Origin of the sequence: Cellulosimicrobium sp. AB352 (assembly GCF_049538415.1) — a bacterium.
Classification (GTDB): Bacteria; Actinomycetota; Actinomycetes; order Actinomycetales; family Cellulomonadaceae; genus Cellulosimicrobium; species Cellulosimicrobium funkei.
Genome location: NZ_JBMVFX010000006.1, coordinates 115,344 through 198,280, shown reverse-complemented (window position 1 = coordinate 198,280; position 82,937 = coordinate 115,344). Strand labels below are relative to the sequence as shown.

The 82,937-nt window shown below is 75.5% G+C and carries 80 protein-coding genes and 1 riboswitch (1 of these 81 only partly in view); of the genes, 44 read left to right on the top strand and 36 right to left on the bottom strand.

What is annotated here, in order from left to right; all coding sequences use genetic code 11:
* Positions 1-69: 69 nt before the first annotated feature.
* Positions 70-1,359: an ABC transporter substrate-binding protein gene (locus ACPCUX_RS06625; protein ID WP_043660009.1), complete on the bottom strand. Its 1,290-nt coding sequence runs from the start codon at positions 1,357-1,359 to the stop codon at positions 70-72.
* Positions 1,360-1,550: 191 nt separating this feature from the next.
* On the opposite strand from ACPCUX_RS06625, the gene ACPCUX_RS06620 reads away from it, so the two are divergent.
* The 3 genes from ACPCUX_RS06620 (at position 1,551) to ACPCUX_RS06610 (ending at position 4,890) form a co-directional block, all read left to right on the top strand.
* Entirely contained in the window at positions 1,551-2,552 is a 1,002-nt protein-coding gene (locus ACPCUX_RS06620; protein ID WP_144679847.1) for a LacI family DNA-binding transcriptional regulator, read from the top strand.
* 529 nt (positions 2,553-3,081) lie between these two features.
* Entirely contained in the window at positions 3,082-3,501 is a 420-nt protein-coding gene (locus ACPCUX_RS06615; protein WP_034652356.1) for a hypothetical protein, read from the top strand.
* Positions 3,502-3,606: 105 nt separating this feature from the next.
* Positions 3,607-4,890: a PrsW family intramembrane metalloprotease gene (locus tag ACPCUX_RS06610; RefSeq protein ID WP_228485085.1), complete on the top strand. Its 1,284-nt coding sequence runs from the start codon at positions 3,607-3,609 to the stop codon at positions 4,888-4,890.
* On the opposite strand, the gene ACPCUX_RS06605 is transcribed toward ACPCUX_RS06610, so the two are convergent.
* Complete coding sequence (locus tag ACPCUX_RS06605; RefSeq protein ID WP_423388413.1) at positions 4,850-5,572, bottom strand: helix-turn-helix domain-containing protein; 723 nt, start codon at positions 5,570-5,572, stop codon at positions 4,850-4,852. The genes ACPCUX_RS06610 and ACPCUX_RS06605 overlap by 41 nt on opposite strands.
* Before the next feature lie 83 nt (positions 5,573-5,655).
* Here ACPCUX_RS06605 and ACPCUX_RS06600 point away from each other — a divergent pair, with 83 nt between their 5' ends.
* Positions 5,656-6,873 carry a benzoate/H(+) symporter BenE family transporter gene (locus tag ACPCUX_RS06600; protein WP_423388412.1) on the top strand — a complete coding sequence of 406 codons (1,218 nt, stop codon included), beginning with the start codon at positions 5,656-5,658 and terminating at the stop codon, positions 6,871-6,873.
* Between the two features lie 116 nt (positions 6,874-6,989).
* Here the strand turns inward: ACPCUX_RS06600 and ACPCUX_RS06595 are convergent, their stop codons facing one another.
* Together ACPCUX_RS06595 and ACPCUX_RS06590 are read right to left on the bottom strand one after the other, a co-directional pair.
* On the bottom strand, positions 6,990-9,329 hold the full coding sequence (locus tag ACPCUX_RS06595) for an LLM class flavin-dependent oxidoreductase (RefSeq protein ID WP_423388411.1): 2,340 nt from the start codon (positions 9,327-9,329) through the stop codon (positions 6,990-6,992).
* Positions 9,326-10,273: an LLM class flavin-dependent oxidoreductase gene (locus tag ACPCUX_RS06590; protein ID WP_423388410.1), complete on the bottom strand. Its 948-nt coding sequence runs from the start codon at positions 10,271-10,273 to the stop codon at positions 9,326-9,328. The genes ACPCUX_RS06595 and ACPCUX_RS06590 overlap by 4 nt, the downstream gene beginning before the upstream one ends.
* Before the next feature lie 90 nt (positions 10,274-10,363).
* On the opposite strand from ACPCUX_RS06590, the gene ACPCUX_RS06585 reads away from it, so the two are divergent.
* Complete coding sequence (locus ACPCUX_RS06585) at positions 10,364-10,903, top strand: MarR family winged helix-turn-helix transcriptional regulator (protein WP_423388409.1); 540 nt, start codon at positions 10,364-10,366, stop codon at positions 10,901-10,903.
* Positions 10,904-11,104: 201 nt separating this feature from the next.
* Here the strand turns inward: ACPCUX_RS06585 and ACPCUX_RS06580 are convergent, their stop codons facing one another.
* From ACPCUX_RS06580 to ACPCUX_RS06570, 3 genes are read right to left on the bottom strand one after another with little or no spacing between them, the layout of a single operon-like run.
* A complete protein-coding gene (locus ACPCUX_RS06580; RefSeq protein WP_423388408.1) occupies positions 11,105-12,547 on the bottom strand; it encodes an MFS transporter in 1,443 nt (480 codons plus the stop codon).
* On the bottom strand, positions 12,544-13,482 hold the full coding sequence (locus ACPCUX_RS06575) for a ChbG/HpnK family deacetylase (protein WP_249355929.1): 939 nt from the start codon (positions 13,480-13,482) through the stop codon (positions 12,544-12,546). Before ACPCUX_RS06575 ends, ACPCUX_RS06580 begins: the two co-directional genes overlap by 4 nt.
* Positions 13,479-14,693, bottom strand: coding sequence for an ROK family transcriptional regulator (locus tag ACPCUX_RS06570; protein WP_137280803.1), 1,215 nt, complete (start codon positions 14,691-14,693; stop codon positions 13,479-13,481). Before ACPCUX_RS06570 ends, ACPCUX_RS06575 begins: the two co-directional genes overlap by 4 nt.
* Positions 14,694-14,835: 142 nt before the next feature.
* Here ACPCUX_RS06570 and ACPCUX_RS06565 point away from each other — a divergent pair, with 142 nt between their 5' ends.
* The 3 genes from ACPCUX_RS06565 to ACPCUX_RS06555 all read left to right on the top strand — a co-directional run bounded on the left by ACPCUX_RS06565 (position 14,836) and on the right by ACPCUX_RS06555 (position 17,524).
* Complete coding sequence (locus ACPCUX_RS06565; RefSeq protein WP_423388407.1) at positions 14,836-15,417, top strand: 1-acyl-sn-glycerol-3-phosphate acyltransferase; 582 nt, start codon at positions 14,836-14,838, stop codon at positions 15,415-15,417.
* A 378-nt stretch (positions 15,418-15,795) separates the two neighbouring features.
* Positions 15,796-16,545, top strand: a complete 750-nt coding sequence (locus ACPCUX_RS06560) for a lytic polysaccharide monooxygenase (protein ID WP_043653453.1) — start codon at positions 15,796-15,798, stop codon at positions 16,543-16,545.
* Between the two features lie 241 nt (positions 16,546-16,786).
* Complete coding sequence (locus ACPCUX_RS06555; RefSeq protein WP_021483737.1) at positions 16,787-17,524, top strand: lytic polysaccharide monooxygenase; 738 nt, start codon at positions 16,787-16,789, stop codon at positions 17,522-17,524.
* A 138-nt stretch (positions 17,525-17,662) separates the two neighbouring features.
* On the opposite strand, the gene ACPCUX_RS06550 is transcribed toward ACPCUX_RS06555, so the two are convergent.
* Positions 17,663-18,040, bottom strand: coding sequence for an RNA-binding S4 domain-containing protein (locus ACPCUX_RS06550; RefSeq protein ID WP_034651673.1), 378 nt, complete (start codon positions 18,038-18,040; stop codon positions 17,663-17,665).
* Positions 18,041-18,211: 171 nt separating this feature from the next.
* Here ACPCUX_RS06550 and ACPCUX_RS06545 point away from each other — a divergent pair, with 171 nt between their 5' ends.
* The 3 genes from ACPCUX_RS06545 (at position 18,212) to ACPCUX_RS06535 (ending at position 20,957) form a co-directional block, all read left to right on the top strand.
* Positions 18,212-18,478, top strand: coding sequence for a GlsB/YeaQ/YmgE family stress response membrane protein (locus tag ACPCUX_RS06545; protein ID WP_009865881.1), 267 nt, complete (start codon positions 18,212-18,214; stop codon positions 18,476-18,478).
* Positions 18,479-18,603: 125 nt separating this feature from the next.
* Complete coding sequence (locus ACPCUX_RS06540) at positions 18,604-19,788, top strand: GNAT family N-acetyltransferase (protein ID WP_423388406.1); 1,185 nt, start codon at positions 18,604-18,606, stop codon at positions 19,786-19,788.
* Complete coding sequence (locus ACPCUX_RS06535) at positions 19,785-20,957, top strand: GNAT family N-acetyltransferase (protein WP_423388405.1); 1,173 nt, start codon at positions 19,785-19,787, stop codon at positions 20,955-20,957. Before ACPCUX_RS06540 ends, ACPCUX_RS06535 begins: the two co-directional genes overlap by 4 nt.
* A 27-nt stretch (positions 20,958-20,984) precedes the next feature.
* On the opposite strand, the gene ACPCUX_RS06530 is transcribed toward ACPCUX_RS06535, so the two are convergent.
* The gene (locus tag ACPCUX_RS06530; RefSeq protein WP_021483513.1) at positions 20,985-21,563 is read right to left on the bottom strand and encodes a dienelactone hydrolase family protein; all 579 of its coding nucleotides are present in this window, start codon (positions 21,561-21,563) and stop codon (positions 20,985-20,987) included.
* A 210-nt stretch (positions 21,564-21,773) separates the two neighbouring features.
* Between ACPCUX_RS06530 and pgi the strand changes: the two genes are divergently transcribed.
* From pgi to ACPCUX_RS06495, 7 genes are all read left to right on the top strand, one after another.
* Positions 21,774-23,501, top strand: a complete 1,728-nt coding sequence (pgi, locus tag ACPCUX_RS06525; protein WP_144722060.1) for a glucose-6-phosphate isomerase — start codon at positions 21,774-21,776, stop codon at positions 23,499-23,501.
* A 271-nt stretch (positions 23,502-23,772) separates the two neighbouring features.
* A complete protein-coding gene (locus tag ACPCUX_RS06520) occupies positions 23,773-24,612 on the top strand; it encodes an STAS domain-containing protein (RefSeq protein WP_034651659.1) in 840 nt (279 codons plus the stop codon).
* Complete coding sequence (locus ACPCUX_RS06515; RefSeq protein ID WP_021483159.1) at positions 24,609-25,013, top strand: STAS domain-containing protein; 405 nt, start codon at positions 24,609-24,611, stop codon at positions 25,011-25,013. The genes ACPCUX_RS06520 and ACPCUX_RS06515 overlap by 4 nt, the downstream gene beginning before the upstream one ends.
* The gene (locus ACPCUX_RS06510; RefSeq protein ID WP_076404441.1) at positions 25,010-25,432 is read left to right on the top strand and encodes an anti-sigma regulatory factor; all 423 of its coding nucleotides are present in this window, start codon (positions 25,010-25,012) and stop codon (positions 25,430-25,432) included. The genes ACPCUX_RS06515 and ACPCUX_RS06510 overlap by 4 nt, the downstream gene beginning before the upstream one ends.
* On the top strand, positions 25,429-26,469 hold the full coding sequence (locus tag ACPCUX_RS06505) for an ATP-binding SpoIIE family protein phosphatase (RefSeq protein WP_396050256.1): 1,041 nt from the start codon (positions 25,429-25,431) through the stop codon (positions 26,467-26,469). The genes ACPCUX_RS06510 and ACPCUX_RS06505 overlap by 4 nt, the downstream gene beginning before the upstream one ends.
* On the top strand, positions 26,466-28,202 hold the full coding sequence (locus tag ACPCUX_RS06500) for an ATP-binding protein (protein WP_423388404.1): 1,737 nt from the start codon (positions 26,466-26,468) through the stop codon (positions 28,200-28,202). Before ACPCUX_RS06505 ends, ACPCUX_RS06500 begins: the two co-directional genes overlap by 4 nt.
* The gene (locus ACPCUX_RS06495; protein WP_144722066.1) at positions 28,199-29,809 is read left to right on the top strand and encodes a fused response regulator/phosphatase; all 1,611 of its coding nucleotides are present in this window, start codon (positions 28,199-28,201) and stop codon (positions 29,807-29,809) included. Before ACPCUX_RS06500 ends, ACPCUX_RS06495 begins: the two co-directional genes overlap by 4 nt.
* On the opposite strand, the gene ACPCUX_RS06490 is transcribed toward ACPCUX_RS06495, so the two are convergent.
* Together ACPCUX_RS06490 and ACPCUX_RS06485 are read right to left on the bottom strand one after the other, a co-directional pair.
* Positions 29,767-30,387 carry a dihydrofolate reductase family protein gene (locus ACPCUX_RS06490; RefSeq protein WP_009863654.1) on the bottom strand — a complete coding sequence of 207 codons (621 nt, stop codon included), beginning with the start codon at positions 30,385-30,387 and terminating at the stop codon, positions 29,767-29,769. The two genes, ACPCUX_RS06495 and ACPCUX_RS06490, sit on opposite strands and share 43 nt — an antisense overlap.
* Before the next feature lie 190 nt (positions 30,388-30,577).
* Positions 30,578-31,141, bottom strand: coding sequence for a DUF6069 family protein (locus ACPCUX_RS06485; protein ID WP_186325228.1), 564 nt, complete (start codon positions 31,139-31,141; stop codon positions 30,578-30,580).
* A gap of 225 nt (positions 31,142-31,366) precedes the next feature.
* On the opposite strand from ACPCUX_RS06485, the gene ACPCUX_RS06480 reads away from it, so the two are divergent.
* Together ACPCUX_RS06480 and ACPCUX_RS06475 are read left to right on the top strand one after the other, a co-directional pair.
* Positions 31,367-32,629 (top strand): sensor histidine kinase, encoded by a 1,263-nt coding sequence (locus tag ACPCUX_RS06480; protein WP_423388403.1) that lies wholly within the window; start codon positions 31,367-31,369, stop codon positions 32,627-32,629.
* An 89-nt stretch (positions 32,630-32,718) separates the two neighbouring features.
* The gene (locus tag ACPCUX_RS06475) at positions 32,719-33,351 is read left to right on the top strand and encodes a response regulator (RefSeq protein WP_423388416.1); all 633 of its coding nucleotides are present in this window, start codon (positions 32,719-32,721) and stop codon (positions 33,349-33,351) included.
* A 3-nt stretch (positions 33,352-33,354) separates the two neighbouring features.
* Here the strand turns inward: ACPCUX_RS06475 and ACPCUX_RS06470 are convergent, their stop codons facing one another.
* From ACPCUX_RS06470 to ACPCUX_RS06455, 4 genes are all read right to left on the bottom strand, one after another.
* Entirely contained in the window at positions 33,355-33,675 is a 321-nt protein-coding gene (locus tag ACPCUX_RS06470; protein ID WP_061267789.1) for a DUF4235 domain-containing protein, read from the bottom strand.
* A 64-nt stretch (positions 33,676-33,739) separates the two neighbouring features.
* Complete coding sequence (locus tag ACPCUX_RS06465) at positions 33,740-34,840, bottom strand: ABC transporter ATP-binding protein (RefSeq protein WP_423388402.1); 1,101 nt, start codon at positions 34,838-34,840, stop codon at positions 33,740-33,742.
* Positions 34,840-36,555 (bottom strand): ABC transporter permease, encoded by a 1,716-nt coding sequence (locus tag ACPCUX_RS06460; RefSeq protein WP_228485089.1) that lies wholly within the window; start codon positions 36,553-36,555, stop codon positions 34,840-34,842. Before ACPCUX_RS06460 ends, ACPCUX_RS06465 begins: the two co-directional genes overlap by 1 nt.
* A gap of 103 nt (positions 36,556-36,658) precedes the next feature.
* Positions 36,659-37,750, bottom strand: a complete 1,092-nt coding sequence (locus tag ACPCUX_RS06455; RefSeq protein ID WP_255179722.1) for a thiamine ABC transporter substrate-binding protein — start codon at positions 37,748-37,750, stop codon at positions 36,659-36,661.
* A gap of 82 nt (positions 37,751-37,832) precedes the next feature.
* Positions 37,833-37,937, bottom strand: a riboswitch (TPP riboswitch).
* A gap of 225 nt (positions 37,938-38,162) precedes the next feature.
* Between ACPCUX_RS06455 and ACPCUX_RS06450 the strand changes: the two genes are divergently transcribed.
* The 4 genes from ACPCUX_RS06450 (at position 38,163) to ACPCUX_RS06435 (ending at position 43,426) form a co-directional block, all read left to right on the top strand.
* Complete coding sequence (locus ACPCUX_RS06450) at positions 38,163-39,026, top strand: ABC transporter ATP-binding protein (RefSeq protein WP_423388401.1); 864 nt, start codon at positions 38,163-38,165, stop codon at positions 39,024-39,026.
* On the top strand, positions 39,023-41,560 hold the full coding sequence (locus tag ACPCUX_RS06445; protein ID WP_423388400.1) for an ABC transporter permease: 2,538 nt from the start codon (positions 39,023-39,025) through the stop codon (positions 41,558-41,560). Before ACPCUX_RS06450 ends, ACPCUX_RS06445 begins: the two co-directional genes overlap by 4 nt.
* Before the next feature lie 118 nt (positions 41,561-41,678).
* A complete protein-coding gene (locus ACPCUX_RS06440; RefSeq protein WP_009861813.1) occupies positions 41,679-41,954 on the top strand; it encodes a DUF4235 domain-containing protein in 276 nt (91 codons plus the stop codon).
* A gap of 59 nt (positions 41,955-42,013) precedes the next feature.
* Entirely contained in the window at positions 42,014-43,426 is a 1,413-nt protein-coding gene (locus ACPCUX_RS06435; protein WP_409141868.1) for a hypothetical protein, read from the top strand.
* Here ACPCUX_RS06435 and ACPCUX_RS06430 read toward each other — a convergent pair.
* The 6 genes from ACPCUX_RS06430 to ACPCUX_RS06405 form a co-directional block, all read right to left on the bottom strand.
* Positions 43,415-43,852, bottom strand: a complete 438-nt coding sequence (locus tag ACPCUX_RS06430; protein ID WP_144722084.1) for a GntR family transcriptional regulator — start codon at positions 43,850-43,852, stop codon at positions 43,415-43,417. The two genes, ACPCUX_RS06435 and ACPCUX_RS06430, sit on opposite strands and share 12 nt — an antisense overlap.
* Positions 43,849-44,808: a hypothetical protein gene (locus tag ACPCUX_RS06425; RefSeq protein WP_170963702.1), complete on the bottom strand. Its 960-nt coding sequence runs from the start codon at positions 44,806-44,808 to the stop codon at positions 43,849-43,851. Before ACPCUX_RS06425 ends, ACPCUX_RS06430 begins: the two co-directional genes overlap by 4 nt.
* 84 nt (positions 44,809-44,892) lie before the next feature.
* Positions 44,893-45,450, bottom strand: a complete 558-nt coding sequence (locus ACPCUX_RS06420) for a hypothetical protein (protein WP_170963703.1) — start codon at positions 45,448-45,450, stop codon at positions 44,893-44,895.
* Positions 45,447-46,088, bottom strand: coding sequence for a hypothetical protein (locus ACPCUX_RS06415; protein ID WP_043659136.1), 642 nt, complete (start codon positions 46,086-46,088; stop codon positions 45,447-45,449). The genes ACPCUX_RS06420 and ACPCUX_RS06415 overlap by 4 nt, the downstream gene beginning before the upstream one ends.
* Positions 46,085-46,783: a hypothetical protein gene (locus tag ACPCUX_RS06410; RefSeq protein WP_211932780.1), complete on the bottom strand. Its 699-nt coding sequence runs from the start codon at positions 46,781-46,783 to the stop codon at positions 46,085-46,087. Before ACPCUX_RS06410 ends, ACPCUX_RS06415 begins: the two co-directional genes overlap by 4 nt.
* 52 nt (positions 46,784-46,835) lie before the next feature.
* On the bottom strand, positions 46,836-47,540 hold the full coding sequence (locus tag ACPCUX_RS06405; protein WP_021482839.1) for a DUF1361 domain-containing protein: 705 nt from the start codon (positions 47,538-47,540) through the stop codon (positions 46,836-46,838).
* 119 nt (positions 47,541-47,659) lie between these two features.
* Here ACPCUX_RS06405 and ACPCUX_RS06400 point away from each other — a divergent pair, with 119 nt between their 5' ends.
* Positions 47,660-48,904, top strand: a complete 1,245-nt coding sequence (locus ACPCUX_RS06400) for an MFS transporter (protein WP_423388399.1) — start codon at positions 47,660-47,662, stop codon at positions 48,902-48,904.
* A 641-nt stretch (positions 48,905-49,545) separates the two neighbouring features.
* Here ACPCUX_RS06400 and ACPCUX_RS06395 read toward each other — a convergent pair.
* Entirely contained in the window at positions 49,546-50,031 is a 486-nt protein-coding gene (locus tag ACPCUX_RS06395) for a DUF6328 family protein (RefSeq protein ID WP_085387233.1), read from the bottom strand.
* A 93-nt stretch (positions 50,032-50,124) separates the two neighbouring features.
* Here ACPCUX_RS06395 and ACPCUX_RS06390 point away from each other — a divergent pair, with 93 nt between their 5' ends.
* The gene (locus ACPCUX_RS06390; protein ID WP_137280819.1) at positions 50,125-50,856 is read left to right on the top strand and encodes a PAS and ANTAR domain-containing protein; all 732 of its coding nucleotides are present in this window, start codon (positions 50,125-50,127) and stop codon (positions 50,854-50,856) included.
* Positions 50,857-50,866: 10 nt separating this feature from the next.
* On the opposite strand, the gene ACPCUX_RS06385 is transcribed toward ACPCUX_RS06390, so the two are convergent.
* From ACPCUX_RS06385 to ACPCUX_RS06375, 3 genes are all read right to left on the bottom strand, one after another.
* Positions 50,867-51,658, bottom strand: coding sequence for a GAF and ANTAR domain-containing protein (locus ACPCUX_RS06385; protein WP_228074952.1), 792 nt, complete (start codon positions 51,656-51,658; stop codon positions 50,867-50,869).
* Between the two features lie 265 nt (positions 51,659-51,923).
* Positions 51,924-52,784 (bottom strand): SDR family oxidoreductase, encoded by an 861-nt coding sequence (locus ACPCUX_RS06380; protein WP_034653313.1) that lies wholly within the window; start codon positions 52,782-52,784, stop codon positions 51,924-51,926.
* A gap of 51 nt (positions 52,785-52,835) precedes the next feature.
* Complete coding sequence (locus ACPCUX_RS06375; RefSeq protein WP_061267802.1) at positions 52,836-53,585, bottom strand: PAS and ANTAR domain-containing protein; 750 nt, start codon at positions 53,583-53,585, stop codon at positions 52,836-52,838.
* A 105-nt stretch (positions 53,586-53,690) separates the two neighbouring features.
* Between ACPCUX_RS06375 and glp the strand changes: the two genes are divergently transcribed.
* Positions 53,691-55,019 carry a gephyrin-like molybdotransferase Glp gene (glp, locus tag ACPCUX_RS06370; RefSeq protein WP_061267803.1) on the top strand — a complete coding sequence of 443 codons (1,329 nt, stop codon included), beginning with the start codon at positions 53,691-53,693 and terminating at the stop codon, positions 55,017-55,019.
* 18 nt (positions 55,020-55,037) lie between these two features.
* Here glp and ACPCUX_RS06365 read toward each other — a convergent pair whose 3' ends face one another.
* On the bottom strand, positions 55,038-55,709 hold the full coding sequence (locus tag ACPCUX_RS06365; RefSeq protein ID WP_061267804.1) for an AIM24 family protein: 672 nt from the start codon (positions 55,707-55,709) through the stop codon (positions 55,038-55,040).
* Between the two features lie 97 nt (positions 55,710-55,806).
* On the opposite strand from ACPCUX_RS06365, the gene moaC reads away from it, so the two are divergent.
* From moaC to ACPCUX_RS06345, 4 genes are read left to right on the top strand one after another with little or no spacing between them, the layout of a single operon-like run.
* Complete coding sequence (gene moaC / locus ACPCUX_RS06360) at positions 55,807-56,277, top strand: cyclic pyranopterin monophosphate synthase MoaC (protein WP_114554273.1); 471 nt, start codon at positions 55,807-55,809, stop codon at positions 56,275-56,277.
* Positions 56,274-57,005, top strand: a complete 732-nt coding sequence (gene mobA / locus ACPCUX_RS06355; protein WP_423388398.1) for a molybdenum cofactor guanylyltransferase — start codon at positions 56,274-56,276, stop codon at positions 57,003-57,005. The genes moaC and mobA overlap by 4 nt, the downstream gene beginning before the upstream one ends.
* Positions 57,002-57,295: a DUF6457 domain-containing protein gene (locus ACPCUX_RS06350; protein WP_061267805.1), complete on the top strand. Its 294-nt coding sequence runs from the start codon at positions 57,002-57,004 to the stop codon at positions 57,293-57,295. The genes mobA and ACPCUX_RS06350 overlap by 4 nt, the downstream gene beginning before the upstream one ends.
* A gap of 3 nt (positions 57,296-57,298) precedes the next feature.
* The gene (locus ACPCUX_RS06345; RefSeq protein WP_034655471.1) at positions 57,299-57,535 is read left to right on the top strand and encodes a MoaD/ThiS family protein; all 237 of its coding nucleotides are present in this window, start codon (positions 57,299-57,301) and stop codon (positions 57,533-57,535) included.
* A 104-nt stretch (positions 57,536-57,639) separates the two neighbouring features.
* Here the strand turns inward: ACPCUX_RS06345 and ACPCUX_RS06340 are convergent, their stop codons facing one another.
* Entirely contained in the window at positions 57,640-58,149 is a 510-nt protein-coding gene (locus ACPCUX_RS06340; RefSeq protein ID WP_061267806.1) for a MogA/MoaB family molybdenum cofactor biosynthesis protein, read from the bottom strand.
* 225 nt (positions 58,150-58,374) lie between these two features.
* On the opposite strand from ACPCUX_RS06340, the gene ACPCUX_RS06335 reads away from it, so the two are divergent.
* The 5 genes from ACPCUX_RS06335 (at position 58,375) to ACPCUX_RS06315 (ending at position 66,452) form a co-directional block, all read left to right on the top strand.
* On the top strand, positions 58,375-62,304 hold the full coding sequence (locus ACPCUX_RS06335) for a nitrate reductase subunit alpha (protein ID WP_423388397.1): 3,930 nt from the start codon (positions 58,375-58,377) through the stop codon (positions 62,302-62,304).
* 55 nt (positions 62,305-62,359) lie between these two features.
* Entirely contained in the window at positions 62,360-64,216 is a 1,857-nt protein-coding gene (narH, locus tag ACPCUX_RS06330) for a nitrate reductase subunit beta (RefSeq protein WP_391512836.1), read from the top strand.
* The gene (narJ, locus tag ACPCUX_RS06325) at positions 64,213-64,968 is read left to right on the top strand and encodes a nitrate reductase molybdenum cofactor assembly chaperone (RefSeq protein WP_423388396.1); all 756 of its coding nucleotides are present in this window, start codon (positions 64,213-64,215) and stop codon (positions 64,966-64,968) included. Before narH ends, narJ begins: the two co-directional genes overlap by 4 nt.
* Positions 64,965-65,723: a respiratory nitrate reductase subunit gamma gene (narI, locus tag ACPCUX_RS06320; RefSeq protein ID WP_212715486.1), complete on the top strand. Its 759-nt coding sequence runs from the start codon at positions 64,965-64,967 to the stop codon at positions 65,721-65,723. Before narJ ends, narI begins: the two co-directional genes overlap by 4 nt.
* A gap of 153 nt (positions 65,724-65,876) precedes the next feature.
* Positions 65,877-66,452 (top strand): DoxX family protein, encoded by a 576-nt coding sequence (locus tag ACPCUX_RS06315; protein ID WP_423388395.1) that lies wholly within the window; start codon positions 65,877-65,879, stop codon positions 66,450-66,452.
* A 116-nt stretch (positions 66,453-66,568) separates the two neighbouring features.
* Here ACPCUX_RS06315 and ACPCUX_RS06310 read toward each other — a convergent pair whose 3' ends face one another.
* Positions 66,569-67,057, bottom strand: a complete 489-nt coding sequence (locus tag ACPCUX_RS06310; RefSeq protein WP_423388394.1) for a GNAT family N-acetyltransferase — start codon at positions 67,055-67,057, stop codon at positions 66,569-66,571.
* Positions 67,058-67,125: 68 nt separating this feature from the next.
* Here ACPCUX_RS06310 and ACPCUX_RS06305 point away from each other — a divergent pair, with 68 nt between their 5' ends.
* Genes ACPCUX_RS06305 through ACPCUX_RS06295 form a run of 3 tightly spaced genes read left to right on the top strand, consistent with a single transcriptional unit; the run spans position 67,126 to position 70,575 of the window.
* Positions 67,126-67,530 (top strand): TOBE domain-containing protein, encoded by a 405-nt coding sequence (locus tag ACPCUX_RS06305; RefSeq protein WP_391512840.1) that lies wholly within the window; start codon positions 67,126-67,128, stop codon positions 67,528-67,530.
* Positions 67,527-68,378, top strand: coding sequence for a molybdate ABC transporter substrate-binding protein (gene modA / locus ACPCUX_RS06300; RefSeq protein ID WP_423388393.1), 852 nt, complete (start codon positions 67,527-67,529; stop codon positions 68,376-68,378). The genes ACPCUX_RS06305 and modA overlap by 4 nt, the downstream gene beginning before the upstream one ends.
* A 25-nt stretch (positions 68,379-68,403) precedes the next feature.
* Positions 68,404-70,575, top strand: a complete 2,172-nt coding sequence (locus ACPCUX_RS06295; protein ID WP_423388392.1) for an ABC transporter permease — start codon at positions 68,404-68,406, stop codon at positions 70,573-70,575.
* Positions 70,576-70,623: 48 nt separating this feature from the next.
* On the opposite strand, the gene ACPCUX_RS06290 is transcribed toward ACPCUX_RS06295, so the two are convergent.
* Positions 70,624-71,328 (bottom strand): FadR/GntR family transcriptional regulator, encoded by a 705-nt coding sequence (locus tag ACPCUX_RS06290; RefSeq protein WP_128957716.1) that lies wholly within the window; start codon positions 71,326-71,328, stop codon positions 70,624-70,626.
* Between the two features lie 166 nt (positions 71,329-71,494).
* Here ACPCUX_RS06290 and ACPCUX_RS06285 point away from each other — a divergent pair, with 166 nt between their 5' ends.
* Positions 71,495-72,070, top strand: a complete 576-nt coding sequence (locus tag ACPCUX_RS06285) for a gluconokinase (protein ID WP_423388391.1) — start codon at positions 71,495-71,497, stop codon at positions 72,068-72,070.
* Positions 72,071-72,174: 104 nt separating this feature from the next.
* Positions 72,175-73,557: a GntP family permease gene (locus ACPCUX_RS06280; RefSeq protein ID WP_034655363.1), complete on the top strand. Its 1,383-nt coding sequence runs from the start codon at positions 72,175-72,177 to the stop codon at positions 73,555-73,557.
* A 64-nt stretch (positions 73,558-73,621) separates the two neighbouring features.
* Here ACPCUX_RS06280 and ACPCUX_RS06275 read toward each other — a convergent pair whose 3' ends face one another.
* The 3 genes from ACPCUX_RS06275 to ACPCUX_RS06265 all read right to left on the bottom strand — a co-directional run bounded on the left by ACPCUX_RS06275 (position 73,622) and on the right by ACPCUX_RS06265 (position 77,888).
* A complete protein-coding gene (locus tag ACPCUX_RS06275) occupies positions 73,622-75,361 on the bottom strand; it encodes a hypothetical protein (protein ID WP_423388390.1) in 1,740 nt (579 codons plus the stop codon).
* 87 nt (positions 75,362-75,448) lie between these two features.
* Positions 75,449-76,615: a hypothetical protein gene (locus tag ACPCUX_RS06270; protein ID WP_423388389.1), complete on the bottom strand. Its 1,167-nt coding sequence runs from the start codon at positions 76,613-76,615 to the stop codon at positions 75,449-75,451.
* A gap of 106 nt (positions 76,616-76,721) precedes the next feature.
* Positions 76,722-77,888: a VIT1/CCC1 transporter family protein gene (locus ACPCUX_RS06265; RefSeq protein ID WP_163188763.1), complete on the bottom strand. Its 1,167-nt coding sequence runs from the start codon at positions 77,886-77,888 to the stop codon at positions 76,722-76,724.
* Between the two features lie 167 nt (positions 77,889-78,055).
* Here ACPCUX_RS06265 and ACPCUX_RS06260 point away from each other — a divergent pair, with 167 nt between their 5' ends.
* Positions 78,056-78,436 (top strand): FKBP-type peptidyl-prolyl cis-trans isomerase, encoded by a 381-nt coding sequence (locus ACPCUX_RS06260; protein WP_043659735.1) that lies wholly within the window; start codon positions 78,056-78,058, stop codon positions 78,434-78,436.
* A 92-nt stretch (positions 78,437-78,528) separates the two neighbouring features.
* Here the strand turns inward: ACPCUX_RS06260 and ACPCUX_RS06255 are convergent, their stop codons facing one another.
* A complete protein-coding gene (locus ACPCUX_RS06255; protein ID WP_423388388.1) occupies positions 78,529-79,281 on the bottom strand; it encodes a DedA family protein in 753 nt (250 codons plus the stop codon).
* Between the two features lie 204 nt (positions 79,282-79,485).
* Here ACPCUX_RS06255 and ACPCUX_RS06250 point away from each other — a divergent pair, with 204 nt between their 5' ends.
* Positions 79,486-80,073, top strand: a complete 588-nt coding sequence (locus ACPCUX_RS06250) for a ribonuclease H family protein (protein WP_076404413.1) — start codon at positions 79,486-79,488, stop codon at positions 80,071-80,073.
* 156 nt (positions 80,074-80,229) lie between these two features.
* The gene (locus ACPCUX_RS06245) at positions 80,230-81,312 is read left to right on the top strand and encodes a DNA-3-methyladenine glycosylase family protein (protein ID WP_423388387.1); all 1,083 of its coding nucleotides are present in this window, start codon (positions 80,230-80,232) and stop codon (positions 81,310-81,312) included.
* A gap of 78 nt (positions 81,313-81,390) precedes the next feature.
* Here ACPCUX_RS06245 and ACPCUX_RS06240 read toward each other — a convergent pair whose 3' ends face one another.
* The 3 genes from ACPCUX_RS06240 to ACPCUX_RS06230 form a co-directional block, all read right to left on the bottom strand.
* Positions 81,391-81,570 carry a hypothetical protein gene (locus ACPCUX_RS06240; protein WP_021483013.1) on the bottom strand — a complete coding sequence of 60 codons (180 nt, stop codon included), beginning with the start codon at positions 81,568-81,570 and terminating at the stop codon, positions 81,391-81,393.
* 162 nt (positions 81,571-81,732) lie between these two features.
* Positions 81,733-82,431 carry a DsbA family oxidoreductase gene (locus ACPCUX_RS06235; RefSeq protein ID WP_021483014.1) on the bottom strand — a complete coding sequence of 233 codons (699 nt, stop codon included), beginning with the start codon at positions 82,429-82,431 and terminating at the stop codon, positions 81,733-81,735.
* A 48-nt stretch (positions 82,432-82,479) separates the two neighbouring features.
* Positions 82,480-82,937, bottom strand: the 3' portion of a protein-coding gene (locus tag ACPCUX_RS06230) for a DinB family protein (protein WP_423388386.1). It continues 169 nt past the right edge of the window; the window shows 458 of its 627 coding nt (coding positions 170-627); its start codon lies beyond the right edge, outside the window; the stop codon is at positions 82,480-82,482.

Genomic DNA, 82,937 nt, shown 5'->3' with positions numbered 1-82,937 from the left:
CCCCGGCCCGGTCCTCGGGCGTCGTCGTGCTCGGCGAGGTCTCGCCCTGGGACACGGTCATGGCTCCGGTTACTCCTTGGCCGCTGCGGCGTTCGTCGTGTCGACGATGTCCTGCGGCGTGCCCTTGCCGGCGAGCAGGTTGACCACGGAGGTGTTGAGCGCGTTGCCGACGTTCTGCCCGAACAGCGTGTCCAGCCAGACGGTGACGTACGGCGCCTCGTTGTAGGCCTCGAGGATCGAGACGAGCGCGGGCTCCGTCACGACGCCCTGCGCCTCCTTGCTCGCGGGCAGGGTGTGGAACGCGGTGGCGTACGCCTCCTGCGACTCCTTCGACATGATGAAGTTGAGGAACTCCGCGCACTCGGCGGGAGCCTGGGCCGAGCAGGAGAAGCCGTCGACGCCGCCCATCATGGCGCCGGGCTCGCCGTCGCCGCCCTCGACAGCCGGGAACGGGAACCACTGCAGGTCCGCGAGCGGCTTCTCGTCCGGCGTGAGAGACGCGATGACGCCGGGGTTCCACGCGCCCATGAGCTCCATCGCGGCCTGGTGGTTGGCGATGAGGCCCGCGGACGAGCCCGCGCCCTGCTGCGCGGAGGTCGTGAGGTAGCCCTGGTTGAAGGGCTCCGTCTCGGCGAACGCCTGGAGGTCCTCGCCGGCCTTGAGCCAGCACGGGTCGTCGAAGCTGCGCTCGCTCGCCGCCGTGTTGATGGTGTCCTGCGAGCACTCGCGCAGCGCGAAGAAGTAGTACCAGTGCGCGGCCGGCCACGCGTCCTTCGCGCCGAGCGCGATCGGCGCGACGCCCGCGGTCTTGAGCTGGTCGACGACGCCCTCGAGCTCGCTGATCGTCGTCGGGTTCGCCGTCACGCCGGCCTGCTCGAACAGGTCCTCGCTGTAGTAGACGCCGCCCGGGAGGATCGAGACCGGCATCCCGTAGACCTTGCCGTCGACCGTGAAGGCGCTGAGCGCCGCGTCGCCCACGGCCTCGCGCGTGGTGTCGTCGATCGCGTCGGTGAGGTCCATCGCCTGGCCGGCCTCCACGACGTCGGCCAGCTTGCCGCCGCCGCGCGCCATGAAGATGTCGGGCGCGTCGCCCGAGTTGAGGGCCGTCTGGAGCTTGCCGTCCATGTCCTCGTTCTGGATGGCCTGGATCTCGATCGTGACGCCGGGGTTCGCCTCCTCGAACGCCGCGACCGTCTCCTCCCAGTAGGCCTTGCCCTCACCGGTCGTGGAGTTGTGCCAGAAGGTCATCGAGACCGAGCCGTCGTCCGAGCCGGAGTCGCCTCCGCCTCCGCAGGCCGTGAGCACGAGCGTGCCCGCCAGGGCGACGGCGGTCGCCGTCAGGAGCTTCCGAGACTTCATCGTTCCGTCCTCTTCGTCGAGTCGCACCGGGGCGCACGCTGCCTCGAGCGCGCCGGGCCGCCACCGCTGTGGGGCCGCCGGTAGCGACTCTGGCAGGCGCGACCGGGTCGTGTCAATCGATATCGATAACGTTTTACACACGACGTGGCGCGGGCCTCCGGACGCCCTCGCCAGGGGCTACTGTCATCCCCATGCGCTCCACGGGAAGAGTCACGATCGGCGACGTCGCGCGCACCGCCGGCGTCTCCGTCGCGACCGTCTCCAAGGTGATCAACGGTCGCTATGGCGTCGCGCCCGAGACCTCCCGCCACGTCCAGCAGGTCATCGACGACCTCGGGTACGAGTCGTCGATCGTCGCGAGGAGCCTGCGGAGCAGCAAGACCAACGTCATCGGGATCCTCGTCGCCGAGTTCGAGCCGTTCTCGACCGAGCTGCTCAAGGGCATCTCCGAGGCCGTCGACGGGACCGGGTACGAGCTCCTCGCCTACTCCGGCGGCCTGCGCCGCGACGACCGCGTCGGCTGGGAGCAGCGCTCCCTGTCCCGCCTCGGCGGCACCCTCATCGACGGCGCCATCCTCGTCACGCCCACCGTCGTCGCGCGCGGCAGCTCGATCCCCGTCGTCGCCGTCGACCCGCACCGCGGCCCGTCCGACCCCCCGACCGTCGACTCCGACAACCTCGCCGGCGGCCGCACCGCGACGCAGCACCTCCTCGACCTCGGCCACCGCCGCATCGGCTTCCTCGCCGGCCGCCCCGACCTCGAGTCCGCGCGCCTGCGCGAGCAGGGGTACCGCGAAGCGCTCGCCGACGCGGGCATCGCCTTCGACCCCGACCTCGTGCGCGTCGGCGGCTACCGCCCCGACCTCGCGGACTCCCCCGCGCACGAGCTCCTCTCGCTCCCCGAGCGCCCCACCGCGATCTTCGCCGCCAACGACCTCTCCGCGATCCGCACCATGGAGGTCGCCGCCGAGCTCGGCCTCCGCGTGCCCGACGACGTCTCCGTCATCGGCTTCGACAACGTGCCCGAGTCCGCGCTCACCACCCCGCCCCTGACGACCGTCGACCAGCCCATCCACCGCATGGGCACCGAGGCCCTGCGCCTCATCGTCGACCTCGTCGAGGGCCGGACGCGCGACCCCCACGTCCGCCTCCCCACGACCCTCGTCGTCCGCGGCACCACCCGCGCCGTCTGACCCATCGGCCCGCAGGACGGCGCCGCCGTCGCGAGGTAGAGCCGAGGTCACGCCGAGGTAGAGCCGAGGTCCCGCGAGGTAGAGCCGAGGTCACACCCGACGCCGCGGCCTCGCCGCGGCGTCCAGGCTGACCGTGCCCGACGTCGGCCAGGCACCCGGGGCGGCCAGGTCGCCCGTCGGGACCGGGGGCGGGCCGACCAGGCCATCCGGGCAGCGCGAGCAGGCGATTCCGGCGCGTCCGTCGGCCCGGACGTGCCGGAACCACCTGCTCGACACGACGGCGGTCGGTCCGCGCCCGGCGACCGTGGCGCCGCCGCGGGAGGTCGCCCGGGCGGTTCTCGCCTGCGGGGCACGAAAGGCGGGGCGACCTCCGCCGTCGGCCCGGCGACCAGGGTTCTACCTCGCGGGACCGCGGCTCTACCCCGCGGGACCAGGGCTCTACCTCGGAGGGGTGACGGCGTCGGAATCCTGGGCGCCTCGTCGTCGTTATGTCACCAGTACCACTGTCGACAGACCTTGAGGAGGTCAGGTGGCCCGCCTCGCACGCCGCGTCCAGGTCGAGAACGACTTCGGCGAGATCATGCACTACGACCGTCACACCGGCGGCGGCTTCGTGTCGCCCCACGCCCGCGTCCCCGAGTCCGTGCCCGTCGGGTGGGGCACCTACGTCGAGAAGGGCGCCGTGGTGGGCCACGGCTGCCGGCTCGGCGACGGCACCTGGATCGACCGGGACGTCGTCCTCGGCCGCGACGTCCGCGTCGGCGACAACGTCCGCATCGCCCCCGAGGCGCGCGTCGGCGACCGTGCCCGGGTGGGCAGCGGCGCGCGCGTCGGGCGCCGGGTGCTCGTGGAGGCCGGCGCCGTCGTCCCGCCGGACGAGATCGTGCCCGACGACGCGACCGTCCGCCGCCGGGGCGGCCTGCGCTCCGGGTACGACGTCGCGGCGTAGCCCCACCCCCCGGCCACCGCGTGGCGCGACCTCCCCCGGTTGCCGCGCGGCGCGCCGGGCGGGCGCCTTCCCGCGTCGGCCGCCGGGTGCGTAGCCTTACCGCCCGTGACCTTCCCGCCGCACGGCCCGGCCGTCCCCCCGCCCCAGCAGCCTCCGCACCCGCTGGGCCCGGCGGGTGCCGCCGTCCCGCTCGACCCGCGCGCCGTGCTCGAGGGCCGGCCGCCGGGCCGCGCGCGCGTCGGCGTCATCGTGACGATCGCCGTCGCGAGCCTGTGCCTGCTCGTGGGCCTCGTGCTCGCGGCGCTGTCCGGGGTGGGCACGTTCACGGTCGGGCTGCTGCTCGCGCTCGTGCCGCTGGGCATCTGGGTGCCCGTCGTGCTCGCGCTCGACCGCCTCGAGCCCGAGCCGCCGAGCGCGCTCGTCGTCGCGTTCCTGTGGGGCGCGGGGATCGCGACGCTCGTCGCGGGGATCCTCAACACGCTCGGCCTGGAGCTGCTCACCGCGCCGCTGTTCGGCGAGGAGGTTGGCTGGTACGTCGTCGCGTCGTTCGGGGCGCCGTTCGTGGAGGAGATCCTCAAGGGCGCGGTGCTGTTCGGGATGCTCTGGTTCCGGCGCCACGAGATCGACGGCTGGACCGACGGCGTGATCTACGCCGCGATGGTCGCGCTCGGCTTCGCGGCGGTCGAGAACGTCACGTACTTCATCATGGCCGCGCAGGACGGCACGCTCGGCCCGACGTTCGTGCTGCGAGCCATCGTCACCCCCCTGCTGCACCCGCTGTGCACGGCGCTCACGGGCCTCGGGGTCGCGAGCGCGGCCACGAGCCCGCCCGGGCCGCGCCGCGTGCTCGCGCCGCTCGGCGGTCTCGCCGCGGCCATCGCCCTGCACATGCTGTGGAACGCCTCGACCGGCTTCGGCCCGCTCGCGCTCGGGGTCGCGTACCTCGCCGGGCTCGGGGTGCTGGTCACGCTGGTCGTCCTGCTCGTCCGGGACCGACGCCGCACGGTCGCGACGATCCAGCGCCAGCTCGTGCCGTACGTCCCGACGGGCCTCGTCACGCCCGCCGACCTCGCGATGCTGTCGACGCTCGCCGCGCGCCGCCAGGCGCGCGACTGGGCCCGCCGCACCGGCGGCGCGGGGGCCGCGCACGCGATGCGCGACTACCAGCAGGCCGCGACCGAGCTCGCGCTGCTCCACGACAGGGTCGAGCGCGGCGCCGTCGAGGCGTGGCGCGTCGAGGGGCAGCGGCGCGCGCTGCTGCAGCTCATGCTCACAGCACGCCAGGCGTTCCTCGTCCGGGCCCCGCAGCCGCCGCCGGCCCCCTGGTCGCCGGGAGCGCCGTCGGGGTTCACGTCCGGCGCGTGGGCACCGGGACCGGGCCTGCGGTAGCGGGCCGCTCGCCGCGCCGCGGGGGCGTGCGGATGACGAGCACCGCGTCGACGGGTGCCCCGTCGAGCGCCCGGTAGGAGTGCTCGGCGTCCGACACCCAGCGCAGCTCGTCGCCCACGGTCACCACGGCCTCCGCGCCACGACGCCCCGCGCGCACGCGGCCGGACGTCACGAGCAGGTGCTCGACGACGCCCGGCCCGTGCGGCGGCGACGTGCGGTCCGCGGAGGGCTCGAGGTGCAGGTGGTAGACCTCGACGGCGGTGCCGTCGGGCAGGTGGTGGGCGTCGAGGAGGCGGGCCCGGACGCCCTCCGACGACACCTCCGACCCCGGCCGCTCGGCGAGGAGCGTCGCGAGCGGGACGCCGAGCGCCCCGGCGAGCGCGTAGAGCGTCGCGAGCGTGGGGTTGCGCGCGCCGTGCTCGATCTCGGAGAGCGAGCCCTTCCCGACGCCCGCCGCCGCCGCGAGCGCCGACAGCGACAGCCCGCGCTCGGCCCGCAGCGCCCGGATCTGGGCGGCGACCGCGGCGAGCGTCTCGTCCCCGCGGCGGTCCGACGGCGCGGGGGCACCACCACCCGGGGCGTCGTCCGGCCCGGCGCTCGCCCCCGCGCTCGCCCCTGTGCCCGCTCCTGTGCCCGCTCCTGTGCCCGCTCCTGCGCTCGCCTGCGCTCCCCCGTCGCTCACGCGCGGCAGCCTACCGGCCGTGACCCAGGCCACTCTGGTAGCGTTCCGCAAACAGAACGGCTCGGCACGTCCGCTGGAGCAGCATGGAACCCGACCCGGAGCGCCTGCGCCCCGTCCTCGCCGGGCTCGTCACGGCCCTCGTCGGCTTCACGAGCTCGTTCGCCGTCGTGCTCGCCGGCCTGCGCGCCGTCGGCGCCACGCCCGACCAGGCCGCGTCCGGGCTCCTCGCCCTGTGCGTGACGCAGGCCGTCGGCATCCTCTGGCTGACGACGCGCCACCGCACCCCGCTCACGCTCGCCTGGTCCACGCCCGGGGCCGCGCTGCTCGTCAGCACGGGCGCGGTCGCGGGCGGCTGGCGCGCCGCGGTCGGCGCGTTCTGCGTCGTCGGCGGGCTCGTGCTGCTCACCGCGCTCTGGCCGCGCCTCGGCGACCTCGTCGCCGCGATCCCCACCCCGATCGCCCAGGCGATGCTCGCGGGCGTGCTGCTCACGCTGTGCCTCGCGCCCGTCCGGGCGTTCGTCACGACGCCGCTGCTCGTCGCGCCCGTCGTGCTCACGTGGCTCGTGCTGCTGCGGCTCGGGCCGCGCTGGGCCGCGCCGGCGGCGCTCGCGGTCACGCTCGCGATCGTCGGGTACGAGGCCGTGGGGAGCGGCACCCTCGCCTGGGCCGACGCCGTCCCCCGCCTCGACCTCACCGTCCCGACGCTGTCGTGGCAGGCGGTCGTCGGGCTCGCCGTGCCGCTCTACGTCGTGACGATGGCGTCGCAAAACGTCCCGGGCGTCGCGGTGATGGCCTCGTTCGGCTACCGCGTGCCGTGGCGCGAGACCATGACCGTCACCGGCCTCGCGACGCTCGCGGGCGCCACCGCGGGCGGGCACGCGATCAACCTCGCGGCGATCTCCGCCGCGCTCGCCGCGGGACCCGAGGCGCACCCCGACCCCCGACGGCGCTGGGTCGCCGCCCACACCGCGGGCTGGGCGTACCTCGTGCTCGCGGTCGGCTCGGCCGGCCTCGCCGCGCTGGTGGCGGCCGCGCCGGCCGGGCTCGTCGAGGCGGCCGCCGGGCTCGCGCTCGTCGGGACGCTCGGGGCCGCCGTCGCGGGGGCGGTCGCCGAGCCGCGGGGCCGCGAGGCGGCCGTCGTGACGTTCCTCGTCGCCGCGAGCGGGACGGTCGTCGCGGGCATCGGCGCCGCGTTCTGGGCCGTGCTCGCGGGCCTCGCCGTCCACGCGGTGCTCACGCTGCGCCGTCGGGCACCCACCCCGGGGCAGAGCCCCGGTAGCCCCCAGGTAGAGCCCCGGTAGCGCGAGGTAGAGCCCTGGTAGCGCGAGGTAGAGGCGTGGTCGTGACCACGCCTCTACCTCGGCGGACCGGAGCTCTACCTCGGCGGACCGGGGCTCTACGCCGGCGGACCGGGGCTCTACCTCGGCGGGACGACGGCGGGCGCGGGCTCGTCCGTCGGGTGCGGCCCGAGGACGGGCAGGTTGTCGCGGAAGACGTTCGTCGGGTCCACGCGGCGCTTGACCTCGCGCAGCCGCTCCAGGGTCGCGGGCGGGAAGGCGTCCGTCACGCGCTCGGTGCGCAGGTCGGTGTCGAAGCTGAGGTACATCCCGTCGAACACGTCGGCGAGCGCGTCCCACCGCGCGTCGAGACGGGACCGGCTCGCCCCCATCGCGACGACCGAGAAGTTCGCGGACCGGTGCGCGTACGCGGTCGCGTCGGCGGGGACGTCCGACGCCGCACCGCCCGTCGAGCGGATCTGGAAGAAGTACGTGTCCCCGCTCGCGACGAGGCCCGCGAGACGCGCCGACGCCTCCGGCGTGAGGTGCTCCAGCAGCCCGGACCGCGACACCGGCTCGCCCTGCCCCCCGTGCGGGCCGGGCGGGGGCGCCGAGACGACGGCGTCGTACGGCACGATCTGCGCCGTCGCCCGGGCGAGCAGCGGGGAGATCGCCGCGAACGGCTGGAGCCGCGCGAGGACGGTGTCCGGGTCGTCGGAGTCGACCATCGTCATGGACTGCGCGACGAGGGGCTGCCCGGGTCGCGGCCGCCCCACGATGAGGAAGCTCGTCGTGTCCCGCGGCGAGGCCTCCACCGTGGCGCCCCAGCGCTCGAGGAACCCGGCGAGGTCCGACGCGTCGTGCACCATCTGCGCGAACCCCACCGCGGACACTTCGTCCGCGACGAGCTCGAACGACGTGACGATCCCGACCTGCGCCCCGGCGCCGCGCACGGCCCAGAACAGGTCGGTGTTCTCGTCGTCGCTCGCGCGCACGACCGAGACGTCCGCGAGGACGACCTCGACCGCGCGCACGTGGTCGATCGTCAGGCCGTGCGCCCGGCCGAGGAAGCCGATGCCGCCCGCGGTCGCGAGACCGCCCACCCCGACGCCGCCGGAGTCGCCCGACGTGATCGCCCAGCCGCGCGGCGCGAGCGCCGCCGCGACGCCGCCCCACCGCGCGCCGGGGCCGACGCGCACGAGGCGCGCGGCGTCGTCGAGCACCTCCACCTGGTCGAGCGCGGCGAGGTCGAGGACGATGCCGCCGTCGTTCGTCGAGCGCCCGCTGATCCCGTGCCCGCCAGAGCGGACGGACAGCGGCACCCGGCGCGTCACCGGCTGGGCGCGCGCGAAGGCGAGCGCCTCGACGACCTCCGCGGTGTCGCGCGGGCGCAGCACGAGGCCCGGCGAGCCGCCGCGCAGGTAGTTCGAGCGCACGCCCGCGTACGCGGCGTCGCCCGGCTCGACGGCGCGCTCCGCGAGCGAGGCGGGGACGTCGTCGTAGGCGATGCCGTCGCGACGCGCGGCCCGCACGGCGAGCGGCACGACGCGCGACGTGTCCGTGCCCCGCTCCGCGCGCGCGGCGTCGACGGCGTCGCGCAGGGCGGGCGCGACCTCGTCCGCGAACCGGCGGGTGGTGCGCTCGTCGTCGGTCGCGAGGACCAGCGTGGAGACGCCCTCGTCGAGGACGAGCGGCAGGAGCCGCTCGACCCAGGCCTCGGGCGGCCCGGAGAGGTCGGGGGCGCCCCCGAGGCCGGACGCTCCCGGGTCCGCCTCGAACGTGCCCGACACGTTGAGCAGCCGCGTCACCTCGCGCGGGTCGCGCCCGACGGCGGCCGCCGCCTCGTCGATGCGCGCGTTGCCCGCGCGCAGCCCGTCCAGGCCGACACGGCCCAGCGACGGGAGCCAGCCGTCGGCCTTCTCCCCCACCAGGCGCAGCATCCGCGGGCCGAGCGCGCCCAGCCACAGCGGGATGCGGCGCGTGGTGCCCGGGCCGGGCGTCGCGCCGTCGAGCCGGTGGTGCCGGCCGGGGACGAACAGCTCACCGTCGCCGTCCTCGCCCCAGATCGCCCGGATGACCTCGATCGCCTCGGCGAGCGCGTCCACGGACTCCCCCGGCGTGAGCCGGTGCGTGCCCATCGCCTCCATCGCGTCCCAGAAGGCCCCCGCCCCGAGGGCGAGCTCGACGCGCCCGTCGGAGAGCAGGTCGAGGCTCGCCGCCGCGCGCGCCAGGACGGCGGGCGGCCGCATCGGGACGTTGACGACGTCGGGCGCGACGTGGATGCGCTCCGTCGCGGACGCGACGTACGACAGCAGCGTCCACGTGTCGAGGAAGCGCGGCTGGTACGGGTGGTCCTGGAACGTCACGAGGTCATAGCCGGCGTCCTCCGCGACGCGCGCGAGCCCGACCGTCGCCTCCGGGTCCTGCGCCGACGGCGTGACGAACGTGCCGAACCGGAGCGGGTGGCCGTAGTCGGTCATGCGCGGGCCCCGCCGTCGGTCGGTGCGACCGGTGCCGGGCCGTCGGCCGCGCCGCGCGCCGCCGCGACGAGCTCGCGCGCGGCAGGCGCGACCTCCTGGCCCACGACGGCGAGCGTCGTCGGGTCGTCGCCGCCGACGATCCACGTGGACACGCCGTGCTCGAGCGTCACCTCGGCGACCTGCTCGGCCCACTGCCGGGGCGACCCCTGGAGGAACCCGGCACCGCCGTCGGCGGTGAACCGGCCGCCGACGTTGAGCAGACGGCGCACCGCGCGCGGGTCGCGGCCCGCCTCCTGGGCGGCGGCGTCGATCGTCGCGTTGCCCTGCGCGAGCGCCTCGAAGCTCTGCAGGTACGCGAGCGACGGGAGCCAGCCGTCGGCCTGCGCGCCGACGAGGCGCAGCATGCGGGGCTTGAGCGCCCCGACCCAGATCTCGACGTCGTGCGCGGGGGCGGGGCCCCGCTTGGCGCCGTCGACGTGGTGGTACGTGCCGCCCACCTCCAGGCGCTCGCGCGTCGTCGTGTCCCACAGCCCGCGGATGACGTCGATGCCCTCGGAGAGCGCGTCGACGGACTGCCCCGGCGTGAGGCGCTCGCCGCCCATCGCGACGATCGGGTCCCAGAACCCGCCCGCGCCGAGGCCGAGCTCGACGCGCCCGCCCGAGAGCCGGTCGAGGCTCGCGACGGCGCGCGCCAGCACGGCCGGCGGGCGCAGCGGCAGGTTGAGCACGTTGCCCGCGAGGCGGATGCGCTCGGTGCGCGCCGCGACCCACGACAGCAGGGTCCAGGTGTCGAGGAACGCCGCCTGGTACGGGTGGTCCTGGAAGGTCACGAGGTCCAGGCCGACCTCCTCGGACAGCCGCGCGAGCGCGACCGCCTGCTGGGGCGCCGCGGCGGTGGGCGTGACGAAGGACCCGAAGCGCAGGTCGTGGCCGTAGTCGGGCATGGCTCCTCGCGATCTCAAGATACGTTGTTGTACAGAACATATCGAGAACAGATAGGTGGTGCAACCGCATTCCCGCGGTACCCTGAGCGGATGAGCACGAGCGCGACGACCGCCGCACCCACCGGCCCGGCCGAGCTCCCCGGCCGCCTCGAGGACCTCGGCTGGCACCTCGGCGTCCTGCTGCGCGCCTACCGCGCGACCGTCGAGCAGGCGCTCGACGACGTCCCGCACGGCACGCGCGGCTACCAGGTCCTCGTGACCGTGGCGCAGGGCGACCACCCCACGCAGCTCGCGCTCGCCGAGCACCACGGCATCGACCGCACCGTCATGACGTACCTCGTCGACGACCTCGTCGCGTCCGGCCTCGTCGAGCGGCAGCAGAACCCCGCCGACCGGCGCGCGCGCCGCGTCGTCGCGACGCCCGAGGGCCGTCGTCGTCTCGCCGGGTGGGCCGCCGCGGTGCACGACGCCGAGGAGGACCTCCTCGACATGCTCTCCCCCGACGAGCGCGGCACCTTCCGGACCCTCATGCGCCGCGTCGCGTGCGACCTCCGCGACATCGACGCCGGCACCGACCCGTGCGCCGTCGCCGAGCACACCCTCCGCGGCACCACCACCCCGCCCAGGTAGAGGCAGGGTCCGCCGAGGTAGAGGCAGGGCCCGCCGAGGTAGAGCCAGGGTCAGCCGAGGTAGAGCCAGGGTCCGCCGAGGTAGAGCCGTGGTGCGCCTCGCGCGCGACCACGGCTCTACCTCGCGCGACCGGGGCTCTACCTCGCGCGCAACCACGGCTCTACCTCGCGCGACCGGGGCTCTACCTCGCGGGGGCGGGGGCTACCGCGGGAGGGGGTCCGCGGCGGTCGGTGACGCGTCGGCGTCGGCGAGGGCGGCGTCGGTGCCCTCGGGGTCCCGACCGCGCAGCGGGTAGAGCCAGAAGCACACGAAGGCCAGGGCGGCGATGAGGACGGGGACGCCGCCGAGCAGGAGGCGCACGCCCGTCGCGACGCTCTCCGGCTGCACGACGTCGCCCGTTCCCTCGACGTACCCGCTCGCGGAGAGCACGGCCGCGACGAGGACGGCCTGCACGATCACGGACCCGCGCACGACGAACCCGTTCGCCCCGAAGTACATGCCCTCGCGGCGCAGGCCGGTGCGGCGCTCGTCGTCGTCGATGACCTGCGCGAGCGCGACCTCGAGCACCTGCATGAGCCCGGCCACGCCGACGCCGACGGCGAGGCCCGCGAGCGCGGCGCCGAGCACGGTGGTCGGCACGAGGTAGAGGCACGTCGCGAGCCCGTACACGGCGACGACCCACAGCATCGTGGAGCGCGGGCCGATGCGGCGCACGACCCACGACCACCCGACGATCGCCGGGATGGCCGCGACGAAGATCGGCGCGAGGAGGAACGTCGCGTCGGCCTCCGCCCCGCCGAGCACGTAGCGCACGTAGAACGGCACGGCGGCGAGCACGATCGCGGTGGTGCTCTGCAGCAGCAGCGAGCCGAGCACGTAGGTGACGAACGCCCGGTTCGCGAACGTGTAGCGCAGCTGGGCGCCGAGCCCGACGGCGGCCTCGCGCTCGCGCACCGCCGCGACGTCGACGGGGCGCTCGACCATGCCGGCGAGGGACCACGCGAAGAACCCGAGGCTCACGACGGCGAGGAGCAGCGCCATCCACGTCCACCCGAGCGTCCCGTACAACAGCGGGGCGCCGGCGGTGCCGAGGATCATGCCGACGAGGCCGAACATCTGGCGCGGCGCGTTCCCGCGGGCGCGCTCCGCCGTCGTGCGGAAGATCTCGGGGAACAGCGCCGAGACGTTGAGCACGACGACGACGTACGCGACGTCGTACACGGCGACGACGACGAGGAACCACACCACGAGCCCGGTGGGGCTCAGCGCGGGCGGCATCCACACGAGCGCGAACGCGACGACGAGCGGCACGACGCCGAGCCCGATCCACGGCACGCGACGGCCCCAGCGGGTGCGCCGCCGGTCGGAGGCCGCGCCGACGAGCGGGTTGAGCACCGCGTTGAGGACGCCGTGCGCGACCATGGCGCCCGCGACCCAGCCGGCGGGCACGCCGAGGTGGTCGACGTAGAAGTAGACGACGAACGCGGAGAACGTCTGGAGCAGCAGGTTCGCGGGGAACGCAGACGCGCCGTAGGCGACGGTCTGCGCGCGCGTGGCCGCGCCGACGAGGCGGCGGTCGCGCACGCGGGCGAGCAGCCCCCCGCTCGGCACCGTGCCCGACGGCGTCCCGGACGGCGCGCTCATCGCTCGCCCCGCTGGACAGCGCGCAGGTCGCGCCAGCCGACGCGGACGAGGCCCTCCTCGGCGACCACGGCCGCGACGGCCGGGTCGGCGAGGAGGCGGTGCTCGAACCCGCGCTTCGGCGCGGCGTAGTCGGCGACGTCGCCGAGCTCGTCGTCGTCGAGCATGGGGTGCAGGTAGATCTCGGTGACGCCGGCCGGCACGCGGCGCAGCAGGTCGAGGAAGCCGTCGCGGACGTCCTCGTAGGCCTCTGCGTCGTCCGTGCCCTCGCCCGCGAGCTCGAACGGGTGCGTCCACAGGCGGTCGACGAGCACGACGCCGAGCGCGTCGGCCGCCGCGGTCGCCTCGTCGAGGAGCGGCTGGAAGTCGCCGGGCGGCAGGAGCATCCCGTCGGTCGTGCGCGGCAGGCGGAACGGCAGCCCGTGCCGGGCCGCGAGCTCGAACACCTGCGGCAGGAACGAGCGTCCCGTCTCGAGCCCGTAGACCGAGCCCATGTGGTTGTCCAGGTGCGAGACGTCGACCCCGGCGGCGAGCGCGGCGTCGAGCTGCGCCGCGAGCTCGGCCGCGACGTCCTCGGCACGTGCTTTCTGCTCGACGGCGCGGACGTCGCGCGGGAAGTACCCCGCGGCGTCGACGAGCGACGTCCCCGTCCCCGTGAGAGGCCGCCACCGGTAGCGCGTCCACTCGCTCGTGAGCACGAGGTGGACGCCGACGTCGACGGGGTGGGCCGCGGCGAACGCGAGCGCGTCCGGCGCCCAGCCGCACGGCACCATGACGGTCGCGGAGTCGAGGTGCCCCGCGAGGAGCAGCTCCGAGATCGCGCGGTTCGCGGCCCGGCACATGCCGTAGTCGTCGGCGTTGAGGATCACGGCGCGCGCGTCGTCCGCGAGGCCCAGCCGGGACACCAGGTCCGACGGCGGGCCGCCCGGGTCGGTCACGACGCGGCCTCCGCGCGCTCGTCGCCGGCGACCTCGCCCTCGACCGGCGCGGAGTGGGCCGCGGCGGCGCGGAACACCTCGTCGCGCAGCGCGTCGCTCGCGGACCGGGCCGCACCCACGACGACGGCGTCGCTCGTGAGCTCGGACGGGACGACCCGCACGGGCAGCACGGCCAGCTTCTCGCCGAGGAACCGCTGCACGCGCTCGGCGATCGGCGGGCGTGCGGCGTGGTTGGTGAGCACGAAGAGCTCCGGCTCGACGACGAGCGCGACCGCAGCCGCCACGACGCCGATGCGCTCCGCGACCTCGTCGAGCACGTCGCACGACGCGCCGTCACCGTGCTCGGCGCGGTCCACGAGGTCCTTGACGGCGATGTCGTCCGGGAGGCCGTTCTCCTTCGCGATGGCCGCGATCGACGACGCCCCGAGCGTCTCCGAGCCGAGCGACCGCCCCGGGTGCGGGAGGAAGGACACCTCGCCCGCACCGCCCGCCGCACCACGGTGGAGGCGACCGTCGAGGACGAGTCCGGCCCCGAAGCCGTCGCCGAGCCCCAGCACGACGAAGGTCCGGACCCCCGCCGCGACGCCGTCGCGCTGCTCCGCGAGCGCCGCGAGGTTGAGGTCGTTCTCGAGCGTCACCGGGCAGCCGAGCGCGTCGACGAGCGCGTCGTGGAGGTCCGTGCCGCCCTTCTCGAAGCCCGGCACCCGGCGGATCGTCGCGTGGTCCGGGCTGACGATCGACGGCACCGCCGCGACGGCGCGCGTCACCTCGACGCTCGCGCCCTCGGGCAGCCGGGCCTCGACGTCGGTCACGCACGCGCGGGCCAGCTCGGCGGCGGCGCGGGCGCGCGCCGTCGGGGTCGGCCTGACGTCGCGCCGCTCGGCGCGGGCACGGATCGCTCCCGTGACGTCGACGAGCGCGACCCGCACGCGGTCGCGCGCGACGTCGATCCCCAGCCCGAACGCGTAGTCCGGGTCGACCCGGTACAGCGTCGCGGCCGGGCCGCGACGGTCCCGGTCGAGCCCTGCCTCCGTGACGACGCCCGTCGCCTCGAGCGCGCGCAGGGTCTGCGCGACGGTCGTCTTCGACAGGCCGGTCGCCGCGACGACGTCGGGTCGGGCGACCTGCGCGCCGGTACCGAGGACGTCGAGCACGGCGCGCGCGTTGAGGGTGCGCAGGAGGGCGGGGGTTCCGGCGGGAGTGGTGTCCATCTGGTCTCCGTCGAGCAGTGGGTGGTCGAGCAGACATGTCCGGGCCGAGCAGGTAGGGCGGGAAGTTCCCTACCCGCCGGAGACTAACCGCGCTGCCTGTGGTTGTCGACGGCGGCCCCTCGCTCCCACCCTGTACCGTGACGTGGTGATCCGCCGAGCCCTCGCCCGCGCCTTCTGGGCGACCAGCCGGTGGCGGCTGCGCTCGCAGCCGTACGACACGAGCCGGCCCACGCTCCTCGTCGGCGCCCCGCACACGTCGAACTGGGACTTCGTGCTCATGCTCGCGATCGCGTGGAGCACCGGCATCCACGTGCGCTGGCTGGGCAAGCACACGCTGTTCGCCGGTCCCGCGGGCCCGGTCATGCGCGCGCTGGGCGGCATCGCCGTCGACCGGCGCGACCCGAGCCGGGTCGTGGCGGACGTCGTCGGCCGCCTCCAGGCGGGCGAGGTCTTCTCGCTCGTCGTCACGCCCGAGGGCACGCGCGGCGCCGGGTCGTACTGGAAGTCGGGGTTCTACCGGATCGCGCGCGAGGCGCACCTGCCGGTCACGCTCGGCTACGTGGACCGCACCACGATGACGACGGGCCTCGGCCCGTCGATCGACCTCACCGGTGACGTCCGCGCCGACATGGACGTCGTGCGCGCGTTCTACGCCGACAAGTCCGGCCTCCGGCCCGCGCTGCGCACCGAGCCGCGGCTGCGCGAGGAGGACGCGCCCGCCTGACGGGCCGCGACCCCGGCACGCGCTCTCGCGCGCGCCCCCACGCCCGGGTCCGTGGGTCGTCCGACGCCCTCGTTCTCGGACGCTCGTCCAGCTCGGGCCGCCGTCTCGTCCGGCGTCCCGGCGCCCTACGTAGTCCCCACACTTTTCACCCGCCGGACGGATGCCCGAGGCACGTCGCGAGGGGGTGCCGGACCCCGGTCCAGCCGCACGAAGACGCCCTCCGCAGGTCGTCGCGTACGGGACATCCCGTACTCCGGGGCGGCCCTGCGTAGGCGTTGGAGCCTCGTCCTCCACCTGCTTACGGTCCCCCTCGTCACGGTCGACGGTGCGGGCTCCGCACGACGTCGGCCCTCCCCGACCTAGGAAGCGAGTCCCCCGATGAAGCGACTCCGCGCGGCGCTCCTCGCCGCCGTCGTGGGCGCGACCGCGATCATCGCCCCGATCGCGATCGCCCCCAGCGCCTCGGCGCACGGCTGGATCACCTCTCCCCCCAGCCGGCAGGACAACTGCGCGAAGGGCACCACGTCCTTCGACTGCGGTTCCATCAAGTACGAGCCGCAGTCCGTCGAGGCCCCCAAGGGCTCGATGAAGTGCTCCGGCGGCAGCGGCTACGCGATCCTCGACGACGCGAGCAAGCCCTGGCCCCGCACGACCACGGGCCGCGACGTGACGTTCCAGTGGAACCTCACGGCGAACCACGCCACGAGCGTGTGGGAGTACTTCGTCGACGGCCAGCTCTTCGCGACGTTCGACGGCGGCGGCGTCCAGCCCCCCAAGAACATCTCGCACACCCTCAAGGGCCTGCCGCTCGGCAACCACACGATCCTCGCGCGCTGGAACGTGTCGAACACGGTCAACGCGTTCTACAACTGCGTCGACCTGACCGTCACGGCCGACGGCACCAACCCCGGCGGCGGCACGCCCGAGCCGGGCACCCCGGGCGGCGGCACCCCCGGCGGCGGCACGCCGGGCACCTGCGCGGACCCGGCGTGGGCCGCGACGTCGACCTACACGGGCGGCGCGAAGGTCTCCTACGCGGGCAACGTGTACGAGGCGAAGTGGTGGACGCAGAACAACGTCCCGGGCTCCGAGGCATGGGGTCCGTGGAAGCTGATCGGCGCCTGCTGACCTGCTGAACCCCGCGACGGCGGGTGGTCTCGTCCGACGGGCGGGACCACCCGCCGTCGTGCGTCGCCGACCCGGCGACGAGGGCGCGCCCGGCGCGCGTACGCGGAAGCACGTACGGGCTTTGCCCAATTGTCCGGCTCTCCGCCCGTTTCGTAGCGTCGAGGTGCCCGATCCGAGAAGCGGCCCGCGAGGAAGCGCGCCGCAGGACCCATGCACCACCGGATGGAGAGCGAGACATCTCATGCGAAGACTGAGAGCGGTACTCCTGGCAGCCGTCGTCGGCGCGGTCGCGATCATCGCGCCCGTGGCCGTCGCGCCGAGCGCGAGCGCCCACGGCTGGATCACGTCGCCGCCGAGCCGGCAGGACCACTGCGCGAAGGGCACGACGTCCTTCGACTGCGGCTCGATCAAGTACGAGCCCCAGTCCGTCGAGGCGCCCAAGGGCTCGATGCAGTGTTCGGGCGGCAGCGGCTTCAGCATCCTCGACGACTCGAGCAAGCCCTGGCCCCGCACGCAGACCGGCACGTCGGTCACGTTCCAGTGGAAGCTCACCGCGGCGCACAACACGAGCACGTGGGAGTACTTCGTCGACGGCGTGCTGTTCAAGACGTTCAACCAGAACGGCGCGCAGCCGCCCAGCAACATCTCCCACACCCTGACGGGCCTGCCCGAGGGCAACCACACGATCCTCGCGCGCTGGAACGTGTCGAACACGGTCAACGCGTTCTACAACTGCGTCGACCTGAAGATCGGCAGCGGCGGGACCGACCCGGGCAACCCCGGGAACCCCGGCAACCCCGGGAACCCGGGCAACCCCGGCACGTGCACGGCTCCCGCCTGGTCGGCGAGCGCCGCCTACGTCGGCGGGGCGAACGTCTCCTACTCCGGCCGCAACTACCAGGCCAAGTGGTGGACGACGGGCGAGAACCCGTCGCAGAGCGGCCAGTGGGGCGTCTGGAAGGACCTCGGAGCCTGCTGACCTGCTGATCCCGGGAGCGATCCCGACAGCACTGCCGACGGCCGGCGGTCGCGTGCTCGCACGCGACCGCCGGCCGTCCTGCGCGTCGGGCGGGCTGGGCTCACGGGGCGCGGTCTCCCCGGTCGGCGGCAGCGGGAGTCAGCCCCGGCCCCGCAGCCGGTCGAGGTCGCGGCGCTCGCGCTTCGTGGGGCGCCCGGCACCGCGGTCGCGGACGGCGACGCGCACGGTGAGCTCGCGCGGCGGCGGGGGCGGGCTCTGGTCGTCGACGGCCGTCGCGGCGAGGGTCGCGGACACCCGCTTCACGAGCACCTTCTCGACGACGAGGATCCGCTCGACCGGACCGCCCCGCACGACGACGCGGTCCTTCACCTTCACGCTCGTCGCGGGCTTCGCGCGCTCGCCGTTGACGCGCACGTGCCCCGCCTTCACGGCGGCCGTCGCCTGCGAGCGGCTCTTGAACACGCGGACGGCCCACAGCCAGCTGTCGACGCGCGCGCTCGTCGCCTCGGTCGTCACCACCCTCCGAGCCTACGAGACCGCGCGGAGCCCGGTGCCGGCGGGGTCGCCGCACCCCGGCAGACCGCCGTCGGCGTGCGAGGTCCGGGCGCCCGTGCCACGGTGGTGTCAGGTCATTCGGGGCAAGAGTCCTTTTGGCCGGATCTGTCCCTACGGGAAACGGAGCGTGACATGGGCATCATCGGCTGGATCCTCATCGGCCTCATCATGGGTGCCATCGCCCGCGCGATCGTGCCGGGCAAGCAGAAGGGCGGCTGGATCGTCACCCTCCTGCTGGGCATCGTGGGCGCCCTGCTCGGCGGGTTCATCGCCTCGGCGGTGTTCGGCACCGACGTCAACGAGGAGTTCTTCGACCTCGGCACGTGGGGCTTCGCGCTCATCGGCTCCATCATCGTGGTGTTCATCTGGTCCTGGTTCACCAACCGCAAGCGCGCCTGACGGCGTCGGCCGCACCGGCGGCCCGCTTCTCCGGACGGCCCGGTCCCCTCAGGGACCGGGCCGTCCGTGCGTCCCCGGGCGTATTGCCGTGGACGCGCCGCCCGTGCGCCGGACACGCTGGACCCATGAGCGCCGTCGCCCCTCCCGTCCCGGACGTCTCCCTCCCGCGCGGGTACACGCTCGTCGAGGCCCCGCACCCCGCGTCGCTCGACGCGCCCGAGGCGTGGGCCTACCTCGCCGTCGCGGACGTCGGCCGCGAGCACGAGCTCGAGGTGCACGGCTACGACGACCTCGCGCTGCCGCCCCGCGAGATCTTCACGGGCATGGCCCACCAGGAGTACTCCACGAAGCGCCGGTTCGTCGTCGTGCGCTCCGCCGCGGCGGCCGCGTGGCACGGGCAGGGCGTCCCGCCCGCGGTGGGGGACGTCGTCGCGCACCTCTTCGTGACCCGCCCCGTGACGAGCAACGAGCACCTGGGCGAGTCCTACGCCGTCGTGCGTCCCGCCGAGCGCGGCCGCGGCATCGGGGGTGCGCTGCTCGCGCTCGGCGAGCGGCTGAACCTCGACGCGGGGCGCACCGTGCTCTTCTCGGACACGAACCACGGCGAGGAGCCACCGCCCGGGCCCGGCGCGCTCGAGGCCACGACGGGCGCGGGCCGGGTCCCCGCGGACGCGCCCGGACCGCGCTTCCTGCGCGTCCACGGGTACGTGCTCGAGCAGGTCGAGCGGCACTCGGTGCTCGACCTCCCGGTCGCGCCCGCGGTCCTCGACGCGCACCGCGAGGACGCCCGGGCCACGGCGGGCAGCGACTACCGCCTGCACACCTGGACCGACGAGGTCCCGGAGGCCTGGGCCGACCAGGTGGCGGTCCTCTTCACGCGCATGAGCACCGACGCGCCCACGGGCGGCGTCGACTACGGCGAGGACCCGTGGGACGCGCGGCGCGTGCGGACGTGGGTGCAGCAGCAGGCGGAGAACGACGACGCGTTCCTCGTGTGCGCCGCGGAGCACGTGCCGTCGGGCACGCTCGCGGCGTTCACCGTGCTCGTCCACCCGCGCGGCCGGGAGGACTTCGCGATCCAGGAGGACACGCTCGTGCTGCGCGAGCACCGCGGGCGCCGCCTCGGGATGCTCGTCAAGGTCGCCAACCTCGACGCGCTCGCGGCGCAGCGCCCCGGCGCCCGGCGCGTCCACACGTGGAACGCGCAGGAGAACGACCACATGCTCGCGATCAACGTCGCCCTCGGCTTCCGCCCCGCGGGCGTGTGGGCCGCGTGGCAGCGCCGGACGACGCCGGGGGGCGCCGAGTGAGCGCACCGCAGGCGGGACAGACCACCGCCACGACCCGCGACGGGCGCGTGCGCATCGAGCCCGTCCCCGGGCGCCTCGACGCGCCCGACGCGTGGGCCGTCCACGGCACGGTCCGCGTCGGCGACGCGATCGACCGCGCGATCCACGGCCACACCGACCTCGCGCTCGACGCCGCCACGGTCGCGTCCACCGTCGCCAGCGCCGGCTACCGCCGCGTGCTGCGGTGGGTCGCGGTGCTCGACGACGCCCCGCACGGCACGACGCCCCGGCCCGAGGACGTCGTCGGCCGGTCGATGGTGGCGCTCCCGCAGCAGGGCAACACGCACACGGCGCTCGTCTACGTCGGCGTGGACCCGGCGCACCGGCGCCGCGGCGTCGGCACCGCGCTGTGGGAGGCGGCGCTCGACGTCGTGCGCGCCGAGGGGCGGCGCGTGGTCCAGTCCGACTCGTCCGTCGCGCCGGAGCCGCCGCCCGGCCCGGGTGCGATCGAGGCGCCCACGGGCAGCGGGCGCGTCCCGGCGCACGACGACGCCACGACCTTCGCGCTGCAGCGCGGCTTCACGCTCGCGCAGGTGATGCGGCACTCCGTGCTCGAGCTCCCGGTGCCGCCCGCCGTGCTCGACCCGCTGCGAGAAGCGGCGACGGCGCGGGCCGTCGGGTACCGCGTGCACGTGTGGACGGACGACGTCCCCGAGGAGTGGCTCGCGCAGCTCGCGGTGCTCGAGACGCGCATGAGCACCGACGCACCGAACGGGGGCCTCGACCTGACGGAGGACCCGTGGGACGCGGAGCGCGTCCGGACCTTCTCCCGGGAGATCCACGACCGGGGCCGCGGCTACGTCGTCGCCGCGGCGGAGGACACGGCGTCGGGCACGCTCGCCGCGTTCTCGATGGTCGCGTACCCCCGCGACCGGCCCGAGGTCGTGTTCCAGGAGGACACGCTCGTGCTGCGCGAGCACCGCGGGCGCAGCCTGGGCCTGCTCGTCAAGGTCGCCGTGCTCGACGAGCTGGCGCGCGCCCGGCCGTCGTCGCGTCGCGTGCACACGTGGAACGCCGAGGAGAACCGGCACATGCTCGCGATCAACGTCGCGCTGGGCTTCGCGCCCACGGGCGTCGAGGCGGAGTGGCAGCTCGTGCTCGACGCACCGGACCGCGGCAGCGCGCCCTGACCCCGGGGGCCGCCGCGGCCCGACCGCTCAGCGGATGCCGTCGAGGAAGCGGATCACCCGCTCGGTGACGAGCGCGGCGGCCTCCGGCTCGTACGACGGCAGGCTCGGGTCCGTGAAGAGGTGGCGGTCGCCGGGGTAGACGAACAGCTCGGCGTCGGGCGTGGACTCCACGAGCTCGCGCGCGGCGTCGAGGTCGCCCTCGCCCGCGAACGACGGGTCCGCGTCCATGCCGTGCACCTGGACGGGCACGGCGTCGGGCCAGGCGTCGCCGAACTCGGAGACGGGCACGCACGCCTCGAGCAGCACCGCGCCCTTGGCGCCCGGCTGCGTCTGGGCGAGCATCTGGGCCGGGAGGACGCCGAGGGAGACCCCGGCGTACACGACACCGAGGTCGTAGCCGTCCACGGCCCCCCGGGCGCGCTCCAGCACGGTCCCGAAACCGAGCTCCTGCACGTGGGCCATGCCCTCGTCGAGGGTCGCGAACGTGCGCCCCTCGAAGAGGTCCGGCGTGTGCACGACGTTCCCCGCGCCGCGCAGCGTCTCCGCGAGCGTCCGCACGCCCTCCGTCAGTCCCTGCACGTGGTGGAACAGCACGACCTCCGCCATGGTCCCTCCTCCGATCGTCGCTCGTGGGCCGTGCGACGGCGTCGCCGCCCGGTGCGCGCCCGACGGCGCACGACCCCCATCGTCGCGCGGCCCGCCCCCACGCGCCCGGGGTCCAGGGACCTGCGAACGCCGTTCGTCAGGCCGCCGGACCATGGACCGCGGGACGGTCGGGGTGGGCGAGGGCCGACGTCGGTCAGTAGTTTGGTGGTCATGACCTCGCAGCCCGTGCCGCCCCCGATCGACCCCACCACCACGCCGTCCTGGACCGCGCTGACCGTGCACCGCGACACCGTGGAGCCGGACCTGCGCACCTGGTTCGCGGCCGACGCGGACCGCGCGCGCCGCCTCACGCACCAGGCGGCCGACCTCACGGTCGACCTGTCGAAGAACCTCGTCACCGACGAGACGCTCGAGCTGCTCGTGCGCCTCGCCGAGGAGGTCCACCTCGACGACCGCCTCGAGGCGATGTTCACGGGCGAGCACATCAACGTCACGGAGGACCGCGCCGTCCTGCACACCGCCCTGCGCCGGCCGACCCCGCTGGGCGACGACGAGCACCTCGTCGTCGACGGGCAGGACGTCGACGCGGACGTGCACGCCGAGCTCGCGAAGGTCTACGCGTTCGCGGACAAGGTCCGCTCGGGCGAGTGGACGGGCGTCACGGGCGAGCGCGTGCGCACGGTCGTGAACATCGGCATCGGCGGCTCCGACCTCGGACCGGTCATGGCGTACGAGGCGCTGCTGCCGTACAAGCACCAGGACATCGAGGTCCGGTTCGTCTCGAACATCGACCCGACGGACGTCGCGGAGAAGACGGCGGGCCTCGACCCGCGCACCACGCTGTTCATCGTCGCGTCGAAGACGTTCGGCACGCTCGAGACCCTGACCAACGCGCGCCTGGCGCGCGACTGGCTGTGGACGGAGCTCGCGGCGGTCGGCGCGATCGAGGACACGGACGAGTCCCGGCAGGCCGCCGTCGCGCAGCACTTCGTCGCGGTCTCGACCGCGCTCGACAAGGTCGCGGCGTTCGGGATCGACCCGGCGAACGCGTTCGGGTTCTGGGACTGGGTCGGCGGGCGCTACTCCGTCGACTCCGCGATCGGCACGTCGCTCGCGATCGCGATCGGCCCGGACCGGTTCGCCGAGCTGCTCGCGGGCTTCCACGCGATCGACGAGCACGTGCGCCGCACGCCGTTCGAGCGCAACGTCCCGGTCCTCATGGGGCTGCTCAACGTCTGGTACGTGAACTTCCTCGACGCGCACACGCACGCCGTGCTCCCGTACGCGCAGTACCTGCACCGCTTCCCGGCCTACCTCCAGCAGCTCACCATGGAGTCCAACGGCAAGCGCGTGCGCTGGGACGGCTCCCCGGTCACGACGGAGACCGGCGAGATCTTCTGGGGCGAGCCCGGCACGAACGGCCAGCACGCGTTCTACCAGCTCATCCACCAGGGCACCCGCCTCATCCCGGCCGACTTCATCGCGGTCGCGAACCCCGCCCACCCCCTCGTCGACGCGGTGGGCGACGGCGGCGCGGTCCAGCCCGGCGCGGACGTGCACGGCCTGTTCCTCGCGAACTTCTTCGCCCAGACCAAGGCGCTCGCGTTCGGCAAGACGGCGGACGAGGTCCGTGCCGAGGGCACCGCGGAGCACCTCGTGAGCGCCCGCACGTTCCCGGGCAACCGCCCGACGACGTCGATCCTCGCTCCCGCGCTCACGCCGTCGGTCCTGGGCCAGCTCATCGCGCTCTACGAGCACATCACGTTCGTGCAGGGCGTCGTGTGGGGCATCGACAGCTTCGACCAGTGGGGCGTCGAGCTCGGCAAGAAGCTCGCGCTCGAGATCGCGCCGGCCGTCGCGGGCGACGAGGACGCCCTCGCGGCGCAGGACCCGAGCACCGCGGCCCTCATCGACCGTTACCTCGACCTGCGCAGCTAGCCCGCGCTCCGCCCGGGCACGGGGACGACCGTGCTCGGGCGGCTCGCGGGGGGGCCGGTCGTGCGCACGGAGGCGGGCCGAGCGCCTCCGCGGACCGCGTCCCGCGGTGTGTCGTCCGCCTCACGGCGGGGACGTGTCGCGAGGTCGTGGCGTCGTGCGCGCGACCGCGCGTCCACAGCCGCGCTGCGAGCGCCCGCGCCCTGCGTACACTGGCGGGCGCGCGACCGCCGCGAGCCCGTTCGGCGTCGCTCTCACCGTGGAAGGAACCCCGATGGCCGACGCCGCCACCCCCGAGACTCTTGCTCGGACCCTGATCGAGCACGCGGACGCCGTGCGCAGCGCGTGGCTGGAGGCTGCAGCGAACGAGCTCCACGGCCGCACCTCGCGGGGCGAGCTCGAGCGCGAGCAGGGCGAGATCCTCGACGCGCTCCTCGAGGGCCTGCGCGCCGGCGGCGTCTCGCTCGCCGAGCCGGCGTTCGACCAGCTCCGGGGCATCCTCGCGGACGTGTCGTCCGCCCGCGCGCGCCTCGGCTTCACGCCGCGCGAGACCGCGATCGGCGTGTTCGCGCTCAAGGAGGGCCTGTACCGGCTCGACTCCGCGACCGGTGCCGACACGGACGCCACCCCGCTGCTCCGCCTCGTCGACCAGCTCGGGCTCTTCACCTTCGAGACGTTCGCTGCCGCGCGCGAGGCGATCATCGCCGAGCAGGCCGAGCAGCTGCTCGAGCTCTCCACGCCCGTGGTCAAGCTCTGGGAGGGCATCGTCGCGGTGCCGCTCGTGGGGACGCTCGACTCCGCGCGCACCCAGGTCGTCATGGAGAAGCTGCTCAACACGCTCGTCGACACGGGCAGCGAGCACGCGATCATCGACATCACGGGCGTGCCCGCGGTGGACACCCAGGTGGCGCAGCACCTGCTCAAGACGGTCGTCGCGGCGCGCCTCATGGGCGCCGAGTGCACGATCAGCGGCATCCGCCCGCAGATCGCGCAGACGATCGTCGCGCTCGGCATCGAGTTCGGCGACATCCGCACGCGCGCGACCCTCGCCGACGCCCTCGTCGACGCGCTGCGCGCGAGCCGCGACACCCGGCAGGCCGGGCTCCCCGCATGACCGACGGCGTCCCCATCCTCAAGATCGGCTCGACGCTCCTCGTCTCGATCCAGATCGACCTCCAGGACGACACGGCGCTGCAGCTCCAGGAGGACCTCGCCCAGCGGATCACCGACACCGGTGCGCGCGGCGTGATCATCGACATCTCCGGGCTGGAGATCGTCGACTCGTTCATCGGCCGCATGCTCGCGTCCGTCGCGGGGATCTCGCACGTGCTCGACGCGACGACGGTCGTCGTGGGCATGCGCCCGGCCGTCGCCATCACCATGGTCGAGCTCGGCCTGTCGCTCGGCGACGTCCGCACCGCGCTGGACGTCGAGCGCGGCCTCGCGCTCCTCGCCCCCGAGGAGCGGTCCGCCGAGGACGTGCTCCTCGCCGCCGCCGAGCGCGAGGAGAGGTGACCACGACCACCCCGCCGCCGACGACCGCGGAGCGCGTGCCGGTCCGCACGGACTCGGACGTCGTCAAGGTGCGCCAGCTCGTGCGGTCGCTCGCGCAGCAGGCACGCCTCTCGCTCGTCGACCAGACGAAGCTCGTGACGGCGGCGAGCGAGCTCGCGCGCAACACCCTCGTGTACGGGGGCGGTGGCGAGGCCGAGGTGCAGCTCGTCACGGAGGGGGCGCGGACGGGCGTCCGCGCCGTCTTCTCGGACGAGGGGCCGGGCATCCCCGACCTCGACCTCGCGCTCACCGACGGCTGGACCAGCGGCGGCGGGCTCGGGCTCGGGCTCTCGGGGTCACGACGCCTCGTCCAGCACTTCGCGATCGACACCGCGCCGGGAGCGGGCACGCGCGTCGAGATCGCGACCTGGTCCCGATGACCTCGGCGGAGCCGGACCGCCCGGACGACCGCCGCACGCTCGTCGAGGACGGGACCTGGTACACCGTGGACCACCCGTCCGCGGTCGGCAGCGTGCGTCGCGGCGCGAGCACCGCCGCGCGGAACCTCGGCCTCGACGACGAGCGCGCGGCGGAGGTCGGCCTCGTCGTCTCCGAGCTCGCGACCAACCAGTGCCGCCACGCCGGGGGCGGCGCGGTGCTCGTCCGCGTGCGGCGCACCGGCGCCGAGGCCGCGCTCGACGTGCTCGCCGTCGACGCCGGGCCCGGCATGCGGGACATCACCGCGGCGATGCGCGACGGCGTCTCGAGCCGCGGCACGCTCGGCATCGGCCTCGGCACCCTCCCCCGCCTCGCGTCGGCGTGGGACGCATGGACGTCGCCCGGGCAGGGGACGGTCATCGCTGCGACGTTCGTCGCGCACGGCGCGGCCACCGACCTGGCAGCACCCACGGGCGTGACCCGCCCCATGACCGGGCAGGACGTGTGCGGCGACGCCCTCGCGGTGCGCCACGACGACGGCGTGCCCAGCCTCCTCGTCGCCGACGGGCTCGGCCACGGTCCGCTCGCCGCGGTGGCCTCCGGCGCTGCCGTGCGGGCCTTCCTCGACGCGCCGCCCGGGAGCGCGGTCGCGCTCCTCGAGCGCGTGCACGGCGCCCTCGGCGGCACGCGCGGCGCAGCCGTCTCGGTGGTCCAGGCGTCGGGCGGCGTGCTGCGGCACGCAGGCCTCGGCAACATCGCCGGGACCGTCCACGGGGCGCGCTCGCGCGGGCTCGTGAGCCACCCCGGCATCGCCGGGACGCGCGGCCGGCCGCTGCGCGAGACGACGTACCCCGTCGAGCCGGGCGACGTCGTCGTGCTGCACAGCGACGGGCTGACGGCCCGGTGGTCGCTCGCCGACTACCCGGGCCTCGCCGTCCGCTCCCCCCTCGTCGTCGCGGGCGTCCTGCTGCGCGACCACGCCGTGCGCCGCGACGACTCGTGCGTGGCGGTGCTGCCGATCGCCCGGGAGGCCGCGTGAGCACCACCCTCCTCATCACCCAGCTGCGCTCGGACTCCGACGTGCTCGCGCTGCGCCGGGCCGGGCGGGAGATCTGCCGCCTGCTCGGCCTCGACACGCAGGACCAGGTGCGCGTCGCGACGGCGCTGTCCGAGATCGGGCGGTCCGCGGTCGGCTCCGGCACGGCCGACGTCGTCGTGGGCGTCCTGCCCGGCCTCCCGCAGGCCACGCTGCGCGCCGAGATCGTGGCGGGCACGCCGTTCCTCGTCGAGGGCGACTCGAGCGACGGCGGCGTCCCCGCCGCCCGACGGCTCGTCCCCGGCCTCCAGGTCGACCCGACGGGCACGCGCGTGCTCCTCACCAAGGCCCTGCCCGCCACCGCGCGCACGGACGAGGCGACGCTCGCGAGCGTGCGCCGGTCCACCGCCGCCGCGCACGTCGCCGACGCGAGCGACGAGGTGCGCGTGCAGAACGCCGAGCTCGTGCGCACGCTCGACGAGCTGACGCGCCAGCAGGACGAGCTCCGGCGCTTCAACGAGGAGCTGGAGGAGACGAACCGCGGCGTCCTCGCCATGTACGACCAGCTCTCGGCGGAGCTCGAGGAGACGAACACCGGCGTCGTCGCGCTGTACGCCGAGCTCGACGAGCGCGGGCGCGAGCTCGCCGCCGCCAACGAGGCGAAGACCCGCTTCCTGCGGAACGTCAGCCACGAGCTGCGCTCGCCCGTGAACTCGATCATCGGCCTCACCTCGCTCCTGGCGGACTCCCACCTCGACGCCGACCAGACGCAGCAGGTCGGGTTCCTGCGCGAGAGCGCGACGACGCTGCTCACGCTCGTCGACGAGCTGCTCGACCTGGCGCGCGCCGAGGCGGGCCACGACGACGTCGAGCCCACCCCCGTCGACCTCGGGGCGCTGCTCGACGAGCTGCGCGGCACGACCCTGCCGCTCGTGCGGTCCGGCGTCTCCCTGCGGGTCGCGGCCGAGCCCGGCCTCACGCTCGTCACCGACCGCCGGCTGCTGTCCCGCGTGCTGCGGAACCTGCTGACGAACGCGGTGAAGTTCACGGACGAGGGCGAGGTCGTGCTGCGGGCCGCGGCCGACGGGGACGCCGTGCGGTTCGACGTGCGCGACACGGGTCTCGGGATCCCGGCCGACCAGCTGGAGGCCGTGTTCGAGGAGTTCGTCCAGGTGCCCAACCGCCTCCAGCCGACCGTCCGCGGCACGGGCCTCGGCCTGCCGTACGCGCGCCGCACGTCGGAGGCGCTGGGCGGCACGCTCGTCGCGACGTCGCGCCCGGGCGCCGGGAGCGTGTTCACGCTGCGCCTCCCGTCCCTCTCCGCGGTGCCCGAGGACGCCCCCGCCGCGCGCCCGGAGCCCGAGGAGGCCGCCGCGCGCGACACCCCGCTCGGGCACGTGCTCGTCGTCGACGACGACCGGGCCTACGCGTCGGTCGTCGCCTCGATGCTCCGCGACGCCGCGTCGCGCGTCAGCGTCGCGCACGACGCCACGCACGCGCTCGCCCTCCTGCACGACGGCCCGGCCGACGTCGCGCTCCTCGACGTGTGCCTGCCCGGCACGGACGGCCTCGCGCTGCGGTCGCGGATCCGCGACGTGCACCCGGGCACGGCGGCCGTGCTCATGTCGAGCGCACCGCCGCCGTCCGGCATCGGCGACGTGCCGTTCCTCGCCAAGTCCGAGATCGACCGCGACCGCCTCGTGGCGGCCCTGGGACGCGAGGTGCGCAGCCGATGAACGCCGACCGCACCGTGCTCGTCGTCGACGACACGCCCGCGCACCGGTACGTCATGGCGAGCTGGCTGCGGCGGGCCGGGTTCGGCGTCGTCGAGGCCGGGACCGGCCGCGACGCGCTCGCGCACGCCACGACCCCGGTCGACGCCGTCGTGCTCGACGTGAACCTGCCGGACCTCTCGGGCCGCGAGGTGTGCCGGATCCTCAAGAGCGACCCCGCGACCGCGCACCTGCCGGTGCTGCACGTCTCCGCGACCGACGTCGACGCCGCCGCGCGCACCGCCGGGCTGGAGGGCGGCGCGGACGCCTACCTGCCCGAGCCGCTCGACCGCGACGAGTTCCTCGCGACGATCAGCGCGCTGTGCCGACGCGTCGACGCCCAGCGTGGCGCCGGGCGCACCGCCCGCCGCCTGGAGGCGCTCACCGACGCGCTCGTCCCCCTGCACGAAGCGCGCTCCCCCGAGGCCGTCGCCGACCACGCCGCCCGGGGCGCGTGCGCCGTCCTCGGTCGCGCCGTGATCTCGATGGTCGTCGCGGACGCCGGGGTCGTGCTGCGCTCCGTCTGCGCCGCGGAGGGTGCCGCGCTCGTCCGCGGGCGTGGTCCGACGGCGGTCCTCCCGCCGACCGGGGCGTCGACCGCCGTGTTCGGCCCGGACGAGGTCCCCCTCCCCTGGCGGCCGCTCTTCGGCGAGGCGGGCGTCGGGCCGTCGGCGTGGTTCACGCACTGGCTCGTCGACGCGTCGGGGGCGCTCGTCGGCGGCCTGGGCATCGAGGTCGGCGACGAGCCGCTGTCCGACGAGGAGCAGGAGGCCGCCGCGCGCTTCACGGAGGCCGCGACGGTCGCGCTGTCGAACCTGCGCACGTTCACCGAGGAGCACCGGATCGCGCTCGCGCTCCAGCGCGCGCTCCTGCCGTCGGGGCTGCAGGTGAGCGGCGGCGTCGAGGTCGTGGCGCGTTACGACGCGTCGGACGCCCGGCTGGACGTCGGCGGCGACTTCTACGACGCGTTCGACCTCCCGGACGGGCGCGTGGCCGTCGTCATCGGCGACGTCCAGGGGCACTCACTGCGCGCGGCGACCGTGATGGCGGAGGTACGGGTCACGCTGCGCGCCTACCTGCGCGAGGGCCACGACGCGGCGTCCGCCCTGGACCTGCTCAACGCGGCGCTGCGCGAGGACCACCCCGAGTTCGCGACCGTGTGCGTGTGCGTGCTCGACCCCCGGACCGGTGCCCTCGAGCTGACGGACGCCGGCCACCTGCCCGCGCTCCTCGTGCGCGCCGACGGCACGGTCGACCGGGCCAAGGCGGGATCGCGCCTGCTGGGCGTGCCGAGCCCGCGGTCCCGCCCCGCGCACCACGACGTGCTCGCCCCCGGCGACCTCCTCGTGCTCGTGACCGACGGTCTCGTCGAGCGCCGCGGGGCGTCGCTCGTGGACGCGCTGGACCGGCTGGCCGAGGTCGCCGGGCGGAGCGCCGGCGCGAGCCCGGCGCTCCTGTGCGAGCGCGTCGTCGCCGCGTTCGACGACCCGGGCCGCGAGGACGACGTCGCGGTGGTCGCCGTCACGCGTCACGCGTCGCCGGACGGCACCTTGTCCTTGACGTCGTCGTAGCCGACGTCCCCGGGGATCTCGCCCGGGGCGTAGACGAGCCGCACGACGCCCGTGGGGAACGTCTCCGAGCGCAGGAGCGTCAGCGGGTAGACGGGCTCGCCCTCGTCGAACAGCCGCTCGCCCGTGCGCGCCGCGACGGGGTGGACGAGCAGGCGCAGCTCGTCGAGCAGCCCCGCCGCGAGGAGCTGGCGCACCACCGAGATCGACCCGGCGACGAGCACCTTGCCCAGTCCCGGCTCCTCCTTGAGGGCGCGGACCGCGTCGACGAGGTCGCCGTCGACCCGCTCGACGTGCCGCCACCCGAGGTCCTGGTCGCCGCGCGTCGCGACGATCTTGCGCAGGTTCCCGAGGCGCGCGGCAAACTCGGCGTCCTCCTCCCCGGCGGTCTCCCGCTCGGGCCACGCGCCGGCGAAGCTGTCGTACGTGACACGCCCGAGCAGGAGCGCGTCGACGTCCCGGTAGTCCTCGTCCACCGCCGCGGCCATGTGGTCGTCGAAGTAGGGGAAGTGCCACGCCGGGTCGATCTCGGCGACGCCGTCGAGCGAGAGGAACAGGGTGGACACGAGCGTCGCGGTCATGGTGGGCCTTCCGGTCGGGAGGATCGACGAGAAACAGACCGTAGCCGCAGCGGAATCTCATCGTCCCCGGCCGAACACGCCCCCAATCCCCCGTCGAACACGGGGTCAGCGACCAGATCCGGCGGACAACGGTCGCCGACCCCGTGTTCGACGGGTGGGGCGGGGCGGGGCGGCGAGGTGGGGGCGGGGGTCAGCGGCGCAGGCCCAGGGTCAGGGTGGCGCCCACCGTCAGGTGCTCGACGACGAGCAGGGCTACCGCACCGGGCGTCACCGCTCCGAGCGGGCCGAGCAGGGAGACGAGGAGCACGACGCCGCACGTCACGAGCCAGGGCCGTCGGCCGCCCGAGGACAGGCGGCCGAGCAGCGCGCGCACGCCCCACCCGGCATACCCGACAACGAGCGTCACGACGACCGCCGCCACGACGCCGACCGTCTGCGTCCCGGTCGCGGTGCGCACCGCGGGGTCGACGCCGAGCGCCGTCCCAGCCAGCAGCACGACGGCGGCGAGCACCGCCGCGGCGGGCGGGACGAGCCAGCGCGGAACACGCGGCGCCGACCCGACCCCCGGGACGCGGCGACGAGCACGAACCCCGACCTCGGGCTGGTGGATCCGTGCCGCAGGGCCGAGCCCGCCGTCGGGCGCCGACGTGCGGCGACGGTGCGGGACGTGCGGGGTGCCGTCCGGCGTGGCGTCCGAGGTGCCGTTCGAGGTGCCGTTCGAGGTGCCGTCCGAGGTGCTCCGCGTCGTGGACATGACGTTCCTCCTTCGTCGCGCGGCGCGGTGCCGCGGCTCTCGCGCGGCCTGGGCCGCGGCCGGCGGGCGCCGACGTCCCCACGCTCGCGGCCCGAGCGCCCGCCTCGCGTCGGCCGGAGGGCGGCGGCCGGGCCGACCGGCGTCGGGCCTCGACCCTCCTGCCGGACGGCGACCCCCGACCTTGGTCGGTGGTCGGCCGCGCACCGGCCGCCTAGCGTCCGGAGCATGACCACCACCGACTGCCCTCCCCTCGCCGGGCGCCCCGTCCTCGCGACGGCCGCCGCGCGCCGCGACGGCACGCGCCCGCTCGTCCCCGGGTGGGTGGTCGCGCTGGCCTGGCTCGCCGTCGCGGTGCTCACGGCGCTCGCGACCGCCGGGGTCGTCGCGCAGGACGACGCCGGCGCAGCCCCGTGGCTCGACGTCGCCGTCGCGGTCCTCGCCCTCGCGGCGCTGCCCCTGCTGTGGTCGCGGACCCCGCGCGTCGCCCCGGTGGTCGGCGCGCTGGTCCTCGCCTCGCTCGCGGCGTACTCGGGCGCCGCGACCCCGGCCTCGACCGTCGCGACCCTGCAGGTCGCGCGCTGGTACCCGCTGCGCACCGCGCTCCCGGTCGCGGTCGCCGGGTTCCTCGGCCACGCCGTGCAGGCGCTGTGGCGGCCGCAGGCCCTGCCGCTCGGCTGGTGGCTCCTGTGCGACCTCGCCGTGCACGCCGCCCTGCTCGGCTGGGGCCAGTACGCGCAGGCGCGCGACCAGCTGCTGTGGTCGCTGCGGGACCGCGCCCGCCGCGCCGAGCGCGAGCAGGAGCGCCGCGTCACCGAGGCGCGCGTCGCCGAGCGCACCCGGATCGCGCGCGAGATGCACGACACCCTCGCGCACCGGCTCTCGCTCCTCGCCGCCACGGCGGGCGCGCTGGAGTACCGGCCGGACGCCGACCCGGAGCGGCTCGCCCGTGCCGCGGGCCTGGTGCGCGCGGGGGTGAGCTCCGCGCTCGACGACCTGCGCGACGTCGTGCGGGTGCTGCGCGCCGAGCCCGGGCCCGGCGGTGCCGACGCGCTGTCGCCGCAGCCCACGCTCGACGACGTCGAGCGGCTCGTCGTCGAGGCGCGCGACGCGGGCGGCGAGGTGACCTACGAGCGGACGGGGTCCGCGGAGGTCCCGCCGACGGTCGCGGTCGCGGCCTTCCGCGTCGCGCAGGAGGGGCTGACGAACGCCCGGCGGCACGCGCCGGGCGGCCCGGTGACGCTCCGCGTCGTGGCCCGGGCGGGCGAGGTCCGGGTCACGGTGTCCGACGGCGGCCCGCGCCGCGTCCCCGTCGGCGCCGGCGGCGGTGTCGGCCCGGAAGGTGGCGGCGTCGGTGACCGAGCGGGCGGCGGCACCGGCACCGGGCTGGTCGGGCTGCGGGAGCGCGTCGACCTGCTCGGCGGGACCCTCGGCGCCGGGGCGCGGGACGCGGGGTTCGTGCTCGACGTCCGGCTACCGTGGGCCGCGTGACGGAGCAGGGTGGGCGCGCGGGCGCCCCGCGCGGGAGCGACCACCACGACGACGGGCCGGTCCCCCCGGACACCGCGCGCACCCGCCTGGTGATCGTCGACGACGACGCGCTGGTCCGCGCCGGGCTCCACCTCATGCTCGACGGCGCGCACGGCATCGAGGTCGTCGGCGAGGCCGCCGACGGCGCGGAGGTGGCGGCCGTGCTCGACGCCCACCCGACCGACGTCGTGCTCATGGACCTGCGCATGCCGCGCGTCGACGGGATCGAGGCCACGCGGCGCGTGCGGGCGCGACCGGACGCGCCGGCCGTCGTCGTGCTCACGACGTTCGACACGGACGAGGAGGTCGTCGGCGCCCTGCACGCCGGCGCGTCCGGCTACCTGCTCAAGGACATGCCGCCGGAGCGGATCGTCGCCGCCGTGCGCGCGGCCGCGACGGGCGAGCCCGTGCTGTCACCGGAGATCACGCGGCGTCTCATGACGTCGATCGCCGACGCGGGCGGCCAGCGCGAGCGGGCCCGGGCCGCGCTCGACGCGCTCACCGGGCGCGAGCGCGACGTCGCGGTCGAGCTCGGCCGCGGCGCGACGAACGCGGACATCGCCGCGCGCCTGTTCCTCAGCGTCCCGACGGTCAAGGCCCACGTGTCGAGCGTGCTGCTCAAGCTCGGGCTGGAGAACCGCACGCAGGTCGCGCTGCTCGTCCACGCCGCGGGCCTCGACTGACCGTCAGTCGCCGGGCCACTCCCCCGTCCAGCGCTCGAACGCGCGTGCCCCGCCGCGGTCGATGAGCGCCTTCACCACCGCGTAGACCGCACCCTGCAGGAGTGCCGCGAGCACGATCTCCTTGAGCGGGTACTCCGACTGCAGGGGTGTCGGGGCGTCCTTGCGGTGGCCGGGCGAGACCCGCTTGTAGATCTGCTTGAACACCTGCCCGGCGACGAGCCCGCCCACGACGGAGCTGACGATGCCGACGGGGCGGTACAGGATCTTCGCGGACTTGCTGCCGTTCTTCTCCGGGGGGTGGTCACCGGTCGTCACGTCGTCCATCCCCCGACGCTAGGTCGGCTGCAGCGCTCTCGCTCGTCGCACGGCCCGGGGCGACCCCGGGACGTCAGGCCGGCACGACGGCGCACCCGGCCGGGTCGACGACGACCCGCACCCGGTCGCCCGGCTCGACGACCACCGGGGCGCCCGCGAGCGCGACGAGCCGTGCGGGCGCACCGCCGGAGCGCCCGGGCAGGTCGACGTCGACGGTCACCTCGACCGCGCCGCGGCGGAACACGCTCCCGACGACGGTGGCGCCCCACGCATCGTCCGACGTCGGCACGCCCTCGGTCGTGAGCCGCAGGCCGCGCGGACCGACCGCGAGCAGGTTCCCCGGCCCGTGCGGGACGAACGCCTGGTAGCCGAGGAACTCCGCGACGCGGCGCGACCCGGGCGCGCGCCAGAGGTCCTCGGGCGGCGCGACCTGGAGGAGCCGGCCCGCGTCCATGACGGCGACGCGGTCGGCGACGGTGAACGCCTCGTCGTGGTCGTGGGTGACGAAGACGGCCGTCGTGCCGGTGGCGCGCAGGGCCTCGCGCAGGTCGAGCGCGAGGCGCTCGCGCAGCCCCCGGTCGAGCGCGGAGAGGGGCTCGTCGAGCAGGAGCAGGCGGGGGCGCGGCGCGAGCGACCGCGCGAGCGCGACGCGCTGGCGCTCGCCCCCGCTGAGCGTCGCGACCGCGCGCCGCTCGTACCCGGCGAGCCCGACGACGTCGAGCAGCTCGGCCACGCGCGCGTCGCGCTCGGCGCGCGGCAGCCCCGCGATCCCGTAGGCGACGTTGCCCGCGACGTCGCGGTGCGGGAAGAGCTGGCCCTCCTGGAACATGAGCCCGAACCCGCGGCGGTGCACGGGGACGCCCGTGAGGTCGCGGCCGTCCCACGCCACGGAGCCCGCGGCGACCGGCTCGAGCCCCGCGACGGCGCGCAGCAGGCTCGACTTGCCGCAGCCGCTCGGCCCGAGCAGGGCGAGCACCTCGCCGGGCGCGACGTCGAGCGTGACGCCCGCGACCGCCGTCGTGCCGGGATCCGTGCGCGCTCCCCCGGCGCCGCGCCCGCCGTACCGCACGACGACGTCGCGCACCGCGAGCCCGGCGGCCTCCCCGGTGCCGGGGCCGGGGCGCGACGGCTCCGGCGTGCCCGCGCGCGCGGGGGCGGGGTCGGTCTGCACCATCAGAACTCTCCTCCGGGTCGGTCGCCGCGCAACCGCTCGGCGAGCAGCATCACGGTCGCGGTGAGCAGCGCGAGCACGACGCTCGCCGCGAGCGCCATGCCGTAGTTCTCGGCGCCCGGGCGCCCGATGAGCCGGAAGATCACGACCGGCAGGGTCGCGCTGTCCGGGCGGGCGAGGAACGACGTCGCGCCGAACTCCCCGAGCGAGACGGCGAACGCGAACCCGACGGCGAGGCCGAGCGAGCGCGCGGCGATCGGGCCGTCGACCGTGCGGAACACGCGCCCGGGCGCGGCGCCGAGGGTCGCGGCGGCCTCGCGCAGGCGCGGGTCGATGGCGCGCAGCGTCGGCAGGACCGTGCGCACGACGAGCGGCGTCGCGACGACCGCCTGCGCGATCGGCACGAGCAGCCCCGACGTGCGCAGGTCGACGTCGAGGCCGAGCGGCCGGTCGAGCGTGACGAGGAAGCCGAAGCCGACCGTGACCGCGGAGACCCCGAGCGGGAGCATGAACACCGAGTCGAGCACCGAGATCGCGCGCCGCCCGCCGCGCGAGCGCGGGCGCCGGGACACGACGAGCGCCACGAGACCGCCGATCACGACGGCGAGCACGGTCGCGAGCGCGGCGGTGCGCAGCGAGTTGCCCGCCGCCTCCCACACGGTGACGGACAGGGCGTTGCGCCCGCCCGTGGTGCCGAGGTTCGCGTAGTTGTCGAGTCCCCAGCCGCCGCCCGGGACGCGGAACGAGCGCACGACGAGCGTGCCGAGCGGCAGCCCGACGAGCACGACGACCACGGCCGCGGTGAGCGCCGCGGGCGCGAGGTCGCCCGTCGGGCGGCCGTCGCGCCACAGGCGCAGCGGGTGCGCGGACGACGCCGACGACGACAGGTTGAGGGCGCGCTCGCGCCGGGCCCGCGTGCGGTTCGCGACCGTGAGCGCCGCCGCGACGACCACGAGCTGCACGACCGACAGCACCGCCGCGGTGCGCAGGTCGAGGAACTGCGTGGTCTGGATCCAGATCTCCGTCTCGATCGTCCCGTAGCGGATACCGCCAAGCACGAGCACGACGCCGAACGCCGTCGCGCAGAAGAGGAAGACGATCGACGCGGCGCTGGCGATCGCGGGCGTGAGCGCCGGGAGCGTCACGGTGCGGAACGCGCGCCACGGCGTCGCGCCGAGGGCGCGCGCCGCCTGCTCGGCGCGCGGGTCGAGGTGCTCCCAGAGCCCGCCGACCGTGCGCACCACGACGGAGTAGTTGAAGAACACGAGCGCGACGACGATCGCGGCGAACGTCTCGTCGAGCCGCAGGAACCCCAGCGGGCCGCCCTGCACGAGCAGCGACCGGAACGCGACGCCGACGACGACGGTCGGGAGCACGAACGGCACCGTGACGAGCGCGCGCACGACCCGCCGCCCGGGGAACCGGCACCGGTACAGCACGTACGCGCCGGGCACGCCGAGCAGCAGCGACAGCGCCGTGCCGAGCACGGCCTGCCAGAGCGTGAGGCCGACGATCCGCCACGTGCGGGGCTCGGAGAAGACCTCCGCGAACCCCGAGAGGTCGAGGCCGCCGTCGTCCCCGACGAACCCGCGCGCCACGAGCGTGACGACCGGCCACGCGAAGAACACCCCGAGGAACGCGAGCGGCACCGCCGCCGCCAGACCCCACAGCACCCCGCGCCCGACGCCGCCCCGCCGGACCTCCCGACCCCTCACCACGGCTCTACCTCGGGAAACCACGGGTCTCCCTCGCGCGACCACGGCTCTACCCCGCGAGGTAGAGCCGTGGTCGTTCGTGGACCGGGGGTTCGGGGACCGGGGGTCAGTCGACGACCGTCGCCGTCCATGCCTTGATCCACTCGTCGCGGTGCGCCGCGACGTCGGCGGGCGCGACCTCGAAGGGCTCGTCGGCGAGCGGCGCGAACTCGGCCCAGCCGTCGGGCAGCGCGACGGAGTCGTCGGCGGGGTACATGTACATCTGGTCGGCGACGTCGGCCTGGAACGTCTCGCTCACGAGGAAGTCGAGGAGCTGCTGCGCGCCCTCGGGGTTCTTCGCGTTCGCAAGCACGCCCGCGTACTCGACCTGGCGGAAGCACGTGTCGAGCAGCGCGCCCGTGGTCGACGCGGAGCCGTCCTCGGTAAGGGTGAATGCGGGCGACGTCGAGTACGACAGCACGAGCGGGCGCGGCCCCGCGCCCTCCGAGCCGGAGAAGTCGACGTAGTACGCGTCGGACCAGCCGTCGACGACCTTCACGCCGTTGGCGCGCAGGTCCGCCCAGTAGTCCTCCCAGCCGTCCTCACCGAACGCCCCGACGGTCGCGAGGAGGAACGCGAGGCCCGGCGACGACGTCGCGGGGTTGGTCACGACGAGGAGGTCCCGGTACTCCGGCTTCGCCAGGTCCTCGAGCGTCACGGGCTCGGGGATGCCCGCGTCGGCGAACCACGCGTGGTCCACGTTGACGCACACGTCACCGAGGTCGACGGCGGTGAGCTCGCCGCCGTCGCCGACCGCGTACGACGCGGCGGACTCCGCGACGTCGGCGGGCGTGTACGGCTCGAGGACGCCCTCGTCGATCGCGCGCGACGCGAAGGTGTTGTCGATCCCGAACACGACGTCGCCGAGGGGCGAGTCCTTCGTGAGGATCAGCTGGTTGACCAGCGCGCCGCCGTCGCCGGGCGCGACCTGCTCGACGGTGAGCCCGCTCTCCTCCTCGAACGCGGCGAGCACGTCGTCGCTCACCGCGAAGGAGTCGTGGGTCACCAGCGTGACCGTGCCCCCGCTGCCCGACGACGCGTCGTCGCCCCCGGCGCCGTCACCACCCGAGCAGGCCGCGAGGGCGAGGAGCGCGAGCGTCGCGCCCACGCCGGTCGCGAGGGCCCGGCCGCGGCGGGCGACGGTGGTCGTGTGCTGCATGTGTCCTCCCTGGACGTTCAGGAGGGGTCCACCGGCCCGACGAGCCGTGCGCCGGGTGGGCGCGACGGACCGCGCGAGCAGGTGATCGAGATTCCCGACTTCCTCCACCGGTGCTAACCGGATCAGGTTCGAGGGTCTGCGGTGGTCCGCACTCTCAGCTCCTCCAGGAGCTCCCCTGTCGTTCACCGTGAGCCTACACCGGCCCCTCACCCGGAGAGTCCCCTGAGAGAACCCTGAGCACCGGCGGCCGCGGACCAGGGACGGTTCGGGGCCCGCCCCCGATGCCTCGGGCAGGCGCGCCGCGGGAGGGTCGGTACGGCCGCCGGGAGCCCCGGCGGCCACCACAGGACGACGCCGCCCGGCGAGCCACGACGCTCCCGCGCAGCGGCACGACGAGAGGACGGACGAGGACGTGACGACGACAGGTGCGGCACGGCGGAGCACCCCGCGCGAGGGCGCGCCCGCTGAGGGTGCCGAGGGCGCTGAGGAGGGTGCGCGACCCGCGATCGCGACCGCGCGCGGGCTGGTGCGGACGTACGGGCGCGGCGAGGCCGCGGTCCGGGCGCTCGACGGCGTGGACGTGGACGTCGAGAAGGGCCGGCTGACGGCGATCATGGGCCCGTCCGGGTCCGGGAAGTCCACGCTCCTGCACTGCCTCGCGGGGCTCGACTCCCCCACGGCGGGGACCGTCGTCGTCGACGGAGAGACCGTCTCCGCGATGAGCGAGCGCCGGCTGACGCGCCTGCGGCGCACGCGGCTGGGGTTCGTCTTCCAGTCGTTCAACCTCGTGCCGACGCTCACGGCGGAGGAGAACATCGTGCTGCCGCTCGCGATCGCCCGCCGTCCCGTCGACCGGGAGTGGTTCGACCGCGTGGTCGACGCCGTGGGCCTGCGCCCCCGCCTGGGGCACTGGCCCGCCGAGCTGTCGGGCGGCCAGCAGCAGCGGGTCGCGTGCGCGCGGGCGCTGGTGTCGCGTCCCGCGATCGTGCTCGCGGACGAGCCGACGGGGAACCTCGACTCGCGCGCCGCCGCGGAGGTCCTGGGCTTCCTGCGCGCGTCCGTGGACGACCTCGGCCAGTCCGTCGCGATGGTCACGCACGACCCGACCGCCGCGTCGTACGCCCACCGGGTGCTCTTCCTCGCGGACGGCCGCCTCGTGACCGAGCTCCACGACCCCACGCCGCAGGCGGTCCTCGACACGCTGGGCTCCCTCACGCCCGCCGCGCCGGCCCCGGCGCACGCCACCCCGGCACCGGCGACGGCGGCCGCCCGATGATGGGCCGGATCGCGCTGCGCGGCGTGCGCGCGCACGGCGCGCAGCTCGTCCTCTCGGTCCTCGCGGTGACGATCGGCGTCGCGTTCGTGACCGGGACGTTCGCGCTGCGCGCGATGCTCGCCACCACGTTCGACGGCATCGTCGCCTCGTCGGTCCAGGCGGACGCGTACGTGCGCGGCGCGTCCCCCGCCGGGGACGCGCTCACGTCGGCGTCGGCCCAGGTCGGCGGTGCGCGCAGCCTCGTCCCGGCGGACCTGGCGCGCGACCTCGGCGCACGCGACGACGTCGCGCTCGCGCTCCCCGAGGTGAGCGGTCCCGCCGTGCTCGTGGGCGCGGACGGGACCGCGGTCCTCAGCAGCCAGGCGCCGAGCATCGCCGTCGCCTACGACCCCCGCGACCCGGGCCCCCAGGTGGTGGACGGCCGCGCGCCGCGCGACGGCGGAGAGGTCGCGCTCGAGTCGGCGACGCTCGCGGCGTCGGGCCTCGCGGTGGGCGACACGACCGACGTCGTGCTGGCCGACGCCGTGCGGCCCGTGCGCGTGGTCGGCGAGGTCTCGCTGTCCGCGCCGATGGCGGGCGCGACGATCGTCCTGCTCGACGCGGGGACGGCCGCCGCGACGTACGCGCCCGACGGCCTCGTCCCGTCGGTCGCCCTCTACGCGGCCGACGGCGTCTCCCCCGAGGCGCTGCGGGACGCCGTCGCGACCGCGCTCCCCGCGGGCGCCGAGGCGCTGACGGGCGCCGAGCTGCGGGCCGAGACGAGCGACGCGATCGCCGACCAGCTCGGGTTCGTGTCGACGTTCCTGCTGGTCTTCGCCGCGCTCGCGCTGTTCGTCGGCACGTTCATCATCACCACGACGTTCTCCATGCACGTCCGACGCCGCACGCGCGAGCTCGCGCTCCTGCGCGCCGTGGGCGCGTCGCCGGGGCAGGTGTTCGGCTCCGTGGTCGGGCAGGCGGCGGTCGTCGGCGCCGTGGGCGCGCTGCTCGGCGTCGGGGCCGGGTTCGGCCTCGCGGAGCTCGCCCGGACCGGCCTCGGCGCCGTCGGGATGGAGCTGTCCGGCTCGCTGCCCGTCACGACCACGGGGGTCGCCGTCCCGCTCGTGGTCGGCGTCGTCGTGTCGGTGCTCGCCGCCGCCCTGCCCGCGCGGCACGCCGCGCTCGTGCGCCCGGTAGAGGCGATGCGCGCCGACGTCGTCCGGCCCGCCGGGACCGGTCGGGTCCGTGCCGCCGTCGGGACCCTCGCGCTGCTCGCGGGCGTGGGGCTCGTCGTCACGTCGACCGTCGTCGGCAGCGGCGGCGCCCCCCTCCTCGGGCTCGGCGCGGCCGGCGTCGTCGCGGGCGTGCTCCTCCTCGCCCCGCTCACGGTCGGCCCGGTGCTGACCGTCCTCGCCGCGCCGTTCGTCGCGCTGGTCCGCCCGCTGGGCGGCCTCGCACGCGGCGACGTCACGCGCCAGCCACGGCGGACCGCGGCGACCGCGGGCGCGCTCGTCGTCGGGATGGCGCTCGTCTCGACGACGTCCGTCCTCGCGCTGTCGGCGCGGACCTCCGTGCAGGACATCGTCGACCAGGAGACGGCGGCCGACCTCGTCGTCCGCTCGGCCACGCCGTACCTCCCCGACGGGGTCGCGGGCGACGTTCGCGCCGTGTCCGGCGTCGCCGCGGTCGACGTCACGACGTACGGGCAGGTCGTCGTCGACGGGGACCCGCAGTTCGTCGTCGGCTTCCCCGCCGAGGGCTTCGGCCGCTCCGTGCGCACGACCGCGACCGAGGGCGACCTCGCCGCGTACGGGCGGGGCGACGCCGCGGTCATGGCGGACGCGCTCGACGAGCACGGCTGGGCGCTGGGCGACGTCCTCACGCTCGCCGACCCGGCACGGCCCGACCTCCCGGCCCGGGAGGTGCGCATCGGCGCGGTGGTCGACTCGCACGCGTTCTCCGTCGACCTGCTCCTGCCGCCCGACGTCGCGGCCTCCGTCGGCGCGACGACGACGGAGATGCTCTTCCTCGACACCGAGCCCGGCGCGGACCTTCCGGCCGTGCGGGCCGCGGTGACCGACGCCGTCGCGCCGTACGTCGTCGCGTCCGTGCTCGACGCCGACGAGTTCGCCGGGGAGGTCGCGGGACAGGTCGAGTCGGTCCTCGCGATCGTCTACGCGCTGCTCGGGCTCTCCGTGCTCGTCGCCGTGCTCGGCATCGTCAACACGCTCGCCCTGTCCGTCGCGGAGCGGACGCGCGAGATCGGGCTGCTGCGCGCCGTCGGGCTCGGGCGGGCCCAGCTCGCGGCGACGATCGTCATCGAGTCCGTGCTCGTCGCCGTGTTCGGCACGGCGGTCGGGCTCGTGGTCGGGACCGGGCTCGCCGCCGCGCTCCCGTCGGTGCTCGCGGACGAGGGCTTCACGACCCTCGCCGTGCCGTGGGCCCAGCTCGGCGCGATGCTCGTGCTCGCAGGCGTCGTGGGCGTCGTCGCCGCGGTGTGGCCCGCGGTGCGCGCCGCACGCCTCCCCGTCCTGGACGCGGTGAGCCACGACTGAGCCGAGCGAGCGCGCCGGGCGAGCGCGCCGGGCGACGCGTGGGCGGCGACTTCGCACTACGGTGGTCGTGCGAGCACGCCCGGCGCCGCCCGGCGCCCCGACCGACGGAGGACCCCTCGTGGCCGACACGAACGAGAACGAGCAGACCCTGGCCCTCAAGGTCGGGACCGTCGCCCTGACCTTCGCCGCGGGCTGGGCCGCGCAGAAGCTCGTGACGTTCGTCTGGGCCAAGGTCACCGGGCACGACGCCCCGAAGGACCTCGACGACGAGGAGGTCGGTGTCGTCCAGGCCGTGACCTTCGCCGCCGTCGCCGCGGGCGTCGGCGTCCTCGCCCGCCGCTTCGCGGGCAAGGAGGCGAAGCGCGTCGTCGCCCGCCTCGCCTCGCGTGCCTGACGCCCGGCCCGGCCTCCCTCCGCGCGAGGGAGGTCGGACCGCCCGGTAGCCTGGCGCGCGTGACCGCCCCGCCGGCGAGCCCGACGCCCCCTCAGGACCCGATGCTGCGCGCCGGCCTGCGCGTCCTCGCCGACGCCGGCCGGCTCCTGGCCCGGCACTGGCCCGCGCTCGTCGCGGTCGCCGTCCTCGCGCAGGTGCTGCACGAGCTCGCCCTGCGGGCCGCGCTCGCCGTCGCGCCGTCGTCCGGGGTGCTCGGCCTGCTGGTGCTGTGCTTCTCGCCGCTCGCGACGGTCGTCGGCATCGTCGTCATGCTGCACGTCCTGCGCCGGGAGCCGCGCACGGAGCGGGACCGGCTCGAGGTCCGGGCGCTGCTCGGCTCGATCGCCTCGGTCCTCGTCCCCTACCTCGTCATCTACGAGTTCTACGGCGGGCTGTCGTCCGACTGGCAGGCGTACATCGACTCCGCCGCGCTCGACCACGCGTTCGCGGCGGGGGCGGGGTTCGAGACCGCCAACCCCGTCCCCGAGGGCTTCGGGCTCACCGTCGTGCTCGTCGTCGCGGGCGCGCTGCTCGCCCGCACCCTGCTGGAACGCCTCGCGCGGCGCCTCGACCGCAGCGCCTCCGCGCGCGACGACGACGCCCGGCGCAGCGCCCGCTCCGCCGCGGTGCGCATCGCCGCGGGCTACTGCGAGGTCGTCTGGATCGTCGTCGGCGCGTTCACCGTCACGGCCCTCGTCGGGCGCGTGCGCGAGTGGTGGTCGACGCGCGTCGTCGTCGTCGAGGTGACGACCTGGTGGGACGGCGTGGTCGCGCGCGTGGACGCGCTCAAGCCGCTCGTCGACGCCGTGGGCCCGACGACGTCCCTCCTCGTCGCGGGCGTCGTCACCGGGCTCGTGGTGCCGCTCGCGTGGCTCACGCTCGGGACGATCGTGTACGGCGTGGAGGCGATCGACGTCGTCGACCCCGCCCACGCGGTGCCGGGCGACGGCGGCGCGACCGGCCGGACAGCCCGCGCCGTCGACCGGTTCAACCGGACGCTCGGCGAGAGCGGCGCCCAGCGGGCGTGGGCGCTGATGCTCGACCCGGGCCGGCGGTTCGGCGGCCTCGTCGGCGCCCTCGGGATGCTGTGGCGCAGTCGCTGGGGCGCGGTGCTGCTCTTCTGCGTCGCGTTCGCGCTCCTCACGCTCGCCGAGCAGGTCGTGCTCACCGCCGCGCAGGCGGTCGTCGGCCAGCCGGGGATCGTCGCGTGGCGTGCGATCGTCGGCCCGCTGGAGACGGTCGCGACCGTCGTCGTGCAGGTGCTCACGACCGTCCTGCTCGCCGCCGCGGCCGACGCGCTGCTCGCGAGCCTGGGCCTGCCGTCCGCGCTGCGCACGCGGCGTGCGGCGCGGCGGGCCGGGGAGCCGGACACCGGCGCCGGCACCGGGGCGCCGAGCACGCCGACCACGGTCGGCGCGGCCTCAGCTCCCTGACGTGACGGGGTGCTCGACCTCGGTCCGAGCGGTGGCGTCGCCCGCCTTCTCCTCGCGCCGGTCCCCCAGCAGCGCTGCCGCGACGACGTCGCGGATCTCCCCGTCCGTGAGCGCGTGGTCCCGCGCCAGCCGGACGAAGCGCGCGGCCGCCTCCGTGACGGCGGCCCGGTCGAGCGTCGCAGGCGGCGCCGTGACGAGCGTCCCGACGCGGCGGCGGGTGGTGACCAGGCCCGCGGCCTCGAGGTCGCGGTAGGTGCGCGCGACCGTGCCCGGCGCGATGCCGAGGTCGTTGGCGAGCGCGCGGACGGTCGGGAGCCGCTGCCCGTCCACGAGGTCGCCCGCCGTGACGAGCGCGGCGAGCTGCGCGCGGAGCTGTTCGTAGTGCGGGGTCGTGGAGTCGAGGTCGATCCGGACGGCGAGGCTCACGCGGCGACCGCCTCGGGAGCGAACGGCGCCCGCGCGGCGGGTGCCGGGTCGCGCGCGGGCCACACCGACGCCACGAGGACGACGAGGACGAGGCACGCCGCGACGGCGAGGAGGACGTTCCCGGCGACGATCTCCCCTGCGCTCGGCCCGGGCCCGAGCCGGGCGCCGTCCCCGTTCCCCAGGCCGAGCCAGCGCAGCGAGAGGCCCGCGAACGCGACGAGCCCTCCCAGCGTGAGACCCAGCACGAGCTGGGTCGCACGCTCGACACGGCGGGCGACCCGCCGCCGCAGCCACATGTCCCACTCCTCGCCGACGTCCTCCACCGCGGGACGCGAGCGGACGAGGCGCAGCACCGCTTCGGAAGCGACCAGGGCCACCGCGGCCACGACGAGCACGGGCCCCGTCCACAGCCAGCCGGGGAACGGGGTGACGGTGTACGCCTCGGCCGGCCCGACGACGCGCGAGACCGCGCGCGGCCCCGACGCCACGAGCCCGAACGCGACCGCGGCGACCACGAGCAGCGCCGTCCACGCCCAGGCGAGGCGGCGCGTGACGGTGGGAGCGACGTCCGCGACCGACCGGACGGCGAGGCGCGCCTCGCGCTGCCGGTGCCGTGGACGAGGCCACGTCAGCTCGCCCACCGCGTGGACGGCCAGGGCGCCGAGGAGCGCGACGAGGGGCAGCACCGCCGTCCCGCGCGCGCCGAGCGTCGCGACGCCCAGCACGAGGTAGGCCGGGGGCAGCAGGAGCCCCGCGGCGACGACCAGACCCGCGCCGGCGCTCGTGAGGGCGGCGTGCCGCACGGCACGACGCCCCGCCGAGCCGGTGACCACCGCCCGACGGCCGTCGGACCACACCAGCCCCACCGCGACGACGAGCGCGAGCAGGGCGAGGTCCACCCCGAGCGCGACCGGCAACGGCAACGGGTTCCCCAGCATCCACGACACCACGCCCACGGCGACCACCTCCGTCGAAGTTTATTGATCATGAACTATGTTTATTAAACGACCAGATGTCAACCGGCAGGCAGACGGCGGCGGTCAGCCGACGTCCGCGACGGGGAGCGACCAGTACGCCGGCAGGAGGCTCGGCTCGACGAGACGCACCTCGGCGGGCTCGGCGTCGTCCGGGGTCAGGAAGTGCTGCGTGCTCCGGCTGGAGACGGCGCCCGTGCAGACCGGCGCCTCGGGGTACGGCGTCCCGGGGAGCGCCGAGGCCCCCGCCGCGTACTCCCGCCCGGCCGTGTCCCGGAGCAGCACCGCGCACGACGAGAAGGTCTTCTCCGCGCCCTCCGGGGCGGGCGGCGCGTCGGAGCGGAACGACACGTCGGCCGCCCAGAGCGTGTAGCCGTCGGGCACCTCGATCCGGCCGCCGTACCCGTCGTCGAGCCCGTCGACCGCTTCGACGCCCAGCAGCCGGGCCCGCACGTCACCGACCTGGGCCCAGCCGTCGGCGTCCGGCGCGTGCGCGACGCGCGGTTCGCCCGACCACCAGGCCTGCACGTCGTCCGACCGCCAGGTCAGCCAGCCCAGGGCGCCGAGCGCCACGACCAGCACGGGCAGCCACCAGCGGTTGGTCCGCCACCAGCCGGCGCTCACGCGTCCCACCCGCCCGGGACGAGCGCGGGCCGCACCGTCTCCAGGGAGTCCCCCGCGGCGGGCGGCGCGACGCGGCCGAGGTCGACCTCGGCGATCGCCTGGGGACGGTCGAGGTCCGCGTCCTGGTGCTCCGTGAGCACGCGCAGCACGAGGTCGCCCTCCAGCGCCCGCGCGGGCACCTCGACGGCGACGGTCCCCGCCTCCGGGACGTCCGGGTCCGCGAACGTGCTGAGGACCTGGTTGCCCACGCGGCGCGACGCCTCGTGGTCCCGCCCGGCGGCGTCGCGCAGCTCGACCACCTCGACGCTCGCCTCGCCCGTCGTCCCGGACACCGCGAGGTCCACGACGACCCAGACGCCGTCGGTCGTCAGCGGGCCGGACCCGTCGTCGAGCGTCGTTCCGGTGCGGACGTCGTCGACCCGCACGCGCACCGGGCCGGCGGTCACGACCTCGCCCACGGTGCCGCGCGACGTCGTCGGCGTGAGCGTGGGCCACCACGTGTCGACGCGCGACACCGCGGCCCCCGCCCCCACGGCGAGGACGAGCAGCACCACGGTCACGGCCCGGCCGGTCCGCCGCGGGCGCCCGTCCGGCGCCTCGGGCCCGTCCGGCGCCACGGCGGTCGCTTCCTCGGTCACCAGCCGTCCTCCGTCTCGGGCGGGTCGACGATCTCGGGCGGGACGGCCCCCGCCGGGACGTCCACGAGCGTGACCGCGCCCGTCTCGGCCCACCGCCGGCCACCGCCGACCGTCATGTCGCGGTACCGGAACGTCGGGACGGTCACGGTCAGCGGCTCGTCGGGGGTGCTCACCGCGCCGCCCTCCCCCGGTACCGACACGGGCCACAGGAGCGCGACGTCGTCGGCGAGGCCCGGCGAGAGCACGGGGTACGACGACGCGTCGCGCACGAGGAGCGTGGGGTCCGGGCGGTCCGGCTCCGCGTCGCCCGCGAGCGCCAGGCCGCCGGGCAGCTCGTCGGGGAGCGTCACCGCGGTGCGGTCGAGCCGGCGCGACTCGCGGTCCGTGTCGAGCGCGCCGACGACCACGACGAGCCACGCGTCCGCCCCGGAGTCCTCGAGCGCCGAGACCTGCACGGCGTCCGTCACGGACCACGAGCGCACGGTGAGGTCGAAGGGTCCCGTGGCGACCGGCTCCCCCGCGGCGGCCCGGGCCGGCCCCGCGTCGGCGGCGTCGTGCCGGGCGAGGCCGCCGGCCGCCGTCGTGCCGACGACGGCCCCCAGGACGACGGCGAGCGCCACGCGGCGCGGCCACGTGCCCACGACGGCGCGGAGCAGCGGCACGCCCCGGGCGGCCTTCGGCGCGGTCGACGTCACGGCGCGCATCCTACGGGGCCGTCACGGGCCGTCGCCGGAACCTCACGGGCCGTCACGCCCCGCGCACGAGGAGCGTCGTGACCGGCCCCATGACGATCGCGTACATGACCGCGAAGAACAGCGTGTGCAGGAGCACGAAGAGCAGCGCGTCCAGCACGGCGCCGCGCGCCCGGAAGTGGCGCACGAGCTTGCGCACGAACTGGACCGGGTGGGCGAGGTCCCAGCTGTTGAACCGCACGTACCGGCCGAGGTAGATCCCGACGGAGACGAGCGCCAGCACGACGAGCACCACGACCCACGACACGGGACGGCGGAACGGGGCGTCGTCGTCCGGGTAGAGCACGATCGCGAGCAGCGCCTGCGCGAGGAACACGTTGACGAGCGTGTTCATCACCCCGGACAGGGCGAGCGTGAGCACGGCCACGATGTCGTACCAGAGCGGGACCTCCTCGCCCTCCTGCCGGTGGCTGTAGTTCAGCTCGGTGACGAGGTAGCCCGCGTTCGGCAGGAGCAGCAGCCAGACGCCGAACCCGACGACGGCGCACGTCACGACCGCCCACGACGGGGCGCCGCCCGCGATGAGCACGGCGTCGACGAGGACGACGAGCCCGAGCACGATCACCGGCGCTATCGAGAGCCCGATGTTGAGGAGCATCGGCCGGTACACGCGCGTGCGGTACAGCGGCGCGCGCAGCACCACGAGGGCGAGCGCGTACACGTTGAGCAGGGCCACGCCCCCGAAGAGCCAGTCGAGCACGACCCCACGGTACGGGGGGTTCCCCGCGCGCGGCGCGGGGAGCGTCGTTAGCGTGGAGGTGCTCGACGCAACGATCTCCCCCCGTGCCCGACGACGGGCACCTCCCCCCAGGAGTCGCCATGGCGCAGCAGGACGCGGGCAGGGCCGCCGGGCCCGCCGCGACGACGACGACGACGTCCACCTCCCCGACCCTCATGCTCGTCCTCGCGACCATCGGGTTCGCGGTGAACTTCTGGGCCTGGGCGCTCATCAGCCCGCTCGGCGCGGCGTACGGGCAGCAGTACGACCTCACCGACGTGCAGGTGTCCGTGCTGGTGGCCGTCCCGGTCGTCGTCGGGTCGCTCGGCCGCATCCCGGTAGGGGCACTCACGGACCGGTACGGCGCCCGCATCATGTTCCCCCTGGTCAGCGCGCTGACGATCCTGCCCGTGCTGTTCGTCGGGCTCGTCGCGGACAGCTTCGCCTGGCTGATCGTCGGCGGGTTCTTCCTCGGTCTCGGCGGCACCGCGTTCGCCGTCGGGGTGCCGTTCGTCAACGCGTGGTACCCGCCCGCGCGGCGCGGCACCGCCGTCGGGATCTTCGGCATGGGCATGGGCGGCACCGCGATCTCCGCGTTCACCACCGTCCGCATCCGCGACGCGTGGGGCGACGCCGCCCCGTTCCTCCTCGTCGCCGCCGTCCTCGCGGTGTTCGCCGTCGTGTCGTGGCTGCTGCTGCGCGTCCCGCCCGGCCGGGCGACCGCCCCCGCCGGCGGGTTCTGGTCCCGCACCTGGGCGACGTTCCGTCTCCCCGCCACCCTGCAGCTCTCCTGGCTGTACGCCGTCGGGTTCGGCGGGTTCGTCGCGTTCTCCGTCTACCTGCCGACGTTCCTCGTCAACGCCTACGACCTCACCGCGTCCGACGCCGCGGCCCGCACCGCCGGGTTCGTCGTGCTCGCCGTCGTCATGCGGCCTGTCGGCGGCGCGCTGTCCGACCGGTTCGGCGGCGTGCCCGTGTCCGTCGCATGCTTCGCCGTCGTGACGGCGCTCGCCGCCGTCGTCGCGTTCCAGCCGTCGCTCGTGCCGGTCGGGACGATCGCGTTCCTCGGCCTCGCCGCCGCGCTCGGTGCGTCGTCGGGCGCGACGTTCGCCCTCGTCTCGAAGGTCGCGCCGGTCGAGAAGGTCGGGGCGGTCACGGGCCTCGTCGGCGCGGCGGGCGGCCTCGGCGGGTTCATACCGCCGCTGCTCATGGGCGCCGTCTACCAGCTCGAGGGCACCTACGGCCTGGGCTTCGGCCTGCTCGCCCTCACCGCCCTGCTGACCCTGCTGTTCACCCTCGGCCCCGTCCGTCGGGGCGTCCAGGCCCGCGCCGCCGCGTCCTCCTGACCCGCCCGAGAGTGGCCCCACGCTCGCGAAGTAGAGCCGTGGTCACGCGAGGTAGAGCCGTGGTCACGCGAGGTAGAGCCGTGGTCACGCGAGGTAGAGCCGTGGTCACGCGAGGTAGAGCCGTGGTCACGCGAGGTAGAGCCGTGGTTATGCCCGACGGCGCGTGGTCGCCCCGGGTGGCCGGGGTGGGCGGTGGTGCCGCGTCTACCATCCACCAGGCCCGCCACGACGCGGCACCACCACCCACCCCGCCCGGCGTCGTCTCACCTCTGGGTCTCCCCTGCCCGAGCGACTGCCCGCGGGGTCAGGTGCGCTCGCACCGCACCGCCCACCGGGTCACCGCGGTCGCGCCGGAACTCGGTGGCGAGCAGGCGATCTGGGCTCGTCCTGGTCGGCTGACGGGCCACAATCCCCTGCTCGCCGGAGGCCGCGGCCCATGGTGGACAGTGGGTGTCGCTCGACCCTCCGGGCCGGCGCGGGGCGGCCGGGGGGGGTGGTGCCTGGTTCCACCACGGTCTTCGCCATTGACCACGGCTCTACTTCGCGTGACCACAGCTCTACCTCGGCGAGCCACGGCTCTACCTCGCATGACCACGGCTCTACCTCGCTACCTCGTGTGGCGAGAGGTCTTGATCGCGAGGTCAGTCCGACGCCGCGGTGCCGCGGGCGACGAGGCGCGGGAGGACGAACCAGAGGCCGACGAGCAGCACGAGCGCGCTGCCGCTCGACCACAGGGCCGCGGTGCGGTTCACGACGACGTCGACCACGAGCAGCACGGTCCCCGTGACGACGAACGCGAGGACGAGCACGCCGAACCGCGCGATCCGGTCGCTCAGGGTCACGAGCGTCGTCTTGCGGTGCCGGCGGAAGAGCGTGCGGTGCAGGCTCACGGGCGTCACGAACAGGCCGGTCGACAGCACGGCCAGCGCGACGAGCGCGAGGTAGACGTCGGTCTGGAAGGTGTCGAGGTCTCCGAAGCGCTGCTGGAACGGCAGCGTGAGGAGGAACCCCGTGAGGATCTGCACGCCCATCTGCATGACGCGCAGCTCCTGGAGCAGCTCGGCCCAGTTCCGGTCGGACCGTTCCTCGGCCGACTCGTCCCGCCCGTCGCTGACCTGCGTGGTCACGGTTTCCTCCCTCGCGCCGACGCTGGGATAATCTTCAGTCTGCTGGGGTCAGGAATCGGCTCCGTCCTGCTCGATCTCCGGGGACCCCCATCGATGGACGCTGCCCTGCCCGCCCACGCCACCGAGCCCGACGACGTCGTCCCGCCCGCTCTCGCCGACCTCCTCGCCGCCCTCGGCCCGGGTGACCCCCAGCCGGTCGGCCGCTTCCGCGTGGACATCGCGACCGACACGTGGTGGTGGTCCGACGAGGTGTACGAGATGCACGGTTTCGCGCCGGGCGAGGTCGTGCCGACGACCGCCCTCGTCCTGTCGCACAAGCACCCCGAGGACCGCGAGCGCGTCGCGAGCGAGCTCGCGCAGGCCGCGCGGACCGGGGAGCCGTTCGGGTCCATGCACCGCATCGTGGACGCGACGGGCGCTACTCGCACGCTCGCCGTCGCGGCGCAGGGGAAGAACCCGGGCGCGGAGCTGCCCTGGGCGCACGTGGTGGGCTACTTCGTCGACCTGACGACGGCGCACGCCGAGGCCGCGCGGCGCGAGGCGACCGCGTCGATCCGGGCCGCAGACGCGTCGCGCTCGGTGATCGAGCAGGCGAAGGGCGTGCTCATGGCGGCGCTGCGCACGGGACCCGACGACGCGTTCGAGGTGCTGCGCCGGCGCTCGAACGACGTGAACGTCCCCGTCCGCGAGCTCGCCCGTCGCCTCGTGGAGGGCGTGGTCGGCGGCGCCGAGCCGGCCGGGCCGCTGCTCGACGAGTCGGTCCGACGCCGGGTCGACGCGCTGCTCGAGGCGCCGTGCGCCGACGAGCCGGCCACCGGCGGCTGAGCGCCGGGGCTCAGTCCCCCGCGGGCGCGCCGACGCCGGGGATGCGGCGGGTCTCGACGATCTCGCGGGCGACGTCGACGAGCTTGATGTTCGCGTCCTGGGACACGCGGCTCATCACGGCGAACGCGCGGCCGGGCGTCAGGGAGTACCGCTCCATGATGATGCCCTGCGCCTGCCCGATGAGCGTGCGGGTCTGGACGGCGGACTGCAGCTGCTCCTCGGTCCGCGCGGCCGAGATGGCCGCGGCGGCGACGGCCGCGAACGTCGAGGCGAGGTGGTGGGAGTCCGGGCCGAACGCGTCGCGCGAGCCGGAGTACATGTTGAGCGCGCCGTGCGCGTTCTCGGACGTGTAGAGCTGGACGCACAGCATGGAGCCGACGCCGAGCTCGCCCGCCGCGCGCGGCGCCCACCGCGGCCAGCGCGGGTCCGCAGCGACGTCCCCGGACTCCACGAGCGCGTGCTCGCGGATGGCATCGAGGCACGGGCCCTCGTCGAGCTCGTACTGGAGCGCGTCCCCGCGCGCCACGACCGGGTCCGACACGGCCGCGCTCTCGATGCGGCGGCGGGTCACGAGCGAGATGCCGGCCTCGTCGCAGCCGTCGACCATCGCCACCGCGAGCTCGACCACCCGGTCGAGCGTCTGCTGGAGGGTGGGCTCGTCGGCGAGCGCGCGGGCGGCGTCCGCCACGAGGCCCGCCACCGTCGCCTCCTCCGCCATCAGGTCGACGACGGGGACCTCGGTCAGCGGTGCTCCGGACCCTCCCGGGGTCGGCTCGCCGCTCGTTCCGCGATCGGTGCTCATGGTGCTCTCCTTGTCTCCGCCGCAAGCCTACGTCGCGGCGAGCCGGAGCACGTACGGCGTCGGAGGCCCCGCCCGGGCGTCACCGGGGCGGGGCGGGGGCGGCGGCCGTCTCGCCCGCACAAGGCGTGGCGGCTGTGACCCTCTCACGGGCGCCGTCGCTCTCGCGGCGGTCCCGCCCCCGGGCGGACGCGGACGCCCACCCTCCGACCCTCCCGGGCGAGCCGCGGTCTCACGGTCCGCGGCTCCCCCGGCGAGGAGGGGCCCGTCAGAACACGGGCTTGCCTCCCGTGACACCGAGGACGGTGCCGGACACGTAGCTCGCGTCCGTCGGGGATGCGAGGAAGACGAACGCCGGGGCGACCTCCGCGGGCTGGCCCGCGCGCCCCAGCGGGGTGTCCTTCCCGAACTGCTCGATCTTCTCCTCGGGCTGGGTGGCCGGCTGGAGCGGCGTCCAGATCGGTCCCGGCGCGACGGCGTTCACGCGGATGCCGCGCGGGCCGAGCTCGGCCGCGAGGTTCACCGTGAGGTTGTTGATCGCCGCCTTCGTCGACGCGTAGTCGAGCAGGGACGTCGACGGCTGGAACGCCTGGATCGACGAGTTGTTGACGATCGCCGCGCCCTCGCCCAGGTGCTCGAGCGCAGACTGCGTGATCCACAGCAGCGCGTAGAGGTTCGTCTTGAGCACCCGGTCGATCTCGTCGGTCGTGACGTCCTCGATCGACTCGCGCCGCGCCATCTGGAAGCCGGCGTTGTTGACGAGCACGTCGAGCCCGCCGAGCTCGGCCGCGGCGCGTCCGGGCAGGGCCCGCGCCGTCGCCTCGTCGGTGACGTCGCCGGGCAGGAGGGCGCACGTGCGGCCCGCCTCGCGGACCCAGCGCGCCGTCTCCTCGGCGTCCTCCTGCTCCTGGGGCAGGTAGCCGATGGCGACGTCGGCGCCCTCGCGCGCGAACGCGATGGCGACGGCGCGACCGATGCCCGAGTCACCGCCCGTGATCAGCGCCCGACGGCCCTCGAGCCGCCCGGTGCCGCGATAGGACTGCTCGCCGTGGTCGGGCACCGGTTCCATGCGTCCGGTGAGGCCCGGGGGTTCCTGCTGCTGGGCCGGGAAGGTGGTCTCGTCGGTCATGTCGTTCCTCCTTCTCGTGTGGGGTTCTCGTCGTGCGCGGGGCCGTCCGGCTCAGGAGCGGGCCGGCTCCCGACGGCGCGCGAGCTGCGCCTCGTGGGCGCGGGGCCGCGCGACCGGACGGACGGCGGCGAACGCGCCCGCGACCGTGGCCTCGGCCGTCGGGCCGACCCCGCCGGCCTTGCTCAGCGCGCGCATGACCTGCGCGGCCGTCTCCTGGACGGGGACGCCGGCCTCGCCGGCCGCCTCCGCGAGGAGCTGGCCCGCTGCGACGTCGTCGACGCCGTGCACGGCCATGAGCACGCCCTTGACCTGCTCGACGGCGGCCTGCGCGACGAACGCACGCGTGACGGCGCGCTGCGACTCGCGCTCCAGCGCCTCCTTGTGCGTCGGGGTGACGTCGACGACGTACCCCGCGATCTCGACGACGCGACCGCGCGCGTCCCGTCGGCCCTGTCCCGTCACGACGACGGACCGGGCCTTGCCGTGCCCGTCGACGATCCGGTGGGCGCACGAGAACGGGCGACCGGAACGGATCGCCTCCGTGGCGGCGCGCACCACGCGGGCGCGGTCGTCCGGGTGCTTGCGCGAGCGCAGCGCGTCGAGGCTGGGCTGGACGTCCCCCGGCGCCCAGCCGTGCATGGTGTACACCTCGTCCGACCACCACCACGTCCCGGTGCCGAGCTCGACGCGGTACTGCCCCACGAGGAGGTGCGTGCCCACGGCAAGCACCTCCGCGAGCGCTGCGGGGCGCACGGGCGCCGTCTGGTCGGGGCTGAGGGTGGTCACGGGGATCGAGGCCATGTCGTCCTCCCAAGGTTCGGGGGGCTTCGGGCCGCTTCATGACTCCGGTGCCCAACGTAGCCCACCCTCCCGAGGTCGGCACCCGGGCTCGGCTACGGTGCGGGCATGACGCGCGACCCGAGTCGGACGATCGTCCAGCACACCGCGGACGCGCTCGCGCTCGTCCGCCCGACGGCGCCCGCGGACACCCCGCTGGAGGACGCGGTGGGGGCCGTCCTGGCCGCCGACGTCGTGTCCGCGCTGGACGCCCCCGCGTTCGACGCGTCCGCGATGGACGGGTACGCAGTGCGCGCGCAGGACGTGGCGGGGGCGACGCCGTCGGCGCCCGTGGTGCTGCGCGTCGTGGGCGACGTCGCGGCCGGGGACGCGGGCCCGCCCGGGCTCGACGGCGGTCTGGGGCCGGGCGAGGCGGTCCGGATCATGACGGGCGCGCCCGTGCCGCCCGGGGCGGACGCCGTCGTGCCCGTCGAGCGCACGTCGACCGGTCGCTTCACGCCGGGCGCGGCCGGGAGCGGGCCGACGACGGTCGCGATCCACGACGCCTCGCGCACCCACGTGCGGACCTGCGGGGAGGACGTGCGCCGGGGGGACGTCGTCGTCGCGGCAGGCGCCGTGCTCACGGCGCGGCACGTCTCGGTCGCGGCGTCCGCCGGGCACGCGACCGTGCGCGTGCACCGCGCGCCGCGCGTCGCGGTGCTCTCCACCGGCAGCGAGCTCGTGGCGCCGGGGACCACGCCGGGACCGGGGCACCTCCCGGACTCCAACTCCGTCCTGCTCGCCGCGGCGGCCCGCACGGCGGGCGCGCACGTGGTCCGGCGCGGGGCCGTGGGCGACTCCGCGGCGGCGCTCGTCGCGACGCTGGACGGGCTGCTCGACGCGTTCGACGGCGCCCCGCCCGACCTGCTCGTCAGCACCGGCGGGGTGAGCGCGGGGGCGTTCGACGTCGTGCGCGAGGTGCTCGACCCCGCGACCCGCGCGGGCACGCCGTGGCAGGACGCGGTCACCGACGCCCGGCTCGTCGCGGTCGGCATGCAGCCCGGCCGCCCGCAGGGTCTCGGACGCTGGCGGGGTGTGCCGTGGCTCGCGCTGCCGGGCAACCCCGTGAGCGCGTACGTGTCGTTCGAGCTGTTCGTGCGGCCCGTCGTGGACCGGCTGCGCGGCGTGCCCGGCACGGGCCGCCCGCTCGTCCGGCGCGTCGCCGCCGCGGGGTGGTCCTCGCCGCCTGGGCGCGAGCAGCTCGTCCTCGTGCGCCACACCGAGCCCGACGGCGCGCACGTCGTCCCCGCGGGCCGTCACCCCGACGAGCGCACGACGGCGCGCGGCTCCGGCTCGCACCGCGTGAGCGCGCTCGCGCACGCCGACGCGCTCGCCGTCGTCGGCGCCGACGTCACGGCCGTGGCACCGGGCGACCCCGTGCAGGTGCTGCTGCTCTGAGCCCGAGGTCGGCCTCGATCACTTCGCCGCGGGCGGCGGGTGCCCCTCCGACGCCTGCACGACGACGATCCCGCGCCCCGAGAGCGCGAGCTGGTACGCCTCGCCGGACCCGCGCCCGATCGCGGCACCGAGCTTCGCCGTCTTGCGGATCGAGGACTGCAGCGACGTCGACCACAGCACCGCGGCCTGCATGTCGACGAAGGTGGGGACGTCGACGTCGAGCACGACGGGCGTGCCGAACGCCGTGACGGCCAGCGACCCGGTCCCCGTGAACGTCGTGTTGAACAGGCCGCCGCTGAGCATCGACGCGCCCTCGACCCGGTTGATGTCCCACGCGAGCGAGCTCTCGAACGCGAGCACGTTCGCGCCGTTGACCGTCACGCCCTCGTCCTCCAGGTGGAGCACGAAGACCTGGTCCGCGTCCTGCGCGAGGAAGACGTCCCCGCTGCCCGAGACCTTCATGAGCGACATGCCCTCGCCCGTGAACGCCTTCTTGAACATCTTGCCGAGACCGCCGCTGCCCTCGTACGCGAAGTCGACGTCGCCCTGGTAGGCGACCATCGAGCCCTGCTTCGCGAAGAAGAACCCGCCGGTGCCGCGGAGGTCGACCTTGAGCATGCGGTCGTTCTGGAGCTGGAAGCTGCCGGGCTCGACGGAGCGCTCGGCGTGGTCGAGGAGTGAGCTGCGCATGGGCCGATCCTCGCGGCTGCGGGCCGCGAGCGCACCCGATCCCCCGACCGTCCGCGCGTACGGCACCACGCGCGGCGCCGCGTGCGAGAGTGGCGGCATGAGCTTCACGCACCTCGACGAGCGCGGGCACGCGCGCATGGTCGACGTCACCGCCAAGCAGCCCACCGTCCGCTCCGCGACAGCGACCGGGACCGTGCGGTGCTCGCCGGAGATCGTCGCCGCGCTGCGCGACGGGACCGTCCCCAAGGGCGACGTGCTCGCCGTCGCGCGCATCGCCGGGATCGCGGGCGCCAAGCGGACGTCCGAGCTCCTGCCGCTCGCGCACGTCATCGGCGTCCACGGGGCGGTCGTCGACCTCGTCGTGGGCGACCACGGCGTCGACGTCACCGCGACCGTCCGGACCGCGGACCGCACGGGCGTCGAGATGGAGGCGCTGACGGCCGTCGCCGTCGCGGGCCTCGCGGTCGTCGACATGGTCAAGGGCCTCGACAAGTCCGTCGAGCTCACGGACGTGCGGCTGGTCGCGAAGACCGGGGGCAAGTCCGGCGACTGGCACCGCGAGCCGTGACCGCCCACCCCGCCGACGGCTCGGCACCCGACGGGCCGGGTCGGCACCTCGGGCTGCCGATCCGCGCACGGGGTGCCGAACCGTCCCTCCGGTTCGACGCCGTCGTGCTGGCCGGAGGGCGGGCGCAGCGGCTGGGGACGCCCAAGCCGGGGCTCGTCGTCGGGGGTCGGCCCCTGCTGGAGCACGCGCTCGCGGCGACCGTGGGGGCGGCGCGGACGGTCGTCGTCGGGCCGGACGAGCTCGCCGCCCCGGGGCGCTACGTCCGCACGCGCGAGGACCCGCCGTTCGGGGGGCCCGTCGCCGGGATCGCGGCCGGGCTCGCCGCCCTGCCCGACGACGGCCGCGCGCCCTGGGTGCTCGTGCTCGCCTGCGACGTCCCCCGCGCCGCCGAGGCGGTACCCGCGCTGCTCGCCGCCGCCCGCCGCCGGAGCGGCGAGGTCGCCGTCCACGCGGTGCGCGACGGACGCGCTCAGTGGCTCGTCGGGCTGTACGAGCGCGCGGCGCTCGACGCCGCGCTCGACGCGCTGCCGACCGTGCAGGGCGCGTCGGTGCGGCGGCTCCTCGCCGGTCTCCCCGCGATCGGCGTCCCCGACGACACGGGCGCCACCGACGACGTGGACACGTGGGAGGATGCCCGCGAGCAGGAGCGCCGCCTGGCCGCAGGCGCGCCCGCGGTGCCCGGCGCCCCGCCCGCCGGCACCCCCGACGACGGCAGGAGGCCACGATGACGAACCTCGAACGCTGGGTCGACGCGCTCGCGCAGGACCTCGACCTCGACCCGGAGGTCGTCGACATCGGCGCGGTCCTCGACCTCGCGCGCGACGCCGCGCACGGCATCGAGCGCCCCGCCGCGCCTCTCACGACGTTCGTCGCGGGCTACGTCGCCGGGCTCGCCGTGCACGACGGGTCGGGCCGCAGCGTGCAGGACGTGCTCGACCGGGCGACCGAGCTCGCGCTCGCGTGGACGCCCGAGCCCGAGCTGCCCGGCACGGCGGCCCCGGCCGGGGCGCAGGACTGAGAGATGGCGACCGTCCGCTACTTCGCCGGCGCGCGCGACGCCGCCGGCACCGAGACCGAGACCGTCGACGCGACGACGGTCGGCGAGCTGCACGCCGCCGTCGTCGCCCGGCACGCGGCGCTCGCCGGCGTGCTCCCGCGCTGCTCGCTCCTCGTGGGAGGCGTCCGCGCGGCGAGCGACGACACCCCGGTCGCCGCGGACGAGACGGTGGACGTCCTCCCCCCGTTCGCCGGCGGCTGACCCCGCCCGGCTGACCCCGCCCCGTGCCGAGCAGGCGGTCCTGGCTCGTCACGGTCCCGGACCCGCCGCGACCGCCTGGTCGGCGCGCCCCGACGGGCTGGTCGTCAGTGGTCGCCGCCGTCGAGCTGCGCGAGGACGTGCGGCAGGAGCGGCTCCAGGACGGCCCAGCCGTCGCGCACCCCGCCGGTGGAGCCAGGGAGGTTGACCACGAGCGCGCGCCCGTGCGGGCCGGGCGCGACCCCCGCGACGCCGCGCGACAGCACCGCCGCGGGGACGTGCTCCGCGCCCCGGCGGCGCAGCTCCTCGGCGATGCCCGGGACCTCCTGCGCCAGCACCTCGCGGGTGCCCTCGGGCGTGAGGTCACGCGGCCCGACGCCCGTCCCCCCGGTCGTGAGCACGACGCGCGCTCCCCCGGCCACCGCCCGGGTGACCGCGTCGCGGACGGGAGCGACGCCGTCGGGCACGAGGTCGGTGACGACCGCCCAGCCCGACGCCGCGAGCAGCCCCGCGAGGAGAGGTCCCGAGCAGTCCTCCGCCTCGCCGCGCGAGCAGCGGTCGGACACGGTGACGACGGCGACGGTCGCGTCCGCGGGCCGTCCGGTGGGTGCGGTCATGGCGCCACGGTAGCGAGCCCGGCCCGGCCCGGCAGGGACGGGACCACGGCGCGCGCTCACCGCGCGCGATCCGGGCGACCTGGGCATAGTGGCTGTGGACCGACCGCCGCACCTGCTCGCCCAGGAGGCTCGTATGTCGTACCTGTCCGTGCCGTCGTCGCCGCCGGCGCGCCGCCCCTGGTGGTGCCCGGTGGCCCCCGCCGCCCCGGGGGGCGGGAGCGCCGCATGACGACGACGTCGGAGGGCCCGGTCGAGGACGCGCTGCTGCGGCTCGGCAAGCACCTCAAACGCGGGACGGTGTCCGACGACCTGCGGCAGGTGTTCCTCACGGGCGGCCGCCAGGGCGACGTGTTCTACCGTGACCGCTGGTCCCACGACAAGGTCGTGCGCTCGACCCACGGCGTGAACTGCACCGGGTCGTGCTCGTGGAAGGTGTACGTCAAGGACGGCATCATCACGTGGGAGACCCAGCAGACCGACTACCCCTCCGTGGGGCCGGACTCGCCCGAGTACGAGCCGCGCGGCTGCCCCCGCGGCGCCGCGTTCTCCTGGTACACCTACTCCCCCACGCGCGTGCGCTACCCCTACGTGCGCAGCGCGCTGCTCGACGCCTACCGCGCGGCCCGCGCCGCCACGGGCGACCCGGTGCTCGCGTGGCGCAAGGTCACGACGGACCCCACCACCGCCCGCGCCTACAAGGCGGCGCGCGGCAAGGGCGGCCTCGTGCGCGCCACGTGGGACGAGGCGGCGGAGATCGTCGCCGCGGCGCACGTGCACACGATCGCGGCGTACGGGCCCGACCGCATCGCGGGGTTCTCCCCGATCCCCGCCATGTCGATGGTCTCCCACGGGGTGGGCGCGCGGTTCGTCCAGATGCTCGGCGGCACCATGCTGTCGTTCTACGACTGGTACGCCGACCTGCCCGTCGCGTCCCCGCAGGTCTTCGGCGACCAGACCGACGTCCCGGAGTCCGCGGACTGGTGGAACTCGACGTACTGCATCATGTGGGGCTCGAACGTCCCCGTGACCCGCACGCCCGACGCCCACTTCATGACCGAGGCGCGCTACCGCGGCCAGAAGGTGATCGTTGTGTCGCCCGACTACGCGGACAACACGAAGTTCGCCGACGAGTGGCTCGCCCCGCACCCGGGCACGGACGGCGCGCTCGCCCAGGCCATGGGCCACGTGATCCTCACGGAGCACTACGCGCAGCGCCGCACCCCGCAGTTCGCGGAGTACGCGGCCCGCTTCACGGACCTCCCCCACCTCGTCGTGCTCGAGGAGCACGACGACGGCTCGGGCACGACGTACGTGCCCGGGAAGTTCCTCACCGCGGCGGACCTGCCCGACGGCGTCGGGCGCCCCGGCGACGACGGCGCCGGCTCGGCGAACGCGCGCTTCAAGACCGTCGTGCTCGACGCGGACGGCACCCCGCGCGTCCCGCACGGGAGCCTCGGCCACCGCTACGGCGAGGCCGACGCCGGGCGGTGGAACCTCGACCTCGGCGACATCGACCCGCTGCTCTCGGTCGCCGACCCGCACGGCGTCTTCTGGGGCTCCCCCCAGACGCCTCCCAGCCGCGACACCGTCCCCGAGCGCCCGCTGTCGCCCGACCAGGGCTCTACCCCGGCCGACCAGGGCTCTACCCCGGCGGACCCGGGCTCTCCCTCGGCCGACCACTCGTACGAGACGGTCGCCGTCGGGCTGCCGCGGTTCGACCTCGACCCGGCCCCGGGCGACGACGCGGGCGCGCACCTGGGCGGTGCGGGCGTCGTCGTGCGTGGCGTGCCGGCGCGTCGCGTCGGCGGGCGGCTCGTCACGACGGTGCTCGACCTGCTGCTCGCGCAGTACGGCGTGAACCGGCCGGAGCTCGGCCTGCCGGGCGAGTGGCCCGCGGGCTACGACGACGACGCGACTCCCGCGACCCCGGCGTGGCAGGAGCGGTTCACGGGCGTCCCGGCCGCGGCGGCCGCGCGCATCGGGCGCGAGTTCGCGCAGAACGCGCTCGACTCGGGCGGGCGCTCGATGATCATCATGGGCGCGGGCACCAACCACTGGTTCCACTCCGACACGATCTACCGCGCGATGCTCGCGCTGACCACCCTCACGGGCTGCCAGGGCGTGAACGGGGGCGGGTGGGCGCACTACGTGGGGCAGGAGAAGTGCCGTCCCGTCACGGGGTGGGCCCAGTACGCGGGCGGCCTCGACTGGTCACGACCGCCGCGCCAGATGATCGGCACCGCGTTCTGGTACCTCGCAACGGACCAGTGGCGCTACGACGGCCTGCCCGCGGACGCCCTCGCGTCGCCGCTCGCGCAGGGGCAGTTCTCCGGGCGCACGACGGCGGACACGCTCGTCGAGTCCGCGCAGCGCGGCTGGATGCCGAGCTACCCGACGTTCGACCGCAACCCGCTCGACCTCGTGGACGAGGCCCGCGCGGCGGGCAAGGAGCCGGCGCAGCACGTCGTCGACGAGCTCAAGGCCGGGAACCTCCGGTTCGCGTGCGAGGACCCCGACGACCCGGCGAACTTCCCGCGCGTCGTCACGGTGTGGCGCGCGAACATCCTCGGGTCGTCGGGCAAGGGCAACGAGTACTTCCTCCAGCACCTCCTGGGGACGGACGCCGCGGTCAACGCCGCGGAGTCCGGCCCCGAGCGGCGCCCGCGGTCGATGACGTGGCGCGAGGAGGCGCCGCGCGGCAAGCTCGACCTGCTCGTCACGCTCGACTTCCGGATGACGTCGACGACGCTGTTCTCGGACGTCGTGCTCCCCGCCGCGACCTGGTACGAGAAGCACGACCTGTCCTCGACGGACATGCACCCGTTCGTGCACTCGTTCAACCCGGCGATCGACCCGCCGTGGCAGACGCGCACGGACTTCGACATCTTCCACACCGTCGCGGCGAAGGTCTCCGAGCTCGCGGTGACGCACCTCGGGGTGCGGGAGGACCTCGTCGCCGCCCCGCTCGCGCACGACACCCCGGACGAGATGGCCGTCCCGCACGGCGCGCTCACCGACTCGGGGCGGCCCGTGACCGAGCGCGAGCTCGTGCCGGGCGTGACGATGCCGAAGCTCGTCGTCGTCGAGCGCGACTACCCGGCGTTCGCCGCGCGCATGGCCGCGCTCGGTCCCCTCACCGAGAAGGCGGGCATGGCGACCAAGGGCGTGCAGTTCTCGCCCGGGCCGGAGGTCGCGGACCTCGGCCGGCGCAACGGGCTCGTGCCCGACGGCCCCGCCGCCGGACGTCCGCGCCTCGACCGCGACACGCACGCGTGCGAGATGATCCTCGCCCTCTCGGGCACGACGAACGGTCGCCTCGCCGTGCAGGGGTTCGAGCACGTCGAGCGCCGCACGGGCACGCCCCTGGCGGACCTCGCCCGCGACGAGCAGGGCAAGCGCGTGACGTTCCCGGACGTGCAGTCCCGCCCGACCCCGGTCATCACCTCGCCCGAGTGGTCGGGCTCGGAGCACGGCGGGCGCCGGTACTCGGCGTTCGTCGTCAACGTGGAGCGGCTCAAGCCGTGGCACACCCTCACGGGCCGGCAGCACTTCTACCTCGACCACGACTGGATGATCGAGCTCGGCGAGCACCTGCCGGTGTTCCGGCCGCCGCTCGACATGCACCGGCTGTTCGGCGACTCGCCCGTCGTGGGCGACACCTCGCCGTCGGGCTACCCGGGGTCCGCCGGGCACGCGGAGGTCGCGGTGCGGTACCTGACCCCGCACAACAAGTGGGCGATCCACTCGGAGTACCAGGACAACCTCTTCATGTTGTCGCTGTCGCGCGGCGGCCCCGGCATCTGGATGAGCCCGGCCGACGCGGCCAAGATCGGCGTCGCGGACAACGAGTGGATCGAGGCGTACAACCGCAACGGCGTCGTGGTGGCGCGCGCGATCGTCAGCCACCGGATGCCCGAGGGCACGGTCTACATGTTCCACGCGACCGACCGCACGATCGACGTCCCGCTCGCCGAGACGTCGGGCCTGCGCGGCGGCATCCACAACTCGCTCACGCGCATCCTGCTCAAGCCGACGCACCTCGCGGGCGGGTACGCCCAGCTCTCGTACGCGTTCAACTACCTCGGGCCCACGGGGAACCAGCGCGACGAGATGACGGTCGTCCGGCGCCGGAGCCAGGAGGTGCGGTACTCGTGACGCGGACGGACGCAGCAGGCGGCCTCGGGCCGGCCGGCCGGGAGGGGGTGACGTCGTGCGGGTGATGGCGCAGATGTCGATGGTCATGAACCTCGACAAGTGCATCGGGTGCCACACGTGCTCGGTGACGTGCAAGCAGGCGTGGACGAACCGCACCGGCGTGGAGTACGTGTGGTTCAACAACGTCGAGACGCGTCCCGGGCTCGGGTACCCGCGCACCTACCAGGACCAGGAGCGCTGGCAGGGCGGCTGGGTGCGGACGAAGAAGGGCCGGCTCAAGCTCCGCGCCGGGGGCCGCCTGAAGAAGCTCGCGACGATCTTCTCCAACCCGAAGCTCCCCTCGATCCACGACTACTACGAGCCGTGGACCTACGAGTACGACATGCTGCTCTCGTCGCCGCAGGGGCAGCACACGCCCGTCGCCCGGCCGAAGTCGCTGCTCACGGGCGGTGACATCAACATCTCCTGGTCCGCGAACTGGGACGACGACCTCGGCGGCTCGACCGCGACGATGCAGGACGACCCCGTGCTCCAGCACATGTCGGAGCACGTGGCCACGGAGCTGGACAAGACGTTCATGTTCTACCTGCCCCGCATCTGCGAGCACTGCCTCAACCCGGCGTGCGTCGCGTCGTGCCCGTCGGGCGCCATGTACAAGCGGGCCGAGGACGGCATCGTGCTGGTCGACCAGGACCAGTGCCGGGGCTGGCGCATGTGCGTCACCGGGTGCCCGTACAAGAAGGTCTACTTCAACCACAAGACCGGCAAGGCCGAGAAGTGCACGCTCTGCTACCCGCGCATCGAGGTCGGCCTGCCGACCGTGTGCTCGGAGACGTGCGTCGGGCGCCTGCGCTACCTCGGCCTCGTCCTCTACGACGCCGACAAGGTCACCGAGGCCGCGAGCGTCGAGGACGAGCACGAGCTCCTCGCCTCGCAGCGCGCCGTCTTCCTCGACCCGAACGACCCGGAGGTCGTGGCCGCCGCGCGTGCCGAGGGCATCCCCGACGACTGGATCACGGCCGCCCAGCGCTCGCCGATCTGGGACCTGATCTCGCGCTACGAGGTCGCGCTGCCCCTGCACCCCGAGTACCGCACGCTGCCGATGGTCTGGTACATCCCGCCGCTGTCCCCCGTCGTCGACGTCGTCGCCGCCTCCGGGAACGACGGCGAGGACGGGCGCACGCTGTTCGCCGCGATCTCGAAGATGCGCATCCCGCTCGAGTACCTCGCGGGGCTGTTCACCGCGGGCGACACCGCCCCGGTCGAACGGGTGCTGCGCCGTCTGGCCGCCATGCGGTCGTACATGCGCGACATCAACCTCGGCCGCGAGGCCGACGAGCGGACCGCGGCCGCGGTCGGCATGACCGGTGCCCAGGTCGAGGAGATGTACCGCCTGCTCGCCGTCGCGAAGTACGAGGACCGGTACGTCATCCCGACCGCGCACACCGAGATCGCGCGCGAGCTCGACGAGCTGTCGTGCTCCCTCGACTACGACGGCGGCCCCGGCATGGGCGGCATGGGCCTCACGGGCGGCGGCCCGTTCGGCGAGACGTCGGGCAGCCCGGTGCCGGTCGCGGTCGAGAACTTCCACGTGCTCCAGGCGCGGCAGACGGCGGACTCGCCCTACGGGCCGTCGACCCCCGGCCGCGTCAACCTCCTCAACTGGGACGGGAACGGGCGACCGCCCGGCCTCTTCCCGCCGGGCGAGGGGCCGGAGCCGGGCGACGTGTCGGGTGCACCCGGCGGTGTCACGCCGGGCGGCCCGGGCTCGTTGCCGGGCGGGCGCCAGGACGCGCGGCACGACACGATCCCCGGTCCCCCGACGTCCGGTGGGCCGGCGCCCGGCGGGCCGGCGGGCGGTCCCGCGCCCGGGAGCGGTCCTGGCGTCGAGCCCGACGGAGGCACCCGATGAGGGCGCGCTCCCTGCTCCCGACCCCGGCGCTGCGGCCCGGGGCACGGCCCCGGGGGCCGCAGCCCGACCACCTGGCACCGGTCGCGACGACGGCCGCCCAGCGCCGCACCGCCCACATGGCCGCGTCGCTGCTGCTGGCCTACCCGGACGAGGACGTGGTCGCCGCGGTCGACGTCGTCCGCGCGTCCGCCCCGGGCCTGCCCGGCCCCGTCCGCGAGCGCCTGGAGGACTTCTGCGACGTGCTCACGACGCCGGGCGGGCCGGGTCTGCGCGAGCTCCAGGCGCGGTACGTCGCGACGTTCGACCTCAAGCGGAAGTGCTCGATGTACCTCTCGTACTACGCGGCGGGCGACACCCGCCGGCGCGGGACGGCGCTCGTCGCGTTCGTCGAGGCGTACCGCGCGGCCGGGTGGGAGGTCACGGGCTCGGAGCTCCCCGACTACCTGCCGACGGTGCTCGAGTTCTCGGCCCGGACCACGGGCGACGACGCGACGATCGCGGCCGGTCTGCTCGCGTCCCACCGCGACGGCATCGAGGTGCTGCGCACGGCGCTCGAGAGCGCGCGCAGCCCCTGGACCGGGGTCGTCGAGGCCGTGTGCCTCACGCTGCCGCCGCTCGACGAGCGCACGCAGCAGCGGTACGTCGAGCTCGTGACGGCGGGGCCGCCCGCCGAGCTCGTGGGCATGGAGCCCTTCGCGCTCGAGCCGTACGGCACGGGCGCGCCCGACCGGACGGGAGGTGCGGTGCGATGAGCGGGGTGAGCACCGGAGAGGTCCTGCTGTGGGTCGTGTTCCCGTACGTGACGTTCGCGGTGTTCGTCGTGGGCTCGATCTGGCGGTACCGGTACGACAAGTTCGGGTGGACGACGCGGTCCAGCGAGCTCTACGAGAAGCGGCTGCTGCGGCTCGGCTCGCCGCTCTTCCACTTCGGCCTGCTGTTCGTGATCCTCGGGCACCTGATGGGGCTCGTGATCCCGGAGTCGTGGACGGAGGCGGTGGGGATCCAGGAGGTCGCGTACCACTTCGTCGCGACGTACATGGGGTCGGTCGCGGCCGTCGTGCTCGTCGCGGGCCTGCTCATCCTCATCTATCGCCGCCGCACGTCCGGGCCCGTCTTCCGCGCGACGACGCGCATGGACAAGACGATGTACGTGTTCCTCGCGGCGTCGATCCTGCTCGGGTCGTGGGCCACGGTGCAGACGCAGCTCCTCGCCGACGGGCTCGGGTACGACTACCGCCAGACCATCTCGCCGTGGTTCCGCTCGCTCTGGTACCTCCAGCCGCAGCCGGAGCTCATGGCGGGCGTGCCCGCGGCGTTCCAGCTCCACATCGTCGCGGCGAACCTGCTGTTCGTCCTGTGGCCGTTCACGCGGCTCGTGCACGCGTTCTCCGCCCCGGTGCCGTACCTGTTCCGCCCGTACGTCGTGTACCGCTCGCGCGACGCGTCGGTCGCCGCGCGCGCCCCGCGCCCGGGCTGGGACCCCTCGGAGCGCCCGCGCTCGCGCTGACCCCGGAGGCCCGGTCCGGCCGGTCCGGGTGGCCCGGGTCGACGCGCGTCGGCGGGTGAATTCGGCCCGAAGTCGTCCACAGGACGCCCCGCGACGCCCTCCTTCCCGGGGCGTTCAACCCCGACCGCGACCGTCCCTGGAAGAGGTCCCCGCATGTCCACCACCGCCCCGACGACCGCCGGTCGTCCCCGCGCCACCCGCCCGTCCGCGCCGTCGGCGGCACACGCCACGCCCGCCCGCCGCCGTCGCGCCGCCCTCGTGCCAGCACGTCTCGCGGGCCGGGCGGACGCCGCCGTCGCCGCGACCGCGCGCGTCCTCACCCGCTGGTCCGTGCCCGCCCTGCGTGTCGCCCTCGGCCTCGTGTTCCTCGGCTTCGGCGTCCTCAAGTTCTTCCCCGGCGCGAGCCCGGCGGAGGCGATCGCCGCCCGGACCGTCGAGACGCTCACGCTCGGCCTCGTGGGCGGGACCACGGCCGTGGTGCTCACCGCGGTCCTGGAGACGTTCATCGGCCTGACGCTCCTCACCGGCCGGCTGCTCCGCGCGGGCCTGCTCGCGCTCGCCGTCGCGCTGGCCGGGATCCTCTCGCCGATCGTGCTGTTCGCCGGCGAGCTGTTCGGCCACGGCGTGACGCTGATGGGCCAGTACGTGCTCAAGGACCTCGTCCTCGTGGCCGGGGCGGCCGTCGTCGCCGCCGTCGCGCTCGGGGCGCGCCTGCGCCTCGACGCATGACACGTGGTGCTCCCCCGCCACCGCACGGTCGCGAGGTAGAGCCCCCGGTCGTGACGTAGAGCGCGGCGGGCTCTACCTCGCGACCGGAGGTTCTACCCCGGTGCAGGGCGGCCCCGTCAGGCGAGCGAGAGCGTCAGGTACGTGCTGTTCGGGTCGTCGGTGTAGTCGGCGAACGGCTCGCACGGCACGAACCCGTGGCGCGCGTAGAGCCGTCGCGCCGCCGCGAAGTAGTCCTCGGTGCCTGTCTCCAGGCTCACGCGGTCGAGGCCGCGGTCGCGTGCGGCGTCGAGCAGGTGCGCGAGGACCGTGGCGGCGACGCCCCGACCCCGCGCGGCCGCCGTCGTGCGCATGGACTTGAGCTCGCCCAGCGTCGCGTCGTGCTGCTTGAGGGCGCCGCAGCCGAGGAGGCCGCCGTCCGCGGACCGCGCGGTGACGAACGTGATGTCCGGCGCGCGCAGGCGCTCGACGTCGAGCGCGTGCACGCTCTCGGGCGGCGACGTCGCGTACATGTCGTCCAGGTGCTCCTGCAGCAGCGCCAGCACATCCGGGGTCGTCGGGTCCTCCGCGACGACGCGCACGTCGTCCCGGGTGGTCGTCTCGCTCACGCGTCGAGGGTGCCACACCGGGCGACGCCGGGATGACACTCCGCAGGTGCGGGTCTAATCTCGTGTTCATGCCGCACTTTCGGATCCGCGAGGCCGCGAGCCTGCTCGGGGTCAGCGACGACACCGTCCGCCGCTGGGTCGGCGCCGGGGACCTCGCCGCGAGCGCCGACGACGCCGGGCGCAAGGTCGTCGACGGCGCGGAGCTCGCGCGCTTCGCCGTCGCGCAGTCGCACCCGACGCCGGACCCGTCGGGCGTCGCCCGCTCGGCGCGCAACCGGTTCGTGGGGATCGTGACGGACGTCGTGAGCGACACCGTCATGTCCCAGGTCGAGATGCTCTGCGGCGGCCAGCGCGTCGTGTCGCTCATGAGCACGGAGGCCGTGCGCGAGCTGCGGCTCGAGCCCGGCAGCCTCGCCGTCGCGGTGGTCAAGGCGACGACCGTCATCGTCGAGACCCCCGGAGGAGCCGCGTGAGCGCGTCCGCCCGCACGACGACCCGCCGCCGCGCCCGGGGCCCTCTCGCGGCGCTCGCGGCGGCGGCCCTGGTCGCCGGCCTCGCCGCGTGCGGCACGGGTGCGGGGACCGGTGACGGCGCCGCCCCCGACCCCGCGCGCACGACGGCCGAGGACCGCACCCTCACCGTGCTCGCCGCGGCGTCGCTGCGCGACGTGTTCACCGACCTCGCGGCGGACTTCGAGGACGAGCACGACGGCGTGATCGTCGCGCTGTCGTTCGCCGGGTCGTCCGACCTGGGCGACCAGATCCTCGCCGGCGCGCCGGCCGACGTCTTCGCGTCCGCGGACGAGCGCTCCATGGCGCGCGTCGTCGACGCCGGGGACGCCGCCGACCCCGTCGCGTTCGCGACGAACACGCTGACGATCGTCACGCCGCCCGGGAACCCCGCGGGCGTCGAGACCTTTGCCGACCTCGCGCGCGACGACGTCAGGGTCGTCGTGTGCGCGCCGCAGGTGCCGTGCGGCAGCGCGACCGACACCGTCGCCGAGGCCGCGGGCGTGACCGTCCACCGCGTGAGCGAGGAGGCCAGCGTCACCGACGTGCTCGGCAAGGTGACGGCGGGCGAGGCCGACGCGGGGCTCGTCTACGTCACCGACGCGACGCTCGCAGGCGACGACGTCGAGGTCGTGGACGTGCCCGAGACGAGCGCCGCGCTCAACGTCTACCCGATCGCGCTCGTTGCGGCGGCCGAGGACGCCGGCCCGGAGCAGGTCGCGCTCGCGCAGGCGTGGGTGGACCTCATGACCGGCGACGCCGGGCAGGCCGCGCTCGCCGCCGCGGGCTTCGGCGCGCCCGACGCACCGTGACCCCCGCGCGCCCCGGCGGGTCCTGATGCGCGGCCTGCCCCGCTGGGTCCTCGTCCCCGCGATGCTGGGCGCGCTGTTCGTCGTCGTGCCCGTGGCGGCGATGGTCGGGCGCGTGGAGCTCGCGCCGGGCCCGGACGGGACCGGCGGCTTCTGGGCGCTCGTGACCTCGCCGGCGGCGCTCGACGCGCTCGGCCTCTCGCTGCGCACCGCGCTTGCCGCGACGGCGTGCTGCGTGGTGCTCGGCACGCCCATGGCGCTCGTCCTCGCGCGCACCACGTTCCCCGGGCAGCGCGTCGCGCGCGCCCTCGTGCTCCTGCCGCTCGTGCTGCCGCCCGTCGTCGGCGGCATCGCGCTGCTGCACACGTTCGGGCGCCGGGGCCTGATCGGCCGGCACCTCGAGGTGCTGGGGGTCGAGGTCGCGTTCACGACGACGGCCGTCGTGCTGGCGCAGACGTTCGTCGCGCTGCCGTTCCTCGTGCTCAGCCTGGAGGGTGCGCTGCGCAGCCAGGACACGCGCCTCGAGGACGTCGCCGCGACGCTCGGCGCGCGGCCCACGACCGTCCTGCGCCGGGTCACGCTCCCCCGCGTCCTGCCGGGGCTGCTGTCCGGCGCCGTGCTCGCGTTCGCGCGCGCCCTCGGTGAGTTCGGGGCGACCCTGACGTTCGCGGGCGCGCTCCAGGGCGTCACGCAGACCCTGCCGCTCGAGATCTACCTCCAGCGCAGCGCGGACCCGGACAGCGCGGTCGCGCTGTCGTTCGTGCTCGTCGTGGTCGCGGTCCTCATCACCGCGGTCGTCCACGGGCCGCGCGCGCTCGGGGCCCCGCGCCCGCGGCGAGGCGTCCGGGGCTTCCTGCCCGACGGCGGCCCCCGCCCCCGCGCTGTCGTCTCCCCTGGCCCGCAGGCCGACCCGCCGGCCGACCGGGCCCCGGCACCCGCCGGGCCTGCGGCCCCGACGCCCCCGGCCGCGCTGACCGTGCGCGCCGTCGTGCCGGAGCGCGGGCTCGACGTGGAGCTCACCGTCGCGCCGGGCGAGGTCGTGGCGGTGCTCGGCGAGAACGGCGCGGGCAAGTCCACGCTCGTGCAGGTCGTCGCGGGCCTGCTCACGCCCGGCGAGGCCCCGGGTGCGCGCGTCGCCGTCGGGCACGACGACGTCTCGCGCCTCCCGCCGCGCCGTCGCCACCTCGCGTGGCTGAGCCAGCGCCCGCTGCTGTTCGAGCACCTGTCGGTCGAGGACGACGTCGCGTTCGGCCTCCGGTCCCGGGGCGTGCCCCGCGCTCGTGCCCGCGAGGAGGCCCGGGACGCGCTCGCCCGCGTCGGCGCGGCGGACCTCGCGCGGCGCCGCTCGACCGACCTCTCGGGCGGGCAGGCGCAGCGCGTCGCGATCGCCCGGGCGCTCGTGACCGACCCGCGCGTGCTCCTGCTCGACGAGCCGCTCGCGTCGCTCGACGTCGGCGTCGCGCAGCACGTCCGGACCGTGCTGCACCACGCGCAGCGCGAGCACCCGCGCACGACCCTGCTCGTGACGCACGACCTGCTCGACGTGCTGCTCCTCGCCGACCGCGTCGTCGTGCTGGAGGGCGGCCGCGTCGTCGAGGACGGGCCGGTGGACGCGGTGCTCACGCGCCCGCGGTCCCGGTTCGCCGCCCGTCTCGCGGGCGTCAACCTGCTCGCGGGGAGCGTCGCGCACGTCGCCGTCCCGGAGCCGGTACGGACGGTGCGCGAGCGGGCGGCGGCCGAGCCGGCGGGTGGGACGGCAGGCCCGGTGGGGGCCGCGACGGACGTCGCCCCGGACGCGGAGAGCCTCGCGCGCGAGGTGACCGTCGCCGTCGACGGCGCGGAGGTCCGCGTGCACGGGACGGCGGACGAGCCGCTCGCGGTCGGGGACGGCGCCGTGGCGGTGTTCGAGCCGCGCGCGGTCGCCGTGCACCGCACGACGCCCGAGGGCAGCCCGCGCAACGCGTACCGGGTCGTCGTGACGAGCGTCGAGCCGCACGGGCCGCTCCTGCGCGTGTGGGGACGCGCGGTGGACGACGGCCCGGGCGACCTGACCGCGGGGGCGACGACCGCCGTCGGGCAGGACGCACCGCGCCTGGCCGCGGACCTCACGCCGCGCGCGGTCGCCGAGCTCGGCCTGGTGCCGGGCGAGCGCGTCTGGTTCGTCGTCAAGGCGGCCGAGGTCCGCGTGCACCCGCGCTGAGCCCGCGGGACCGGGACGCGCCGCTCAGGCGGGGCCGGGGCGTGCCGCTCAGGCGGGGGCGGGCGGGACCCCGTCGAGCGCGGTGCGGACCTCGCCGACGATCGCGGCCATCGCGGCCTCGGCGGCCTCCGGGTCGCCGTCCGCGACCGCGCGCGCGACCGCCTCGTGCTGGTCGAGGGCCTCGGGGACGGGCGAGGCGGGCATGAGGCCCAGGTGCGTCCGGCCGCTGAGGACGGCCGCGACGACCCCCGCGAGCGCGCCGAACATCTCGTTGCCGCTCGCGCGGAGCAGGATCTCGTGGAACCGGACGTCGAGGGCGAGGAACTCCTCGAGGTCGCCCGCCTCCCCGAGCAGGCGCATGCGACCGGCCGCGGCGACGAGCTCGGCGCGCTCGGCGGGCGTGGCGTGGAGCGCGGCCCCGGCGGCGGCCAGCGGCTCGACGGCGTGCCGCAGCTCGGTGAGCGTGCGGAGCTGCGGGTCACGGCCGGGGCCCTCGAGACGCCAGCGGATGACGCGCGGGTCGAGCACGTTCCAGTCCTCGATGCCGAGCACGACGATCCCGACGCGGCGCCTCGACCGCACGAGCCCGAGCCCTTCGAGGAGCCGCATGACCTCGCGCGCGACGGTGCGCGACACCCCGAACTCGGAGCCGATCGACTCCAGGGTCAGCGGCGTGCCCGCGGGGACGTCGCCGCTGGTGATGCGACGTCCGAGCGAGTCGAGCACGGTGGTGTGCAGGACCGTCGTCGCCATGTCTCGCAGCCTAGTGGCGGCCAATGGTGCTATCAATCACTTGCCAAAGGTGCTACCAATGCCCCACAGTGGAGGCCGAGGACGACCACGACGGTCGTCACCGGGACGGCCGGGGCCCCAGGCACCGCCCCGACCGGACGCCCCCACCCGACACGGAAGTCGACACATGGACACGGACGTCAGCTCCACCGACCGGCCCGACGACGCCGGGAACGACCCCCTGCCCCAGCACCTCGTCGTGATGGGCGTGGCCGGCTCGGGCAAGACCACCGTCGCGACGCTGCTCGCGCAGCGCCTCGGCACCGAGTACGCGGAGGCCGACCGCTTCCACCCGCAGGCCAACATCGACAAGATGAGCGCCGGGACGCCGCTCACCGACGACGACCGGTGGCCCTGGCTCGAGGCGATCCGCGACTGGCTGAGCAGCGAGGCGGAGGCCGGCCGGTCCGGCGTCGTCACGTGCTCCGCGCTCAAGCGCTCCTACCGCGACCTGCTGCGCACGGCCCGCGGCGAGGTGTGCTTCGTGCACCTCACCGGCACCCCCGAGCTCCTCGCCGAGCGCATGCAGCACCGCAGCGGGCACTTCATGCCCACGTCGCTCCTGCCGTCGCAGCTCGCCACGCTCGAGCCCCTGGCCGACGACGAGCCCGGCTTCACGCTCGACGTCTCCGCCACGCCCGAGCAGGTCGTGGAGGAGATCCTCGCCCGGACCCGCCTGAGCGACGCCTCGGGCACGCGCTGAGCGACGCCTCGGGCGAGCGCTGAGCCGCGCCGCCCTCCCTGACCCTCACCCCTGCACCACGCACCACGCACCACGCACCCGACCCGACCGTCGACGGAGACACCATGCCCCCCGAGGACTGGACCCAGACCCTGACCGCCGGACCGCTGCTCGCCATCGCCGCCGGCGCGATCGCGATCCTGCTGTTCCTCATCATCAAGCTCAAGCTGCACGCCTTCGTGGCGCTCATCCTCGTCAGCCTGCTCACCGCGGTGGTCGCCGGCATCCCGACGGGGTCGATCGTCGAGGTGCTCACCGCCGGGTTCGGCTCGACGCTCGCGACCGTCGCGCTCCTCGTCGGGCTCGGCGCCATGCTCGGCAGGCTCGTCGAGACGAGCGGCGGCGCCAAGGTCATGGCCGACTTCCTCATCGAGAAGTTCGGGGAGAAGCGGGCGCCGTTCGCGCTCGGTCTCGCCTCCCTCATCTTCGGCTTCCCCATCTTCTTCGACGCCGGTCTCGTCGTCATGCTGCCGATCGTCTTCTCCGTCGGGCGTCGGCTGGGCGGCTCGCTCCTCCTCTACGGCCTGCCCGTCGCGGGTGCGTTCTCCGTCATGCACATCTACGTGCCGCCGCACCCCGGCCCCGTCGCCGCGACCGAGTTCCTCGGCGCGAACATCGGCATCGTCATCCTGCTCGGCCTCGTCGTCGCCATCCCGACGTGGTACGTCACGAGCTACCTGTTCGGCCGCTTCGCCGGACGCCGCATCGAGCTACCCATCCCCGCGATCCTCGGCGAGGCCGACGAGGACCAGCTCGAGAACCCGCCGAAGTTCGGCACCGTCGTCGCGATCCTCCTGCTCCCGCTCGTGCTCATCTTCGCCAACACGGGCCTCGACGCGCTGCGCGCGGCCGGAGCCGTCGACGGGGACAACCCCGCCGTGCAGACGCTGCGCGCCATCGGCGCGACGCCCGTCGCGCTGCTCATCACCGTGCTCGTCGCCGCCTGGGTCCTGGGCCGCCGTCGCGGCGTCTCCGGGACGGCGCTGGAGAAGACCCTCGACTCGGCGCTCGGCCCGGTGTGCTCGGTCATCCTCATCACCGGCGCGGGCGGCATGTTCGGTGGCGTCCTGCGCGCGACCGGGATCGGCGACGCGCTCGCCGACGTGCTCGGCGACCTCGGCCTGCCCGTCATCGTGGCCGGGTTCCTCATCGCGGCGATCCTCCGCGTGGCGCAGGGTTCCGCGACCGTCGCGCTGACCACCGCGGCAGGGCTCATCGCCCCGGCGGTGGAGGCCGGCGGGTTCAACGCGATCGAGCTCGCCGCGGTCGTCGTCGCCGTGGCAGCGGGCTCGGTGGTGCTCAGTCATGTGAACGACTCCGGGTTCTGGCTCGTGGGCCGGTTCTTCGACATGGACGTCAAGACGACCCTCCGCACGTGGACGGTGATGGAGACGGCCATCGGCGTCATGGGCTTCGCCATCGCGGCCCTCGTCTTCGCCGTCGCGTAGCGCGCGACGAGCGCGGCCAGGACCGCCCGGGCAGCTGCCCGGGCGGTCCTGGCGTCTCTGGACGTCAGCTCCGGTCGGTGAAGACCGGGGTGTAGGCGTCCGGGTCCGCGACCCAGGACTTCCGGCGGAAGCGCTGGAGCGACAGACCGAGCAGCGTCAGCAGCCCGGCCATCACGAGCAGACCGAGGTCACCGCCCGCGCCCGTCGTGGCGAGGGCGGTCGGGCCCGACGCCGTGACGGCGGACGCGGCGTTCGCGGTGCCGGTCGCGGCGCCGTTCGTGGAGCCCGTCCCCGTGCTCACCGGGTTGAGCACCCGGGTCACCGAGCCGCCGGTCGTCCCCGGGTCCGCAGGACCGGTCGGGTCCGTCGGGTCCGTCGGGTCCGTCGGGTCCGTCGGGTCCGTCGGGTCCGTCGGGTCCGTCGGGTCCGTCGGGTCCGTCGGGTCCGTCGGGTCCGTCGGGTCCGTCGGGTCCGTGGGGTCGGTCGGGTCGGTCGGGTCGACGGCGGCCGTCGGGCACCCCGCCGAGGCGTCGCCCAGGAGGCCCACACCCACGCCGCAGACCGTGACGGGCACGGTCACCGGCAGGCCGACGTCCAGGTCGGGCAGCGCCCCGAGGACGCCGTCCTCACCGAGCACGCCGTCCAGCACGCCGCCGTCGCCCAGCAGCCCGTCCTCGCCCAGCACGCCGTCGAGCAGACCGTCACCCGACGAGCCGCCGAGCAGGTCGTCCACGAGGCCGTCCTCGCCGAGCACGCCGTCCAGCAGGCCGTCGCCCTCACCGAGCAGACCGCCCCCGAGGAGGCCGTCGCCCAGCAGGTCGTCGACGAGGCCGTCCTCGCCGAGGACGCCGTCGAGCAGGCCCGAGCCGTCGGTGCCGGTCGAGCCGGTCCCGTCGCCCGAACCCTCGCCGGCCGTCCCGCCGCCGACCGTGGCGTCACCGCCCACACCGACGGCGACACCCGACACGTCCACCGGGACGGTCACCGGCACGTCGAGGTCCACGCCGGACGCCTCCTCGCCGGTCGAGCCGTCGGCGCCACCACCGGCCGCGGGAGCCGACGGCTGCGCCGGAGCCGGCGTCACCTCCGCGTCACCCAGGACACCGGCAGCGACTCCCGACACGTTCACCGGGACCGTCACCGGCACGTCGACGTCCACCCCGGACGCCTCCTCGCCGGTCGAGCCCTCGGCCCCACCACCGGTCGCCGGAGCCGACGGCTGCGCCGCCGGGGCCGGGGCCACCGTGGCGTCACCCAGGACGCCCGCAGCGACGCCCGACACGTCCACCGGGACCGTCACCGGCACGTCGAGGTCGACGTCCGCCGGGTCCGCCCCCGTAGCAGGAGTAGGCTCCGGCGCAGGAGCAGGCTCCGGCGCGGGCGCCGGCTCGGCCGGTGCCTGGGTCACCGCGGCGTCACCGAGGACACCGGCAGCGACACCCGACACGTCCACCGGGATCGTCACGGGTACGTCCACGTCCACGTCCGCGGGAGCCGCCGGGGCGGGCTCCCTCGTGGGCGCGGGCGCGGGAGCCGGAGCGGGCTCCGGCGCGGACGTGACGGCGGCGTCGCCCAGGGCGCCCACCGCGACGTCGGACACGGTCACGGGAACGTGCACGGGCACGTCGACCGCGACGTCGGGCAGGACCTCGGTCACCTGGCTCAGCGGAGCCTCGACCGACACGTCCAGTCCGAGATCGCCGAGGAGGTCGCCCTCGGCTGCGTGGGCCGCTCCGGCCCCGACGACCACGAGGCCGCCTGTGACGAGCGCTGTGCGCAGCGCGCGCCGGACGAAGGTGTGCATGATCGTTTCTCTTTCCTGCTCAGAAGTGGCTGGCGCACGACGGCGCCGGGTCGCGTCTGCCGCGCTCGGGGCGCGACGCGAGCCACGTCAGGCAGGAGAGACAGGAACCTCGAAGAAGGTCGAGGGGTGCTTCGACTGCGCGTCGTCCACGACGGCGGTCCAGGAGGAGAGCGCGGGGGCGTCGGCACCGCTGCCGACCGCCGCGAGCTCGCCGCCCGCCCCGGCGCGCTGCGCGCTGCCGGAGGGCGAGGGAGTGGTGCCGGGGCCGCCGTCGGAGGGGACGCCCCCGGGGCCGGTCGGCCCGTCGGAGGGCAGCGCCGAGCCCGGCGGTGCGCCGTTCGGTGCGACGTCGACCGCCGCCGTAAGGGCGCGCGCGTCCCGCGCGGCGACATCCTCGGGGCCGTCGCGGCCCGTCGCGGTGGCGGTGGGCTCGGCGGCCGCCGGCGCGGCGGGCGGGAGCACCGGGACGGCGGTCACCGACGGCGCGGCCACGGCGCCGCCCGGGTCGACCGCGCCCGGCGTCGACGGGACGCCGACCGACGGGTCGTCCGTGCCCGGGGTGCCCGTGCCGGGCGTCCCGGGGAGCAGCGGCGTCAGCGGCTCCAGCGGAGCGAGCGGGCCGGTGATCGGCCCGAGCACCGGGTCGGTCACGGGGGCCAGGACGTCGAGGACCGGCGTCAGCGCCTCCAGGACCGGGGTCACCGGGTCGAGCGCGGGCGAGACCGTCTCGAGCACAGGGTTCACCACGGGGGCGACCGCCTCGACGACGGGCGTCGCGGCCGGCACGACGACGTCGAGCGCCGGCGTCGTCACGGGCGCGACGGCGTCGGTCACCGGCTGCACGACGGGCGCCACCGGCTCCACGACCTGCTCGACCACGGGAGCGACCGGCTGGACGACCTGCTCGACCACCGGGGCGACGGGCCGCGCGACCTCCTCGACCACCGGGGCGGCAGGGGTGACGACCTTCTCCACGACCGGGGCGACGGGCTGGACCACGGGGGCGACGACGTCGCGCACGACGGGCTGGACCACGTCCTGGACGACCGGGTCGACGACGGTCTGCACCGTCGACGTGACGGGCGAGAGTGCCTTGCCGAGCCCGAGCGGGTCGTCCGCGGCGGACGCGCTGCCTGCGGTCGCGACGGCGAACGCGAGGCCGGCACCGAGACCGCCGCCGGCGACGAGCGCGCGCACGAGCCAGCGACGGGCGGCCGGTGCGCGCCTGCCCTGCGCGTCGTGCGTCGCGTCCATCGTGTGCCCCGTGGGTCGTCGGTGCAGCGAAGGGGCGGGCCGTGGGGCCCGTCCGAGGTCACGGTAGGCACGGAAGTGTGACGCTCACCACTCGACGCGCCGGATTTCACCCGACGGTTGCCCCGAACACCAGGCCGAGCGCGTACGTGGCCGCGGCCGCGCCGAACCCGATGGCGATCTGACGCAGGGCCCGCGTGAGCGGGGACGTCCCCGAGAGGAGGCCCACGGTCGCGCCCGTCGCGAGCAGCGCGATCCCGACGAGGAGCGCCGCGACCCCGACCGCGAGGAAGCCCGTCATCCCGAGGAGGTACGGCACGACCGGGATGAGCGCACCCGACGCGAAGAAGAGGAACGACGAGACCGCCGCCCCCATCGCGGTCCCGTGCGTCTCGTGCTCGTCGATGCCGGGCGGCGGCGCGATCACGGTCTGCTGGGTGTACGTGGCGAGGACGTCGGCCGCGTGCTCCTCGGCCTCGGCGGGCGCCATGCCGCGCGCCCGGTAGACGAGCGCGAGCTCGTTCGCGTCCACGTCGAGGTCGGGCAGCGCCGCCGACGCCTGCGGGCTCGGCGTCGACGCGTCGAGCAGCTCGCGCTGGGAGCGCACGGACACGTACTCCCCCGCGCCCATCGAGAGGGCCCCCGCGAGCAGTCCCGCGAGCCCCGAGAGGAGCACCGTGCTGTTCGACGCGCCGGACGCCCCGATGCCGAGGATCAGCGCGAGGTTCGACACGAGGCCGTCGTTCGCGCCGAACACCGCCGCGCGGAAGGTCCCCGACATGCGGTTGCGCCCGCGCGTCGCGAGGCCGCGCACGACCTCCTCGTGGATCCGCTCGTCGGCGGCCATCCGGGGTGTCGCGTCGGCATCGGTCGCGTACGTCGAGCGCGCCTCGGCCCGCTGGGCGAGCGCGAGCACGAACACGCCGCCGAAGCGCCGCGCGAGCCACCCGAGCGTGCGGGTGCGCCAGTCGCCGCGCAGCGGCCGTCCCGCGTCCTCGCCGAGCAGGTCGAGCCAGTGCTGCTCGTGGCGGCGCTCCGCCTCCGCGAGCGCCAGCAGGATGTCCCGCTCCTCGCCCGTCCGGCGGCTCGCGAGGTCCCGGTACACCGCGGCCTCGGCGCGCTCGTCGGCCAGGAAGCGGCGCCACCGCCGCACCTCCTGCGGGGAGGGCCGGTGCCCGACGGCGGTCGGCGGCACCGGGGTCGGCGGCACCTCGGGTGCGCCCGGACGCGCGGGGTCGGCGGGCACGCCGGAGGGCGGCTCAGGTGTGGTGGGCATGCCTCCATGATGGCGATTTTCGGGCTCGCGGTGTTGCGCGTCGCCGAACGGGCCGTGCGGGGCGCCCCCGACCGGGGTTGCGGACGACCCCAACCTCGACCCCGCGCCGGACCGCCGTCGGCTCCGCACGCCGGACCGGGCGCCCGTCGCCGTGGTTGGATCGGAGCATGACCACTGGAGAGAACGGACTGTCCCGTCCCGAGGTCGACGCCCCGGAGGGTCCCGCGCCCACCGAGCTCGTCGTCGAGGACATCACCGTGGGCGACGGCCCCGAGGCCACGCCCGGCGCGACCGTGAACGTGCACTACCTCGGCGTCGAGTACGAGACGGGCGAGGAGTTCGACGCGTCGTGGAACCGCGGCGAGTCGATCAACTTCCCGCTGCGCAGCCTCATCGCGGGCTGGCAGCAGGGCATCCCGGGCATGAAGGTCGGCGGGCGCCGCAAGCTCGTCGTGCCGCCGGAGCTCGCGTACGGCCCGGCGGGCGGCGGGCACCGCCTGTCCGGCAAGACGCTGATCTTCGTCATCGACCTGCTCGGCGTGTCCTGACCGGCGCGTCCCGAGAGCAGCGGAGGGCCCCGGTCGTCGACCGGGGCCCTCCTGTGTTCCTGGCCGAGCCGTCGCGTTGCGGGCCGGCAGTCCTAGCTCGCGGCGCCGGGGCACGGGACGAGGTCGGGGTCCGTCTCCTCGGGCGCGCCGCCCGGCACGGCGAGCGCCGCGACGGCCGTCGGGACCGGGACCGGGACCAGGCCGGTCGCCGGGGCGAGGGCCCGCTCGCGCCGCGCCGCGCGGAGCCGGACGACGGTGTCGACGAGGACGCCCAGCAGGATGCCCCCGACGACGCCCACCACGACCGCGAGCAGCGGGCTGTCGCCGATCCACGCGGCGGCGAGCGTCCCGATGACCACGGAGTACGTCGCCCACGTCACGGAGGCGACGGCGGACAGCGCCATGAACCGGCGCCGCGAGAACCCGACCGCGCCGGCGGTCACGTTGACGGCCGTGCGCCCGACGGGGACGAACCGCGCCCCGAGCACGACGGACGCGCCCCGCCGGTCGAGCGACCGCGTGGCCCACTCGACCGCGCGCCGCCCGCGCGCGCCCCGCAGGGCGGGCAGGGCACGGGTGCCGAGCGCGCGCCCCAGGGCGTAGGCGAGCTGGTCGCCGCACCAGGCGCCGAGCGCGGCGACCGCGAGCACGATCCCCCACGCGACCCCGCCGCCCGACTGCGCCGCGACGGCGAGCATGACGATCACCGTCTCGCCCGGGATCGGCGGGAAGAACCCGTCGCCGGCGGTCGTCGCGAAGAGCACGGGGAGCGCCCACGCAGAGTCCACGAGCGCGAGCAGCCACGACTCGACCTGTCCCCACAGCTCCACGACCCACGCGACCATGCGTCCCAGCCTCGACGGCGCCGCCCCGCCGCACCATGGGGTATCCCCCCGGTTCTCCCCTGAGGCGACCCCGAGCCCGCATCCTGGAGGGGCGGCGTCGGACACGTGCACCACGACCCTCCCGGGCGGGGGACAATGGCGCCGACGCATTCGCCTCCCCGCGCCGCAGCCGGCGGGCGGGGTCGTCCGTGATCGAGGAGCGCTGTGATCACTGTCAGCACCGACGGCTCGTGCCTGAGCAACCCGGGCGGAGCCATCGGGTGGGCGTGGATCAACCACGACGGCACGTTCGACTCCGGCGGCGCCGTGAGCGGGACCAACCAGGTCGCCGAGCTCACCGCGCTGCTCCAGGCGGTGCGCGCCCACCCGGGCGCGGAGCCGCTGCTCATCGAGTCCGACTCGCAGTACGCGATCAAGTGCGCGTCCGAGTGGGTGGTCGCCTGGAAGCGCAAGGGGTGGCGGACGGCGGGCGGCCAGCCCGTGAAGAACCTCGAGCTCGTCCAGGCGATCGACCGGGTCATCGCCGAGCGCGCGGGGCCCGTCCGCTTCCGCTGGGTGCGCGGCCACGTGGGCGACCCGTTCAACGAGCGCGCGGACCAGCTCGCGGGCCTCGCCGCCCAGGACTGGGCCGCGGGCCGCGGTGACCTCGACGGCACGCTCGTACCCGAGCTCGGGGACCCGACCCGGTCGCCGGGCCGCGTGCCCGCACCGGCTGCGGCCGACCGGGGGGCACCCGCGCCCCGTCAGGCCGCGCCCGAGCCGGCGTGGGACATGGACACCCTCTTCGACTGACCCGTCCCGCCGAGCACGACCCTGCACCGGGTCGAGCACGACCTTGCTCTCGTGAACGGGCTGCTACCGCCAGCAACGTCGTGCTCGACGGCCGGGTGCTGGAGAGCGGCGAGGGCGGCGGGGTCGGGCGTCGGCGGCGGGTGCGACCATGGACGGGTGACCGTCCTGCCGAGCACGGGCTGCGCGCCCGCCGAGCGCACGATCGGCGACCTCACGCAGCCCGGGCCGACGGCGGAGGCCCGCCCGACGACGCAGGCCGGCCCGACGACGCAGGCCGGCCCTCCGGCGCGACCTGGTGCGACGACGCAGCCCGGCGCGCCGCTCGCGCGGCGCTTCCGGTCGGGGCGGCCGCTCGACCTGCACCTCACGCTCGACCGGCTCGCGCGCGGCCCCTACGACCCGACGTTCCGCCGCACGCCGTCCGGCGACGTGTGGCGGACGACCCGCGCGGAGAGCGGGCCCGCGGCGTACCGGCTGGTGCAGACCGGACCGTGCGACGTCGTCGGGCACGCGTGGGGGCCGGGCGCCGCGGAGGTGCTCGACGACCTGCCCCGCCTGCTCGGCGAGGACGACGACGACACGGGCTTCGCCCCGCCCGCCGTGCTGCGCGACGCCCACCGCCGCAGCCCCGGCCTGCGGATCCCGCGCACAGGGCGCGTGCTGGAGGCCCTCGTGCCGGCGATCCTCGAGCAGCGCGTGCAGTCCGTCGCGGCGTGGCGCTCGTGGAGCTGGCTCCTGCGTCGGCACGGCGAGCGCGCCCCGGGGCCCGCGGGCGACGCCGGGATGCTCGTCGTGCCCGACGCGGCCACCTGGACGCGCGTCCCCACCTGGGACTGGCACCGCGCGAACGTCGACCCGGGCCGAGCCCGGACGGTCGTCGCGGCGGCGCGCGTCGCCCGACGCCTCGAGGAGTGCGACCGCCTGCGCGACGTCCAGGGCGCTCCGGCCGCGCACGCGCGGCTGCAGGTCGTGCCCGGCGTGGGCGTGTGGACGGCGGCCGAGGTCGCGCAGCGGGCGCTGGGCGACGCGGACGCCGTGTCCGTGGGCGACTACCACCTGGCGAAGGCGGTGGGGTGGGCGCTCGTGGGCGAGCGCGTCGACGACGAGCGCATGCTCGAGCTGCTCGCGCCGTACGCGCCGCACCGCTACCGCGTGGTGCGGCTCCTCGAGGTCTCCGGCCGGGCGCAGGCCCCGCGGCGCGGCCCACGCCTCTCGATCCAGGACCACCGCCGCAACTGACCGGCCCCCGCCCCACGCTGGGTGCAGGAAAAAGTCGCCGGAACGTTCCGTTCCGGCGACTCTTTCACGCACTCACGGCTACTCGGGGAGCGCGCACGACCCGTCGACGCACACCGCGGCGTCGTCGGCGCCCACGAGCGTGAGGCCCGGCGCGGGCTCACGGTGCGGGGCGGCGGCGTCCGCGGCGCTCACGGTCATGAGCGTCGTGCGGCGCGGGTTCGCGATGGAGTGGTAGAGGTTCGTGGTGGTGTCCGTCATCTGAGGCCTCCTCGTGGGATTCACGGGCGCCGGTGCACGTGTGGGCCGGCGTCGGTGCGGGCTGCGTCCAGTCTGGGTGATACCGAGTCGCAGTTCCACCGCACCGGGTGTGAGATGCGTCGCTTCCACGCCGCATCCCGATGTGGTCCGGGACGCCGCGGCTCAGGCCGCGTCACGCTCCGCGACCGCCTGCTGCAGCACCTGGACGAACACCGCCGGGTCCTGCGCACCCGAGACGCCGTACCGTCCGTCGACCACGAAGAACGGCACGCCGTTGATCCCGTAGGCGCGCGCCTGGTCGATGTCGGCCTGGACGTCGTCGGCCCAGCGCCCGTCCTCGAGCGCCGCGACGACCTCGGCGCGGTCGAGCCCGACCTCGGCCGCGAGGTCCGCGAGCTCCTCGACCCGGCCGACGTGACGACCCTCCTCGAAGTACGCCTTGAGCAGCCGCTCCTTCATCTCGACCTGCTTGCCGTGCGCCTTCGCGTGGTGGAGCAGCTCGTGGGCCGTGAGCGTCTTGGTGTGCTGGAGCGCGTCGAAGTCGTAGCGCAGCCCCTCGGCCGCGGCGAGCTGCGTCATCTGCCCGAGCATCTGCTCGACCTGGGCGCGCGGCATGCCCTTGTGCCCGGCGAGGAAGTCCACCTCGGTGCCGTCGAAGTCGACGGGCGTGTCGGGCGCGAGCTCGAACGAGTGGTACTCGATGTCGACCTGCGGCCCGTCACCCGACTCCGCGAGGCGGCCGAGCGCCGTCTCGAGGCGTCGCTTGCCGACGTAGCACCAGGGGCACGCGACGTCGGACCAGATGTCGATCTTCACCGTGGGGGCGGCGGCGTCCGTCGGCGCCGGGCTGTTCGTGGTCATGTGACGCTTCAACCATCTGGGCGGCCGCGCGATTCCCGCGGCGGGCGATCAGTCCGTGCCGTGCGTCGCGCGGTACAGGTCCTGGAGCACCATGATCTCGGCCCCGTGGTGCACGAGCTCGCGGTTCATGTGCGCGACGAGGTGGGCGAACGGTGCCTGCGCGTCGATCTCCGTCGCCTGGCCGAGCCCGACCGTGAACGCTCCGTCCTCGGGCAGGCCGTCGACGCCCGCGCGCCACCGCTCGACCTCGTGCCGCAGCCCGTCGACGGCGGGCCCGACCTCCCCCGAGAAGGTCACCGCGTCCCGGCGCCGCTCGTGCGGCCCGAACGTCCACTCCCAGCGCTCGAAGAACGCCTCGGTGAGGTGCGCGACGAGCCACGCCACCGTGCGCGGCTGCGGCGAGTCCGGACCCTCCGGCCACTCCATCACCCACTCGCCCGCACCGAGCGTGCGCGGCGTGCGCTCCGACCCCCGCCGCACGACCCGCAGCGCGTCCGGGCCCGGCT

Bases quoted from the DNA above. Each gene is read 5' to 3' on its own strand.
- ACPCUX_RS06625 (WP_043660009.1), bottom strand. From the start codon at position 1,359: ATGAAGTCTCGGAAGCTCCTGACGGCGACCGCCGTCGCCCTGGCGGGC.
- ACPCUX_RS06620 (WP_144679847.1), top strand. From the start codon at position 1,551: ATGCGCTCCACGGGAAGAGTCACGATCGGCGACGTCGCGCGCACCGCC.
- ACPCUX_RS06600 (WP_423388412.1), top strand. From the start codon at position 5,656: ATGGAACCCGACCCGGAGCGCCTGCGCCCCGTCCTCGCCGGGCTCGTC.
- ACPCUX_RS06595 (WP_423388411.1), bottom strand. From the start codon at position 9,329: ATGACCGACTACGGCCACCCGCTCCGGTTCGGCACGTTCGTCACGCCG.
- ACPCUX_RS06590 (WP_423388410.1), bottom strand. From the start codon at position 10,273: ATGCCCGACTACGGCCACGACCTGCGCTTCGGGTCCTTCGTCACGCCC.
- ACPCUX_RS06585 (WP_423388409.1), top strand. From the start codon at position 10,364: ATGAGCACGAGCGCGACGACCGCCGCACCCACCGGCCCGGCCGAGCTC.
- ACPCUX_RS06580 (WP_423388408.1), bottom strand. From the start codon at position 12,547: ATGAGCGCGCCGTCCGGGACGCCGTCGGGCACGGTGCCGAGCGGGGGG.
- ACPCUX_RS06570 (WP_137280803.1), bottom strand. From the start codon at position 14,693: ATGGACACCACTCCCGCCGGAACCCCCGCCCTCCTGCGCACCCTCAAC.
- ACPCUX_RS06560 (WP_043653453.1), top strand. From the start codon at position 15,796: ATGAAGCGACTCCGCGCGGCGCTCCTCGCCGCCGTCGTGGGCGCGACC.
- ACPCUX_RS06555 (WP_021483737.1), top strand. From the start codon at position 16,787: ATGCGAAGACTGAGAGCGGTACTCCTGGCAGCCGTCGTCGGCGCGGTC.
- ACPCUX_RS06545 (WP_009865881.1), top strand. From the start codon at position 18,212: ATGGGCATCATCGGCTGGATCCTCATCGGCCTCATCATGGGTGCCATC.
- ACPCUX_RS06540 (WP_423388406.1), top strand. From the start codon at position 18,604: ATGAGCGCCGTCGCCCCTCCCGTCCCGGACGTCTCCCTCCCGCGCGGG.
- ACPCUX_RS06530 (WP_021483513.1), bottom strand. From the start codon at position 21,563: ATGGCGGAGGTCGTGCTGTTCCACCACGTGCAGGGACTGACGGAGGGC.
- pgi (WP_144722060.1), top strand. From the start codon at position 21,774: ATGACCTCGCAGCCCGTGCCGCCCCCGATCGACCCCACCACCACGCCG.
- ACPCUX_RS06520 (WP_034651659.1), top strand. From the start codon at position 23,773: ATGGCCGACGCCGCCACCCCCGAGACTCTTGCTCGGACCCTGATCGAG.
- ACPCUX_RS06515 (WP_021483159.1), top strand. From the start codon at position 24,609: ATGACCGACGGCGTCCCCATCCTCAAGATCGGCTCGACGCTCCTCGTC.
- ACPCUX_RS06505 (WP_396050256.1), top strand. From the start codon at position 25,429: ATGACCTCGGCGGAGCCGGACCGCCCGGACGACCGCCGCACGCTCGTC.
- ACPCUX_RS06495 (WP_144722066.1), top strand. From the start codon at position 28,199: ATGAACGCCGACCGCACCGTGCTCGTCGTCGACGACACGCCCGCGCAC.
- ACPCUX_RS06490 (WP_009863654.1), bottom strand. From the start codon at position 30,387: ATGACCGCGACGCTCGTGTCCACCCTGTTCCTCTCGCTCGACGGCGTC.
- ACPCUX_RS06485 (WP_186325228.1), bottom strand. From the start codon at position 31,141: ATGTCCACGACGCGGAGCACCTCGGACGGCACCTCGAACGGCACCTCG.
- ACPCUX_RS06480 (WP_423388403.1), top strand. From the start codon at position 31,367: ATGACCACCACCGACTGCCCTCCCCTCGCCGGGCGCCCCGTCCTCGCG.
- ACPCUX_RS06470 (WP_061267789.1), bottom strand. From the start codon at position 33,675: ATGGACGACGTGACGACCGGTGACCACCCCCCGGAGAAGAACGGCAGC.
- ACPCUX_RS06465 (WP_423388402.1), bottom strand. From the start codon at position 34,840: ATGGTGCAGACCGACCCCGCCCCCGCGCGCGCGGGCACGCCGGAGCCG.
- ACPCUX_RS06455 (WP_255179722.1), bottom strand. From the start codon at position 37,750: ATGCAGCACACGACCACCGTCGCCCGCCGCGGCCGGGCCCTCGCGACC.
- ACPCUX_RS06445 (WP_423388400.1), top strand. From the start codon at position 39,023: ATGATGGGCCGGATCGCGCTGCGCGGCGTGCGCGCGCACGGCGCGCAG.
- ACPCUX_RS06400 (WP_423388399.1), top strand. From the start codon at position 47,660: ATGGCGCAGCAGGACGCGGGCAGGGCCGCCGGGCCCGCCGCGACGACG.
- ACPCUX_RS06390 (WP_137280819.1), top strand. From the start codon at position 50,125: ATGGACGCTGCCCTGCCCGCCCACGCCACCGAGCCCGACGACGTCGTC.
- ACPCUX_RS06385 (WP_228074952.1), bottom strand. From the start codon at position 51,658: ATGAGCACCGATCGCGGAACGAGCGGCGAGCCGACCCCGGGAGGGTCC.
- ACPCUX_RS06380 (WP_034653313.1), bottom strand. From the start codon at position 52,784: ATGACCGACGAGACCACCTTCCCGGCCCAGCAGCAGGAACCCCCGGGC.
- ACPCUX_RS06375 (WP_061267802.1), bottom strand. From the start codon at position 53,585: ATGGCCTCGATCCCCGTGACCACCCTCAGCCCCGACCAGACGGCGCCC.
- glp (WP_061267803.1), top strand. From the start codon at position 53,691: ATGACGCGCGACCCGAGTCGGACGATCGTCCAGCACACCGCGGACGCG.
- ACPCUX_RS06365 (WP_061267804.1), bottom strand. From the start codon at position 55,709: ATGCGCAGCTCACTCCTCGACCACGCCGAGCGCTCCGTCGAGCCCGGC.
- moaC (WP_114554273.1), top strand. From the start codon at position 55,807: ATGAGCTTCACGCACCTCGACGAGCGCGGGCACGCGCGCATGGTCGAC.
- ACPCUX_RS06350 (WP_061267805.1), top strand. From the start codon at position 57,002: ATGACGAACCTCGAACGCTGGGTCGACGCGCTCGCGCAGGACCTCGAC.
- ACPCUX_RS06345 (WP_034655471.1), top strand. From the start codon at position 57,299: ATGGCGACCGTCCGCTACTTCGCCGGCGCGCGCGACGCCGCCGGCACC.
- ACPCUX_RS06340 (WP_061267806.1), bottom strand. From the start codon at position 58,149: ATGACCGCACCCACCGGACGGCCCGCGGACGCGACCGTCGCCGTCGTC.
- ACPCUX_RS06335 (WP_423388397.1), top strand. From the start codon at position 58,375: ATGACGACGACGTCGGAGGGCCCGGTCGAGGACGCGCTGCTGCGGCTC.
- narJ (WP_423388396.1), top strand. From the start codon at position 64,213: ATGAGGGCGCGCTCCCTGCTCCCGACCCCGGCGCTGCGGCCCGGGGCA.
- narI (WP_212715486.1), top strand. From the start codon at position 64,965: ATGAGCGGGGTGAGCACCGGAGAGGTCCTGCTGTGGGTCGTGTTCCCG.
- ACPCUX_RS06315 (WP_423388395.1), top strand. From the start codon at position 65,877: ATGTCCACCACCGCCCCGACGACCGCCGGTCGTCCCCGCGCCACCCGC.
- ACPCUX_RS06305 (WP_391512840.1), top strand. From the start codon at position 67,126: ATGCCGCACTTTCGGATCCGCGAGGCCGCGAGCCTGCTCGGGGTCAGC.
- ACPCUX_RS06295 (WP_423388392.1), top strand. From the start codon at position 68,404: ATGCGCGGCCTGCCCCGCTGGGTCCTCGTCCCCGCGATGCTGGGCGCG.
- ACPCUX_RS06290 (WP_128957716.1), bottom strand. From the start codon at position 71,328: ATGGCGACGACGGTCCTGCACACCACCGTGCTCGACTCGCTCGGACGT.
- ACPCUX_RS06285 (WP_423388391.1), top strand. From the start codon at position 71,495: ATGGACACGGACGTCAGCTCCACCGACCGGCCCGACGACGCCGGGAAC.
- ACPCUX_RS06280 (WP_034655363.1), top strand. From the start codon at position 72,175: ATGCCCCCCGAGGACTGGACCCAGACCCTGACCGCCGGACCGCTGCTC.
- ACPCUX_RS06275 (WP_423388390.1), bottom strand. From the start codon at position 75,361: ATGCACACCTTCGTCCGGCGCGCGCTGCGCACAGCGCTCGTCACAGGC.
- ACPCUX_RS06270 (WP_423388389.1), bottom strand. From the start codon at position 76,615: ATGGACGCGACGCACGACGCGCAGGGCAGGCGCGCACCGGCCGCCCGT.
- ACPCUX_RS06265 (WP_163188763.1), bottom strand. From the start codon at position 77,888: ATGCCCACCACACCTGAGCCGCCCTCCGGCGTGCCCGCCGACCCCGCG.
- ACPCUX_RS06260 (WP_043659735.1), top strand. From the start codon at position 78,056: ATGACCACTGGAGAGAACGGACTGTCCCGTCCCGAGGTCGACGCCCCG.
- ACPCUX_RS06255 (WP_423388388.1), bottom strand. From the start codon at position 79,281: ATGGTCGCGTGGGTCGTGGAGCTGTGGGGACAGGTCGAGTCGTGGCTG.
- ACPCUX_RS06240 (WP_021483013.1), bottom strand. From the start codon at position 81,570: ATGACGGACACCACCACGAACCTCTACCACTCCATCGCGAACCCGCGC.
- ACPCUX_RS06235 (WP_021483014.1), bottom strand. From the start codon at position 82,431: ATGACCACGAACAGCCCGGCGCCGACGGACGCCGCCGCCCCCACGGTG.